Source organism: Microvirga terrestris (genome assembly GCF_015694425.1).
GTDB lineage: Bacteria > Pseudomonadota > Alphaproteobacteria > Rhizobiales > Beijerinckiaceae > Microvirga > Microvirga terrestris.
Window position 1 is genome coordinate 1 of the sequence record NZ_JADQDN010000007.1, and the last position, 115,343, is coordinate 115,343.

Consider the following 115,343-nt stretch of genomic DNA (forward strand, 5'->3'; position numbering starts at 1 on the left):
CCACATGCTCGAGCACCGTCGTCATCACGGCCTCGCGCTCCTCGTCGCGCAGCAGGAACTGCTCGGAGAAATTCGCCAGGATGCAGAGGCCGTCGGAGCCTGCGTCGATCATGAAATCGATAGCGCGCTTTTGACCTTCGAGATCGAGGCGGCCGCTATCATCGAAGATGGTGGGCGCTACCGGAAAAACACCACGATAGGGGCGGGTGGAACTGCTGCCGGCTGCGGGCATGGTCTCTTCCTTCATGATGGCTGTATCGTCTTCTAGTGGTTGTCGCGCGGAACAGGCGAGCCGGTGCGGCCCACCAGGAAGTCCAAGTCAACGCCTTTGTCGGCTTGCAGGACATGGTCGACATAGAGCTTGGCCCAGCCGCGCGTCGCGTGCGGCTCTGGTGGAACCCAGGTAGCCTGCCTACGCTCCATCTCCTGCGCTTCCACGTGAAGATGCAAGCTGCGGGCCTGCACATCAAGGGTGATCAGGTCTCCATTCTGCACCAGGGCCAGGGGCCCGCCGGCGGCTGCTTCCGGCGCCACGTGCAGAACCACGGTTCCGTAGGCGGTGCCGGACATGCGCGCATCCGAGATGCGGATCATGTCGCGGACACCCTTCTTGAGCAGCTTCTGCGGCAGGGGCATGTTGCCGACCTCCGCCATGCCCGGATACCCCTTGGGACCGCAATTCTTGAGCACCATGATGCAGGTTTCGTCGATGTCGAGATCCTCGTCGTCGATGCGGTGGTGCAGATCCTCGATCGTTTCGAACACCACCGCTCGGCCCGTATGCTGCATCAGTTCAGGCGAAGCGGCGGACGGCTTGATGACGGCGCCGTTCGGCGCCAGATTGCCTTTGAGGATGGCAATGCCGGCTTCCGGCTTGAACGGCTCCTCGAAGGAGGTGATCACCTCCCGGTTCCAGCACGGTGCATCCTTGACGTTGTCCCAGATCGTCTTGCCGTTGGTGGTCAGCGCATCCTTGTGCAGCAGGCCGCGCTCACCTAGCGTGCGCAGAACCACCGGCAGGCCGCCGGCATAGTAGAAATCCTCCATCAGGAAACGGCCGGAGGGCATGAGATCGACGAGGCAGTGGATGTCGCGCCCGAGCCGGTCGAAATCGTCCAGCGTGAGGTCGATGCCGACACGGCCGGCGATGGCCAGTAGATGCACCACCGCGTTGGTCGAGCCGCCAATGGCCGCCAGCGTGCGGATGGCGTTCTCGAAAGCCTCGCGGGTCATGATCTTCGACAGAATGAGATCCTCATGCACCATCTCTACGATGCGGCGGCCTGCCATGCGGGCGAGCTGATTGCGACGGGCATCGCTTGCCGGGATGGCGGCATTCTCGGGTAGGCCGACGCCGAGCGCTTCGACCATGGATGCCATGGTCGAGCCGGTGCCCATGGTCATGCAGTGGCCGGCCGAGCGGTTCATGCCGCTCTCCGCCTCATGGAACTCCTCCAGCGTGACCTCGCCGGCGCGCAGCTGCTCGCTCATGGAGATGATGTTGGTGCCGGACCCGATATACTTGCCGCGATACACGCCGCGCAGTTGCGGCCCGCCCGAGACGCCGATGGTGGGTAGGTCCGCAGAGGCTGCCCCCATGAGCAGGGCGGGGGTGGTCTTGTCGCAGCCCATGAGGAGGACGACGCCATCGAGAGGATGGGCACGAATCGCCTCTTCTACGTCCATGGCGGCAAGATTGCGGAACAGCATGGCGGTCGGGCGCATGGTCACCTCGCCCAGCGAGGAGACAGGGAACTCGAGCGGGAAGCCGCCGGCATCCAGCACACCGTACTTCACATGCTCGGCGATGGTGCGGAAATGGGCGTTGCAGGGGGTGAGTTCGGACCAAGTGTTGCAGATTCCGATAACGGGGCGTCCGTCGAATTGGTCCTGGGGGAAGCCGCTGTTCTTGAGGAAGGAGCGATAATAGAACCCCATCTTGTCCTGGCGGCCAAACCAAGCCTGGCTGCGGAGAGGGCGCTTCTTGTCTTCGCTCATCGTGCTCGCCTTTGATCCACTATCGCGCCATCCGAATGAGGCTATGACCCCACGACTTTGGTTGAATAGGCGCTCCCTTTAATTCATATAATACTACTAATAGGCAGCTGTTAAGGCTGCTAAAGTCGAAGAGCAACGACAAATTGAGGGAGAGAACGCATGAAGGCCCGTCATCTTTTGACGACAATCGGCATGGCTGCACTGATGCTGTCCTCAGGCGCCGCCTACGCCCAATCCAAAATGACCATCGGCTTCTCACAGGTCGGATCGGAATCCGGCTGGCGCGCTGCCGAGACCAAGGTCTCGAAGATCGAGGCTGACAAGCGCGGCGTCGATCTGAAGATCTCCGATGCGCAGCAGAAGCAGGAGAACCAGATTCGCGCCGTGCGCTCCTTCATCGCGCAGGGCGTCGACGGAATCTTCATCGCGCCGGTCGTGTCGACCGGCTGGGATGCCGTTCTCAAAGAGGCCAAGGATGCCAAGATCCCTGTGGTGCTGCTCGACCGCTCCATCGAGACGAAGGACGATTCGCTTTATCTTACGGCCGTGACCTCCGATACGGTCTATGAAGGCAAGGTTGCGGGCGAGTGGCTGGCCAAGGAGACCGGCGGCAAGTGCAATGTGGTGGAACTGCAGGGCACGGTCGGCTCGAGCCCGGCGATCAACCGCAAGAAGGGGTTCGATCAGGTCGTGGCCGCCAATCCCGGCATGAAGATCGTCCGCACCCAGTCCGGCGACTTCACCCGCACCAAGGGCAAGGAAGTCATGGAGAGCTTCATCAAGGCCGAAGGCGGCGGCAAGAACATCTGCGCCGTCTATGCGCATAACGATGATATGGCGATCGGCGCCATTCAGGCCATCAAGGAAGCGGGATTGAAGCCCGGCAAGGACATCAAGATCGTGTCCATCGATGCCGTTCCGGACATCTTCAAGGCTATGGCCGACGGTGAGGCCAATGTGACCGTCGAGCTGACCCCGAACATGGCGGGCCCGGCCCTCGACGCCTTGGTGGCGTTCAAGAAAGACGGCAAGCAGCCGCCGAAGTGGATTCAGACGGAGTCCAAGGTCTATACGCCGGAGACGGCGAAGGCCGAGTACGACAAGCGCAAAGATCTCTACTAAGATCATAAGGCATAAATGGCAGCAGGCAGGTTCTGCCTGCTGCCATTCGGACCCGCCAAGTTTCGGCGGTTTTGCGCGTGGCAGGCGAGGGCGTGATGCAGCCGGTGACAGAACAGCCTCAACTCCTAGAGATCCGAGGTCTCACGAAGGGCTTTCCAGGGGTACAGGCCCTCGATCACGTAGATTTCACCCTCCATGCCGGAGAGATCCACGGCCTGCTCGGCGAGAACGGCGCCGGCAAGTCGACCTTGATCAAGGTCTTGACGGGCGTGTTGCGGCGCGATGCCGGCATCATACGCCTTGAAGGGCAGGAGGTCACGGCTCGGGACACCGCTGATGCGCTCTCCTTGGGAATCGGAACCGTCTATCAGGAGGTCAACCTCCTGCCGAATCTCTCCGTGGCGGAGAACCTCTTCATCGGTCGCCAGCCGCATCGCTTCGGTCTCGTGCGCACCCGCGAGATGCGCCGCCGCGCCTCCGAGTTGCTCGCGGGCTACGGCCTCGATATCGACGTCGCCAATCCGCTGAGCAGTTACTCCGTGGCCATTCAGCAGATCATTGCGATTGCCCGCGCGGTCGACCTCTCGGCCAAGGTGCTGATCCTGGACGAGCCGACGGCAAGCCTTGACGCCCAAGAGGTCGAGACGCTCTTCGGAATCCTGAGGCGTCTGAAGAGCCGTGGCATCGGCATCGTGTTCGTCACGCATTTCCTCGATCAGGTCTACGCCGTCTGCGACCGCATCACCGTGCTGCGCAACGGGCGCCTTGTGGGCTCCCGCCCCATAGCCGAGTTGCCGCGGATCGAACTCGTGTCCATGATGCTGGGGCGTGAGCTCGCCGCAGAGGCTCTCCATCGCAACCAGCGCCCTGCCGTGACGGGAGAGCCGCTCGTCGCCTTCAGGAATTACGGCAAGAGCCGCCTGCTAGAGCCGTTCGATCTGGCTTTGCGCCCTGGTGAGGTCGTGGGGCTCGCCGGTCTCCTTGGATCCGGGCGGACTGAGACCGCCAAGCTGGTCTTCGGCATCGAACGGGCGGACAGCGGACAGGCCTTCGTCGACGGTAGACCTGTCCGCCTCGCGACCCCGCGCGATGCTGCACGTTTGCGCTTCGGCTTCACTCCTGAGGATCGCAAGACGGAAGGTATCGTTGCAGAGCTGTCCGTCCGCGAGAACATCATTCTGGCCCTGCAGGCGCAGCGTGGCTGGCTCCACAAGATCCCGACAACCAAGCAGGATGAAATCGCAAGCCGTTTCATCAAGCTTCTCGACATCCGCACGCCAGATGCGGAAAAGCCGATCGGTCTTCTATCCGGCGGCAACCAGCAGAAGGCGCTGCTGGCGCGCTGGCTTGCCACCGAGCCGCGCTTCCTCATTCTCGACGAGCCGACGCGAGGCATCGATGTGGGCGCCCATGCCGAGATCATCCGTCTGATCGAGCGGCTGTGCGAGGATGGGCTTGCGCTCCTTGTGATCTCCTCCGAACTCGAAGAAATCGCATCCTATAGCGACCGGGTCGTTGTACTGCGGGATCGCAGGCATGTGCGCGAGCTTTCCGGAGACGAAGTGAGTGCCGATACCATCATGACAACCATTGCGAGCCATTCATGAGCGGCATGATTCAGGCCATTGCTCCACGTAGCTTACCTAAGGGGCTGCCTCAGGTTGCGGCGCTCCTGATCGTCCTGATCGTCAACTGGCTCGTCTTCCGCGACTTCTTCGCCCTGCGCCTGCAGGACGGGCGCCTGTTCGGCAGCCTCATCGACGTGCTGAACAGGGGAGCACCTGTCGCGATTCTCGCCTTAGGGATGACGCTCGTCATCGCCACTCGAGGCATCGATCTTTCCGTCGGCGCCGTCATGGCGATTGCCGGCGCGGTGGCTGCAACCTTAACAGCGCAGGGTTACCCGCTTCCTGCCGCACTTTTAGCGGCGGCCGGTGTCGGGCTCCTTTGCGGTCTATGGAACGGCATTCTCGTCGCTGTCCTTGAGATCCAGCCCTTCGTGGCGACTCTGATCCTGATGGTGGCTGGACGCGGCTTTGCGCAACTCGTCACGGAGGGGCAGATCATCACCTTCGTGAGCGAAGGCTTCGCCTTGATCGGCGGCGGGTCGTTCCTGATGCTGCCGATGCCGGTGGTCATCGCCCTCGTGATGCTCCTCATCACTCATCTCGTGGTCCGTTACACGGCGCTCGGGCTCTTCATCGAAGCCATCGGGGCTAACATCCGCTCCAGCGCTTATGCGGGGATCGGCACCAAGGCCGTCACCATTGCGGTCTACATGTGGTGCAGCCTCTGTGCGGCCATTGCCGGCCTGATCGTCACCGCCGATATTCGCGGGGCTGATGCCAACAACGCAGGCTTGTGGCTCGAACTCGATGCCATTCTCGCCGTGGTGATCGGCGGCACGTCCCTGTTCGGCGGACGCTTCAGCCTTGGCCTCTCGGTGGTCGGGGCCCTCATCATCCAGGCCATGAACACCGGCATTCTGCTGAGCGGCTACCCGCCGGAATACAACCTCATCGTGAAGGCGATCGTCGTGCTTGCCGTGCTCCTGGCCCAGTCTCCCGTCCTGTCCGCTGTTCGCGCCATCTGGAGGGGCAAGGCATGATCCGGCGGCACCTTCCGGTTCTCATCACGCTGGCCGTCTTCATCGTCGGCTATCTGATCTGCCTCGCTCAGTTTCCCAACTTCGCCTCGACGCGCGTGATCGGCAATCTTCTCACCGACAATGCCTTTCTTGGCATCGTAGCGGTTGGCATGACCTTCGTGATCCTCTCCGGTGGCATCGATCTCTCGGTCGGCTCGGTGATCGCCTTCACAGGTGTGTTCCTGGCAGTCGCGATCGAGCGATACAACCTCAACCCATACTTGGCTTTCATTCTCATTCTCGGCTTGGCTGCGCTGTTCGGAGCCGGCATGGGCTTCCTGATCCACGCCTTTCAGATCCCGGCCTTCATCGTCACCCTCGCGGGCATGTTCCTGGCGCGGGGGCTCTGCTTCGTGCTCACCACGGACTCGATCCCGATCAACGCACCGGCCTATGGCCAGATCACTGACATTGCTTTCGCCCTGCCGGGCGGGGGTCGACTGACCATCATCGCCATCGTCATGCTGGTGACCTTCGCGGCCGGCGTTGTCCTGGCTCATTTTACACGGTTCGGTGCCAATGTTTATGCGCTGGGCGGTAACCGGACGTCCGCTGAACTGATGGGCATTCCTGTAGGTAAGACGACGGTTCGGATCTACATGCTGTCGAGCCTCCTTGCCGCCTTGGCGGGAATTGTCTTTTCCTTCTACACCTCCGCAGGCTATTCGCTGGCTGCTACCGGGGTTGAGCTCGACACCATCGCGGCCGTGGTCATCGGCGGCACGCTGCTGACGGGCGGCTATGGAACGATCATCGGCACCCTTGTCGGCGTTCTGATCCAAGGGTTGATTCAGACCTACATTACCTTCGAAGGAACCTTGAGTTCCTGGTGGACGAAAATTGCCATTGGTGCTCTGCTGTTTGCATTCATCGTCTTGCAGCGGGGATTGTCGGCGGCATCTGTTCGATCCCGGTCCAACTGAGAGAACAGGATCATGGTGTTGGTGAACGATTTCCGGAGGCCCTCAAGATCGCGATCGGCTCATGATCTCGTTGCCCATGGGATTGGTCAGAACATCATGCAGGGCCGCTTCCCTGTGGGCAGCATCCTGCCCGGCGACGGGGAGTTGATGGAGCTCTTCGGCGTTTCACGCACGGCCCTCCGGGAAGCCTTGAAGACGTTGGCCGCCAAGGGATTGATCGAGTCCAAGACGAAGGTCGGCACCAAGGTTCTGGATCGAAACAACTGGAACATGTTCGACGCAGACATCCTCGAATGGCATCTCGAGATGGGCGTCGACGCCCGCTTTCTGGGATGGCTGTTCGAGATCCGGCAGATGCTTGAGCCGCTCGCTTGCGCGACGGCAGCTTTACGTCGGACGCCGGAACAGCTCAGGGCCATGCACAAGGCGCTTCAGGGCATGTATGGATGCGAGAGCAACCGGCAGGGATTCACGAAAGCCGATCTGGCCTTCCACCAGGCCATTCTGGAGGCTTCGGGCAATCCCTTTCTGCAATCGATTGGTTCCGTCATCGGAGCCGCGCTGGCGACATCCTTCACCATCAGCTCCCCGGTTTCCAGTGACGACCGTTTCAAAGAGGTGATGCGCCAGCACCAGGCCGTGTTCGACGCCATCGAGCAGCGCCGGCCATCCGCAGCAAGCGACGCGATGGCTGCGCTCATCCTGCAGGCGGCCGAGAGGGTTCAGATCAAGCATGCTGAGAGTTCACTGGCCAACATCCAGATTCATGCGTTCTCTGGGGCGGGTTGACTGACTCGGATGAATGCTTGCTGCCCTGAATAGTATTATAGTATGATTTATTGTCGACGTATCGAACTAACACTCCATCGGAAAAGAAGAGCAGGGCTGCTCCAGGAAAGCGGCCTGCCCTAATACAAGATCAGTCAGCTGCTTTCGGTCGAGGCTGAGGCGCCGAACTGACGGAAAGTTCTTGGGCAAGGGTGCCGATTTGCGCCAGGCGTGAGACAAAAGCCTGGGCATGAACAAGAGGGAGAACGACCTTGAAGACATTTACGACCACAATGGCTGCTGTGGCTCTCGGAGCCTTCGGCCTGTTTGGTGCCGCACAGGCGCAGGATAAGGGTACTGTCGGCGTCGCCATGCCGACAAAGTCGTCCGCACGTTGGATCGACGACGGCAACAATATGGTCAAGGTGCTGAAGGAGAAGGGCTACAACGTCGATCTGCAATACGCGGAAGACGATATCCCGAACCAGCTCTCCCAGATCGAGAACATGATCACCAAGGGTTCCAAGGTGCTCGTGATCGCGGCGATCGATGGAACGACCCTGTCCGACGCACTGCAGCAGGCGGCCGACAAGGGCATCAAGGTCATTGCCTATGATCGCCTGATCCGTAACTCCAAAAATGTCGACTATTACGCAACCTTCGACAACTTCCAGGTCGGCGTGCTCCAGGGCGGCTACATCGAGAAGGCCCTTGGGTTGAAGGAAGGCAAAGGCCCGTTCAATATCGAGCTGTTCGGCGGCTCGCCGGACGACAACAACGCGTTCTTCTTCTACAACGGCGCCATGTCCGTTCTCGACCCATACATCAAAAGCGGCAAGTTGAAGGTTCAAAGCGGCCAGACCGGGATGGACAAGGTCTCGACCCTGCGTTGGGACGGCGCCGTTGCCCAAGCCCGTATGGATAATCTGCTCTCCGCCTACTACACCGACAAGCGTGTCGATGCGGTTCTCTCACCCTATGATGGCTTGAGCATCGGCATCATCTCCTCGCTCAAGGGCGTGGGCTACGGCACGCCGAAACAGCCGATGCCGGTGATCACCGGTCAGGATGCCGAGGTGCCATCGATCAAGTCGATCCTTGCCAAGGAGCAGACTTCGACGGTGTTCAAGGACACCCGTGAACTGGCCAAGGTCACGGTCAACATGGTCGATGCCGTGCTCTCCGGCAAGCAGCCGGAAGTCAATGACACCAAGACCTACGAGAACGGCGTCAAGACCGTGCCGGCCTACCTGCTGAAGCCGGTCAGCGTCGATGCGTCGAACTGGAAGGAAGTTCTGGTCGGCAGCGGCTACTACAAGGAAACCGAGTTCAAGTAATGGGCTCAATGCAACAGGGCCCCGCGCATGCGCGGGGTCCTTCCTCATTTGCAGGGCGCCTGCCACCTTTGTGGCTTGAGGACATACGATGAATGCGATCCTTGAAATGCGGGGGATCACGAAGACTTTCCCAGGAGTGAAGGCGCTCGACGACGTCAACATCACCGTTCAGGCCGGCGAGATCCATGCGCTGGTCGGGGAGAATGGTGCTGGCAAGTCCACGCTCATGAAGGTTCTGAGCGGCGTCTATCCGCACGGTTCCTATTCCGGCTCCATCGTCTACGAAGGTGAGGAGCGCCGCTTCAAGGGCATAGCCGACAGCGAAGCGCTCGGCATAATCATCATCCACCAGGAATTGGCACTCGTGCCGCTTCTGTCGATTGCTGAAAACATTTTTCTCGGCAACGAGCAGGCTAAGTACGGCGTCATTGACTGGTCGCTGGCGTTCTCCCGCACCAAGGAACTGCTCAAGGTCGTCGGCCTCAATGAGTCGCCAGAAACGCTCGTGACCAATCTCGGCGTCGGCAAGCAGCAGCTTGTAGAGATTGCCAAGGCACTGTCGAAGAAGGTGAAGCTTCTCATTCTCGATGAGCCGACCGCCAGCCTGAATGAAAAGGATAGCGACGCACTCCTGAACCTCTTGCTCCAGTTCAAGGCTCAGGGGATTTCCTCGATCCTGATATCGCACAAGCTCAACGAGATCTCGAAGGTCGCGGATGCCATCACGGTCCTCCGGGATGGCGGAACGGTCGAGACGCTGGATTGTCGTGCGGAAGCCGTCAGTGAGGACCGTATCATCCGCGGCATGGTTGGCCGTACCATGGAGGACCGCTACCCCAAGCGCGAGCCGAAGATCGGCGAGATCATCTTCGAGGTCGAGAACTGGTCCGCCTATCACCCGATTCACACCCATGTGCAGGTGGTCAAGAACGTCAACCTGAATATCCGGCGCGGCGAGATCGTCGGCGTCGCTGGGCTGATGGGCGCGGGCCGGACCGAGTTCGCCATGAGCTTGTTCGGACGCAGCTTTGGCCAGAATATATCCGGCCGCGTGATGCTCCACGGTCGGCAGATCGACGTGAGCACGGTGGAAAAGGCGGTCTCGAATAGGATCGCCTACGCTACCGAGGATCGCAAGACCTATGGCTTGGTTCTGGCCGAAGATGTTCGTAAGAACGTGACCCTCGCCAATCTCGAAGGTGTCTCCAAGAGGTTCGTCATCGACGACATCCAGGAGCTGGCGGTCGCCAACGATTATCGCGCCAAGATGCGCATTCGCAGCCCCAGCGTCTTCCAGGAGACCGTGAATCTGTCAGGCGGCAACCAACAGAAGGTCGTTCTGAGCAAGTGGCTCTTCTCCGATCCTGAGATTCTTATCCTCGACGAGCCGACCCGGGGAATCGACGTCGGTGCGAAATATGAGATCTATACGATCATCAACAGGCTGGCCGATGCCGGGAAAGGTGTTCTCATGATATCCTCTGAGATGCCGGAACTGCTCGGCATGTGCGACAGGATTTATGTCATGAACGAAGGCTCCCTGATTGCCGAGTTCAGTATCGCCGAAGCGTCCCAGGAGAAGATCATGCACGCTATCGTCAAGTCCGGGAGACGCTGAGATGGACACCAGAACCGCTGACGAGCTTAACGTTTCCCAGCCCAAGACCTCGTGGATGGAGTTCATCAAGGCTCATTTCCGCGATTACGGCATGCTGCTGTCGCTTCTGGTCATCATGCTGTTCTTTCAGGTGGTCACCAACGGCACCCTGCTGCGGCCTCTCAACCTCACCAACCTCGTGCTGCAGAACAGCTACATCGTCATCATGGCGCTTGGCATGCTGCTCGTGATTGTGGCCGGGCATATCGACCTCTCGGTAGGCTCCATCGTCGGCTTCGTCGGCGGTCTGGCCGCTATCATGATGGTCCGGTGGGGCTTCGATCCGGTGACGACCACTATCGCATGCCTGATTGTCGGCGGCCTGATCGGTGCGGCTCAGGGCTATTGGGTCGCGTATTTCAAGGTACCATCTTTTATCGTAACACTCGCCGGCATGCTCGTCTTCAAGGGGCTGACTCTGGCGCTCCTCGGCGGTATGTCGGTCGGTCCTTTCCCGGTGGTGTTCCAGCGCCTGAGCTCAGGTTTTATTCCTGACGTCTTCGGCGGAGAGGGGTTCAACTACACGGCCCTGTTCCTAGGAACGGCGAGCGTTGCAGCGATCATCTATTTCAGCTTCCGCAGCCGCGCCAACCAGCTCAAGCATGCTGTCGAGACCGCACCTTTCGGCCTGTTCCTCTTCAAGAACGGCCTGCTCGCCGTTCTGGTGATTGCGTTCTGCTATCTCATGGCGACCTATCGCGGGTTGCCGAACGTCCTTGTGATCATGGCCGTGCTGATCGCGCTTTATGCCTTCGTAACCAACCGAACCACCATTGGCCGGCGGGTCTATGCCCTGGGCGGCAACGAGAAGGCTGCGAAGCTCTCGGGTATCAAGACCGAGCGTCTGACCTTTCTCACCTTCGTCAACATGGGCGTGCTGGCAGGCCTCGCCGGCCTGATCTTCGCAGCACGTCTCAATACGGCCACGCCGAAGGCCGGCCTTGGCTTCGAGCTCGACGTGATCGCAGCCGTGTTTATCGGCGGCGCCTCGGCCACAGGTGGCGTCGGCAAGGTGACGGGTGCCGTTATCGGCGCCTTCGTCATGGGTGTGATGAACAACGGCATGTCGATCTTAGGAATCGGCATCGACTATCAGCAGGTCATCAAGGGGCTTGTGCTGCTCGCTGCCGTGTCCTTGGACGTTTACAACAGGAAGAAATGAGTGATCGGGGAGAGAGTGAAGGAGGCGCTGGGTAAATTGCCATGTGGCGCTGCCTTCGTACTTTTTGAGCCTGTAATGCCTGCGCAAAGACTGTGCTCTGTCACGCCCGTGCAAGCACGAGGCAGTCGAGCACGGCACCATAGTGGCAGGCGGCCGCGGCCAGGACGAAAGCGTGCCAGATCGCATTCTGAAAGCGCAGGCTTTCCCAGATGTGGAACACCACGCCGGCTGTATAGAGAATGCCCCCGATGGCGAGAAGCCAGAGGGTGGACCCTGGAAGCGCCCCGAAAACGGACTCATAGGCCATGACGCCGCTCCAACTCAGAAACAGATAGAGCAGGATGGAGAGGCGGTCGAACCGGCCAGGAAAACTGAGTTTGAGGGCAATTCCTATTGCAGAAGTGAGCCACACACCAACCAGCAACACCAGGGATTCCGCATTCGCCTTCATCTGGGTAATGAACGGCGTGTAGGTGCCCGCGATCAGGAGGTAGATGGCTGAATGGTCAAACCGCCTGAGCGTCCATTTGACTGGCGAGACCGGCCAGAGGTTGTAGAGCGCCGAGACGGTGAGCACCGTCAGAAGGCCAGCGCCATAGACCAGAATGGAGGTGAACTCCCACGCTCCGACGGTTGGGGCAGCCAGCACGATCAAGGCGATGATTGAGACGGTTCCGACGATCACCCCGACCGCATGCACGATGCCATCGGCAATGATCTCACGCCTATCGTAATTCCATCTCAAGTTCGCTTCCTTTGCATGAGGCTCGTTCCATAATGGATAACGCGTGAACGCAGGCTATGGAGTATACGTGCGACAATATTCGGCGGATATCTGGATTCGATGCCATGTCGTTCAAGGTGAGCTCTGCCTTTGAAAGGGGAAAGTCCACTACGAAATAGTTGTGATTGGAATTTTATGATGAGGAAAAGCCTATCATGTCACGACCTGTTCATGCGGCTCTTCGATTTGGAGCAAAAGGAGATATGTTGATCTCTTCTGTATATGGCCGTGCGCAATCTCAAATCAGTCTCAATCCTGTCGCGCCTTCGCCTCGATTGAACTCTGACCTTATGGGTGTATTTGGGATATGCGGGGATTTACGATGCATGAGAATGAGTTATTCCCACTAGAAGCCGTTCCGTCCCGGGTGAAATCTGCCATTCTTCACGAGTTCAAGGGGCGCAGGCCTACCGTCCGGGAGGTCAGCCGGATTTGCGATAGAAGCTGGCTGGCTGTTCCGGGAATTGGCCAGACTGCGCTCGCGACTATCCGCCAAGCCATCGGTGATCAGCAGCCTTTGAGCGTCAGTCGACCGGCAGCCCGAATGTCGGATGCCGAGTTGCTAACGCGCCTTGATCTCATACAGGAGGAACTCCAGAGCCTGAACGAAGTTCTCAATGCAACTCTATCGCCGGCACAGAAGAAGGTATTCCGCTCTGGACGGATACGTAGAACGCTATCGGACGCTCCTGGATATGAAGGCGCAGGTATTGCTTTCTGATCCGCCAGTCGCTAGCGCGCGATCCTTCCTCAGCAGTCGACTGCGCTTACAGGACAGTGCAAAGCTTATCCTGATCTCAAATGGAACAGTGAGATATATTCCTACTCTCTGACTTTCCGTGTGATAACTATCACTATGAGGCATCGTTAGGCTGTCGCATGTTGTTCCAAAAAGCTGAATTCCTGTTCCTTCGAGAATCCCACAATGAGTGAGTGGCGGCCGTTGAAATCTGCGCCTCGAGACGGCTCCAAACTCGATGTATGGACGGAAAACGGAGTCCGTTACATCGATGTATTCTGGCATCAAGGTCCTGAGTTTCCTCAGGGTGCGTTCGTTTTCTACGATAGTCATATGCGAGACTATATTGATGTGGATGATGCAACTCATTGGATGCTTCCTCCAGCGCCGCCAGATGTCAAAGGATCTCCATAAAGAGAGCCCTGCGAACGGTTAATCTGGCTCCCTTTATAGGCACTGGATACCCTCAAAGGTATCATCGTTCCAAATAGCCAATGAGAGTACATGACGAAGCCACAATGTAGCCTAGTAATAGATCGTAATCGGGCGAGGTAGCCGAAACAAGAGACCCTTCGTGCCGGTATGACAATGCGGCTTTCGTGTGAGCTATCGCTCCGATGAAGGTCCAGAAACAGAGGACCGCTTATGATCCGGCAAGTGTTCTGGCGATCTAGAGCAGTCCACGAAGAAAGGCTTGCCCCATCAACCTTAGGCAGAAGGTGGTGGGGGGCGATAGGCGCTCTCGGTGCAGTGGGTGTCACGGCATATCTGTTGCCAAGCTTCGCAGGCGGAGGGCATGTAAGAGAAAGTCACTTGCCGAAAGTGGCCGAGATCCAGCTTGCTCCAAATAACATGCAAGCAGGCGGCGGAGCTTTGCCCGACTCATATTCTCCGCCAGCGGAGAGGTGGCAGAATTTACCTCTGTTCGCATTGCAGAGTTCCACTGACGTCGCGGCCGAAGGAGAGGTTCGGCTTCTTGCCCTTCAAGTGGCATTTGAGAGAGAGCGGAACAACGCCGCTGCTGCGCGATTGCAGGTCGCCGCCCTCCAGGAGCAAATGGCTAGCCTGCAGGAAAAGCAGGAGGAGGTGCTGGTTCTCCGGGAGCAACTCGCTGACACAGAGGCGCATACAAGGCAAGCAACCGGGTCTACGATTGCCGAGTCTGAGCAGAGGAGACTTGCGGAACAGGCATTGTTGAAAGTGACCGCATTACAGGAGGAACTGGCAAGCCTCAGTACTCAGATCCTAATGGCGAAAACAACAGCAGAAAGCGAGAAGGCGAAAGCTGCTTCTGCTCTTATGCAGCTGGAAGCTGTGCAGCATCAGCTGGCCATCATCACTGCTCTGCAAAGTGACAGGATGGAGGCTGACAAGCATCTTCAGCCAAATGATGATCATATTGCTCTCGATAACCTGAGAGATGCCCATCCAGGACAGCGGTCCTCCAAGCTCCCTCTGCTCCCGGTAACGACTACGGCCTCATCTGTGGAGCAAAGACAAACTCCGCACCGAAGCGGCCGGCCAGACAAAAGTGAGAGAGCGAAGGACAGCACGCCTCGCCAAGCCCCCTTAAGTATCGGGACCAAACCACCGGCCAGACCAGTCGACAAGAGTGCGGCGGCTCCAGTTCGCGCACCTGAGCCTGAGGCATCAAGGCAGACAACGCTATCCCATGAGCAAAGGAACCAAAGTGTGCGTTTCGTTGGAAAGCTCTCACAACGCGCAAATCAGCAGCCTCGATTGCTTACTCAGGACGCCCAAAACCGTCGCGGCCCTGGTGCTCTCAGCCTGCCGAACGATCTGCTGCCCGACAGCCGACTTTGGTGAACCCCGTCAGCGTTCAGTCTCAGTGGCCACGAGAACCCTAACCATCAGGAGGAAGCATGCTCCGGATTCCTCTCACTTCAATCTTCGTGGCTGTATTGCTGGCTGCTCATCCTGTTGCCGCCAAGAATGAGGGAAATGGTGGCGGCAACTCGGGTGGTCACGGCAATAGTGGAGGGGGAAAAGACGGCGGCAGCCAAGGCAATGGAAATGGTGGCGGTCAGGGCCATGGGAACAGCGGCGGCAAAGGAAACGATGGTGGCAATTCCAACAGCGACAGCAGTGGCGGAGAGAGGGGCGGACGAAGTGGCCAGGATGGTGAGAGCGGCCGTGGTGGGCAGGGGGGAAGCAGCGGCAAGGGGGGAGGAGGTGCCGAGGGGCGTGGCAGTCAGGGAAACAGTACCAGCGGAGAAGTTGCTGGAGGAGTCAGCAACCCAGATTCCAGACCGGCTGATCGTGGAGGAGGAAGCACCACCGTCGGAGCTCGCGATGATCGGGAGACCCGTAGTGTAGGCCGTCAGGCGGCGTCAAGTACGAGGGCTTCGGGAGATATAGCGGCGGCAACGGGAGCACTCACGACGCGGGAGAGCATGACTGATTTGAGCCTGCCATCCTCTCTTATCCCCCGCCTTGAATCCTCCCGTGCCGAGAGAGAAGACTTGGTTGAAGCGCGCACGATGCGAGCTGGTGTCTCTGGTCAGATCGTCGAGCTATGCCGCACTTCCATCGCAGCGGCGGCGGTTCGTTACGGGGCAATCCAGGTGGACGCAGCAGGTGCTGGGCGGGCAAGCCGCTTGGCGCGCGGCGGCCTCATAGCCCCACTCCAGGTCCGCGTCGTGTATGCCCGCGCAAACGCCCGCCAGGTTCGCCAGTCTCGCGTAGCATGCCAGCTCAATTCTGCTGGCTCTGTCGTAGCTCTGCGCTGAAGCCGGCTGATCAGCGTGGGAATTGTTAAGTCGCCGCTCCCGAAACTCCCGGCGAGTGTTCTGCTGCAGCCTCATTCAACGCGAAGAGAAGAACGCCGATGTCTTCGTTCAGCAGTCTGATTGCATTCCAAGCATACTCCCGGGAGCGCTCTCTGCTCCTCGCAGACCCGTTGTCCCATGAGCGTGCATGTTGCTCAGCCTCGTAAATTGCTCGCGCCACGAGCTCCACTGTATGATCGACCCTGACTTTGCTCATGATGAGGCCTCCAGCTCCGAAGGGTTAGAAATGTTTCGCAGCTGCTTTGTCAAATGCTAGCAAGCAAGAGACTCGCGCCGATAAAGGAACTGACTGAGGTCACGAAGAGCAAAGAAGCTCGCCCGAGCGAGGGGCCGGTGTAGGAACCACTGATCTGTTCCGAATTGACATTTTGCGAATTTTTGTCCGGAGTCATGAGCCTATCCTGCGCTTTGAGTGCAATTGCATGGCTGGCAAACGCAGGCAGCCGTCGGTCTATTCCTTCACAAACTGTATATGAGTGTTTCCAGAGCTCAGCTTTACCCAGAAGTCAGAGACCAATTCCAAACGTAAGCCTCGTAATTCTGGAGTGGATGATGAGACATACAGCTACGGGTTGTGTAGCGCTTGTTTGATTGCCCATGTCACGCTACCCAAAGTCCTCAGATGGAACCTAGTTTAATAGCTTAGGTCATATGATGGCGGTGGAGGCAGTCATCTGTGAATTTATCTCCGGACCGAGTTCCCTATTTTACGTAGGAATAATGGAAAATGTCTCTGGAATTGGTCAACTGAGGTCCGCCTAATACATCAATTCCAGTATATTATCAGTATTTCAAGTATACTGCTTGAATGCGAGCTAAAGAGGATATTTCTGTTGGAATGGGGAACTAATTTGAGCGAAGGAGGACATCTGCCTCTTAATGAGAGGGTTCTGGATTAAAATCCCAGCGCCCAGCACGTCTCAGTAAGACTTAGTTTTCGTGCAGCCTCCGGCCGGCTGCAGGTCTCAACCCTGATGATTACATAGTAAGGTAAGCACCAGACGCGCTTTATGGCTGCCGTCGGCTTTGGGTTAGCATCGAAACTTCCCAGCTGATGCTGTCCCATACAGCTAGCGGTGTTGTCGCCCTCAGGTTAGCATTGATGCCATGCAAGGATACAGCCAGGTCGGTAAGGCATGAACCAGCACCACCACGATCATGACGACCACAGTCATCTCTCCGAGATCGAGTTGCGGGTGCGCGCACTCGAGTCCATCCTTGTCGAAAAAGGCTATGTCGATCCAGCGGCCATTGACGCGCTGGTCGAAACCTATGAGGTCAAGGTCGGACCACGCAACGGCGCTAAGGTGGTCGCCAAGGCTTGGACCGATCCGACATACCGTGAATGGCTCCGAGCCGACGCGACAGCCGCCATCGCGTCACTGGGCTTCGTCGGCCGTCAGGGCGAGCACATGGTGGTTGTCGAGAACACGTCTGATGAGCACAACATGGTCGTGTGCACCTTGTGCTCCTGCTACCCGTGGCCGGTGCTTGGCCTTCCTCCCATCTGGTATAAGTCTGCCCCCTACCGCTCCCGGGCTGTGCTCGATCCACGCAGGGTTCTCGCCGAGTTTGGGGTATACCTGCCGGAAACCACCCGAATTCGGGTCTGGGACTCGACCGCAGAGGTCAGGTACCTCGTAATCCCGATGCGACCCGAGGGGACAGAAGGCATGAGTGAGGAGGCCTTGGCTGAACTCGTCACCCGCGACTCCATGATCGGCACCAGTCTCGCCCAGCAGCCGGAGGCGATGCGATGAACGGCGGGCAGGATCTCGGCGGCATGATGGGCTTTGGCCCAATCGCCATCGAGCAGGACGAGCCCTGGTTCCATGCCGAGTGGGAGCGACGAGCCTTCGGTCTGACGCTTGCGATGGGAGCGACCAGCAGTTGGAACATCGACATGAGCCGGCACGCGCGCGAATCTTTGCCGCCTGCTGAGTATCTTACCTCGAGCTACTACGCGATTTGGACCAAGGGAGTCGAAAAGCTCATTGTCGCGGCAGGTCTCGTCTCCAAGGAGGAACTGACGCGCGGCCAATCCCTTTCGGAGCCGGCTCCGATCAAGCGCGTACTGAAGGCGGAGGATGTTCCCGCCGTGCTGGTCCGCGGCGGCCCAGCAGAGCGACCGGCTGAGCGGCCGGCGCGCTTCGCGGTAGGCAATCGTGTCCTGACCCGCAACCTGAACCCGCAAGGCCACACCCGCCTGCCGCGCTACGCTCGCGGCAAGATGGGCGTTGTTGAGCTGGTGCATGGTGCCCATGTTTTCCCGGATGCGAACGCTCATGGACAAGGCGAGCAGCCGCAATGGCTCTACACGATTTGCTTCTCAGGCCGAGAGCTCTGGGGAGAGCAGGCGGATCCAACACTCAGTGTTTCAGTCGATGCCTGGGAGAGCTACCTTGAGCCGGTATGAGGACCTTGCCCGCGTGGCCGCAGACGTCTCACCGATTCTTCGCGGTGATGACGGAGAACCTGTCTTTCGAGAGCCTTGGGAGGCTCAAGCCTTCGCAATGACGCTGGTTCTATACGAGCAGGGCCTGTTTACCTGGACGGAGTGGGCTACAGCGCTCTCAGCTGCGATCAAACAGGCCCAAGGCGTTGGGGACTGCGACGACGGCTTGACCTACTATCAGCACTGGCTTGCTGCAATCGAGCAGTTGGTCGGGGACAAGGGTATTGCAACTGAGCAAGCGCTAGCAGCAAGACGGGATGCTTGGGATCGCGCGGCGCATGCGACGCCGCATGGGCAGCCGATCCTGCTCGAGAATGATCCACTTGGCTGATCCGTAAACCTTGAGGGCAGTGCGCGGTGACCGGTAGATAGACCTCATCCCGTCGACAGCAAAGGTCAAGCAGCGCCTTCATGCACGCCGAGCGGCTGCGTCGCGGACGGTCAATCACATTTGAGCCATCAACCCACTATCGAAAGTGTCTCTGGCCGGATTGGCCTCCTAGGGCATCGCGATGGTCCGAATGACAGCTTTGTGCATATCAGGGTCTCGACAATAAGAATGGTTCCCTTGCTCGCCCCAGCTGTATCGTTCAATGTTCCAGGATCGGCCTGATTTTCTGGAGGTTCCCGATGGTGTGCTCCAGGTGGAGGCGCAGAGCCTGCGAGGCCTCGTCGTTCCGCTCCTGTTCGAGCAGGTCGAGGATCTGGAGGTGCTCCTCGCATTGCTTATGATAGCGCTTGCGGTTGACCATCGAGCGATAAGAGAGCAGGCGACGGATGGGTTGATGCACCGAACCGCCTCTAGGAAGAAGGGATTACCGGATGCGCCGATGATCGCCTCGTGGAAGCGCGCGCCCCTTTCGTGTAGGGCAGCGGCACTGTCTGTTTCTGTGGCGCCGCCGAGGAGCCGAAGCTCTACCTCGCGGCAGCGAGCTGCCGTTTCGGGATCAAGACGATATGTCGGCTCCAGCAAAGCGGCGGGTTCGAGGGCGAGCCGCACCCGGTAGGTCTGTTCCAAGCTCTCCGGTGTCGTCAGCATCGGCGAGAACGACCAGCCGTAACCCTGGCGGCGCTTGGCCCACCCCTTCTGGGCTTATCTGGCCTAGCACGGCGTTTAACTGGGCCTTGGAGATCCCGTAAGTCACCTTGAGGTATGCCTCGGAGGCCGAGTCCGGCACGCGGCCTTGGAGGTGATCTTCCGCAATCCTAAAGTAGACTTCGGATTCATCGGCTTTGGTGGATAGGCCAAGAATTTCGGGCGACACGTTCGTGGCGTTCGACACGAAGTAACCCCGGTTGCGCTCGTGAACGAGGACACCTTTGGCAGCGAGCAGCTGCAGCGCTTGGCCGACCGGAAAGCGGGAGACGCTGCACCCGCTCGACCAGTTCTTGCGCGGTCAGGTGCGTTCCTGTGACCAACCCGCCGCCTCGGATATGCTCTAGGATCTGCGCGGCGAGCCCCTCGGTCAACTCGCGTTTTCCGTTGACCATGCGCTCCCTGGATGAACTCATGAACATAACCCCGCACTCGCCTCTCAAGACGGCTCGCTCTTCCTTTACTCGATTTGCAGCATTCACGGTATCTTCGGTCATGAGAGCCAGTGGAACTCAACCCGTGTCGGTCCTCAATAGTCCGGAAAAGGCTCAAAAGGGAGCCCGCACGGGCTCCTCGGTTATTGGTTGTCAGGGTACGAGCGGCAGGAATTCAATCAGTCGTGAGGGCTGCTAGGATGCTGCCTAGGCTAAGAGTTGCAGCGGCATTCTGGCGATGGTCTAGGCAAAGTTCCCAATAACTTCGGCGCTGAGTTCTATAGCGCTGACATTGGTACCATCCAGAACTTTGCCGTGTGGATGACATCGATCGCCTCAACTTTTTCCTCAATGTGCTGAGATTGGGTGCGTTCTAAGCCTACACCTTCGCGCGCGGTTATGTGGCTAAGAACATTCCGCAGTGGCGGTGGACCTCTTCCGGGGTTTGGCCGAGAATTCGGTTGATATCGATTACGGTGAACCGCTTGTTGAGATTGAGCGCTGAAACGCCGTGGTATCTCGTATCAACTCTGAATGGAGCCGCCCGGAATCGCGCGATTCACACGGATTTGACCTCTGCTCGGCTTTCCGCTGGGAGCGGCAGAGCCGTGCGGCATCGCTCCAGCAGTTCCGGAAGATGGGGGGAGCCAAGCCGTCCGCCGAACTCCTCACACTTCATCGCCGCCGCGACGTTGGCCATCTGAACCGTCCGTGCCAAGCCCCATCCGCTGACGAGGCCGTAGGCATATGTGCCGTGCCAGACATCGCCAGCATTCAAGGTGTCCACGGCCCGAACAGGGAGCGACGGGAACTCGTCGATGGAATCTGCCGATGCGCCTCGCTGCCATATCAATGCACCTGCAGCGCCAAGCGTCACTCCGACGACATCGGCTTTGAGGTCCTCTGCAACCTCCTTCAGGGCCTCCCGCGGTGAATTGCTGGCCGCGAGAGAGAATAGGGCAGGTTCGGAGAACAGCACGTGATCTGCCAGAGCGATTATCTCGCGGAGGGCTTCCGGAGGTGCCACATCGGCGTCGACGATGGTCGGCACACCGTGACGACGGGCTTCGGCAAGCAATACCCTTGCTCCTTCCAGCCACCTCATGTCGACGAGAACGGCAGCGGCATTGGCGACTTCATGAAGCGGAAGCCAACTTGGATCGGGATCGAGCGACGGATCGGTGTATGGCACCACCAGTCTTTCCCCCAGGCTGTCGACGAGAATGGTCGAGAACGCCGTCCGAGCACCCTGGATCCGGCGGATACGATCAATGCGGACAGTTTCCCGTGACAGATCGTGCAAGAAACTGTCGCCCGTTGGGTCATCCCCGACGCGCGCCCAGAGTTCGACGTTGGCGCCAAGGCGGGCGATGGTGACTGCGGCGGCCGTCGCCATGCCGGAGGCCGCCTGGACGGCCTTTTGGGGCAGCACCTTGGTCCCATGGCTCGGGATCCGGTCGATCTTGAAGATGGTGTCCCAGAAGGCGCATCCAAGGCAGATCACAGGCTTGTGGGTCATTGTTTATTCGAGTCTGAGCGCCCGCGCCCGAGCGCTCATGATATGGGCAACGGATGCCTCAACTGCGGCCGAACTGTCACGGCGCTTCATCGCCGCGATGATGGCGAGATGCTCCCGCATCACCGGAATGACAAGATCTTCGTCGAGGCTCGTCTCGCTCTGACGAATGAGGCGTACCTTGATCCAGTTCACGCGATACGCCTTCGAGATGATGTCGTTGTTGAGGTCGTCGATAATCGTTTCGTGAAATTCCCGATCGACCCGCTGAGCATCGGCCACGAGTTTACCCGTCAGGCCCGCTTGAGCCGATGAGATGATTGATTGATGCGCAGCCTCGATCCGCCCGATTGCGTCATCGCTGGCGGTCTGCGTGAAGGAGGAGATCGCTTCCCGCTCGAGGATCAGCCGAAACTGAAACGCATTGCGAATCAAGGTGATATCGAGAGGCAGGATCTGCAAGCCGCGTTGCGGAACGGTGACAATCAGGCCCTCCGCTTCCAGTCGAGGGATCAGTTCGCGAATGGCGCCGAGAGGTTGTCCCGTGAGGGCCACCAGTTCCCGCTGGGTCAAGAATTGGCCGGGCTTGATCTCGCTTCGCAGCAATTGTTCGGTGAAAACGTCATAGGCCCGCTCGCGCAGCTTGATTTCAGAGCGGGGCGCCGGGCGGACCACGCTCATGCTACAGCCTTGGCCGCTCTACCGAATGGCTCAAGCAACGCAATGGCGCGTGCCGTGCTCTGCCTGTCCAAGGTCGGCAGCGGGGGTCTTGCAACAGCCCAAGTCGGGTCTTGACGCACATGAGCCACGAGTGCCTTCACCATGGGAACGACAGGATGGCTAACGATTTCCTGAACCAGTTCGACTATGCGGGGGTCGTCTCGGCCGTTCTCCGCCAAGGCAATTATGGCTTCGGGAAGAACGTTGGCCACTCCGCAGATGGACCCCGCGGCGCCCGCAGCACAGGCGCGACCGAGATATCTTTCGTCGCCGACAAGAATGTCGATGTTGGGAAAGGCGTTGATCAGCGCAAAGGTCGACTCGGGATTCCCTTCGCTGTCTTTGACTCCTCTTATAGCGTTTGGGTAACGCTCCATCAGGCGTGATACGACCGTGTGGGACAGCGACACCCCGGTCATGCCAGGAATGTGATAGAGGATGATGTCTCGCAGGTTGTTGCCGACGGCCTCGAATACGGCCGAGTACCAATCGAATATGGCGTCGTCGAGAGCAGGACGGAAATAGAAGGGCGGTGCCAACAGGACCGCATGGGCACCACGGCGCAGGGCTTGGCTCGTGCTGGAGGCTGCCTCCTCCAGTGAGCAGGCAATGACACCCTCCACCATTTTCTCCGCCGGGATGCCGTGAGCCACCATTTCGTTTGCCACACGCTCGCGCTCGGTGACGCCGACCGAAGGCCCTTCGCCGGTCGTCCCGAAAAGGGTCACTGTACGGCAACCGCGGTCGAGACAGTCTTTCGCATGGGCCGCCAAGCGATGAGTATCGACCTCCCCGTCCAGAAAAGGCGTGATGAGAGCAGGACTGATACCGAAGCTGAGCGACACGGGAGCCTCCAAGAACAGTTCCGACACAATGTCGAACGACTGCTGTGTTGACACTAACATGTTACATGGTGCTTAATCGCTTGCAAGCACGGAAAAGAGTCCAAAAGGATCGTTAGGCTGTAACAAGGAGGAAATGCCATGGCTGCTACAGGCGGATCGATTACGCGTCGCACACTTCTTGCAGGCACTGCGGCGGCGGCTGCATACGGTCTCGGCGGCGTGACGCCTGCCTTTGCAGACGTGAACTGGAAGAAGTACGCCGGTACGAAGATCGGCGTGAACCTCATCAAGAGCCCACGTGGTGAAGTTCTGCAGAAGTACGAGAAGGAATTCACCGACCTGACGGGCATTCAGGTTTCATCCGAACAGACGCCTGAGCAGCAGCAGCGGCAGAAAGCCGTGATCGAATTGAATTCGGGAAGCCCGAGCTTCGATGTAGTGCATATCAGCTATCACGTGCAGAAGCGCCAGTTCGAGAAGGCCAACTGGCTCGCGGACCTGAATGCGTTCATGAAGAATCCCGAGTTGACGGAAGCCAGCCTGACCGAGAGCGATTTCTCTCAGGCCGGTCTGCTTTACGCGAAGAACCCGCAGGGCCAGATGCTGTCGCTGCCATTCTCGGTCGATTACTGGCTGGTCTACTGGAACAAGGAACTCTTTGCGAAGAAGGGACTGGCCTATCCTCAGACCTTCGACGAGATGGTGAAGGTAGCGGAGGCGCTGACGGATCCGAAGGAGGGGACCTACGGTTTCGTTGCACGCGGCTTGAAGAACGCCAATGTTCCCGTCTGGACGAGCTTCCTCCTCGGCCAGGGCATCGATCCCGTTGATGCCAATGGTAATCTGATGACCGACTCACCAGAGGCGATCGAGGCTGCGCGCCTCTATCAGCGCCTCCTCACCAAGTCTGCTCCGCAGGGTGTTGCCGGGTTCAACTGGTCCGAATGCCAATCGGCTTTCCTGCAGGGTAAGATCGGCATGTGGCTCGATGGTGTCGGCTTTGCGCCCCCGCTGGAGGATCCGGAGAAGTCGCGGGTTGTCGGCAAGGTTGGCTATGGCGTCATGCCGCGCGGACCGAAGGCTCAGGCCTCGGCAACGTTCGGCGACGGCATCGGGGTTACCGCTGCCAGCAAGAACAAAGAGGCGGCTTATCTCTACTGCCAATGGGCGGTCTCGAAGCTGATGGGCGCCCGCCTGCTGCAGGCGGGTGGCGGCGTGCCGTTCCGGCAGTCGATTCTTAACGATCCCGAGGCCCGCAAGGGTGTGAAGATGCCGCCGGCCTGGATCGACGCGGTGGTGGAATCGGGCAAGATCAGCAAGCTCGGTCTTCCCGTCATTCAACCAGTGACGGAGTTCCGCGACATTATCGGCATCGGCCTGACAAACCTTCTGGGAGGAGGGGACCCGGCTGTCGAAATGAAAAAGGCGACCGAGCAATTCAAGCCCGTCCTTGAGCGCAGCGAGAAGGCTTGATGCAATCCGGCCATGAGAAGGTTAGCATGGTGGAGAACGTTCATGGCCACCATGGCTGAGCGCCAGACCGCTCCGTTGACGGTAACAGTCTCCGTTACGGACGCGCGTCCGAAAAGTGCCTACTGGCCTTTCGTGGTTCCTGCCGTGGCCGTGGTGGGATCAGTGATCGTGTTCCCGTGGGTCTTCACGGTCTGGATGAGCATGCATGAATGGACGGTCGGTGGAGCTCGGCGCTTCACCGGCTTGTCCAATTACATGCGTCTTGGATCGGACGAGCGCTTTCTGACCTCAGTGGGTCATACCCTCGTCTACACGCTTCTCGCCGTGGTGCTGCCGTTGATCTTCGGCACTCTGGCAGCCCTCATCTTCAACTCCCGTCTGCCGTTCCGGGGCATTCTGCGTGGCGTGTTCGTCATGCCGATGATGGCTACGCCCGTTGCGGTCGCCCTGGTGTGGACGATGATGTTCCATCCGCAATTGGGCGTGTTAAACTACCTCTTGTCCTTGGTCGGCATCGGCCCGCAGGCTTGGGTCTTTAGTCCCTCGACGGTGATCCCGTCGCTGGTCCTGGTTGAGACCTGGCAGTGGACACCTCTTGTCATGTTGATCGTCCTGGGCGGGCTAGCCGCTATTCCAACGGAGCCTTACGAAAGCGCGGCCATCGACGGAGCAACTGTTTTTCAACGCTTCCGCTACATCACGTTGCCGATGATCGCGCCGTTTCTGATGGTTGCCGTGATCATCAGGACTATCGATGCCCTGAAAAGCTTTGACATCATTTATGCCATCACCCAGGGCGGGCCTGGCACGGCATCGGAGACGATCAATCTCTATCTCTACAGCGTCGCTTTCGCTTATTACGATGTCGGGTACGGATCGGCCATAGCGGTCGTGTTCTTCGCCATCGTCATCGCCCTGTCCCTCCTCATGCTCCATCTTCGTCAGCGTACGAAGTGGATCGACGTTCAGGGGTGAGCATGAACCTCCGGAAAGCCACCAATTCGCTCGGCCTGCTGTTCGTCGGCCTCGTGCTGGTTTCTCCAGCCATCCTTTTCTTTCTCTGGATGGCTTCGCTCTCGCTGAAATTCGAGGTCGATAACGCCGCTTACCCGCCTATCCTGATCCCGGAGAGGTTCGCCTGGAAGAATTATACGGGTGTGTTCGAGTCAAACCGTTTCGGCCTCTTCTTTCTCAACAGCCTGATCGTCACGGGTGCCGCAACAGGCCTCGCCCTCCTGATCGGTGTGCCTGCGGGCTATGGCATCGCCCGTATGAAGGCGACCAAAGCTGCCGTGGTCGTGCTCATTGCCCGCATGACTCCGGGGCTGTCATACCTGATCCCGCTTTTCCTGCTCTTCCAATGGCTGGGACTTATGGGCACCTTGGTGCCGCAGATCATCGCGCATCTCGTGATCACGGTCCCGATCGTCATCTGGATCATGATCGGTTACTTCGAGACAACCCCACTCGAACTGGAGGAGGCTGCCGTCATTGACGGTGCCAATCGATGGCATGTCTTTCGCCATATCGCCCTGCCCATTGCCAAGCCTGGTGTCACCGTTGCTTTCATCCTCGCGGTGATCTTTTCCTGGAACAACTTTGTCTTCGGTATCGTGCTGGCAGGACGGGAAACCCGAACCTTGCCCGTCGCTGTCTATAACATGCTGTCCTTCGAGCAGCTGAGTTGGGGTCCCTTGGCGGCGTCAGCACTGATCGTGACCCTGCCTGTCCTCGTGCTGACGATTGTTGCGCAGAGACAGATCGTAGCCGGGCTAACGGCCGGAGCGGTCAAGGGAGGTTAGAATGAATTCAGCGGAAGGATGAAGATCGGAAGCGGCCAACTACTGGCACGTTCCGCGAGCAGACTGATTTTCTGGGATGTTCTGGCAAACGGACTTTTCGATTGTGCTCTCCGAGTTTGCAACCCCTTAAGAAGGATCGTCGGTTCACATGTCGAGGCGTTCCAGAGCTGGCTTGTTGCGAAGCACAATGCAGCGTCGATGTGCAGGCAATTCGATAGTGCCTTGGCGCTCGAGCTGCGTCAGCGAGCGTGAAACCGTCTCGATCGTCAGACCGAGGTGATCGGCGATGTCGGTTCTGGACATCGGAAGGTCGATCTGATCGGTGTTCGCGGTGCGCCCGGACAGATCCAGAAGAAAGCTGGCTATTTTTTCGACAGCATTCTTGCGGCCGAGCAGAAGCATATGATTCTGGGCCCGCACGAGGGACAGCAGTACCGCGGGTATCATCTCGTTGGGGATGTCGCCAGCGTCTTTGGTCTCAGCGTTGAGATTGGACCGGCGGTAGGAAATGACGGTTGCGTCCCCAACAGCCTCGGCGCTGAAGCGATGCTCCTCGCCCGGCTCAATGCCAAAGATGTCACCCGGAAGATGGAACGCGTCGATCTGCCGGCGCCCGTCACTCAATAGCTTGAACGTCCGGACTGCGCCGGATTGCACCTTATAGAAAAAGGCTGCCCGATCGCCTTCGACGAAAACTTCCTCATCCTTGGCCAGGCGTCGGAAAGAGCCGAGTGCAGAAGCCTCGGGAGCACTGCGCGCCAGCGGAGTGCCGCGCAGGAGCGCAGCGCTTGGGGCTGCGTGGGAATTCAGAGCGGCATTTGCGGTTTGCATAGAACTCTCGCCGTGTTCGGTGTCTAACGTGAGTTCATGGTTACTCTGGCAAGCGGGACCGTTAAATTCAGATGCTCTCCCTAAGGGATATCCCGGAGGTCATCACGCGGGGATGGTGAGGGCTTCAAGAATGCTGTCGATCAAGGCCTCGTCCTCAAAGGGCTTTTCCAGCACTTCGCGGAAGCCGGATCGGGACGCCCGCCTGTGCAGATCCTTGGTGGCTCTCGCGGTAATCAGGATGGAGGGCATCCTAACGGCGCGCCGCCGCAGTCGGTCGATCAGTTCGACGCCGTCCATGGCCGGCATGTGATAGTCGATTACGAGGCACCCGCTGACGGGCAGGTCCTTGTCCGCAAGGAGTGCGTCGCCGCTCTCATAGAGGCGCACGTTCAGGCCCTCCATCTCAAGGGCGAACTTCAGTGATTGTCGGACAGCGTCGTCATCGTCCACCACGATGACAAGCCCTGGTGTCATGGACATGATAAGGCCCTGCTAGGTCCCTGGCTCTCGGATCGGCTAAGACCTAATCCATCGATGGGACTAAGCGTTTGATATGCCTCAATTCGAGCGGACAGACCTATTCAGGAATTCTCCTTAAGGGCCGGAAACAGCCCCACCCGTGTGATCACTTGCGAGAAGTGCCATGCGCACGAGGTCCGAGAGGCTCGCCGCCTGCATCTTGCTCATGACGTTGGCTCGGTAGATCTCGACGGTTCGCGGGCTGATGCCTAGGTCGTAAGCGATGACTTTGTTAGCCTTTCCGGCAACAAGGCCCTCAAGAACTTGGCTTTCACGCTCGGAGAGGGATTGGATTCGCGCCCTCACCTCTGTGATTTGGGCGTCTTCTTGGACATGTTTTTCCTGCCGCTTGAGCGCAGCCCGGACCGCCGCAAGGAAAAGATCGTCGTCGAAGGGCTTCTCGATGAAGTCGATTGCGCCTTCCTTCATGGCTTCAACGGCCAGCGGAACGTCCGCATGGCCCGTCATGACGATGACCGGAGGCGTGAAGCCACGCGCCTTCAGTCGGCGGATGAACTCAATGCCGTCGATGCCCGGCATGCGCACATCGGTGATGACACATCCGACGGATGAGTCCTGCACGTTATCGAGAAATCCCGAGGCTGATTCATGAAGACGAACCGGCAGGCCGTCTGATGCGAGCAGGAAGGAGAGAGACTGGCGCACGGCCAGATCGTCGTCCACTACATGCACAACAGCTTCATTCGGCATTCACCAACTCCTCATGACTAACGGACCGCAGAGTGAAGCGGAAGACGGTTCCCCGATTTGGCTCCGACTCAACCCATATTTTGCCGCCATGCGACTCGACGATCGTTCTGCAGATCGACAAGCCCACACCCATTCCGTGCTTCTTCGTCGTGATGAAAGGCTGGAACAATTGTTCCGCAATCTCTGATGCGATGCCGGTTCCGGTATCAGACACGCTCACCTCGACAAGACTCTCGTTGGGCAAAGCCTGGGTCGCCACGACGAGTTCCCGGCGCGGAGCGTCCTGCATCGCCTCAATGGCATTGCGGATGAGATTGAGAAGCACCTGCTGCACCTGGATGCGGTCCGCCAGAACCAGGAGTGCATCGGGATCTAGACTGAAGCTTACGCGGACGCCCTTCTCCTTGGCGCCGACGAGGGCGAGAGCACTTGCCTCCTGGACGAGCTTGGGCAGGCTTTCGATATGACGTTCGCTTTCACCGCGAGCCACGAATTCTCTCAGGTGGCGAATGACCTGCCCGGCCCGCAGAGCCTGATCAGCGGCTTGGCTGACGGCCTCCTGAAGCATGGGCACCTCAGGCCCGTCCATGCGCTGCAGGATACGGCGGGAGCCCTTGAGATAGTTTGCGATGGCGGTCAACGGCTGGTTGATCTCGTGCGCCAGGGTCGAGGCCATTTCGCCCAAAGCCGTAAAGCGCGACATGTGCACGAGCTCGGATTGAAGCTCCTGAAGGCGCGCTTCCGTTCTCTGCCTCTCGGTCAGGTCGCGGATGAAGCCTGTAAAATATCGCTGGCCGCTCGACCGCATCTCCCCGACGGCAAGCTCCATCGGAAAGGTCGAGCCATCTTTGCGTTGCCCCACCACCACGCGGCCGATGCCGATGATCCGCCGCTCACCCGTCGAAAGATAGCGGTTCATGTAATTGTCGTGCTGGTCCCGATAGGGGTTAGGCATGAGCATCTTGATGTTTTTGCCCGTGACTTCCTCGGCCTCATAGTCGAACAGGCGCTCGGCGGCGGCGCTGAAGAACTGGATGTGTGCCTGCTCGTCGATGACGATCATGGCGTCCGGCACCGTTTCCAGGATGGAGCGCAGATGCGCCTCACGGGTTTTCAGCGCTTCCTCGGCGGCTACTCGCTCGGTGATGTCCCGCGTGACCTTGGCGTAGCCCCGCAGTTGGCCTGCCTCGCTCCACAACGGCGTCGTGCTCACATGGGCGATGAAGCTCGTGCCATCCTTGCGCATGCGCGTGACTTGCGCCTCGAACCGACCCGTCTCGCGGGCAATCTCCAATTCGCTGTCGGCCTTGCCGCCGCTGCCATCCTGAGGTGGGTGAAAAACTGAGAAATGGCGTCCCAGAATCTCGCCCTTCTTCCAGCCCGATATATGCTCGGCGCCTGTATTCCAGCTGATGATGCGCCCATCGCTGTCGAGCATGCAGATCGCATAATCCGTCACCGCATCCACTAGAAGGTGGAAATCCACATCCTGGTGAGGCGAAGGGGCAGGGTCGGAAGCCGGGCCGGTCAAAAGGTTCTCCTATGCGGAACAAGCTCTCCATAGACAGGACAAGGATCCTTTCGGTAGAAGGCATTGTTTCAATCTTAGTTCCTACCATACTGCCAGACGGCTTCCTACGGTCAGGCATGTCGTGGAAAATCAGTGGATTATGGAACGAAGCCGGCCGCCACGGCTCCGAGCAGGGCTGCGCCCAGCAGACCTGCGTCATGAAGGCCCAGGAGAAGCCGCGACAGCTCCCCCTCCTCATGTAGCCACAAGGTTGTGCCAAGGGTCACGAGGGACCAGCCCATGCCTAGAGCTGCTGCCGATGCCGAAAAGGAGCCGCTGATGCCGGGCAGCAGGAAGAGGACGGCCGCAGCACCCACTAGCGCGCTGCCGGCCATAGTCAGCTGCCTCGGGCGGATCGACCTGAACCCTGCCAGAGCCAGCGAGGGCGCATACATGGCGATCACATGCCACGCGATGGCTCCTGGCACTGCGTCCGCAAGGCCGCAGCCGATCATAGCGATGGGGGTGGCACCCATCAAAGCCGTCATGGCGAACCATCCGGCTGCGCCGATCAGGCTCGGCCACAAGATCCGCCGCCATCCTGCCGCCGTGCGTGACGGGTGTTGGGTGCTACGCCGCCGGTAGGGCAGGGTCGCGGTGATCAGGAGCGAACCCACATGGGCCAGGGCGGATGCTAGCGCCAGTCCGACAGCGGCATTCGGAGTTGTCAAGCTTCCCGCTGTGTCGGCGACCGTTGGGGCGAGGAGACCTGCGAGCGTGGCTGCTCCGAAGACCAGCAGTGTGTCGCTGGTGCTCCGGCCGCCAAGAGGCGCGGCCGCATGCCGGTAGAAGAGGCTGAAGCCGCTTGCAATGCCGAGCCAGAACGCCCCCAAGGCCAAAGCTCCGAAATGCCAGTGCACCAGAGCCCAGGCCAGGATCAGGCCGCCCGCGATGCCAAGGCTCGCTCCTAGGGAAAATGCGGCCCGGCGGCCCATGGCATCGAGCAGAAGGGAGGCCGGGAGACTGGCAAGAGCCGCACCCGCATAGAAGGCTGCATAGGGCAGCATCATCCATGGGCCGCTTGGGGCAAGGGCCATGCCTGCAACCGGCAGAACAGTGAGAGTGAGAACCTGCGACAGTACGGACAGCGCAAAGGCGGCCGCCAGAAGCACCGTGCCGCGATGATCGGGGATGCTGCTGTCGGAGACTGCCGGCGCGCAAAGGCATTCGAGATGGCCCGCGCGCGGCATTGCATTCGAGAGTGTCATGGCCAGATGTCGTCATCCGTGAGCACGCGCAGGGCCGCGCCTTCCACGTCGTCGTATTGGCTGTTCTTCAAGGACCAGAGGAAGGCCGCGAGGCCCGAAAGGCCGAGGAGGAGAGCCATAGGAATGAGATAGAGCAGAACATCCATGTGATCAGGCTCCTTGCAGGGCCGAATCGGCCGAAACGGATTGCGGCGGCTGCGTTGCTTTGGGCTGGCTTTTGCGGCCTCGCGCCCGCAGGGCATTCAGCGTGACCAAGCTCGAAGAACCGGACATGGCAAGCGCTGCCACCAAAGGAGTCACGTAGCCTAGGAAGGCCAGAGGAACCGCAACGAGGTTATAGATCAGGGCCAGAATCAGGTTCTGCCGCATCAGATGATGCGCCCGCCGGGCGATGATGACGGCGTCTGCGATGGGCGCAAGCTTCTCGCCAAGGAAAACGGCATCCGCTTGAGCCTGGGTCAGATCCGAGGCGGTGATCGGAGAGATCGATACATCCGCGGCCGCAAGGGCAGGCGCATCGTTGAGACCATCGCCTACCATCAGTAATTTTCGGCCCTGGGCCTTGAGGCCTTCGAGCACGTCGATCTTGTCAGCAGGCTTGGCACCTGCTTTCCATTCCTCGATGCCGAGTATGGCAGCAATCGGCGCGACCGCCTCGGGCCGATCACCGGAAAGAATACGACAGTCGACGCCGAGATCCCTCAGCGCCTTCACTGTGGCGGCCGCATCCGGGCGCAGAGTCTGACGCACGAATAGGATCGTTCGCTCATCTCCGCGGGCGAAGGCGATTACGGAAACATCGGCCTCCCGACCGACTGCGTCCGCCAGGAGATCGGATGCGCCGCAATAGGCCGGGCTGCCGAGAAGCAACTTCACGCCGTCCGCAGTAGCGCGTACGCCCTGTCCTGCCTCTTCGACAGCTCCCTCATAGGGGGTGCGGAGCCTGGCTTCCTGAGCGACGGCATGCGCGAGCGGGTGATGGCTCGATAGGGCAAGGCGTGCTGCCGATTCAAGCAGGTCCGGGCGAACCTTGTCCGCATTGGCGACCTGCATGTCCGGTAGGGTCAGGGTACCGGTCTTATCGAACACGACCGTGTCGGCGACTGCAAGGCGCTCCAGTGCATCGCCCGCGTTCAAGAACACGTTGGAGCGAAACAGGGCTCCGGAGGCGACGATCTGTACCACCGGCACCGCTAGCGCCAGAGCGCAGGGGCATGTGATGATGAGCACGGCCACCGCCGTAATGAGAGCATCATGCAAGGATGCCCCGTTGGCGACCCAGATCATCGCGGTCAGCAGCGCTGCTAGATGCACCACCGGCGTATAGGCCCGCGCCACCCTGTCGGCGAACTGCACATAGCGCGACTTTGCCGCAGAGGCGGTTTCGAGCAGGCGCTCGACCTTGTCGAGAAGAGTGCCGGTGCCTGCTGCCGTCACCTGAACCGTCAGAGTACCGCTGTAGTTCAGGCTGCCCGCATAGACCGCATCGCCCGGACTGCCGGGACGGCGAACGGTTTCTCCTGTGACAAGGCTCTCGTCGAGATCGGAGGAGCCGGACAGGATCACCCCATCGACACCGATCCGCTCCCCTGGCCGAATGAGGACGCGATCGCCCGGATTGAGGGCCGCCGTGGGCACGAGAACCGGTTCGCCGCTCCGATCGATCCGGTGCGCCACCTCCGCCTGGAGCGCTGCGAGATTTCCGGCAACGGCCCGGGTTTTGCGGCGCATTGCCTGGTCCAAGTAGCGGCCGCAGAGCAGGAAGAACAGGAGCATAACCGCCGAGTCGAAATAGGTGTGCTCGGCATGGTTGATCGTCTCGATCACGGACATGACGAGGGCCAGCAGAATGCCGATGGTAATCGGAACATCCATGTTGGTCCGCCCGACCTTCAGTGCGCCAATCGCACTGCGGAAGAACGGCTGGCCAGCATAGGCAACAGCCGGAAGCGCGATGAAGGCTGCGAGCCAGTGGAAGAAATCGCGCGTCTCGGGGGTGATGTCAGTGACATTGCCAGACCAGACGGACACAGCCAGCAGCATGATGTTCATGGAGGCAAAGCCTGCCACAGCAAGACATTTGAGGAGCCATTGGCTGCGCCGCGTTTCCTCTTCCTCGACCAGACGGGCTTGGAACGGGTGTGCGCGGTATCCGAGATCTTGCAATGCATCGATGATGGCGGAGGGCGCAAGTTCGCCCTTCCATTTCACGGCAAGCCGATGGGTGGTGTAGTTGAGGCGTGCATCTAGGACGCCTGGCAGATGCTGCAGACCACCCTCAATGTCGCCGATGCAGGCTGCGCAATCGATACCCTCCACGGCGAGGTCGAGATGGACTGTGCCGTTGTCCTGACGCTTGATGAAGACGGAGAGGTCGAGAGCCTCGGTCATGGTAAACCCTTTTAGAGCGAGATGCGGTTCTTGGAGCGGAACACGGGTGCATCGGCCCGTTTGAGCGTGATGACGAGATCCCAATGTCCGTGCGGCATCGGCGTGAGGCTCATGAACTGACCGCTAGTGGTTTCAACAAACTCCAGCACGATATCGTGGCGCTTGTCGGTCGGATGCGCCAACTGCGCCTCAAGAGCGAGGCCCGAGAGCGCACGCGCGTCGGCATCCCTGGCGCTGATCAGCACACGCGCTGCATCGGCTTTTCGTTGCAGATTGGCCTCCACCCACCAGTGGAGCACGTCCTGAGCATGGGCTGCGGCCACGTCGTTCTTGAAGGCGAGCCCCGCCTTGTAGGAGCTTTCCGTCTCCACGCCGCTGAAGCTTGAGACCGCAACGCGGATCATCGCCACGTTCATGGCGATGATGCTGCCGAAGAAGGCCAGGATACAATACAAAACCATCCGTCCGGTCAGAACGCGGGGAGGACGGCCTGTTATCGTTGTGGAGGACATGAGCCGTTCCTTAAGGAGCTTTGAAGTGATCGGCTGCTCGCGCGGCTTCGCCGCTTGCAAGATCCGTCAGGGTGAAATGAAGATCGGCGGATGTGGACAGGTCCACCTGGCTGGCCGTCACCAGAACGCGAGCTTCCAGAGTCTGGTCGGGGCCGACGGATAGAACAGGCCGTCCCTGCTGGTCGAGCTTGCCGCCCACAACGTCGAGCTTCAGGTCGGGTACTCCCTCTACATCGACCACATAATGGCGCTCGTCGAGATGCTTGTTGGCGACCCGGATCGTGAATCCGTTGCGGACCGAGCCGTCAGATAGACGCACGAAAAGCGGGTTCCGGTCGTGCATCACGCTCAGATAAATGTTCTGCCGTATGGCGAGCGATGTAATTATGATCGTGCCGACCAGGGCAATGATCCCGGCATAGAAGAGGGTGCGAGGACGGACAACGCGGTGTACCTCCGGCCGACCCTCCATGCGCGCCTGAACGTTCATGTCGGTGTCGTAGGCAATGAGATTCAGAGGACGGTTGATCTTTTCCATCACCGTGTTGCAAGCATCGATGCAAAGGCCGCATTGAATGCAGTCGAGCTGAAGTCCCTTTCGGATGTCGACGCCCGTGGGGCAGACCGCTACGCATTGATCGCAGTCGATACAATCGCCAGCCGGAAGACCCTGAAGCTTCAGGGTCTCGTTCTTCTTCATCGAACCGCGCGGCTCGCCGCGGTCGTAGCGATAGGTGACGTTGAGGGCGTATTCGTCGGTGAGCGCCGCCTGGATGCGTGGCCATGGGCACATGTAGGTACACACCTGCTCGCGCATCCATCCGGCAAGCGTATAGGTGGTGCAGGTGAGAATGCCGATCCACATATAGGCCAGGGCAGGAGCCTGGAAGGTGGCCAGATCCCGCACCAGGGACGGCGCGTCGGCAAAGTAGAGCACCCAGGCACCCCCGGTCCACCAAGCTATCATGAGCCAGATGAAGTGCTTAAGACCTTTGCGGACGGCAAGTGCAAGAGTCAGCTTCTGCTTCGCGTTACGTATGCGCTCGCGGCGATCGCCCTCAATAAGCCGTTCTACGGCATAGAACAGGTCGGTCCAGACCGTCTGCGGGCAGAGATAGCCGCACCAGACGCGACCGGCGACGGCGTTCATCAGGAAAAGGGTGAGAGATGCCAGAATCAGAAGGCCGGTGATGTAATAGACTTCCTGCGGCCAGATCTCGATGAAAAAGAAATAGAAGCGGCTGTTGGCCAGATCGACCAGAATGGCTTGGTCCGGCGCGTGCGGGCCGCGATCCCAGCGGATGAAGGGCAGAAAGTAGTAGATGCCGAGGGTGATGGCGAGCACCATCCATTTGATCGTGCGAAAGCGGCCCTTCACTGCCTGGGGATAGATCTGCTTTCGCGGAAGATAGAGAGGCGCTTCGTCGGACGATGAAGCAGCCTTGGCAAGGTCAGGTGAGAGGAGAGGGATGTCAGCCATCGGATCCGCTGCGAGTCATCTCGGTAAAGGATAATCCTGGATATGACCCTGATAGGGCTTCCGCCTTGATTTGCGTCAAGAAACGGCCGGGATTGCCCCGGCCGTCGAAAGGCTCGAGATGTGCCGCCTCCTAAGGGTGCTGGTTGCCGCTCAGGGAATGCACGTAGAGGGTCAAAGCCTTGATGGTGGTGTCGTCGAGACGCCCATGCCAAGCAGGCATCACGCCGCCGCGGCCGTTGGTCAGCCCCTCCATGATGACGCTTTTGCTCGAGCCAAAGAGCCAGATCTTGTCCGAGAGGTTCGGCGCGCCTAGCTCCTTGTTACCCTGCCCCTTGTCGCCATGGCAGCCGGCGCAATTATCGGCAAAAACCTTGCCTCCCTCTGCGAGATGGGCGCTCGTCTCGGTTGGCAGGCCGGAAAGCGAGCGGACGAAATCCGCGACATGGGAGATTTCCTCTCGGTGGAGCATCCCGTCGCGGCCGAAGGCCGGCATGGAGCCCTGGTGGCCGTTGTCGCTTGTGGAGCGGGCGCCGAAGCGGACCGTCTGCTCGACCTCGTCAAGAGAGCCACCCCAGAGCCAGTCATCATCGTTTAGGTTCGGATAGCCCTTGGCTCCGCCGCCGCCTGCCCCGTGGCAGGGCGCGCAATTGTCGCCGAAGGATGCCTTGCCCTGAGCGCGCGCGAAGGCAAACAGGTCCGGGTTCTGGCGAATATGTTCAAGGGAGTTCTGAGCCAGTTGCGCGGTCATGCCAGCACGCTGAGCCTTCAAGGTATCGAGATCCTGCACGATTGCTTCCCGGGACTGCCAGCCGAACATGCCTTTCGTGTAGGATGAGACCAGCGGCCAAGCCGGATAGAACACGCAGTAAACGACAGCCCAAACAATTGTGGCATAGAAGCTCCACAGCCACCAGCGTGGCAGGGGATTGTTGAGTTCCTGGATGTCGTCCCAGCTATGCCCCGTGGTGGCGATGCCGGTGAGGGCGTCAACCTGTTCATGGTTTTCATGGGCCATGGGATCAATCCTCCTGGAGAGGCATGCGAGAGGCCGCATCGAAACGGTCTTTTCGCGAGGGAGCGAGGGCATAGATCAGCACCGCCAAGAAGACGGCCACGAAGTACAGGAGCCCCCAGGTTTGGGCGAATTCAGCGAAGAACTTGTATGCAGCGGGCATAATGATCCGTCCTCAGCGCACGTTGGCCTTGTTGTCGTACAGCTTGAAGTCCACCTGCGTGCCGAGCATCTGCAGATAGGCAATCAAGGCATCCGCTTCGGTCACCTTCCTCGGATTGTTGTCGAAGTTGCGCGCCTGAGCGTTCGGATAGCGCTTGGTAAGGTCTGCGACATTTGGGTCGTCGGCATTCGACTGGATGCGGACGTCGGTCTCGGCCCTGGCGATCATTTCGGGGCTGTAGGGCGCACCCAGGATCGCCTGCACCTTCATGTCATCGGCTACGCCCCGAGCGTCGAGTTCTTTGGCCTCAAGCCAGGGATAGCTCGGCATGATTGAGCCGGGGACCACCGCACGGGGATCGTTCAGGTGATCACGATGCCAGTCGTCGGAGTACTTGTTGCCAACGCGAGCGAGGTCAGGGCCTGTGCGCTTGGAACCCCACTGGAACGGCCGATCGTACATGCTCTCGGCGGCCAGGGAATAGTGGCCGTAGCGCTCAACCTCGTCGCGCAGCGGGCGTACCATCTGGCTATGGCAGTTGTAGCAGCCTTCGCGCACGTAGATGTTGCGCCCTGCAAGCTCGAGAGGCGTGTAGGGCCGAACGCCATCAACCTTCTCGATGGTGCTCTTGAGATAGAAGAGAGGCACGATCTCCACGAGGCCGCCGATCGCGATCACGAAAAGCACGCCGATGATGAGGATGATCGAGTTGGTCTCGAAGATCTTGTGGCGGGACCAGAGTGACATGATCTGTTCCTTTACTCGGCGGCCATGAGAACTGACTTCAGCCGGACGGATGGTTCTTCCTCGACAGCTTCAGCCGAGACGATCGTCTTCCAGACGTTCCATGCCATGATCAGGCTGCCGGCGACGAAGAGGGCGCCACCAAGGGCCCGGATGATGTAGAAGGGGTGCATCGCTTCTACGGTTTCGATGAACGAGTACTCGAGAAAGCCGAGGCTGGTATAGGCGCGCCACATCAGGCCCTGGAGAATGCCCGCGACCCACATGGATGTGATGTACAGGACGATACCAAGAGTCGAGATCCAGAAGTGCCAGGAGACTGCCTTCAAGGAATAGAGTTCCTTCTTGTTCCACAGCCATGGAACGAGACAGTAGATCGCCCCGAAGGACACATAGCCCACCCAGCCGAGAGCGCCGGAGTGAACATGGCCGATGGTCCAATCGGTGTAATGCGAGAGCGAGTTCACAGCTTTGACCGACATGAGTGGGCCTTCGAATGTGGCCATGCCGTAGAAGGCCACCGACACGACCATTAGACGCAGCACCGGATCCGTGCGCAGCTTGTCCCAGGCGCCGGAGAGGGTCATCAGGCCGTTGATCATGCCGCCCCAAGAGGGCATCCACAGCATTACCGAGAACACCATGCCAAGCGTCTGCGCCCAATCAGGCAGGGCAGTGTAGTGCAGGTGGTGCGGGCCCGCCCAGATGTACATGAAGATAAGGGCCCAGAAGTGGATGATGGAGAGGCGGTAGGAATAGACCGGCCGCTCGGCCCGCTTCGGGATGAAGTAGTACATGATGGCCAGGAAGCCGGCGGTCAGGAAGAACCCCACCGCGTTATGGCCGTACCACCACTGCACCATGGCGTCCTGCACCCCGGCCCACACGATATAGCTTTTGGGCGAGAAGATCGACACGGGAATGGAAGCGTTGTTGCCCAGGTGCAAAACCGCGATGGTCAGGATGAAGGCGAGATAGAACCAATTCGCCACATATATATGTGGCTCCTTGCGGCGTATGACGGTTCCGAGGAAAACCAGGAAGTATGCCACCCACACGACCGTTAGCCACAGGTCGGCGTACCATTCCGGCTCCGCGTATTCTTTGCCCTGCGTGATGCCGAGCAGATAGCCCGTGCCTGCGATGACGATGAAGAAGTTATAGCCGAGAACAACGAACCACGGTGCAATGTCGCCAACCATCCGGGCGCGGCAGGTGCGTTGTACGACGTAGAAAGAGCTGGCGATCAGCACGTTGCCACCGAAGGCGAAGATCACCGCCGAGGTATGCAGCGGCCGCATGCGCCCGAACGACAGCCATGCGGTGTCCAGGTTGAGCGCCGGAAAGGCAAGCTGCAGGGCAATGAGAAGGCCGATGGTGAATCCTGCGATGCCCCAGACGACAGAGGCGATCGTGGCGATTTTCACTGGGCCCATATTGTAGTTGGGCTTGCCGTTGATCGTGAGCGGCGGCAGGGCTGCTGGCCGATCATAATAGCGGTTGATGATGGTGAATGTTGCAGCGGCGCTCGCAGCGGCAAAGAGATAAGCGTGAAACGCATATTCGGGCGTATGAGCCTTTGCGGCGATGATCACGCTCAGGAAGGCCAGGGCGGCGAAGGCGAGGGTTGATCCCAATTCGCCGAAGGTCATTCCTTTGGAAGGTGCTATCGTGTGAGCCATAGGTCTCGACCATTCTGAAAAGACGCGAGGCCTTAGGCTTCGCCGTCAGTATCACTCTCTAGGAGCAGGGTGGGGTAGGGGCATTGATGCAGATCAAACGCGGAATGCGTCCGCACCCGTTAGCCTCGATGCTCCCTTAGGCGAGCCTCAGACGGCTCGGGAATGACGCACAGTGCTGCTGCCGAGATAGCGGTCGAACACCGCGCAGACATTGCGGACCAGGAGGCGGTTGTCCTCCGGGATCCTGATCGAATGACCCCGGTGCGTCACCAGCCCGTCCTCGGCCAGATCGTCTATGGCGGCCAACTCGGGCGCGAAATCTGTCACTCTCGAATGGCCCGCTGCGATCTCGTCTAGATCGACGGAGAAGTCGCACATGAGGCGCTCGATGATGGCGCGGCGCAAGCGGTCGTCGTCCGTCAGGGCCACACCCCTCACCACCGGAAGCTGGCCCTTTGAGATTGCGTCACGATAGGCGACGGTGGTCGGCGCGTTCTGGATATAGCCCTGCGGCAGGGAGCCGATGGCCGATGTTCCGAACCCGATCAGGGCTGTAGCCTCGTCTGTCGTATAACCCTGGAAGTTCCGGTGAAGACGGCCTTCGCGCTGGCGCGCCGCCAATGGGTCGCCAGGCTTCGCGAAGTGGTCGATACCGACTTGCACATATCCTGCCTGCAGCAGGGCGGAGGCTGCTGCGGTGCACTGCTCCACACGCTCCACCGCATTAGGCAGGGCCTCCTCAGGCAGCAAGGCCTGATGGCGCTTCATCCATGGCACATGGGCGTAGCCGAAAAGTGCAATGCGGTCAGGATCGAGTTCGAGAGCGAGCTTGACGGAGCGTATGACGCTGTCAGGCGTCTGATAGGGCAGACCGTACATGAGATCGAGGTTGAGCCCCGTCACGCCCGTCTCGCGCAGCCACCGGGCTACCTTTGCGGTCTGGTCGAAGGATTGGACGCGCTTGATGGTCTTCTGGACCAGGGGATCAAAGTCCTGTACGCCGAGGCTCGCCCGGTTGAGACCCGCCGCTCCCAGAGCCTCCACATGCCCGGCGGTGATGGTCCTCGGGTCGATCTCGACGGCAATCTCCGCTCCCGAGCCGATAGCGAACGTTCTGCGCAGGAGAAGCATGATCCGCTTCAGATCATCCGGGGACAGGATCGTAGGCGTGCCGCCGCCCCAATGGATATGAGCGATGTCCATACGGCCGGGCAGGTGCTCTGCCACCAACTCGATCTCCCGCTCCAGAAGATCCACATAGGCCGCAACTGGTCCATGGCTGCGGGCAACGGTTGTGTTGCAGCCGCAATAAAGGCAGAGCTCGGCACAGAAGGGTACATGGAGATACAGGGACAATTCGGTGCGGGGCGACAATTCCGAGAGCCACCGGATGTAGGTTGCCGTCTGCACGTCGGGGCTGAAATGCGGCGCGGTTGGGTAGCTCGTATAGCGCGGGACGCGCTGATCGTAGCGGGCGATGAGTTCTGGCGTCATGAAAGGGGTTCTGCTGTGCCGTGGCTCTGTTCGCCTTGATCTAGGTCAAACCTCAGCAGATGCGCAAAGCCAGGATTCGGGGCGTACCCCGTCCGGAGCCGCCCACAGGCTTGGCCGTGGCTCCGACCTCCGGGATATCCCCTAGGAGATGACCTGAATTCTCTTGCTGTCCCTAGGAATGTACCACCTCGTCACGAAAGACATTGGCTACGAGTCACGAGGATATCATGCCTACCATCTCTGCCAGGAACGGCCTGACAACTAGAATTCCGCACTTCCTGAAACATGCCGCAACAGGCCTTCTGGCTCTCGGTTCTCTGGCAACCTGGACGCTGCCGGCCGAGGCTCACGTGAAGTGGTTTGCCCCCTACATCGTGGATGCCGCCCCGCAGCCGGTCGGTGCCACGCTCAGTAACGTCTGGTTCTGGACCGGCATCGGCCTAGTGCTTGCCTTCTTCCTGGCGACGCTGACCGTTGAGCGCACGGTGATCGGGCGCTGCATCCTGTCCGGGCTCGACCGGATCAGCGCCCCACTCTGGAGCCGCTCGGACGACTTCATGCGCACGTCCATCGGGGCGTTCTTCGTGGCGATCTTCGCCGTCGGCGGTATCTATCTCACTCCTGACCTGAAGACGGATTCCGAGATCATCTCATGGGCGCAGCTGCTGATCGCGGCCTGTGTGTTCTCCCGCCGCACCATGCCGATTGCGGCGGGCGGCATCATCACCCTGTGGGTTGTGGCCCTGCGCGAGTACGACCTGTTCCACCTGCTCGACTACTTGGCGCTCGGCGTCGGCGTGGCCGGCTATCTGGTTCTGGCTTCCTCCAGCGATGCCAAGTGGCGCGAGCGCCGATTCCTTGCCCTCCGCTGGGGCATTGCGATCGCCCTCATGTGGTCGAGCCTGGAGAAGTTCGCCTATCCGAATTGGTTCTATCCGCTCGTTGAGGAAAAGCCCTTCCTGACCTTCGGCATGCCCCGTGACGTGTTCATTCCGATGGCTGGTGTCTCCGAGTTCACCCTAGGTTTCGGTCTGCTCTGGACGCCTCTCGTGCGCCGGCTGTCCGCGGTGTCCCTGCTGCTGATCTTCTTCACCGCAGTCTATCCGTTCGGCCGCATCGACCTCGTTGGTCACGCTCTGATCATGGCAGCCCTCTTTCTGGTTGCCGCCGATCCTTGCCGCGACGCCAATGCGATTGCCGTGAAGATGCCGAACACTCTGCCGCGCTTTGGCAGCCTGGCTTCAGTGCCCGCAGGTCTCGCCGTCGCCTTAGTGGTGCTCGTTACCGGATACTGGGGCCTGCACGGGGTGTTCTATGAAACCGAAGAGAGCGTTGCTCAGCCCACAGAGCTGACCACGCACTCCCACAGCAAGGAATACCCGCACGGACCACAACCTGTGCAGACCGCTCCGCACGGCCACCATTAACCGATATGAAAAATGGGAGGAGCCGCTCGGAGGATGGAACTATCACTAAGGCGCAAATCAGATAGGAAGTACAGAGCATCATTCGATAACTGTATCGGCGCTGCTGATCAGTGCCGGTGGGATGTTGATGCTGAGGGCCTTTGCCGTTTTCAGATTGATGACCAACTCGACTTTCGTGACGAGTTGCACTGGCAGATCGGAAGGCTTTTCGCCGTTCAGAACTCGTCCGGCGTAACTACCGGCGCGGCGATGCGATTGCATGAAGTCGCCGCCATAACTCATCAGGCCGCCCGCCGTGGGAAAGTCGCGGGATTGCGTAACCGCCGGCATGGAGTAGCGGAGGCACAAATCGGCAAGCTGCGTGCTGCGGAAGGCAAAGTACGGATCCGAGGTGAAGACGATGCCCCCTGCCTGTTCTCGGGTGGCAGACAAGAACATCGCTTCAAACTCTCCTTCGGTGCTGGCATTCATGATATGGAGCCGAACTCCGAGAGCCTCGGCGGCCATTTGGAGGTTCCGCACCTGCGAGCCCGAGGTCGGACTGGTCGGGTTCACGGCAACTGCGAAGGACGCTGCATTCGGGCGCAACTCGTGCATGAACTCCAGCCTTTTGCGAGAGACCTCCACGCTCAAACTCGAGATGCCCGTGAGATTGCCTCCGGGGCGCGACAGGCTATCGACCACGCCGAGCGCGACGGGGTCGCCCCCCATTTCGAACACGATGGTGATCGTCTTCGTCGCCGTCTTTGCCGCAAGTGCGGCAGGTGCGCCGCCAGACGCGACAAGGACGGCAACTTTTCGGCCGGCGAGATCGGCGGCAAGGGCTGGTAAGCGAGTGTAGTTGCCCTCAGCCCACCGGTACTCAATTGCCACATTGCGGCCCTCGACATAGCCGGCTTCGGCAAGCCCATCTCGGAAGGCCTTGAGGCGGCTGGCGAAGGGCCTAGGCGACTCGGGCGCGAGATACCCTATGACAGGCATGACCGGTGTTTGCGCGCGCGCTGGGAGCGTCCACGCCGCTGCACCGCCGATCCACCTGAGCACATCGCGCCGTCTCATTCCAGCGGCATTCGGATGAAAACGAATGGGAGATGTGAGGGATGGGACAATATTCCAACTGCCATCATCCAGTCACCTTACAGTTTTCCAGGGCAGCCGACAGCTTGACGGCATCATAGCGGCAAGGCCTGATTCATGAAACCCATTTGAACGATCCTGAAGGGGTAGGATCAGGTGGCGCTGGGCTTCTCGGGGAGAGATACCCGGTATACGAGGAGCTTTTCATCGTAACCCTTGATCAAGCGCAGGCCCATCGGGTTCAAGGCGCGCTTTCCATTAACCTCATTTGCCACTGTCGCGTCCGTGAGAATTTCCCGGTCGGTAGCGGACGCACACAGGCGGGCCGCGAGATTCACGACGCTCCCAATTGCCGTGTAGTCGAACCGGCTCTCGTAGCCGATCCGTCCGACCGTGGCGGACCCTTTGGCAAGCCCCACCCCGAACCCGATCCGGTAGCCTTGCCGCTGCCAACCGGCGACCAGGTCCTGCACGCTCAACTGCATCTCCACCGCCAGATCCACAGCCTTCAGGGCCGGGTCCGCAACCGGGACAGGGGCGTTGACAAGCACCATCAGCCCATCGCCCGAAAAGCTCGTGAGAGTCGCCTCATATTTGGTGATGATCCGTCCCAACGCATCGTAGTACTCCGACAATAAGCTCATCACTTCCTCGGGGGCGACCTTGGCTGAAAAGGCCGTGAAGCCGCGCAAGTCACAAAATACAGCGACAACCTCGGTACGGCGGCCCTCCAGCACGTCGTCGTCGCCTGCGCGGTCGACCAACTCCGCAACCTGGGGAGCGAGGAACCGCTTAAGCTTGGCGATCCGCTCTTGGCGCTCCTGTGACACGGCAAGTTCGGCTGCCATCGCGTTGAAGCTGTCGGCCAGCCGTTGGAGTTCGTCGCCGGTTTTGATCTCAATCCGGTAATTGAACTGTCCGGCCCCGATGCGTTGGGTGCCTTCCTCCAGCAAATGGATCGGCTTGGTCATCCTGCGTGCGAGGATGAATGCCAGGAGACACGCAAAGACGCCGCCGGCGAGGAGGAGGCCCAAAGTTCTCCACAGGGCTGCATAGATCGGTCGAAACGCTTCAGAAAGGGGCTGCTCGACCACGATGGTCCAATCAGGGCCCACAACAGGTGCGGCTGCGGCGGCAACGGCTATGCCATCAGCGTCCCACCCCGTTGCGACATCCGCACCGGCGCGCCTTACTGCTTCCCGGATCTCCCGAAGGGGAGCGAGCGTGGACTCATCGGCACCCCGTAGCACAAGACTGATGTCCGGATGGGCCACGAGCCGCCCTGGACCGTCAAGTACGAACGCTTGGCCCGTCTGTCCGATCTTGATCGCCGCGATCACATCCCAGATCAGCTTCAGGTTCACCTCTGCGACAACCACGCCGACGGACGGCCGGTTACCAGAAATCGCAAGTGTCATGTACGGTTCAGAGTCTCGATAGTAGCTAACCTTGCCATACCAGAGTCGGGCCGAGCGGACACCGGCCACCGCTTCGTCGGCAGAACGATCGGTTCGGCTCTCGCTGCGGTTCAAGCCGATGCGCGAGACATACAGGCGTTCGCGGCTGGTGCCGTCAAGCAGGGTAAGGCTTGCAATAGCCGGTACCTGCCGTAGTAGGCGTAAGGCATCGATCCGCCGCCTCTCATCCGGTTCCTCGGTCCAGGGGAGCTGCACCAACCAGCCGAGCTGATCAGTGATGCCATCGAGGAAGCCCTGGATCTTCGCCCCCGCAGACCTCGCCTCGACGCCCAGAAGCTGCTCGAGCCTGGTCCGTTGATCACGATAGCCGAGCCAAGCCTCACTGATGCCATTGGTTGCGAGTGGAATGACCACGGCCAGAAACAGCACGAGAAAGTATTTCAGAAAGAGGCCGCCGAACCCGAGACGCTGCCTGGTCATGACTATATACGCTTCAGCCGGTTTCACAGACGACCGGCTGCAACTGCCAGGCGGGAATAACATGGCGTGTCAAGACAGAAAGAAAATCGATCATCGAGATCCTAGACCCGCAGCTCTCACCTTCCATCGAATATGAAGCTAGGTGCGGCTCCGTGCCAGTGATTTTTCTCGGCAGAATACAACTACTACTTGTCTCACGATCACCTCAAGCGCAGAGAGTCCATCTCAGCTTCCGGTCGCAAGATCAGGAGGCAGCCCAGGCCACTATTCTGTCATACTGGCTATTCTCTTCGTGCCCTGCTCCTTGTCTGACCGAACGACTGATGGCCTATGAATGTCAATCTGACCCAAGTAGGTTTGTAGCGCTGTAGATGATTATCTCTAGGCTTCGTTAGCATGGCGCATGTGGCACCGCCCATGGACGCATGAATGAGTCCTCCGCCCTGAATCGAGCAATTTCAAATGCCTGATTAAGTGTGAGATCTATATCGTCCCACCCGTTTAGCAGCTTCGTGCGCCAAATGGGGTCAATGGAGAACGGCATTAGAGTTCCGCCAGCAGTGCTCTTCTGCTCCTCAAGATCAATGCTCAGGTCCTGGCTCTCCTCCTGAAGAAATCGAATTAAGCTCTCGGCACCTCTCTCATCAACCTTGGCAGATAGAAGGCCAATATTGACGGAATTGGAAGCGAAGATATTTTGACTAAAGTCATTGCAGCTAGTGCCAGGGAGAGGGACGTTTTTTTCAGCGATATGCGCGCGAGGAGATTACAGGAGAAATGCTTCTCGACGACATACCGGTCTCTGAGATTGCTGCAGAAGTTGGCTCCTCAGATCGGGCGCCTACAACCCGTGGATTCTGGCGTATCGTCGGCGGGATACCTACTGCCTGACAGGGAATAATTCGGGCTGCATGCGGTGAGGAGCGCCTCGCGAAAAGCATTGGCATCGGCTTTTCAATCAAACTGGCGGTAGGCGCAATGAGAATTGGCTGATGACATGAGTGTGGATGCAGACCATTCTATACACAGTATGTGCTGCACTCCTCCCATCTCTGGGGCGTCTTCAAACAGCTCTCCTGGACCTAAGTCTTTGGGCAGCTTGTGCGGGCCGAGGCTGATGTTCGCCGCTCGGTGATTGGTTATGGTCCTTCAATACATAACGGTGTTGAGTATGATATAGACGGGTGAACCCGACTTGACCTGTGCGTTGCCCCGCGCGACCAACCAGCCATCTGCACGCTCCAGGCGCGCAACGATCTGCTGCGTTGGCGAAACAATTGAAATTGAGGGTACAGACAAGGAAAAGGCTAATTTTTTTGATTTGCCATCGCTCTTGATACGTGATCTCGCGGCGCGACGTTGCGTATTATCCTGAGCGGCCCGGTCCTCAAGATAGATCTCAAGATGACCTTCCGGGATAACCGCACCGCTCTCGAACGTGACTTCGCCACGAATGGCTGCCGACTGCGCAGCGACTGGTCCAGTAGTCGCAGCGATAGCCGCGGCTCCAGCGACCATCAATACCGTGCGGCGGTCGTTTCGGTGCCTCATTACCTATTCTCCATGATCGCCTCGCATAATGCCGTCGGTGACGGCATGCTGCTCAACCTTTGACTCATAAAGACAAACCAGCTGAAGCGAGAATGCCAAGTGGGGCGCCTGAAAGCGCCCCACCTGCGGTTGATCTAGATGATAGTGAAGTCGGCCGCAGAGATATTCAGATTTTTGCTCAGCCGCGCAAACTGAATGCCTGCAACTTCTCCATTACCATCGGCGTCATAGGATAAGGCACCACTATCGGTATCATAGATGATGCGGTCGTCGGTGTCATGAGCGGCACCCGCGGCACTTCTGTGAAATGCCCCTAAGTCGAAAGCACCATCGCCACCCACGTTGGTAAAGATGAGGTTATCCAGCAGGATCGTGTCGTCGACGACCTTGAAGTCTTTAATCCAGTCGACGTTGCCATTCCCAAGCGCTGTCGAGAAGCGGAATACATCCTCTCCCGCACCGCCGGTGAGTGTGTCGGCTCCCAGACCGCCATCCAGAAGATCACTGCCGTCGCCGCCGTTGAGCCTGTCGGCCCCCGCAACGCCTGGCTGAGCCGGTGCAGGGGGAAATTCCACTGATACGTTCAACTTATATGTCGAGCCTTCCGGCACGGCTTCCGCCCAGCCATCGCCCGGCGCTGTCTCTGACCAGCTGCCTTCCAGTATGTAATAGGTTCCTGTCTCCTCGACGACGAACACGGTGCTTGAGTCCCGGCTGCTTGTAGAGCCAGGGTCGCCACCGCCATCGTCGTTGTTAGCAACGATGTTGCCATTGCTGTCGAGCAGCCTGAGCCAACTGTCATGGACATTCGGATCTGCAATTCCGTCAATGTCGATTGTAATGACCGTACCGGCGGCCAGATCGATCCTGTAATACCCGCCCAGGCCGTTTCCGGTGGCATTGACGGTCGTATGAAGGATCGTGGTCGAATCGAAGATATCGGGGTCGCTGGTCAAGGAAAAGTTGTTGGAAATATCGAACGCAGCTGCGATCGAGTTGTTCGTCGCATCCGGCCCCAGTGTGGCATAGCCGGTTCCCATGCCCGGGCGTGGCGGCGCGTCACCCTGATAGTCGAAATCCCCGAGCATGATATCATCGCCGCGGCCGCCGTCGATGATGTCGTTCCCGCCTTGGCCGATTAATACATTGGCTGCGCCATTTCCCGTTAGCCGGTCATTGAATCCCGATCCTGCAAGATTTTCGATGGAGACATATTTGTCTCCGCCAGATTTCCCTCCAGTGAGAGTAAGCCTAACGCCGCTCTTTGCATCAGAGTAGTCTGCCGTGTCGCGGCCGACGCCTCCGTTCAATCTGTCAGCACCTCCACCGCCGGTCAGCGTATCGTCGCCGGCGCCTCCGGAGAGTTCATTGGCCCGGTTCGTGCCAATAAGGCGGTCGTTAGAGGATGAACCGACGACATTTTCAAAGCCGACGAGTATGTCATGCCGAATAGTTGTGCCTCGCCCGACGATCTGTACCGGACCATCACCGTTGCCGCCGACGGCTATGCCGTTCGCAAGATCGATCGTTACACCGCCAGAGCTGCCCGCGTACACGACTGTGTCGGTACCCGACCCACCATCCAGATAATCTTGACCAGCACCGCCGATGATCGTGTCGTTGCCGGCTTCGCCATACAGGATGTCGCCATCGTTGCCGCCATCCAGGATGTCATTGCCGCCGCCGCCATTGAAATAATCTCCACCGCCTCGCCCCCAGAAATGGTTTGCGGCGGATGTTCCGATAAAGCGGTCTATGCGGTCATCAGAACCAATCAGGTTCTCGATGCTGTTGAAAGTGTCACCTGAGGCGGTGCCTCCGCTGGCGACATTCGTGGCGAGATTAACCAGAAGTTGGAACGGGCTCTCCCTGCTGTAATCGACTGTGTCGACGCCTGCGCCGCCCCTGAATACATCGACCCCGTCCTGGCCGCTCAGCGTATCGTTACCGTCGCCGCCATCGAGTATATCATTGCCCTGGCCGCCAAGAATGACGTCGTTGCCGCCGCCGCCATAGAGTGCGTCGTTGCCATCGTCGCTTTCGGTTTGGTCTTCAAGATCCTCGACATCAATCGTGTTGTTGATGTCGCGACTGGCGAGCGAGTCGCGGCCGCCGATGATCAGGTCATCACCTCCCTGGCCGAAGACCGTGTCGTCGCCGGCGCCGCCATCGAGCGTATTGTTTCCGTTGTCACCGAAGATGAGGCTGGTCCTCGTGTTGTCACCGGCGCTGGGCGGAGTCTCGCCGCTGCCGCCAGGCTGGATCGGCGACACGTCAGCATAGATGATGTTTTCGACGTTGGCGATCTTCCTGATTTTCAGGTTCCTGGCCAGGAGGATGACCGTGTCATTGCCACCGTTGAGCTCCTCCCGGACGATGTCGTCCATTGAGTCGACGAAGTAGATATCGTCGCCGCCATTGCCCGCCATGCGGTCGGCGCCGCCGCGGCCATCCAGAGTGTTGGCGCCGTCATTGCCGATCAGGATGTCGTCATACCTGCTGCCAATACCGTTCTCGATGTAGTAGTCGGTTCCATCCGCATTGTGTCCGGGAAAGATTGACACATTGTTGCTGTGGCCGTTGACACTGGAGAACTGTCCAGCGCGCAAATCAAGGATCGTACCCGCAGTCGAGCCGGAGAAGTCGATCGTGTCGGTCCCGCCGGTGTCATGAATGACGAAGCCGATGTCGTGCTGCATGCCCGAGGAGGTCAGCTGATAGCCGTACTGCGTGCTGCCAAAGCCGTAGACATTGTCGCCTGTGTTGAGATCGATGTGCTGATAGGTGCGCACTCCATTTGCGTCGACGGTTGAGAAGAAGCGGCGAATGATCGCCTCAATGTCGGCCATAAGAGGCGTCGCCGCGGACCAGCGGCTGGTTTCGCCGACATCGATCCCATCGAAATAAGACATGACGCTGTACTGCTGGCGATCATAAGTCCAGGTTGCGTTGTTCAGATAGTTGATCTGCACGCCGCCGGGGCCACTGTAATTGTACAGCCCAGGATGGTTGAGGCCGAATTCATGGCCAAATTCATGAATGAAGGAATCGAAGACGTACCCACCGATATCTGTCTTATTGGGTTCCGTGTCGTGGAAACGCTGACCGATGCTGACATAGCGATTGCTCGAATAGGCGCTGCCATCGTCCTCCTCGCCAAGTTCGGGGCTGACAACCTCTATCCAATCCGTTGCGCTATTGAATGGCACGTCGTCGACGATCTCGAATTTCAGAGGCGTGACAGATGACCACATCTGTAAGGCGCCGATAGCGGCGGCCTTGTAATCGGGGTGGTCATTGAGCTCGTAGACGTTGATCCTCAGCGTTCCCGCGGCGATCTCTGGCGTCAGGCTACGGCCCAATGCGCCAAGATAGCCGAGGAAGGATTCATAATCCTCGCTCTTGCCAAAAGGGTTATCCGGCGTCTGATCGTTGACCCACCATTGATCGCTAGTTTGGCTGGGATTAGGCATCGTAGGGTTCCTCTCTCACGACTGTGCGCAGATCTCGGCTATGCCGTTCTGCTGCTACCAATTTTCCCTCAGGCAGGGTGTGCGCCTGCCTATCAGCGCCTTCACGCTTCGCGAATAATGTGTCCGGGAAATGTGAATTGTCTACCCCCGAAGGAGTACGTTTTGTTTAGTCGGAGAAATCAGGCAGACGCAGACCATGTATACACATTGAAACGGGAAGTGTGCGTTTTCTCAGCGTTGCGCGCGTGCGAGTTTATGTGAGGCAAAGAGGAGTTTGGCGCATTTCTATTTGACTGCACTTCACCTCTGAGGCGGACTTCACTCCAGAAATTGAACTGGAGCTGATAATCAGATGTGCTGCATGATTTAGCTATAATTTGCTACCAAACGCCGCATTTGGCCACAAACTTGACACAAACCTCCCTGTACTCTGAGTTAGCTTATCCCTGCATCGATTCAGACTACGGTGATGATGGCAACGGTGGCGGTGGCATTGCTCACATAGGCTTGAGCTGACAGATAGCGAAGAATTCGCCGCGAGAGCAGCGTAACGCTTGATGGTGATATCACTTAGGAGTAACGGAGAAGGGAGCACTGACGGCCTGCGGCCCTTATCGGGGAACGATGAGCGCTGCTGCGGCATTGCTTCATACCTCCATAAACGTGCACAGAAATCAAAAAAATCATGTTTGAGACTTTGCCGGCTGCGTTGCTCACACTCTTTCTTGCCGGGTGTGTCCTCTGGCTGGTCTGGCAGACATCTCGCCGTCTTTTAGCGCCTCGGAAGAGAGGGCTTGAGCCTTCTCTTACTGACGGAACCGGCAGTAGCCGTGTCGAACCGATTGCCGCTCGGACGGCCGCTCCGGTGTCGACGATTCCGGACGCAGCCGATGTTCTTGCTCTCAAAGCTGCCATCGATAACTTGGCGCGGCAGGTTGCTGCTCTGGAGCAACGTCTCGCAACCGGTCAAAAAAGCCTCCCGCCCCAACCTCTACCGAGAGACAAGAGCATCGACCAAAGCCCTGTGATCCCTTCCGTCTCACCCGACCATCGGATCTGACGCGGAATTAGCTACACCCAATGACTGGACCTGTGAGGCGCGCCCTACCGGCACGCTACGCGTACCGGCGCCTACACTTCGCCGGTCGATGGATGCAGTACGCACAAATCAATCTTGCGCCCGTCGAAGAAGCCGAGCACTGTCACGCCTCTACAAATGACCTAGTTTGTTCAAAGGAGAGGTTCCATCTGCCGAGCTCACCACGGATCTCGCCGAAAGCGATCTTGAAATAATGAATACGACCACTGCCGCTGTGGGCCAGTCCGCTGTGAATCCTGGCCTTATTGCGCTGCTTATCGCCGTCTCCGCTGTGAGCCCGCTGGGCATCAATATGTATCTTCCGTCGATGCCTGGGATGGCGCGGGCGCTCGGTGTCGATTTCACCACTATCCAGCTGACCCTGTCGCTCTATCTCGGCGCTATGGCCCTGGGACAGCTAATCATCGGACCACTGTCCGACAGCTTCGGGCGCCGGCCCGTACTATTGACCGGACTTTTGGTATTCGTGGTGGGCTCTGCCATATGTCTGCTGGCTCAGAGCATCGACATCCTGATTTTCGGTCGTATCATTCAGGCCACCGGGGGCTGTGCCGGGATCACCCTAAGCCGCGCCATCGTACGTGATCTCTATGGGCGCAATCAGGTGGCCAGCATGATTGCCTATGTTACTATGGGCATGGCGGTTGCTCCCATGATTGCACCAACCATCGGCGGCTTGCTCGAAACCTTTTTCGGGTGGCGCGCCTCGTTCGCCTTTCTGATCGGATTCGGTGGGATCGCTCTCGTGTTCGCGTATTGGCGGCTCAAAGAAACAAACCATAATCGCGCCTCAGGGGAGACTACGCGAAATCTCCTGCAGGGCTACGGGAGCCTTTTTTGCTCTCGCCAATTCTGGGGCTACACCCTGGTGACCAGCTTCGTGTCTGCCATGTTCTTCGCCTTTCTGGCGGGTGCTCCATATGTGATGGTCGAACTGCTGGGACGCACCCCCGCGGAGTACGGGCTCTACTTTGCCATGGTGCCGTGCGGCTATATTCTGGGCAACTTCGCCACGGGCCGCATAGCAGGCACGATGGGGCCAATTCCAATGATCCTAGCAGGAACCCTCCTGTCCTTGGCCAGCATGGCAGCCATGGCCGTTTTGATCGCTTCAGGCTTCATGGTTCCGGTCGCTCTGTTCGGGCCGATGCTATTCATCGGTGTGGCGAACGGGTTGGTCCTGCCAAGTGGCATTGCAGGTGCCGTAAGCGTGAAGCCTGACCTCGCAGGAGCCGCGGCTGGCTTGTCGGGTAGCTTCCAGATTGGGTTTGGCGCGCTTGTCGCTCCCATCGTTGGTGCCGCACTCAGTTCAACAGTTTGGCCGCTGATAGTGATCATGACGATCTGCTCATTGCTGGCCATCGTCTCGCTCGCACTGGTTGCTGGTCAACGTATGCCTGCAACAGGAAGCTAATCGGGATTATTGGTCCTAAGTGCATTTCCGAATAAAGCCAGAGGTTCGTTCTTTTGAGCGTGGCGACTGCATTCATTGACCCAACAGACCTGCGGCTGTGAAACCTCCGTCGACACAAATTGTCTGTCCCGTCACGAATCCTGCTTTTACGTCATCGAGAAGAAATATTGCCATGCTGGCAATCTCGGAAGGTTGCCCATATCGTCGCTGAGGAACTCTTTCGATCCACTCAGATCGGATTTTGTCAGTATGAATCTCGCGCACAAGGGGCGTATCGACAGGGCCTGGCGCAATGGCGTTGACGCGCACTCCCGAAGCAGCAAGCTCCACAGCCATGACCTGCGTCATCGTGATCACGCCGCCTTTGGAAGCGCCATAGGCAACCCGGCCGATGTTGCCACGGATCCCGGACACGGAAGCGATATTGACGATTGCACCCTTGCCGCGCTCGCGCATCCGTTTGGCGACTTCGCGTGAGGTCACAAAACTCCCAACGACGTTGATGTCGAGGATTTTACGGAACAGGTCGGCGCTGGTGTCGAGTGCGGGTACATCCTTCGCAATGCCGGCGGCGTTGACCAGCCCGGTAATTGGGCCGACCTGCGCTTCGCATTGTTCTACCGCCTGCTCAACAGCGGCTTCATCCGCAATATCCAGCTGAAGGAAATGAACGTCATCACCCGACTGTGCGATGGCTTTCCGGCTCTGGTCGAGGTTCCGCTCGTCGCGATCCACGATGATGGCTCTCCAGCCTTGATCGAGCACCGCCTCGGCGATGGCAAAGCCTATTCCTGAGGCCCCGCCCGTGACGAAAATTGTATGCTGTATAGACATCGCTCTCCTCTGCATCGTGGATTCTCCCGCATGGTTGCTCACCAACTCACGCCTGGAAAGCAGCGCTGAGACGTTTATTGTCGCTTATTCGAAACCTCGGCGTGCTCGATCGACTGAAGGTAGCCTTTTGTCTCGAGTTCTTCACGAATGGTCTTCTTGGTAATCTTGCCATAGGCCGATTTCGGCAAGGCATCCCAGAAGAATACGCGCTTCGGGAGCTTATAGCGTGCGATCCTGCCGTCGAGCCAAGCGAGGAGCTCGCCCTCGTCCAGCGTCTGCTCCGGCCGCAGGGCGCAGACCGCCACGCCGGCTTCGCCCCATGTCCTGTCAGGCACGCCCAACACTGCGACCTCGGCGATAGCCGTGTGGGTGAGGATTTTCTCCTCAATTTCGCGCGGATAGATATTGGAGCCACCCGAGATGTACATGTCCGAGGCGCGGCCGGTGATGAAGAGGAAGCCCTCTTGGTCCATATGGCCGAGATCGCCGGTTCTGAACCAGCCGTCTCGAAAGGCTTTCCCGTTGGCTTCCGGGTTGTTGTAGTATCCGGCGAAGACAGCCGGACCACAGACGCAGATCTCGCCCGTCACACCCGCCGGCATCTCGTTTCCCTGATCGTCCTGGATTGAGACCTGCATGCCCGTCCGCTCGTAGCCGCAGGTTCCCACCTTCGCACCCGGGCCGTCTTCCGGGTCGTGCAGCCAAGGGGGCAGCACGGTGATGTTGCCGGTCACTTCCCCGAGCCCGAAGTACTGTACCAGCACCTTTCCGAGCTTTTTCAGGGCGTGCTTCTGGTCCTCCCGATACATGGTAGCACCCGCATAGATCACATAGCGCAGAGACGAGTGATCGTGCGCATCAACCGAGGGGTGTTCCGTCAGAAGTTTTACGATGGTGGGTACCGTAAACATGCTTGTGATGCGCCATCTCTCCACTAGGCTCCAGGCTTCGTCGACATCGAAGCGCTCGCTCGACAGGAGCACCGTTTTAGCGGCGCGCCCGACCTGTACGAGTTGATGGACACCCGCCCCGTGGGACAGCGGAGCGACGACCAGGGACGCGTCGGCGTTCGTGGTGCCGGGCAATAGATCGCAGAGATGATTGGTGATCACGAAGGCCATCTGACCATGGGTCAGAACGGCAGCCTTGGGCCGCCCCGTCGTTCCAGAGGTAAAGAAGAACCAACACGGATCGTCGTAATCCACAACCGCTTCCGGCACCGATTGCCCCCTATGAAGTTCGACGAGGTCGTCGTAGTTTTCGCCTATGCTGGAGCTGCCGATGGATATCAGGAAGCGAACTGCAGGTCCCGTCCCGCGGACGGTCTCGGCATGTTCGGGAAAGTCGGCGTGACAGATCATGGCCGAAGCGCCGCTCGCCTGCGCCAAGTAGGCGACCTCATCCGGCGTCTGCCGGAAGTTTGTTGGGACCCAGACCGCGCCAAGCCGGAAGCAGGCGAACATCGATTCGAACATCTGGTTGCAGTTCTTGGACTGCACAAGCACGCGGTCGCCCTTCCGGATGCCTTTTGTTCCAAGTGCCGCTGCCATCCCATCAACGCGCCGGTCGAGTTCTGCCCAGCTCCATGTGCGCTGGCCCCAAACGAAGCCGATTTCCGTGCCGTGCCGGCGTGCGGCCTGACGCAGCATGTGGGACAAGTTCATGACCCGCTTCGTCGCAGGTGTGATCAGGGGAGGGGTGCTGTTCATGGGGCTCGTTCCGAATGGGCGGGGCGGTGGATCGGCACGGTCAGGCTTTCACAGGGAAAAACATCTTGCGGAGCTTGCTCTCGACGCGCTCGGCCGCAGTTCTGAGTTGACGGACGAGCTCAGGCTGCCGTCCGACATTCATGCGGCTGTCGATGGCTGCGAGGCTCAGCGCACCGGCAATCCGCCCATCCGGGAACCTAATCGCAACGCCGAGCCCCCAGGAGCCAGCAACGATGCGGCCGGGATTGAGCGCGTAGCCCTGACGGCGCGCGGCGGCGACATCGTCACGAATCTGCTCCACGGGATAATAGGAGTACTGAGTCTCGAGGACCTTTCGGTTCGCGGTGAGCACGTTCTCTACGTCATCAGCGTCGAGGGAGGACAGCATGGCGAGCGATCCGGCGCCGATGCCGAGAGGGTGGTGGTTTCCAACCTGCAGAGCATGGGTGCGTACGGGATAAGTGCCTTCCTCCCGGTGCAGACACACAGCATAATTGTCACGCCTCACAGACAGAAAGCTCGTATCCATCGTGATATCGGAGAGGCTGCGCAGGCTCTTAAGCGAAAGCTCAAGCAGACCATGGCGGCGCGACGCGAGGGTGCCAAGCACATAGGCTTCCTCACCCAGGTGATACCGGCGCGTTTGCGCCTCCTGCTCCACCAGGCCAGCGCGCATAAGAGCAAGAAGCAGACGCCGAGCCGTCGGTTTGTTGAGGCCGCTCTCCTCGACCAGGTCAACCAGTTGCGCGCCGTGTTTGGCTTCACGACCGACGAGTGCCAGCAAGCGTAGGGCTCGGTCCACACTCTGGGACCCTGACAGATCTCTAGTCGACAAGGAGGCACCATCCATAAGGCAGATCCCTAGCTGGTCCACATGATGGACCGAGAAACCTCGATCCTCAGCCATGTCTCTAGGCTAAATCGCTTCAGCGCGTGTTGCAATGACAAGTAAGATGTGTATCTTTTTTCCGTCCGCCGTGAAACAAAGATCCACAAGGTGGACCTGCCAAATTCATTTGTTGCGGCGTGGATGGGAGGGGTACGGAAATGTTTAATGAGATACTCCGCACCGATCCCTCTCGGATCTGCCTGCATGCTGCGCCAGTTCTTCCATTGGATGGAGCGTGAGATGTCGCGCCACCTAGCAGCGTGATTTAGCATGGAAAGCAACATGACTGCCGCTGGCGATACCATCGATCCGCTGTCTAATGTCGAGGAGCGCGACGAACCTCACATCTGGGCTCTGCTGATCCGCCCGATCGAGATGATCTCGGCCTTGCTTCTCTGCATCATCATCGTGCTCCTTCTGTCCGGCGTTGCTTCCCGCTATGTGTTCTCCTATCCGGTTGTCTGGATCGACGAAGTTGCATCGATCTCATTCCTGTGGCTCGCCATGCTGGGCTCGGCCATCGCCATCGACCGGAACGAGCATCTCAGGCTGACGCTCTTTACAGGAATGTTTCCCAGAAGATTGCAAGGCTTCACCCGCACTCTTGGTCTCGTCCTCACCGCGACGTTCCTGCTGGTCATGCTGCAACCGGCCGTCGAATATGTGATGGAGGAATGGTACGTCACATCGGCGGCCCTCAACATTCCCAACAGTTTTCGCGTCTCGGCGATCGCCTTCGGCATCTTTGCCATGCTGGGCTTCATCGTATTGCATGCGGTGAAGAACTCGACACTGCGAGACCTTGCCGTGTCGGTAGTCGTCGTGGCAGCCATCGTCGGAATGCTCTGGTTCATTTCGCCTGCACTGATGAGACTCGGCAACGTCAACATCCTCATCTTTCTCGTCGGGGCCGTGGCCCTTTGCCTCGTGATGGGTGTGCCGATCGCCTTCTGTTTCGGCATTGGTACCTTGGCGTTTCTGGCCTTCACCACGCGTGTGCCGATCTTCGTCATGATTGGACGCATGGACGAGGGGATGTCGAGCATCATCCTGCTGTCGGTGCCGATCTTCGTGTTCCTTGGCTGCATTCTCGATGCGACCGGGATGGGCAAGGCCATCGTCGACTTCCTCGCATCTCTCCTGGGCCATGTGCGGGCCGGCATGTCTTACGTGCTGCTCGGCTCGCTGTTCCTGGTCTCGGGCATTTCCGGCTCGAAGGTGTCGGACATGGCTACAGTTGCGCCGGCCCTGTTCCCGGAGATGAAGCGGCGTGGGCACAAGCCGCGGGAGATGATCGCGCTCCTCGCAACAGGCGCGGCCATGGCCGATACGGTCCCGCCCTCGATCGTGCTGATCGTGCTCGGCTCGGTTGCCGGCGTCTCCATCGCAGGACTGTTCACGAGCGGCTTTGCCATCGCCATGGTGTTGCTTGCCGTGCTCGCTATCCTCGCACGCTGGAAGGCTTCCGGCGAGCGTCTTGGAGACGTGCGGCGTGCACCCTTCGGGACCATGTGGCGCACGATGCTCATCGCGGCCCCGGCGCTGGTGCTGCCATTCATCATTCGGAGTGCAGTCGGCGGAGGCATCGCGACAGCAACCGAGGTCTCTACGATCGCGGTTCTCTACGCCCTCATCATCGGAATATTCCTCTATGGCGGCATCGGACTACGCAAATTCTATGACATGCTTGTGGAGACAGCTGCGCTCTCCGGCGCTATCCTACTTATCCTCGGCACCGCGCTTGCTATGGCTTGGGCACTGACTCAGACTGGCTTTGCCCAGCAGCTTGCAACTGTGATGGCGGGCCTGCCCGGTGGCTGGATCATCTTCATGGCCATGACGATCGTGGTGTTCCTGCTCCTCGGATGCGTGCTGGAGGGCCTGCCTGCCATTGTACTCATGGCCCCGCTCATGTTCCCGATTGCCAAGAACCTGGGCATCAACGATATCCACTACTCCATGGTGGTGGTGACGGCGATGAATATCGGTCTGATGGCTCCGCCCATCGGCATCGGCTTCTACATTGCCTGCAAGATCGGCAACGTCTCCCCGGATGAAGCCATGGGCGCGATCTGGCCTTACATTCTGGCGTTGCTTGCCGGTCTCGTGCTGATTGCCGCAATTCCAGGCATTTCTACCGCGTTCCTGTAACCCAAGAGCACGCTGCAAGGCGCCTTTCACAATAAGCAAGAGAGAGAAACATGATCATTTCACGCCGTACCCTGCTGCAAGGCACCACCTCCGCTGCGCTAGTCGGCAGCTTCGGGGTTCGTGCCCAATCGGCCGAGTTTATTTACAAATACGCCAACAACCTACCAGTCACGCATCCGATGAACCTGCGTGCCAAGGAAGCGGCCGACAGAATCAAGCAGGAAACGGGCGGAAGGGTTGAGATCCAGATCTTCCCCAACAACCAGCTCGGCTCCGACACCGACATGCTGAGCCAGGTCCGGTCGGGCGGCGTCGAGTTCTTCACTCTGTCGCCGCTGATCCTGTCCACTCTCGTGCCCAACGCTTCGATCAGCGGCATCGGCTTCGCCTTCCCGAACTACGACAGCGTCTGGAAGGCGATGGATGGCGATCTCGGCGCCTATGTGCGCGGCCAGATCGCCAAGGCGAACCTCGTCGTAATGGATAAGATCTGGGATAATGGCTTCCGCCAGACCACGAGTTCCAACAAGCCGATCCAGACGCCTGACGATCTAAAGGGCTTCAAAATCCGTGTGCCGGTGAGCCCGCTCTGGACATCCATGTTCACGGCCTTCGGTTCGGCCCCGGCCAGTATCAACTTCGCAGAGGTCTATACGGCGCTGCAGACCAAAGTTGTTGATGGGCAGGAGAACCCGCTCGCGATCATATCGACTGCAAAGCTCTTCGAGGTGCAAAAATTTGTCTCCATGACAAACCACATGTGGGACGGATTCTGGTTCCTGGCCAATCGCCGTGCCTGGGAGCGGCTTCCGGAGGACCTGCGGCCCATCGTGGCCAAGCACCTCAACGCTGCCGCCGTCGAGGAGCGTGCCGATGTGGCGAAGCTGAACGCCAGCCTCAAGGACGAACTCGTCTCCAAGGGCATGCAATTCAACGATCCGGATCCGGCTCTCTTCCGCGAGGCGTTGCGCAAGGCTGGCTTCTATGCCGAATGGAAGAAGAAGTACGGCGACGAGGCCTGGGCCATCCTTGAGAAGGCAGTAGGCAGCAATCTGACCTGACCCCCATCCTCGCGACCAGCGTACATCGCCGGTCGCACACTCTTTCCTGCTGAAAGTTCTGGGACGCGCTGGAGAGCTTCATGGTCGAACGTCTGAAGGGAAAAACGGCCATTGTTTTCGGGGCTGGATCCTCAGGAGACGGTTGGGGCAACGGCAAGGCTGCGGCCGTTGCCTATGCCCGGGAGGGAGCCCGTATTGCCTGCATCGATCTAGTCAGGGAGGCAGCGGACGAAACGGCATCGATCATCGTGAAGGAAGGTGGCGAGGCGGTCGCATTTGCGGCCGATGTCACGGATACGAGTGCGGTCGCGGCAGCGGTTACCCAGGTTGTCACGGCCTTCGGGCGCATCGATATCCTGCATAACAACGTGGGTGTGACCCATATGGGAGGGCCCGTCGAACTGACCGAGGAGCAATTCGAGGCCGCTCTGAAGCTCAATCTCGGACCTGTCTACCGCACGGCCAAGGCCGTGATCCCGCACATGTTGCGCCAGGGAGGAGGCGCCATCGTTAACATATCGTCCCTCGCGGCTATCCGCTGGACCGGCTATCCCTATTTCGCCTACTACGCCACTAAGGCGGCGGTGAACCAGGCGACGGTGGCGCTCGCGATGCAATATGCCCGTCAGGGAATCCGTGCCAACTGCATCATGCCAGGCCTCATCGACACGCCGCTGATCTATCGCCAGATTTCGAGTCAATATGCCTCGGTCGAAGACATGGTGGCGGCGCGCAATGCGGCCGTTCCGGTTGGCCGAATGGGAACGGCTTGGGATGTGGCCAATGCGGCGGTCTTTCTCGCGTCCGACGAGGCGCAGTTCATCACGGGCGTTTGCCTCCCGGTTGACGGTGGGCAGAGCTGCTCCGTCTCAGATTCTCGGTGAGGATCAAGCTCAATGGCATTCGCGACCACGAGCGACGGCATTCGGCTCTTCTACGAATCCACCGGAGCGGGCACCCCCATCGTCTTCGTGCACGAGTTCGGCGGCAACCATTGGAGTTGGGAGCCGCAGGTCAGCTACTTCTCCCGCAGGCACCAATGCATCACTTTTTCGGCTCGGGGTTATCCGCCATCGGATATACCCGAGGACGTGGAGAAGTACTCCCAGGCCCGCGCGACCGATGACATCATCGATGTCATGAATGCGGCGGGGGTCAAAAAGGCCCATCTCGTCGGCCTCTCGATGGGAGCGTTCGCGTGCCTGCATGCGGCTCTCCGCTATCCCGATCGCATCCGGTCTGCTGTTGTCGCCGGAGCGGGGTACGGTTCCGAGAAGGAGCATCAGGAGTTTTTCCGCCGCAACTCCGAGCATGTGGCACTGGGCTTCGAAAAACGAGGAGCCCGGGCGTTTGCCACGGTTTACGGGGAGAGCGCCTCGCGGGTGCAGTTTCAGGAGAAGGATCCCCGGGGCTGGCAGCTGTTCGTGGAGCGGCTGGCACAGCACTCCGACAAGGGGGCCGCCAATACCATGCGCGGCGTTCAGATGCGGCGGCCGTCGCTCTACGATCTGAAGGCCGAGTTAGTGGTTCTTGAGGTTCCTATGCTCATAGTTGTTGGCGATGAGGATGATCATTCGATCCAACCAAGCATCTTCCTGAAGCGGGCGGCACCGCGCTCTGGCCTCGCCATGCTTCCGAAATCCGGTCACACCCTGAACCTGGAGGAACCGGCGCTGTTCAACCAACTTCTGACGGAGTTCCTAACGCGGGTGGAGGCAGGGCGCTGGGTAGCGCGGGATGCGCGCGCTGACCCGAGGCAGATCATGCGGGCGGATTAGGGATACGAGAGGAGGGCCTGTCATGAGACGCATCGATCATCCGGGTCCGGCTGCTGTGGAGCGTCATGCCGCCGTGCCCGGCACGGCGGTGCCGATCCGCTTCGTGCTGGAGCCCGGTCTGACGGTCGATGAGGCTGTAGCCGCGGGCATGCGGGAGGCTGGCTGTATCGGCGGCTTCGTGGAATTCCGAGGCGGACGCTGCGAACCCTTCCGGTATGTGATGCCTGCTGCATCCTCAGATCCGCGCTATGTAGCCTGGTACAGCGAGACCTTCGAACCGACCGGATCAGTGAATGTGACACGCGCCTGCGCCATCGTCGGCATTCGGGATGGTAAAACCTTTCTTCATTGCCACGGTATCTGGGATACTGGTAATGGGCGGCGGATGGGCCACATGCTCGCTCCATTGTCCAGGGTCGCGGAGCGAATCGAAGTGAGGGGTATCGGCTTCAGGGATGCGACCTTCGAGTCCATGCCTGATCCAGAGACGAACTTCACACTTTTCGAACCGGTTCGACGTGCCGGAGCCGGCTCCTCAACGACGGGAGATCGCACGCTGCTTGCGAAGGTCCGTCCAAATCAGGACGTCAGCCTTGCCATCGAGGAAATCTGCTTACGGCACGGGATAGCAAGCGCCAATGTCTATGGGATCGGCAGCCTTAACGGCGTGCGCTTCGTTCATAGAGCGCGGGTGGATTCTCACGCCACGGAAGTCCTGATCCGTGCGGGACGCATTGAGAGGGAGGACGGGCAGATAAGAGCGAGGCTTACCCTTAACGTCGTCGATTTGGATGGGGTGATCTCATCCGGGGAAATCGCCCGCGGCGACAATCCTGTATGCATCACCTTCGAACTCGTCATCGAGGCGATTGGGGATAAAACTGACGCTGGGCTGGATGCTTGAATATCTCATCTGACTTTAGATAAAGTTGGGCTAGAGAATAGGTACGCCGAACCTGTCTAAAGGATGCCGCTCCAGTCAGACAGCTCGGTTCTACCGGGTAACGGCATATAAATTTCGGCCGATCTGCGCCAGCTTCGCATCACTTTGCGTTGGACAGGAATATCCACAACTGCACGACGAGCTAACCGGCATACGGTGACGCTTGAAGGTCGGTTTTGACCCAGAGGCGACATTTCACTTCACTGTAGTCTCGCATCAGCCTGACTTCAGAGATAACTAGGAGAGCGGTCTGGGATCGCGAGACCCGCTCGGACGTCCCCGCCGTGAAAAGAAGGGGAGCCTTGGTCGGCCTAAGAGAGCACGTTAGTTGAGCCGGCGAAATGTATCGTGTCATCAAGAACAGTGAGGGAAGTACAGCTTCCTCGATCGTTTTGAGCAATCACATCATCTTGTGCCGTAACAGGCCACTGCTGGCAGAGAACCTTCAACTTTGTTAGGATTCGCTTCCGATAGTATTAAGCTGTCAAAAGGACTATGATCACAGCAACCCAAGGGGTTTGCTGTGTACCGATCCGGGGACGGCACAACTGTTTTTGACATTCACGTCGACGTTGCCGACGCGTCGAGTCGTGCGGGTGACTCAGATTCCGCAATTCTGTTTCCTGATAAGGATCTTCTTTTTAAAGCCGAGTACAAAAGAGCAGGACCCGATCTCCTACTCACAGGACCCGAGACAACCGCTGTCATCCTAGGGTTCTTCAAAGACGAACGACGTCTCAGCATTAGTACGCCGGAAGGGGCAAGCCTTACGGGCGCAACCGTCGAGGCGCTGGCAGGTCCGGATACACGAGGGCAATATGCGCAAATGGGTGCTGCGGCGGCCTTCGCTCCCATCGGGCATGTCGAGAAAGCGTCAGGAACCGTCACTGTACTGCGGAATGGCGCCTTGATCGCGCTTCGGCTTGGCGACGCGGTCGCAAAGGGCGACGTCGTGCAAACCGGCCCGAATTCTGCGCTGACGGTCAAGTTCAACGATGGAACAGTCTTCAGCCTTTCTTCCAGCGCACGGATGGTGCTGAATGATATGGTGTATGCGGCGGATTCCAATGCAAATTCGGCGTTGCTCACGCTCGTTCAGGGCGTGATCGGGTTCGTAGCAGGGCGCATTGCCAAGACCGGTGATCTCAAAATCGATACGCCAGTTGCCACGATGGCGATTAGGGGAACGGCTGTTCAGACGGAGATCACGGCTGCCAGCGGAACGACGCGCTTCTCCCTGCTCGTAGAGCCGGATGGGAACGTCGGTTCGATTGTTCTCCTGGACAAGAATAACCCATCCCACGTGATCGTATCCATGTCGGATGCCCGTGTCGCGACCCTCTTGACGCCAATGTCCGGAGCCGAACCGCGGATCACGCAAATAGCCAAGACGAACGATGACATCAGGAGTGAAAGCGACTTCGTGAGGGATCTGTATCAGTTCGTTTCCCCCGAGCCGCGACAGAGGAGGGGTAGCAGCGATCCTGATGATGCTCCCATTGTCCCTGTGAACATGCCTCAGACTGTTGATCCACTCGATTTTTCGGATTTTGCCGCAGCGCCCCCTACCCCAAAGCAAACCATATCCCGCGACGTGAACCTTCCTTCCCCGATAGCGGCACCTACGCCGATTGAGGGCGCTGCGGTTGAGGATGGGCGTGTTGAGCAGCTAGGCGCGCTGCCAGCTTCCAACGTATCGGGGTCAGAAACGCTCCCGCGCGTAGTCACGCCGGAGAAACTGCCTCCCGGTGTGACATATCGTTCTGGCTCGCGCAGCTTTCGCCTGGACCCGACGCACCCGGCTTACCAACACCTGGGTGTAGGAGAGACAGACTCGGTTACGGTTGAGTATCATCTAATCTTCAATGGTGACACCACTGTGCCAGCCTCGGTGACCTGGATAGTCGATGGTCGAAACGATGCCCCCATTGCACGAAGCGATCGCGTCGGCGCTGTTCAAGAACATGGACACACGATCCTCGCCGTGCTTCCAAACGACCGCGACATCGATGGCGACGCCCTCCGTGTGGTTCGCTGGACAGCACCTATCGAAGGTTCCGTTAGCCTGGATGCAAGGGGTAACCTCGTCTTCGATCCAGGCGACGCCTTTCAGGCTCTTAGTGACGGCGAAACCGCAACGCTGGCACTGGATTATACAATATCTGACGGCAATGGAGGAATCGATACTGCGAACCTGACCCTGCAGGTCCGGGGAGAAGGGACGTTCTCGTCGCCCCGTCAGGTCGTTCGCGACACTGACATTCTCGCGTTCAATAGTCAGTCCGTCTCGCTTTCGGTCGATGCGCCGACAGCCACCACGGCTGCAACGACTGATCTGAAACTGGTCATCGGCCTTGGCCCAGTCCTGCAGCCTCAGATGAACATTCTCTATCTAATCGATATCTCAGGCAGCACCTCGGAGAATTTCGCCGGAACGCCGGTGGGCGATCTCAACGGTGATGGTCTTGCGAACACTATTCTGGATGCGGAGATCGCGAGCCTGATTGCACTGACGGAACAGGTGAGGAGCCTCGGTTTCTCCACTGCAGACGTCACAGTGACGATCATTCCTTTCAACGGGAGCGCCGATCCCACCCTCCCCGGAGGACAGAACCAGAGCGGGGTGAATGCGGCGACCTTCAGTCTGGGGCAGGCTGGAGATGCAGCCATCGCTACCTATCTCAGAAGCCTTGATGCAGACGGCGAGACGAACTTCGCCAGCGCTCTCAAGGCGGCCATTGGCCGCCTGCAGAACCTCGATCAGGGAGGCGAGGAAAACTTCCTGTATTTTCTCTCCGACGGCAGGGGACGGGGCCCCATTGACGCCGAGATCGCGATCCTGAGCGACCTCTATGGAGCGAGGATAACTGCTCTCGGCGTTGGTGAGAATGCAAATCTCTCCCAGTTGAATGAGATTGACAACACGGATGGAGCCTCCCTGCTGACGTCGCCAGGGCAGATTGATGTTTCCGTTCTGGGATCGCCCCTGGCTGGCGGGATGATCATTGATGTCGACGTGTTCGTGAACGGCAGGGACATTGTCGAGATCGGTCCAGAGGATCTCGTTCTGACGCCGCAAGGATGGATCCTGAACGCGCCCGTCGACGGTTTGCGACGGCTTGCAGGCGATCAGAACGCCGTGTCGGCTACGGTTACGTTCGCCAGCGGCGAAGTGCTTGCGACCGAATTGACCATCGCAGGCGCTCTGCCCCGTTCCACAGATATCATCCTGTGAGTAAACATGCTCCAACCGCTGTCTCTCCTGGGGCGCTCCATGACGGGTTCGTCCGACGGAAACACGGTCAAAATTCGATTGGCTTCGCTACAGTCCTGCACAAGTCCCAGACCCTATTCTTGCTGAGTGGCAGTCATGGCGTCCGTTCTGAATAAGGCGCGACGCTTCGGGACCGGACGGATCGTTGGTCTCCTGCTTCTCGTGAATCTGCTAGCGCTCCGGATCCTGGATCCCGGACCCGTCGAGGTTGTTCGTCTGAAGTCGCTCGATATTTATCAACTCATCTATCCGCGTGCCGAGCGTCAAGGCCTTGTGGCGATCGTGGATATCGATGAGCAGAGTTTGCGGGCTCTGGGGCAATGGCCGTGGCCACGCACGATCATGGCTGAGATTGTTGCAAAGATCATCGAAGGGGGCGGAACGGTCATCGGGTTCGATGTGCTCTTTCCGGAGCCCGATCGCAGCTCGCCGGAGATCGCGGCCGAAACCTTTCAAGGTTTGGATGAAGCTACACGCGAGAAACTCCGGCATTTACCCAGCAACGACACCATCTTTGCCGATGCCATTCGAGCGTCCACGGTGGTTCTCGGACATTCGGGATATCGTGTCTCAGGAGCTGTGCCCACCGCCCAGGCAGGGATCCAGACGGGAATCGCGACACTCGGGCCGGATCCGCGCCTCTTCTTGGTTGGGTTTCCGCACCTGTTGCGGAATCTTGCTGTTCTCGATGAAGCTGCTCAGGGGCATGGCATGTTCTCGGTTGCCCCCGACCGGGATGGTGTCGTTCGCCGCGTTCCCGTAATTGCAGTAGCGGACGGAACTATCGTTCCTTCTCTCTCGCTTGAAATGCTGAGGGTCGCCACCGGATCGAATGCCGTGCTCGTCAAGACAGATCAAAGCGGTGTGCGAAGTATCGGAGTCGGGGCTTTTGAGATCCCCACGGACGGAAAAGGTCGGGTTTGGCTTCACTACTCACCCCCCAGTATGGCCCGATACATCCCCGCGGTCGACCTTGTGCGCGACAGAATGCCCGCCGATGCCCTAGCGGGAAAAATGGTGCTCATTGGGAGCTCGGCCGCCGGTCTTCTCGATCTCAAGGTCACCCCGGTGCACCCAGCACTACCAGGAGTGGAATTGCATGCTCAGCTCCTGGAGAGCACTCTCGCGGGAGCGACCTTGAGCCGGCCGAGCTACACGGCTTTCATCGAACTTGCGCTTACGACATTGATGAGCGTTCTGCTGATCGTCCAGGCTCCCAAGGTGAATGCCGGAACGCTCTTCGCTCTCGGCGGCGCCACTGCCGCGATAACGTTGGGGGTGTCGTGGTACTGCTTCACGGGCCTCGATCTTCTTATAGACTGCACCTTCCCTTTGCTCTCAAGTTTCCTGATTTACGCCGTTCTCGTTTGCACCAATTACGTGACTATTTCCGCAGATCGTTACCGGATCAGATCTGCCTTCAGCCAATATCTCTCTCCCGATCTGGTCGAGCAGCTGGCACAATCGCCGGAGAAGCTAACTCTCGGTGGAGAACAGCGTGAGCTGACCGTACTCTTCTCGGACGTGCGCGGCTTCACGGCTATTTCGGAACTCTACAAGGATGACCCGCAGGGGTTGACGGCGCTCATCAATCGGCTCTTCACCCCGCTGACGCAAGACATCATGAAGCGACGTGGGACAATCGATAAATACATGGGCGACGCGATCATGGCGTTCTGGAACGCTCCGCTCACAGACCCCAATCATGAGGTGAACGCATGCGAGGCAGCATTTGCAATGCTGGACAGCCTAAGAGCGCTCAATGAACAGCACCGGAGGGACGTCGGCGGCGATCAGGCGATTCCGCCGCTTAGAATCGGCATAGGCTTGAACACCGGCCGCTGCGTCGTCGGCAATTTCGGCTCGGATCTCCACTTTAACTATTCGGTCTTAGGCGACACGGTCAATCTGGCATCCCGTCTCGAGGGGCTGACCAAGCAGTATGGCGTTCCCATTCTCGTTGGCGAAAAAACCGCCCAGGCTGTGCGCGCTCACTTCGCAGTGCTCGAAGTCGATCATCTCCAGGTGAGAGGAAAGCTTGATCTGGAGCGGATCTTTACGATCTTGGGTCATGCCCATGTGATTAAGGACCCTGACTTCGTAGAGCTGGTCGAGCGCAACGACGCCATGCTTGCGGCCTATCGCGCCAGCAATTGGACGCAAGCTCTTGAGAGGATTCTCCTTTGCCGGGCGTTGGGCATGAGATTCGGCCTTGATGATTACTATGAACTGTACATCCAGCGGATCCAGCATCGATCCAGTATCTCCATGACGTCAAGATGAGGCGGTCGCAATTTCGTCATCATTGCGGAAGCATGATTGGTGTAGAGGCGCTCATGCAAGGCCTATAGCGCTCGAATGTCTAGTTTGACGCGTCACGGAGGTGCGTCGAATTTCAAAAACAGCGAGGCTGGCGGACTTCTATATAGTGGCGCTTAAGAGATCAGGTTGACCCAAAGGAGACACTCCAAGACCAAGCGAAGTATGGATCACACAGAGCTTGGTCCTTGGTTCAGCGCCCGATACTTGGCATTAAGGCATAGGCCGTTGTGGATTTCACCCGCTGCATGGCGAAGCGGGAAGTCACATTTTTGAGCGGAATCGCATCGATCAGGCGCTTGTAGAAGGCGTCGTAGGCTCCCATGTCGGGCACAACGACGCGCAGCAGATAATCCACATCGCCCGCCATTCGGTAGAATTCCATCACTTCCGGCATGGCTAAGACCACGTCGGCAAATTGCTGCAAGCCTTGCCCTGAGTGATCGACTATCTCGATCGATACGAAGACCGTAAGCCCCAGACCCACCTTCTCAGGATCGACCAAGGCAACCCGCTTCTGAATCACACCCGTTGTTTCCAAGCGCTGCACACGCTTCCAGCATGGCGTCTGAGACAGGTTCACCCTCTGTGCGAGTTCGGCAATAGAAATGCTGGCATCTTCCTGAAGCAGCATCAGGATCTTGGTATCTGTCGCATCCATGTCTGATCCTAGTGTGCGTGGAACAAGGATTCCATGGGGCTCGCTGGTGATGCCCCACTAAGCAGTTTCACATAGTTCTTTATATAGAACATAGTTCTTGCTTCAACCCTTGCAGTGGGTCCAGCACTCCGACTGGAGCCCAGTTTTTAGTGGTAAAGAACAAAAATTCCCTCTGGAATGAGAATGAAGAGAAGAATTTCTCTGTTCTAGCTGTTCTAAAAAAAGAACGTTCCCGTTGCATTTGGCGTGGTCTGGCCCTGATAATTCGCAGGGTATTCGTCCAACCACGCGAGGGGAAAAACGTGTTCAATATTCGACGCTTCAGGAAGACGGCCGGTCTTGCGGTCTTGCTCGGAGGCACGCTCCTGGCGGGGGCAAGCGGATGGGGAGCAGCGCAAGCGGCAGGCTCGGATGAAAAGCCTGCCAGGGGCGGAACGCTGGTCTATCTCGAGCAGCAGAGCCATACAAATCTATATCCCCCTGCAGGCGGCTTCTACCCCAATGGTGGGATCCTCAATCAGATCACCGATAAGCTGACCTATCAGAATCCCAAGACCCTCGAGATCGAGCCCTGGATCGCCGAATCGTGGACCGTGAACGCCGATGCGACTGAATACACTTTCAAGATCCGAAAAGGTGTCACGTTCTCCGATGGCACGCCCCTTGATGCTGCCGCTGTGGCCAAAAACTACGACACGTTCGGGCGTGGCAACAAGGACCTGAAGTTGCCGGTCTCGGAGGTCATCAACAATTACGACTGCAGCGAGGTCATCGACCACCAGACGGTAAAGTTTTATTTCAAGAAGCCGTCGCCCGGTTTCCTGCAGGGCACGTCCGTGATTGGATCCGGTCTTGTGTCTCCGAAGACTCTCGCGCTGCCGTATGAAGCGCTCGGCGATGCCACGAAGATCATCGGCTCGGGTCCGTTCATGGTTGCCAACGAAACGCTCGGCCGCGAACTCACATTAAAGGTGCGCGCCGACTATAGCTGGGGTCCGGCCAAACTCGAGCACCAGGGCCGCGCCTATCTCGACGAAATCAAATATATCATCACGCCGGAAGATAGCGTACGTATCGGCGCTCTGCTGGCAGGGCAGGCGGACATCATTCGCCAGATCCAAGCTTATGACGAGAAGCAGGTCGAGGACGAGGGATACCTGATATACGCTCCTTCAACCCGGGGCGTGAACAACAGCATCGTGTTCCGTCCAGACAATCCGCTCGTCGCAGACATCCGGGTTCGTCGCGCGCTGCTGCATGCCACCAACGCGGATGAGATTGTCTCGACCCTGTTCTCAACCAATTACCCGAAGGCGACCTCGATCATCGCCAAGACGGCGTCAGGCTACGTCGATCTCTCCTCGAAGCTTTCCTATGATATCGAGAAGGCCAAGCAGCTGCTTGACAAAGCCGGTTGGAAGCTTGGCTCGAACGGACGGCGCCAGAAGGATGGTCAGATTCTGGAACTCTCGGCCTACGAGTCCCTGCCGCAGCCGCAAAACAAGGAAACGCTGCAGCTTGTTGCCCAGCAATGGGAGAAGGTCGGCGTGAAGCTCAACGTGCTGACCGCCGACTCGGGCAGCGCCGTCGTGAACAACCTTGATCCCGCCAAGGCGCCCGTCTCGCCCGCCATGGTCGGACGGGCCGATCCCGATGTGATCAAGAGCCAGTACTACCCGACCAACCGTAATGTCCTGCTGCAGAAGGGCGGCAACGGCGACAAGGTGCAGTCCTTCGTCGACGAGAGGCTGAATGCGCTTCTAGACCAGCTTGCCTCCGAACCGGATCGCTCCAAGCGCTTGGCAGTGGCAAGCGAGGTTCAGAACTATGTGGTCGATCAGGCCTACGCCATTCCGATTTTCGAGGAGCCGCAGGCTTTTGCTGCCGCGCCTTACGTGAAGGGTGTGTCATTTGAAGCGGTGGGCCGTCCCAGCTTCTACAACACCTGGCTGGCGCCGCGCCGCTGAGAAAACGTCAAGCCGGTCGGGCGTCACGAACGATGTCCGACCGACCTGCAATCGATTGTCTTGATTCCAGATAGGAATATCCATGTCGCGATATGTGATCGGAAGAATCGGGCAGGCGGTTCTCGTTCTGTGGGCAGCGTTCACCGTATCTTTCGGCTTGCTGCAGGCATTGCCCGGCGACGCCATCCTCATCAAGTTCCTCAATCCCGAACTCGGTCTGGGTCCGGAGCAGATTGCCGACATCCGAACGTCCTATGGGGCCGACAGTCCGCTGGTCGTGCAATACGTTCACACTGCCATAAACTTCCTCACGGGGAATTTCGGCTATTCCATTCACGCGGGTGTTCCCGTCGGCGATCTGATCGTCGCCAATCTGCCGCCGACCCTGTGGCTTTCGACTCTCGGGTTTCTGCTGTCGCTGGTCTTCGCGATCACGCTCGCCGCACTCTCAGCACTGTCTCCCTTCGCATGGTTGCGCGCCTTCATCCAATCCATTCCCGCGCTCTTCATCTCCACACCCGTATTCTGGCTCGGTATCCTGCTGATCCAAATCTTCTCATTTCAGCTCAGGCTTGTCCCGATCATCAACCCGGGGCCGTGGCAGGCGCTGATTCTGCCCGTGCTGACATTGGCAGTGCCCATCTCTGCACCGCTCGCCCAGATCCTGATGCGCAACATCGACCACGTGCTGACCGAACCCTTCGTGGCGGTCGCCCGCGCCAAGGGTGCCTCCCATCGCTGGGTTCTGTGGAAGCATGTGGCGAAGAACGCCGTCCTGCCGACGCTCACTATCGGGGGCATCCTCTTCGGGGAGCTTCTCGCTGGCGCGGTCGTCACGGAAGCGGTGTTTGGCCTCAACGGACTCGGCGGGCTGACGCAACGCTCCGTCAATGATCAGGATATCGCGGTTCTCCAGGCGATCGTCGTGTTCTCGGCAGCGGCGTTCGTCGTCATCAATCTCACGGTAGACCTGCTCTACCCCATTTTTGATCCGCGCCTCAAAGTGAGACAAGGAGTTGTCGCATGACCGGCTTGAACACGATCGGGCGCAGCCTGCTGCGAGACGATGCGAATATCCCTGTAAAGTATTCTCAGGTGTCGAGGCAAGCTACATCGGCCGGACACGTGCTGAGGATTCTCAGAAGTATCAAGCCCGGACTTGTTCTGTCCTGGCTCGTCATGGGCGTCGTCGTGTTCTGGGCGCTGTTCCCGCAATGGTTCACCAGCTACAGCGCAACAGTCGGTGTCGCACGCCAGCAGCTTCGCGCACCGAGCGCAGACCACTGGCTCGGTACCGATGCCTTGGGGCGTGATCTTCTCGCCCGCATCATCTATGGCGCGGGCAATTCGCTCTCGGGGGCCCTTGTGGCGGTCGGCGTTGGCCTGATGGTGGGAACCACGCTCGGCATCGTTGCGGGATCGGCCCGCGGGAGGATCGACGGGGCGATCATGCGCGGCGTCGACGTGCTGCTGTCGATCCCGCAGCTCCTCCTGTCGCTCAGCATCGTCATCCTGCTCGGCTTCGGCATCGTGAATGCCGCCATCGCGGTCGGTATCACATCGATCGCCAGCTTCGCGCGGCTTGCCCGCTCAGAGGTGGTGCGGGTTCGCGCCAGTGATTATGTCGAGGCGGCTTTCGGCAGCGGCGGAACATTCAGCCGCGTGCTGCTGCGCCACATCCTGCCGAACTCCCTGACCTCCGTGATCGCCTTTGCAGCCCTGCAGCTCGGCTGGGCTATCCTGACGATCTCCACCCTGGGCTTTCTCGGCTACGGCGCGCCTCCACCCACGCCAGAATGGGGCCTGCTGATCGCCGAGGGGCGTAATTACCTCGCGCGGGCCTGGTGGCTGACGACCATACCGGGAATTGTCGTGATCCTGGTCGTCCTGTCGGCGAACCGCATTAGCCAGTCCTTTGGAAAGGCCAAGGCATGACCACGGCGATCAATATAAAGACTGTTTCTGCAGACGCGGCGAACCTGCCAATCCTTGAGATCAGAAATCTCGCGGTGGGCTATCGTGGCAATCAGGGATTTCAACGGGTCGTCCACGATGTTTCGCTTCTCGTACGTCCGGGCGAAGTCGTAGCTCTCGTCGGCGAGTCGGGATCGGGAAAGACTACCATGGCACAGGCCGTGATCGGGCTCTTAGCCGAGAACGGCCGGCTTGAGGGTGGGGCGATCCGGCTCAACGGCACCGATATCTCCGGATGGTCGCAGAAGCAGCTCGACACCATCCGTGGCAGGCAGATCAGCCTGATCCCGCAGGATCCGACAACTTCGCTTAATCCGGTCAAGACCATCGGCGCGCAGGTCGCCGAAGTGCTCCAGATCCACCGCCAGGGCAGCCGGGCGGAGATCGATGCACGGGTCATTGAGCTCCTGACCCGCGTCGGCCTCTCCCAGCCGGAGTTGCGCGCCAAGCAATATCCGCACGAATTGTCGGGCGGCATGCGTCAGCGCGTACTTATTGCCATTGCGGTCGCCCTGCGCCCGGCCCTGATCATCGCCGACGAGCCCACCAGCGCCCTCGACGTGACGGTGCAGAAGCGCATCCTGGACCTGATCGATGAACTGCGTCGCGAATACGGCACGGCGGTTCTCCTGGTGACACACGACCTAGGCGTCGCGGCCGACCGGGCGAACCATATCGTGGTGCTCAAAGGTGGGCGCATTCAGGAGCAGGGGCCGATAGCGGAAGTGCTCGCCTCTCCACGGTGCGAATATACCCGCAAGCTTCTGGCCGATGCGCCCTCGCTCGGGAAGACCCGCTCCGCCTTCCGCGTGAGATCCCGGCCCATCGTCGGACCCGATGATGCCATCGTGGTCGAGAACCTCGTGCAGGATTTTGCACTCGGCGGAAAACGCGACGTCTTTCGAGCGGTGGACGGGGTGTCCTTCACTGTCCAACGGGGAACGACCCATGCCATCGTGGGCGAATCCGGCTCGGGCAAGACGACGGCGGCGCGCAGCATCGTCGGCTTTCAGAAGCCTACCTCGGGACGCGTCTTTGTCGACGGGACCGAAGTGACGACTTTGCGAGGCGAGAACCTGCGCCGGCTCCGGAAGACGATCCAACTCGTCTACCAGAATCCGTTCGCCTCCCTCGATCCGCGGCAGACCATCTTTCAGATCGTCGAGGAGCCGCTGCTGAACTTCGATCCCCTGCCGCGGGAGGATCGTGCGAGGAAGGTCCATGCCATTCTCGATCGGGTCGACCTTCCTCAATCGGTTCTGACCCGCAGGCCTCATGCTCTTTCTGGCGGGCAGCGGCAACGCGTCGCCATCGCCCGTGCGCTCGTGCTCGACCCGCAGGTGCTGGTGCTGGACGAGGCTGTCTCGGCCCTCGATGTCACGGTACAGGCGCAGATCCTTGAGCTTCTCGATGAGCTTCAGCAGGCGTTGGGGCTGACGTACCTCTTCATCTCCCATGATCTCGCAGTAGTCCGCCAGATCTCGGATACGGTTTCGGTCCTTCACAACGGTCGTCAGGTCGACGGCGGTCCCGTCGAGGATGTGTTTCAACGCCCGGGCAGCGCCTACACGCGCGAACTCATCAGCGCGATCCCTGGACAGCGCAATGCCAACCAGCACTCATTCCAATAGGCAAAGGGAAGCAGTCCGATGACACAATCTTCGCAGCGTAAACGGCTCGGCTTTTTTACTCGCCTGTTGGATGAGGCCAGTGCAGGCGAGCGTTACCGCCTTGCAGCAGACCAGATCATCCAAGCGGAGCAGCACGGGTTCGACTCGGCTTGGGTCGCGCAGCACCATTTCCACGAGGCGGAAGGCGGTCTCCCTTCACCTCTGGTCTTCCTGTCCCATGTGGCGGCGCGAACCTCGAGAATCCGTCTCGGCACCGGCATCATCACCTTGCCGCTCGAGAATCCGGTGCGCGTGGCGGAAGACGCAGTCGTGCTCGACCTGCTGTCCGGTGGTCGCCTCGAGGTCGGCGTCGGAACAGGCGGCACTCCCTCGTCCTTCACGGCATTCGGCCTGGACAGCGCTAGCCGATCCGAGATCTACGATCGAAGTCTCGCTACCGTCAGGGATGCCTGGAACGGTCGACCTCTGAACGGCGGTGATTCCCTGTATCCCGCTGCACCGGGCCTGAACGACCGCGTCTGGCAGGCGACCTTCTCCGTCGGGGGAGGCATTCGCGCCGGAAAGGCCGGCGACGGTCTCATGCTCTCGCGCACGCAGCCCCGGCCGAAGGATGCGCCACAGGCAACTCTCCCCGACATTCAGCATCCCATCATCGACGCCTATCTCGAGGCGCTTCCTGAAAGCCGGGAGCCGCGCATCGTCGCGTCCCGTTCGCTGTTCGTTGCAGACAGCAGGAGGGAGGCATTGCGCCTCGCGGAAAAGGGGTTGCGTCGTGTTGCGGCCGATTTCGCAGCCAAGGGGCACGTGATCCCGGGTGACACTCTGGTGGACCTCCTTACCGCCCTCGACACACATGTCGGCACGCCTCAGGACGTGATCGAGAGCCTGAGCCGCGACACCACCCTGCCGCGGGTGACGGACCTCGTGTTCCAGGTCCACTCGGTCGATCCGCCGCACGAATACATCCTGCGATCGATCGAACTCATCTCCAGCGAGGTCGCCCCGGCCCTCGGCTGGCAGAACCCTGTAGAGAAGTCCCCGAAGCGCGTCGCCCTCGTGCGTTGAGCCTGCCACGTCAACCATTGGAATGTGAGAAGACCATGAGCACCATCATACCGGATGTCATCGATCATCTTGCCGGGATTCGGCCGGGATCCAGCCTCGACAGGTTGAGGGATCAGCGGCCGCAAGCCCGGGAAAACGCACAGAAGAGCTATCTGGCCCTCTTCCAACCTGAGTTCCCCGGCGACGTCACCCCGCTCGACCGCTACGCCGTTGCAACCTTCGTGGCCGGTCTCCATCGTCAGCCGCATGTTGCCGAATTTTATGCTGCAGATCTAAAGACGCTCGGCTCTCCAGAGATCGCTGCGACTCTCGCGTCTGAGATCGCCCGGGGCGCGACGGAAGGTCCCTATGGCCGCTATCCGCGGGGTCCGCTCACCATCGAGGATGTGGAGGGACCGGACTATCGGATTTCCGAAGATCACAAAGATCGTCTCGGAGTTCGGCTCGCTGCAGCGTTCGAGCATGCGCACCTGCTCGTCCTTCATCCGCGAGACGCAAGCCCGGCTGCCTTGCAGAAGCTCCTCGATGCCGGCTGGTCAACGACGGACATCGTCACCCTGTCACAGCTGGTATCCTTCCTGTCCTTTCAGATCCGTGTCGTTGCAGGTCTGCGAGCTCTCGCAGGAGCGTCCGCAGTTGAAACCGCCGATGCGAAGTTTCCGCAGATCTTCACGGGTGTCCTCGCATCCGGCGCGGTTTGAGAAGGAACATATCCATGACCGAGACTACGCTGTCGCATCCTGATAACCGCGAACCTACCGCTTTCACGCAGGACGAACTGGGCTGGCTGCCCTGGCTCGAACCGTTTCCCGTCGAGGAATTGACAGAGAGGCACTGGTCCGGTCTCGTCGACGTATCGCGGGCCAAGTCACCTTACTTTCTTCTTCTCGCCCGTGATCCCGATGTGCTGCAGGCCCGAACGAAAACCGACAAGGATATCTTCTACAACACGAGCAATGGCCTTCCCCGGGCCGAGCGGGAACTGGCCGCAACAGCCACCTCACGCGCCAACGGCTGCATCTTCTGCGCGTCCGTCCATTCCCGATTCGCCACGCAATATTCCAAGCGGCGTGCGGACGTTCAGCGTATCCTGGACGAGGGCGTAGAGACGGACATCGACAGGCGCTGGAACGCCATCATTGAGGCCTCGGTGGCGTTGACCAATACGCCGATCGCGTTCGACCACAGGCAGGTCGCGGCTTTGCGTGCGGCAGGGCTCGACGATCTGGAGATTGTGGACGTCGTCAATGGCGCAGCCTTCTTCAACTGGGCGAACAGGCTGATGCTCTCCCTGGGCGAGCCAACGCCTCCCGCTAAGGCCCAGCTCGTCTGACAAGGGAGGCAACGATGATTCGACCGCGTGTCGTCATTTTTTGCGGCAACTTTCGCCGACCCTCACGCAGTCGCATTCTGGCGGAGGCACTCGGCGCTGAAGTCGGACGCCGGATACCGGTCGACCTGAAGGTTTACGACATCCTTGATGCCGGTCCGGGCTTCGGTTCGGCACTGGCACGAGCCGATCTGCCGCTGCCGGCTGCGCGCATCATCGACGAGATCGAGAGCGCAGATGCGTTGATTGTCGGCACGCCTGTCTACAAGGGCGCCTATACCGGTCTGTTCAAGCATCTGATCGACTTCGTCGATCCAGGGCGACTGGCAGGCAAGCCGGTGGCGCTTACCGCAACAGGGGGAGGACTGCGCCACGCGCTCATGGTTGAGCACGCTCTCCGCCCATTGTTCGGCTTCTTTGCCGCCCTGACCGTCCCCACGGCAGTCTATGCGTCGGAGACGGATTTCACGGAAATCAGTGATGAGGCCGGGCACATCGTGACCGATGCCGGCATCCGTGCACGACTTGCTGGCGCAGCGGACGAACTCTCCCGGCTCATTCCGAAGCGTGCGGGTGTTGCGGAAGCCATCGTTCAACCTGCCCGCGTCGCACGATGATAGACTTCTCTTGAAATGTTATCCCTCAACTTTCGAAAGACCTGCACGATAGATTGCCAGCGTATCTGCTCGACGATAGCCTTCGGCCAGAACGCGGGCTGTGATGACCAGGATTGGTCGCTGGTCGCCCGCACTCTGTACTCAGCAATATGAAGCGCGGACTAGCCTTTCGGATGCAAGCCTCTTTTGCGCGGGGTTCTGCCTACCGGAAGTGAGAGTAATCCCGCTCTGATTATCCCAGTTGGTATTCCTCTCCAATTCCCGACAGTATTGTGCGTGGCACTACTCGGACCAAAGGGCTTGGTCTGCTTTGGCTGGTCAGGCGACATTCGTCGAGCGGTTGGGAAGTGAAGTTTCAATCAGAGCTGGCACCTCTCCAAAGATCGAAGTATTGTTTCAAGAGCCCGGTATTTGAGCTTGCGCCGCTTTTCTGGGCAGAAATCGTTGTAGCGCTCGAACTCCTGGGCATTCACCTCTTAGGCCACTATCTCCTCGTCGGTCCTGGCACGGTTCTTGCATATTGCCCCATGCTGCACCTGAAGCAGGGCAGGCAAGGGAGAAGGACCTATGTCGATATTCAACATGTCGCGGAGAAGCTTGATGGCGTTGGCAGCAGCCGCTCTGGTTTCTGGCGCCACGGCTGAAGCCGCAAAAGCAGAGGAAACGATCAAGGTAGGGGTTCTCCACTCATTGTCGGGCACGATGGCCATCAGCGAGACGACCCTAAAGGATGTCATGCTGATGCTTGTGGAAGAGCAGAACAGGAAGGGCGGGTTGCTCGGCAAGAAGCTTGAGGCGGTTGTCGTCGATCCGGCTTCAAACTGGCCGCTCTTCGCCGAGAAGGCTCGCGAACTCGTCAGCCAGCACAAGGTTTCCGCTGTCTTCGGCGCTTGGACCTCCGTATCGCGCAAATCGGTGCTGCCGGTCTTCAAGGAACTCAACAGCATCCTGTTTTACCCTGTTCAATACGAGGGCGAGGAGAGCGAGCGGAATGTGTTCTACACAGGCGCTGCACCCAACCAGCAGGCGATCCCAGCGGTCGACTACCTTGCCAAGGAAGAGAAGGTCGAACGCTGGGTTCTGGCGGGAACGGACTACGTCTATCCCCGCACCACTAACAAGATCCTAGAGGCCTATCTGAAGTCTAAGGGCGTGAAGGCCGAGGACATTATGATCAGCTACACGCCATTCGGTCATTCCGACTGGCAGACCATTGTCGCCAGCATCAAGAAGTTCGGCGCGTCGGGCAAGAAGACGGCCGTCGTCTCCACGATCAACGGCGACGCCAATGTGCCGTTCTACAAGGAACTCGCCAACCAGGGTGTGAAGGCTACTGACATTCCGATTGTGGCCTTCTCGGTCGGCGAAGAGGAACTTGCCGGCATCGACACGAGGCCCCTTGTCGGACATCTCGCAGCCTGGAATTATTTCCAGTCGGTCGATACGCCCGAGAACAAGGCTTTCATCGAGAAGTGGAAGGCTTACACCAAAAATCCGAAGCGGGTCTCTAACGATCCGATGGAAGCCCATGTGATCGGTTTCAAGATGTGGGTGAAGGCCGTCGAGAAAGCCGGCACGACAGAGCCGGATAAGGTGATCGATGCCATCGTGGGCATCAAGGTGCCGAACCTCACCGGCGGCGTCTCGGAGATGCTCCCGAATCACCACATCACTAAGCCGGTGCTGATCGGCGAGATCAAAGAGGATGGCCAGTTCGACACCGTCTGGCAAACCGATGATCTGGTGGCGGGCGATGCATGGTCGAAGCATCTCGACGGCTCGAAGGACCTTATCGCCGACTGGCAGACTCTCAAGTGCGGCAACTACAACACCGTAACAAAGAAGTGCGGTTCCTAGCAGATCAAAGATGAGGGCGGCTGCTGCCGCCCTCCCGCTCCCCCGTTATAAGTTCATTTCATGATTGTTTTGCGAAATATCACGCGGGCTCTCGTTCTGCTGATTGGCATGGCCTCTGCTGTCTTGGCGGGACCTTACGAGGATGCGCTGCCCAACTTCGCCAATGACAGCTATGCTGAAACGGAAGCCGCAATCGGTGCCGTTGCTGTCAGCGGCAACCCTCTGTCTATCGACGTCGTCGAGGCCCTGCGCGACGGGCGGCTTCTCGTTGGGGCCGGACAGGTCTTCGTTCGTAGAACCTCCGGAGAACTCGTCAATGCAGCCACGGGTCAGGTATGGGGCGACCAGACTGGCGAGCTGAAACCGGTTCGCGTCAACAATCGCGTGCGCCGCGCCGTCGAGGCTGCGCTCGGGAGCCTCACATTGCTCAGCTCCGATGCAACGAAGCGCCTGGAGGCGGCGCGCGCCGTGTTCCGCTCCCGGGATGAGACAGCCCTGCCGACGCTGGAGAAAGCCATTGCGCAGGAGGGCCAGTCGAGGGTCCGGAATGTCCTCGAGAGCGCCCGTGCCGCTATCCTCCTGAGCAAGCAAGATGCCCTGCCGATGCAGAGGCTCTCTGCCGTAGAAACCCTCCGGAATCGGGGTGATCAGGAAGCCCTCGCTCTCCTGTCCAACCTGCCGTCCAACGCGACATCCGAAGTCGTAGCAGCTGCGGGAAAGGCGGCCGACGGCATCCGGGCGCGCCTCGCGTTCTGGGAAGCAGTCCAGAACGTCTGGTACGGCATCTCTCTCGGATCTGTTCTGCTGCTGGCAGCTATCGGACTTGCCATCACGTTCGGTACCATGGGGGTCATCAACATGGCCCATGGCGAGATGGTGATGCTGGGGGCCTACACTACATTCATGGTGCAGGAGTTCATCCGCTCCCAGGCACCCAGTCTGTTCGGAGGCTCGCTTCTCATAGCATTGCCGCTTGCTTTCCTGGTCGCGGGTTCGGTCGGCGTTCTCCTCGAGAGAACAGTCATCAGGTTCCTTTATGGCCGCTCCCTGGAAACCCTGCTCGCCACGTGGGGAATCTCCCTCATTCTGCAGCAAAGTGTGCGCACGATCTTCGGACCTACCAACCGGGAGGTTAGCACACCGGCTTGGATGAACGGAGCGCTGGATGTCGGGGCGACGAGCCTGACTTACAATCGCATTGCCATCGTGGTCTTCGCCTTTGCGGTCTTCGCGATTCTGCTCCTTGTGCTGCGATACACCTCGCTAGGGCTCTACGTGCGGGCTGTTACGCAGAACCGGCGTATGGCAGGCTCTATGGGCATCAGGACCAGTCGCATCGACGCGTTGGCGTTTGGGCTAGGATCGGGTGTGGCGGGCATCGCTGGCGTTGCGCTCTCCCAGATCGACAATGTCAGCCCCAATCTTGGGCAGGGCTACATCATCGATAGCTTCATGGTGGTTGTGTTCGGCGGCGTCGGGAATCTGTGGGGCACGCTGGTAGGCGCGATGACGCTTGGTATAGCGAACAAGTTGCTTGAACCCTATGCAGGCGCGGTCCTCGGAAAAATCGTCCTGCTCATCGCCATCATCGTCTTTATTCAAAGGCGTCCGCGCGGCCTCTTCGCGCTCAAAGGCAGGGCGGTCGAAGCATGAGAACTCAATCGTTGTTTGACCGGCAGACCATTATCGTTCTGTCGCTCCTGGCCGCTTCTGCCATCCTGGTTCCGGCCATGAACGGCCTTACCTCGCCGGAATCAGCGCTGCACCTCTCGGATCACCTAGTGCCTTTGCTCGGCAAGTATGTCTGCTTTGCCCTGCTGGCGCTCTCAGTCGATCTGATCTGGGGCTTCTGCGGTATCCTCTCTCTCGGGCACGGAGCGTTCTTCGCCCTGGGCGGCTATGCCATGGGCATGTACCTCATGCGTCAGATCGGGCCGCGTGGTGCCTATGCGGATCCGGTTCTTCCCGATTTCATGGTGTTTCTGAACTGGAAGGAACTGCCCTGGTTCTGGCACGGCTTTGATTGGTTTCCCTTCGCAGCGCTGATGGTGTTGCTGGTGCCGGGAGTCCTTGCCTTCATTTTCGGCTGGTTCGCGTTCCGCTCCCGGGTCACAGGCGTCTACTTCTCCATCATCACCCAGGCCATGACCTTCGCGCTGATGTTGGCATTCTTCCGCAATGACATGGGACTGGGCGGCAACAACGGATTGACCGATTTCAAGGAGATCCTCGGATTTTCGGTCCAGGCCAAATCCACGCGAATAGCCTTGTTCGTGCTGTCGGTCCTGGCGCTTGCAGGCGGCTATTTACTGTGCCGATGGGTCGTGGGATCCAAGTTTGGCAAGGTACTCGTGGCTGTGCGCGATGCGGAGAGCCGCACACGCTTTCTCGGTTACTGTGTCGAGCACTACAAGCTCGCCGTGTTCGCTCTGTCCGCCATGCTGGCAGGCGTCGCTGGTGCTCTCTACGTGCCGCAGGTCGGCATCATCAACCCGAGCGAGTTCGCTCCCGCCAACTCCATTGAGGTCGTGATCTGGGTGGCGGTCGGTGGACGTGGAACCCTTGCCGGAGCCATTCTCGGGGCGCTGCTGGTCAATGCGGGAAAGACCTGGTTCACGGCCGTGCTGCCGGAGTTCTGGTTGTTCGCTTTAGGGAGCCTCTTCGTCTTCGTCACGCTCTTCATGTCCCGTGGGGTACTCGGCGCCGTCCGGGACCTGTGGGAGCATTCCAACCAGAAGGTTCGAGCGCGTCGCTCGCCACAACCTATCAGTCATGCGGCGGAGTGAGTCATGAGCGCACCGATTACGCCAACCCTGCTATATCTCGACAATGTCTCCGTATCGTTCGATGGCTTCCGGGCGCTGAACGCTCTGTCGCTCGCCGTCGACCATGCGGAGATGCGCGCTATCATCGGCCCTAACGGAGCCGGCAAGACAACCATGATGGACGTGATCACCGGGAAGACGAAGCCCAACGAGGGTACGGCTTTGTACGAAGGCACCCACGACCTGACCTCTCTCGATGAGGCGGCCATTGCCGAACTCGGCATCGGCCGCAAGTTCCAGACCCCGACCGTTTTCGAGATGCACACGGTCGAGGACAACCTGCTTCTCGCGCTGAAGAACAAGCGCGGGCCCCTCGCGACCCTGTTCTCTGGCATCGCGGCCCAGGGGCGGGAGAGAATTGACGTTCTGTTGGAGCGGGTGCGCCTCACGGCGCAGCGGCATCGCCGGGCGGGCGAGCTGTCCCACGGGCAAAAGCAGTGGCTCGAGATCGGCATGCTGCTCGCACAGGAGCCGAAGCTCCTGCTGATCGACGAGCCTGCCGCCGGCATGACGGATTATGAAACAGCCGACACCGCCGATCTTCTCCGCGACATCGCCAGGAGCAAGGCCGTGATCGTGGTCGAGCATGACATGACCTTCGTGCGTGAGCTCGGCGTGAAGGTCACGTGCCTGCATGAAGGGTCCGTGCTGGCCGAGGGATCGCTCGATGCGGTGAGCGCGAACGAGCGCGTGGTGGAGGTCTATTTAGGCCGATGACAATGCTTGCAGTCGAGAACCTGTCTCTCCATTACGGTGCCGCTCAGGCCCTGCGTGGTGTTTCCGTCTCTGCCGCCGTCGGGGAGATTACATGCGTGCTCGGACGCAACGGCGTGGGCAAGACGTCGCTACTCCGCGCCATTACCGGTCACCGGCCAATTTCTGGCGGCAGCATCCATTTCGAGGGTCAGGACATCGTGCGCCTGAAATCCTTCGAGCGCGCGGCGCGCGGCATTGCCTATGTGTCCCAGGGACGGGAGATCTTTCCCCTCCTGACGGTGAAGGAAAATCTTGAAACGGGCTTCGCTTCCTTGAAACGCGGCTCGCGGCAGATCCCCGATGAGGTGTTCGAGCTCTTCCCGGTGCTCAAATCCATGCTGGGGCGGCGGGGTGGCGATCTGTCGGGAGGGCAGCAGCAGCAGCTCGCCATCGGCCGGGCATTGGTGATGCGCCCGCGTCTCTTGGTGCTCGACGAACCCACCGAAGGTATCCAGCCCTCGATCATCAAGGATATCGGTCGGGCCATCACTTACCTGCGCGAACGCAAGGACATGGCGATCGTGCTCGTCGAGCAATATTTCGACTTTGCGCGCGATCTGGCTGATCGCTTCGTGGTCATGGAGCGCGGCGAGATCGTTCAGCATGGCGACCGTGCAGCGCTGGAGGGGGACGATGTTCGTCAGCGCCTTGCCATTTGACGGCGTTCCCGCGCGGCGCCAGCGGGCCTTCGGTCGTGTGTCGTTCGCTGCAGCCGCTCTGAACGGGCGGACAAGGCCAATGCGTATCGAGGAAAGCGGCTCCATGCGCATCCGACTCCCGAAGGGGGAGGGGGCTGGGCTCGACGCTGTTCTCGTCAACACCGCGGGCGGAATTGCCTGCGGGGATCGCTTCGCCGTGGAAGTCGAGGCTCAGGCCGATGCTTCGGTGACGCTGGCGACTCCTGCCTCGGAGAAGATCTACCGCTCGGACGGCCCGGTCTCCGAGCTGTCACTGAAACTCTCCGCAGGAGCAGGGGCCCGGCTCGACTGGCTCCCGCAGGAGACAATCCTGTTCAACAACGCAAGACTCGACCGGCGGCTTGAGGCAAATGTTGCCGAAGATGCGCGCCTCACCCTGCTTGAGGCGGTCGTTTTCGGGCGCGAGGCGAGGGCGGAGCGCGTTGAGGAGGGTCTCTTCATCGATCGTTGGCGCATCCGCCGCGGATCGCGGCTCATCTACGCCGATACGCTGCGGCTTGACGGTCCGATCGCCGACCTGCTGCAGAAGCCGGGCGTCGGGAACGGCGCCCGCGCACTTGCGACATTGATTCATGTGGCGCCGGATGCGGAGGCCCGCCTGGAGGCGGTGCGTGAACAGCTATCGTCAGTGCAGGACTGCGATGCAGCGGCGAGCGCTTGGAACAGCCTTCTCGCCGTGCGCTTCTGCGCTGTCACCATCGGGGCGCTACGGGCCGCCATATGCCCATTCCTCCTCACCTTTCGTGGCCAGCCCCTGCCTCGCGTCTGGCTCAGCTAGGATCCTGGAATGCAACTCACACCTCGCGAAAAAGACAAACTCCTGATCTCCATGGCTGCCATGGTGGCCCGTCGCCGCCTGGAACGCGGCGTGAAGCTCAATCATCCGGAGGCGATCGCCCTCATCACGGATACCGTTGTGGAGGGGGCGCGGGATGGGCGCTCCGTCGCCGAGCTGATGGAGGCTGGCGCGCATGTCGTCACCGCTGATCAGGTGATGGAGGGCGTGGCTGAAATGATCCACGACGTTCAGGTCGAGGCCACCTTCCCCGACGGCACCAAGCTCGTGACCGTTCATCACCCGATCCGGGGCGCAGCATCTACGGATGTGCCCGGTGAGGTCATGACCCAGGATGGCGAGATTGTCTTCAATGAGGGCGCGGAGCGAACCGTGCTGACGGTGGCCAACACTGGCGACCGCCCTATCCAGGTCGGAAGTCACTACCATTTCTTCGAGACCAATCCGGCCCTGTCCTTCGAGCGTGGGAAGGCACGCGGCATGCGTCTCGACATTGCACCCGGCACGGCTGTGCGGTTCGAGCCCGGCTCCACGCGCGAGGTGGTTCTGATCCCGCTGTCAGGCAGGCGCGAGGTCTATGGTTTCCGCCAAAGTGTGATGGGGGCGCTCTGATGACAAATGGAAGAAAGCCCGCTTCGCTCCCGCGTGCGGCCTATGCCGATATGTTCGGCCCCACCAAGGGGGACAGGGTCAGGCTCGCCGATACCTCGCTCGTGATCGAGGTCGAGAAGGACTTCACGACCTATGGCGAGGAAGTGAAGTTCGGGGGCGGCAAGGTTATCCGCGACGGAATGGGGCAGGGGCAGGCGACCCGGGCTCAGGGCGCGGTCGACACCGTCATCACCAACGCGGTCGTTCTTGATCACTGGGGCATTGTGAAGGGTGACATCGGGATCAGGGGTGGACGTATTACCGGAATCGGAAAGGCCGGTAATCCGGACGTGCAGCCCGATGTCGACATTATCATCGGCCCAGGCACGGAGATTATCGCCGGTGAGGGCAAGATCATCACGGCTGGAGGCTTCGACTCACATATCCACTTCATCTGCCCGCAACAGATTGAAGAAGCGCTGATGTCAGGCATCACGACGATGCTCGGCGGCGGCACAGGACCGGCCACCGGTACTTTCGCCACCACCTGCACGCCGGGACCATGGCATATCGCTCGCATGATCGAGGCGGCGGACGCCTTTCCCATGAACCTCGCCTTCACCGGTAAGGGCAATGCCTCACAGCCTGGCGCGCTGGAGGAGATGATCCAGGCAGGCGCCTGCGCCCTCAAGCTGCACGAAGACTGGGGCACTACTCCCGCAGCTATTGATTGCTGCCTGTCGGTGGCGGATGCCTATGACGTGCAGGTGATGATCCACACCGACACCCTCAACGAGTCCGGCTTCGTCGAGGATACGATTGCAGCTTTCAAGGGCCGGACCATCCATGCCTTCCACACGGAAGGGGCGGGCGGCGGCCACGCGCCCGACATCATCAAGGTGGCAGGGCTCCCCAACGTGCTGCCGTCCTCCACGAACCCGACCCGGCCCTACACGGTCAACACCATCGATGAGCATCTCGACATGCTCATGGTCTGCCACCATCTCGATCCATCAATCCCGGAGGATCTGGCATTCGCGGAGAGCCGAATCCGTAAGGAGACCATCGCGGCTGAAGACATTCTTCACGACATCGGCGCGCTCTCGATGATGTCCTCCGACAGCCAAGCCATGGGCCGCGTCGGCGAGGTCATCATCCGCACTTGGCAGACGGCGCACAAGATGAAGGTGCAGCGCGGGCCGCTGCCCGGCGAGACCGGCGACAACGACAACCTGCGTGTTCGTCGCTATGTAGCAAAGTACACGATCAACCCCGCCATTGCTCATGGCGTATCCCGGCACATCGGCTCCGTCGAGGCTGGAAAGCTCGCTGACCTGGTGCTCTGGACGCCGGCATTCTTTGGAGTGAAGCCCGATCTCGTCATCAAGGGCGGGGCGATTGCGGCGGCGCTCATGGGGGACCCGAATGCCTCGATCCCGACGCCGCAACCTGTGCATTACCGCCCGATGTTCGGAGCCTATGGCCAGGCGCTGGCAACGACCTCCCTCACCTTCGTGTCCAAGGCGGCTGTTGAAAGCGGACTTGCAGAGAGGCTCGGTGTCCAGAAGCAGCTCGTCGCCGTCGAGAACGTTCGCGGCGGTATTGGCAAGAAGGACATGGTGCTGAACGGCGCTACGCCCATCATCGAGGCCGACCCGGAGACCTATGACGTTCGCGCCGATGGCGAACTCCTGGTCTGCGAACCAGCCGAAATCCTCCCCATGGCTCAACGCTACTTCCTGTTCTGATCATGATCCGCGCCACATTCATCATCCGCCGCAACGCAGTCGACGCCGACCGGGTCGTCGACGTTATCACCCTGGACCACGGCGACCGCCACCGTCGCCGGATCATGCTGAACGCCGATGGCGGCACGGCTTTCCTGCTCGATCTCGACAAGGCCGATGTGCTGGAGGACGGGGATGCCATCCGCCTCGACAGCGGCTGGCTCGTGGAGGTGAAGGCCGCGCCTGAGAAGCTTATCCAGATCTCGACCGAGGATCCCCTCGATCTTCTCACCTTGGCTTGGCACATTGGCAACCGTCACGTGCCTGCGGAGATCACGAACGGGGCGATCTATATCGCCTACGATCACGTGTTGCTCGACATGCTCCAAGGCTTGGGAGCCAGGACAGAGATCGTAGATCGGCCCTTCCGCCCAGTACGGGGAGCGTACCACCCCCACGAGTACGGCGGGCATTCAGGCCATCATCATGGGCACGATCATGGATAATGCTTATCTGCCGGAGGAACCAGAGAAGGGGCAAAGCATCATCCCACTCTTTGCCTGGCTCTCTCCATCGTACCCTGTAGGTTGCTACGCTTACTCCCATACTCTTGAATGGGCCGTTGAGGCAGGAGACGTCACTGATGAGAAAGCACTCATCGCGTGGCTGGCCGATCAACTGACACTCGGTTTTGGCCGCAACGATGCAATCGTGTTGAGCCATGCCTACCAGGCAGTGGAGGCAGGGAATAAAGCTGCACTCATGACTGTCAACGAACTGGCCCTCGCCCTCTCCCCGTCGTCCGAGTTGTACCTCGAGACGAGCCAGCAGGGGCGCAGCTTTCTTGATGCGACGCTGGCCGCTTGGCCCGCGCCGGGTCTGCCTTCACTGCAAGGTGAGGTGGCATTCCCCATCGCCATCGGCATGGCAGCCGCGGCGCACAGCGTTCCTCTGCCGCTCACTTTAAGCGCCTATCTTTTCGGACTCGTGCAGACGCTCGTCTCCGCAGCCATCCGGCTTGCGCCCATCGGGCAGACAGCCGGCATCCGTGTCTGCGCTGGCTTGGCTAAGACTGCGCAGGAAGTCGCGCAGGATGCGATTGGCTCGTCGCTGGACGATATCGGTGGCGCAATGTTCCGGGCTGATCTCGGCTCCTTCCATCATGAAAACCAATATACAAGGCTTTTTCGCTCATGATTTCCCATAAAGGACCTCTTCGTGTTGGCATCGGCGGGCCGGTCGGGTCAGGCAAGACCGCCCTGATGGAAGCACTCTGCAAGATCTTCCGCGAGCATTATGACATCTGTGCCATCACCAACGATATCTACACCAAGGAGGATGCTCGCCTCCTGACAGTCGCCGACGCTCTTCCAGTCGAACGCATCATGGGCGTGGAAACAGGCGGCTGCCCACACACGGCAATCCGGGAGGATGCTTCCATCAACCTCGCTGCCATTGCGACGATGCGCAAACGCTTCCCGGCGCTCAATGTTGTGCTAGTAGAGTCCGGCGGCGATAATCTGGCCGCCACGTTCTCGCCCGAGTTGGTCGATCTGACGATCTACGTCATTGATGTTGCAGGCGGCGAGAAGATCCCGCGCAAGGGCGGACCTGGTATCACCCGCTCGGACCTACTGGTGGTGAACAAGATCGACCTCGCGCCCTACGTGGGCGCCGACCTTGCCATCATGGAGGAGGACACGAAGCGCATGCGCGCTCAGCGCCCCTATGTCTTCAGCAATATCCGTGACGGTGTCGGCGTCGCCGCCATCGCGCAGTTCATCGAACGAGCCGGCGGCCTCATCGCGGTCGTTTGACAGGAGCATACCATGAAATTGAGTCATTCCCTTCTTGCCATTACGATGATGGTGGCAGCTATGCCTGCCCTTGCTCATACGGGCAGCCATGCTGCGTCAGGTTTCATCCACGGTTTTGCGCATCCTTTCGGCGGTCTCGACCACACGCTGGCGATGGTAGCCGTCGGTCTCTTTGCGGTCGTTCTCGGCGGGCGGGCCCTATGGGCTGTTCCGACGAGCTTCGTCTCCATGATGCTCCCTGGTGGGGTCATCGGCTTCATGGGCATTAGAATTCCTGCCATCGAGATGAGCATTGCCCTCTCGGTAGTTGTCTTCGGCGCAGTTCTAGCTGCCAAGATCCGCTGCCGCATCTCCATAGCCATGATGCTGACCGGAGTTTTTGCCATCTTCCACGGCTACGCTCATGGAGTGGAAATGCCAACGGAAGCCGCAGTAGGCCATTATTGCCTTGGCTTTGTCTCGGCGACTACTCTTCTGCACGGAACAGGCCTCGCTCTTGGCATAGTCCTCGGTAACCACCAGATGATCCATCGGGTGGCAGGTGCAGGCATCGGCATTGCAGGCGTTGTTCTATCGCTGAGTTGAGGTTAGCGATCGGGAGCCACAGATACTTCATATCCGTTCGTACTGATCCGTACAATGTACGTGAAAACGTCAGACGCAAAGGTCAATCACTGCGTCGGAAGGTCCGAAACTGGCACTTCTCGGAAGTGATCCAAAGGTCGGCTTAGCCGGTAAAAGGAGACATTCCTGGAATGGTGGCAATTTACGTGGTTTGACCCGAGATGGACGATCACAGCGCCGGTTGGATGAAGGCATCTGCCTGGCCGGTTTGGCATAGTTGAACCACACAGACCCGAATGAGGTTGTCTAAGATGTAGGCAAGGCGCCGGCCGGGTGTCCAACCCGTGAGCGAGGCATAGCATGACAGATGTTCGCGAGGCACTGCTGACGACGATATGGCGCGGTCAGGACCCTTTTCTGAACTATCCCGGCCGGCTGTATCGGCAAGATCATCAGGGGTGGGCATCGAGCCACCCTTACCTGACCGGCGCCATCGAAGCGCTCCGGCCATCAGTGGTGGTTGAAGTGGGCGTCTGGAAGGGTGCGTCGGTCCTCTCGCTCGCGTCAAAGATGAAAGCCATGAACCTAGATGGGGTCGTGATCGCCGTCGATACCTGGCTCGGGGCATGGGATCACTGGACCAATGATGAGTGGTTCGCCCATCTGAATTTCAGCAACGGCTATCCTGCGCTCTACCATACTTTTGCAGCCAACATCGTTGGAGAAGGACTCCAGGACTACGTCCTACCCCTTCCGCTTGACTCTGTGAATGCAGCCAACGTTCTGCGGCACCACACAGTCGAAATTGATGTTGTTCACATCGACGGCGGCCATGATTATCATGCCGTCACATCGGATCTGCGCGAATGGTGGCCGATGATTCGACCGCAGGGTATGCTCATAGGGGACGACTACCCCCATTGGCCTGGGGTGAAGAGGGCCTTTGACGACTTCTTTACTGATCAAGGCAAGTTCCCGTTCGATGTCGACCCGCCGAAATGCCGGATCTGCAAATAAGGGCTTCTCTGTCTCATGGGTAGTGGACAGAGCAAGAATGGGATCCGCTGCCGAATGGCACTTCCCGGAAGTACAGCGAATGTCCGCTCAAACATGGTATACTGGACATTCCCGGGGAACACGGAATTTCGCTGACTGACCCAACGCGAAAGTTTATCGTGCTTTGACGATGATCTCGAGGCGTTCTAGGGCCTCCAGAAGACGCTCGGCTTTTGGTCCGAGTTCGTCTAGCAGTCTTCTTTCGAAGGCGAGGGCCTTGGGCACGATCTCCTGGTAGGCTTTCTGGCCAAGCGTTGTCAGCGTGAGGATCTCCTCGCGCCGGTCCTCCTCGCTCGAGCGGCGCCTGAGCCAGCGCCGCTCCTCCAGCGCCCGCACCGCCCGGCTGACCTTGGTCTTGTGCATGGCCGAGTGCAGGCCGATCGCCTTGGCGCTCATGGCCTCGAACTGCCCCAGCGTGGCCAGCACCCGCCATTCCGGGATCGTCAGGTCATGGTGCGGACCATAGACCGACCGGAACTCCTGCGAGACTGCGCCGGCGATCCGGTTGAGCCGGTAGGGCAGGAACTGCTCGAGCTGGAGTTTGGCCATCGGCTTGTTGGTTACAAAATGGACAGTTACATTCGTGACCAACTGTGGAGGTCATGCTCATGAATGTCCAGAACTCGTCCCTGCCTCAGGCTTCCGAGAAGATCGAGAGTGCCATCCGGCCCGGCTACATGTCCGGCTTCGGCAATGGCTTCGAGGCCGAGGCGCTGCCTGGCGCCCTGCCCATCGGCCGCAACTCGCCCCAGAAATGCGCCTACGGGCTTTATGCCGAGCAGCTCTCCGGCTCGCCCTTCACGGCGCCGCGCACCACTAACGAGCGCACCTGGCTCTACCGTATTCGGCCAACAGTATCCCATTGGGGACAGTTCCGGAAGGCGGATATCGGCCTGTGGCGCACCGCGCCAGCCGCCGAGGTGGAGATGCCTATCGCACCCATGCGCTGGGACCCGATCCCGCTTCCGGATGATTCTGTATCGTTCATGGAGGGCATCCGCACCATCACCACGGCCGGCGATGCCGGCTCCCAGGCGGGGATGGGCGCGCATGTCTATCTCATCACCCGCTCGATGGCGGATGAGTACTTCTACAATGCCGATGGCGAGTTGCTGTTCGTGCCGCAGCAGGGCTCGTTACGGCTGTGGACGGAGTTCGGCATCATCGACATTGAGCCGGGCGAGATCGCGATCATCCCTCGCGGGGTGAAGATCCGGGTTGAGCTCACGGATGGCCCGGCCCGCGGCTACCTGTGCGAGAACTACGGCGGCGCCTTCACCTTGCCGGAGCGCGGGCCGATCGGCGCCAACTGCCTGGCCAACCCGCGCGACTTCCTCACGCCTGTAGCGGCCTATGAGGACAAGGATGCGCCCTCGAAGATGTTCGTGAAGTGGGGCGGCACCCTGTGGGTAGCCGACATGGATCATTCGCCGCTCGACGTGGTGGCCTGGCACGGCAACTACGCTCCCTACAAGTACGACCTGCGCCGCTACTCGCCGGTAGGGCCGGTCCTCTACGATCATGCGGATCCATCAATCTTCACGGTGCTGACCTCGCCCTCCGAGACGCCCGGCACCGCCAATATCGACTTTGTGATCTTCCCCGAGCGCTGGCTGGTGGCGGAGAATACCTTCCGGCCGCCCTGGTACCACATGAACGTGATGAGCGAGTTCATGGGCCTGATCTATGGAGTCTACGACGCCAAGACGGGCGGCGGTTTCGTGCCAGGCGGCATGTCGCTGCACAACACTATGCTGCCGCACGGGCCTGACATGGATGCATTCGAGAAAGCCAGCAATGTGGAGCTCAAGCCGCACAAGCTTGAAGGAACGTTGGCTTTCATGTTCGAGACGCGCTTCCCGCAGAAGGTCACGGCCTTCGCGGCTGAAACGGAGTCTCTGCAGAAGGACTATGCAGCTTACGGCCACAAGTTGAAGAAGCACTTCAACCCGAACCAGCGGTGATTGGAGTGATGGCTCAACTTGATCACACGCGTGATCAGAGTCTGAAAAGCTGGATAACCTCAGCCGATGGTCATCCTGACTTACCAATCCAGAACCTGCCGCTGGAGATCTTCAGCACCAGTAGTGATGCCCCAAGGGGTGGAGTCGCGATCGGCGACCGGATTCAGGACCTGTCGGCTGCACTTTCAGCGGGCCTCTTCACAGGGGAGGCCGCACGGACGGCGGAGGGCTGCGTCCGGTCCCGTGCTCAATCCCTTCCTGACGTTCGGAGCGGGGTCCCGGCAGGTCATGCGTCTGCGGTTGTCCGAACTGCTTTGGACGGGTAGCCCTGATCAGAGCAGGATGGAGCCGTGCCTGCACCCGACTTGCGAGTGTGCGCTACACCTGCCGGCGCGCACCGGGGACTATACAGACTTCTATGTCGGCATTCAACACGCCGCCAATGTCGGCAAGCAGTTCCGCCCCGACAATCCGCTGCTGCGGAACTACAAGTATGTTCCCATCGGCTATCACGGCCGCGCGTCGTCAGCCCGGCCCTCGGGCGTGCCCGTTCGGCGGCCGCGCGGGCAGACGAAGCTGCCAGATGCATCGAGCCGGGCTTCGAGCCCGGTCGAAGACTCGATTGCGAGCTGGAGCTGGGCGTCTGGATCGGCCCCGGCAACGAGCTCGGCGAGCCGATCGGTATCATCGAGGTCCCCGAGCATGTGGGTGGCTCCTGCCTGCTGAACGACTGGTCAGCGGGCGACATCCAGGCTTGGGAATACCAGCCGCTCGGGCCTTTTCTGTCGAAGAATTTTGCCAGCACAGTTTCGACCTGGATCGTGACGCCGGAGGCCTTGGCACCGTTTCGCATCGCGCAACCTAGCCGGCCTGAGGCCGATCCCTTGCCGCTCTCATACCTGACGAATGAGGCGGGCCAGCGCGAGAGCGCGCTGGATCTTGAGCTTGAGATTCTGGTCCTCACGCATAGTTTGCGGGAGAAGGGAATGTCGCCGCATCGGCTCGTCTTGTCCAATGCAAGGCACATGTACTGGACGGTGGCCCAGATGATCACACACCACACAAGCAACGGCTGCAATCTGCAGACCGGCGATCTGCCGGGCACGGTAACGACCTCGTGGCCCGATCAAACAAGCTGGGGCAGGATTCTGGAGGCGACTTTGGGCGGGAAGAGCCCGGTTAACCTTGCTTCGGAGGAGGAGCGCCACTTCCTGGAGGATGGGGACGAGGTGATCCTGCGGGCCCGTGGCCGCCGGGATAGCTTTGCGCCGGTCAGCTTCGGCGAATGCCTGGCCATGATCCTGCCAGCTGTGTAAGGGAACACGCATGAATCGCTATACGTACTGGCGCACTACCTCCTCCTATTAGGTGCGCATTGTCCTCGCCTTGATGAAGCTTGAGGCGGGGCAGGCCTTCGTTCATCTGGTCTGCTATGGGGCGAGCAGAATGCTCCCAGCTATTGGGCAATCAACCCGCAGGGCAGCGTGCTGGCGCTTGAATTCGATGACGGCAGCATTCTCATCCAATCTCCTGCAATTCTCGAGTATCTTGAAGAGATCTATCCGACACCTGCGCTTCTGCCGTCCGATCCGGTGCTAAAGGCCAAAGTCAGGCAGTGGCGTCGATCATCGGCTACGATGCTCACCCGCTGCACAATGTCGGACCACTCAACCACCCCAGGAAAGCTTCCGGCCGTTCAAGGCTGGAGGTAGCCGCCTGGATCGCCACTTGGGAGGGGCAGGGGCTTTGGGTCGTCGAGGGCCTCATTGGTGATGAAGGCTTTTGCCTCGGTCCGGAGCGCACACTGGCCGATGTCTTTCTCCTGCCGCAACGCTACGCAACACAGCGGGTTGCGGTACCGCTGGAGGTCTTCCCGGGCATTCTCCTCGTCGAGAAGGTTCTCGGTGAGCACCCAGCTTTCTTGAGAGCGCATCCTGCCAAGCGGCAGGACGCAGAATGGGATGAATCAGCAGGGTTTGTGAACCAGGCTTCATCTTTCGAAGCTTCGCAGCGGCCGCTTCCGCTCTAGAGGTTGGGCCGGGACGTCCTCTCTTGAATGCACGTTGCCATCACTACCAAAATCAATGCATTCGTCTATTGCAAACGCATTCGCTGTTCGGTACCTATGTTGGTAAGCTCTGGCAAAAGAGCAGACGATCTAAAAGATAGAAGGGAAGGAGCCGCCCGAAAGCCGACCTCGGCATTGCTGGAAACGGTGCGGATAGCGTGAGCAGGAGAAAGTCTGCACTCCTCTTTCTTCCCATGGACTTTTGAGAACTGGCAGGCCCTGCCTGCCCAAAGCTCGGACGGGTTGTGCGCAATGGGCGTGGTAGCCGCGGCCGAAATCGTACCCTTGAGGGAAGGAAAACCATGACGCCAAAACATACAGCCGTGAAAGCAGCTCTCCTTGGTAGCGCGCTCGCTATGTCGTCTGCGGCCTATGCCCAAGAGATCAAGATTGGTTTTAACGGCGATCTTTCCGCTTCGCCGTCCGCACAGAGCGGTCAGGCTGGCGTGCTCGGCATCCAAGCCGCAATCGAGGACATTAATGCAGCTGGCGGCGTACTTGGCCGCAAGCTGACCCTTGTCGTGCGCGATGACCTGTCGCAGCCGCCGAAATCAATCCAGAATATGAGCGATCTCATAGACAACGAGAAGGTTGTGGCGGTTCTCGGTCCAACCAATTCCGGTAATGCCCTCGCCTGGAAGCATATACCCAATCAGAAAAAGAATCCGTCAATTGGCTGCATCGGCTCTGCCACCGACATCACTAAGCCTGCAAGTGCCAACGCCGAGAACTACATGTACCGTGTCTCGATGGTAGATCGGGCGCAGGTCGCCGGCCTTATTGCCTATACGAAGAACAATCCAATCACCAAGAATGTAGGCTTTCTTGTCGAGACCACAGGGTACGGCCAAGGTGGTTTGAAGGATCTTCAGGAACTCGCCGAAGCCAAGAGCCTCAAGCCTGTGGCGACTGAGAAGTTCGGTGTCAACGACACTGACATGACCTCTCAGCTCAACAAGCTGAAGAGTGCCGGCGTCGATACCGTTCTCGTTTGGGCGCAAGGCACCCCAATCGGGCAGCTCGTGCGCAGCATGGAGAAAATCAACTACTTTCCCGTGACGCTCACCTCCTGGTCATCAGATAACGCGAGCTTCTTCGATACAGCAGGTAAGACGCTAGCTGAAAAGCCGATCTTTATGCGCACCATTACCGAAGATCGTACCCCCAAGCAGCAGCAGCTTTACGATCGTCTGGCTCCGAAGATGGCTTCCAAGAGCGCCTTCAGCTTCGCGGCGCATTGCTACGACGCACTCATGATCACGGCTGCTGCGATCAAGCAGGCGGGCAGCACCGAAGGGCCAAAAATGCGCGAGGCGTTCGACAATCTTCAAGCGCCGGTCGAAGGCATCATGAAGACCTATTACAAGCCATTCTCAGCGACCGAGCATGAGGCGCTGACCGCCGCCGACTATCGCTGGACCCGCTGGAAAGACGGAAAGCTGGTCACCTACACGGACGATGTCGTGAAGGCTCTCAAGCCTGCCGACTTCACACAGTAGGACTGTGTCTGCTCAGCCTGCCGGTCCTCCGGGGACCGGCAGGCGTCGATACTTTGCACTGTTGGAGCTCCCATGGACGTCTATCTCCAGACACTCCTCAGCGGCCTTGCCATCGGTGGCGTCTACGCCTTGATCGCACTCGGTTTCAGCATCACCTTCACAACCACAAAGACGCTGAATTTCGCCCAGGGTGAGTTCATCGCGTTTGGTGCCTTCATCGGCGTGACGATGCTCCTGCTCTTGTCGGGCCTTGCGAGCACAACGACGGCTGTTCCAAGCGAGGCGGCTTCTGCTTGGCGGTATCCTGCCGCCGTCATTGGCGCCGGAGCGGTGGCGGGCTTGATGGGGATCCTCATCTTTCTGCTAGCGGTCAGGCCCTTCGCCGGAAAAGGGGGCATGAACTGGGTAATGAGCACTCTGGGGTTCGGCGTAATGCTCCAGAGCATTGGGCTTGCCGTTTGGGGTCCTGCGCCCGTCATGGTGCCGTCTCCGCTGGGGGATGACGTGCTGCGGATCGCTGGAGCCGGCGTGCGACCGCAAGAGCTTCTGGTTCTGGCCTGCGCGATCCTGATCATGGCGGCGCTCGATCTGGTGATGCGCCGCTCGCGCATCGGCAAGGCCATGATGGCCGTGGCGCACTCGCCTCAGACCGCGAGCCTGATGGGCATCAATGTCAGCCTTGTCATGATAGGTGCTTTCGCTCTGTCAAGCGGTCTCGCAGGCGTCGCGGGCGTTCTGATTGCTCCGATCGCGTCTGCCTCCCTGTTCATGGGCATGGGTTTCGCCCTCAAGGCCTTTTCAGCGGCGATCATTGGCGGCCTCAACAACCCACGCGGCTGCATTTATGGCGGCTTCATCCTGGGCGTGCTGGAATCTGCCGTAGGCCTTTGGCAGGCACAATGGCGTGAGATCGTGGTGTTCGTTCTGATTATCCTGGTTCTGGCGTTTCGCCCGGCAGGCCTCTTCGGCCAGGCTGCTGTCGACAAGGTTTAGTTCCCATGCGCCACTTGATCGGATCCGTAGCTTTCACCGCCGCAATCGCCGCCGCTGCGTCGTTCATCGACAACGAGTTTTATCTGCGCACCCTGTTCATGATCTGCGTTTACTTCCTGTGCGCAGCAGGCATGAACGTGCTCCTGGGCTTTGCTGGACAGAAATCACTCGGGCAGGCTGGCCTGTTCGCTGCGGGTGCTTATGCTGTGGCCCTGCTGACAACCCGCTATGAAGTTGGCCCCTGGCTATCCCTTCTCTTGGCGTGCGGCGTTTCGGCTGTGTTCGGCATTCTGATCGCAATGCCGTCGCTGCGCGTGAAAGGGCCGAGCCTTGCGATGGTGACCCTGGCCTTTGGAATCGTGATCGAAAAGGTCGTCACGGAGGGTTCCGAGGTGTTCGGCGGGGCGATGGGCATCTATGCGATTCAGCCACTCCATATCGGCGGCGTGCCATTCACGATGCTGCAATGGGTCTGGTTCGGGCTAGGGCTCTGCCTCGTCGCTCATCTTCTCCTGCGGAACCTTTTGCAGGGCCGGTTCGGTCGCGCCTTCCTTTCTCTGCAGGCTGACGAGGTCGCTGCCGGCGCAGTAGGTGTTGCGGTGTACCGCTACAAGGTCCTCGCCTTCGTCATCGCTGCTGTGACCTGTGGGCTGGCAGGGGCTCTCGTGGCGCAGCAGAACCAGTACATCAATTCCGACTTCATCAATTTCCACCTGTCGATCTTCATCCTCCTTCTCGTGCTGTTCGGCGGCAGCGGCTCACTCTATGGCCCGCTCCTCGGATCCGTGACCCTCGTCATCATCGGGGCGCTGGTGGCGCGCTGGACCTGGATTGAGCATTTCGTGAATGGCGCGCTGCTGCTCTTCGCCCTCTACGCCATGCCAAAGGGACTAGCCGGCGTCTTCGGCTCGTTCTTTAGGAGGTTTGGGCTTGGATACAGCGCGGGCAAAGTGGCTGCGCCGAGCCTATCGGCGTCGAAGCTGCCGACTCGATCCATCCCCCAGACAGTGGAGGGAAGCCTGCTGACAGCCGACAGTCTCAACAAGGCCTTTGGCGGTGTCGTTCCCGCCAAGGATGTATCAGTCAACCTAACAGAAGGTCATATCCATGCTCTGATCGGGCCCAATGGCGCAGGCAAGAGCACCTTCATCAACATGCTGACCGGTATCATTCGGCCTGATCGCGGCAAAGTGACTTTCTTGGGTCAAGACATCACTCAGCAGACGGTTCACGGCATCTGTGGCCATGGTGTGGCGCGCACCTTCCAGAATCTCAGACTGTTCAAGGATTTGTCCGTCCGCGAAAATGTGCTTCTTGGGCAGCATTCCCGAATGCAGAACAGTTTCGTTTCATCGTTCCTTGGGCTGCCCAAGGCGAGGCGGGAGGAGAATAAGGCCTTGCAGAAGGTCAACAATATCCTCCATTTCACTGGGCTATTGCAGTATGCCGAGGCACCAGCAGGAAGCCTCGCCTACGGTCTTCAGCGCCGCGTCGAGCTGGCGCGGGCCTTAGCCTCAGAACCTCTGCTCCTCCTCCTGGACGAGCCCGCTGCCGGATTGAATCCGCAGGAAACGGCGGAGCTCGGCCAGTTGCTGGTGCGCATCCGTAACGAGGGGATGACCATCCTTCTGATCGAGCACCACATGGACCTCGTCATGACGATCTCGGACCACGTGATCGTTCTCGATTACGGCCAGAAAATCGCCGAGGGTACGCCGAGCAAGATCCAAGCGGATCCGAGAGTGATGGAAGCCTATCTCGGCACCTCCGTTGAGGCAGCCTAGGGCAGGGGGCATGTATGCTTAAGCTGAAGGACGTCGATTTGGCCTATGGACCGATTGCTGCGGTTCGCAAGGTCTCCATCGAGGTGAAGGCCGGGGAGGTCGTCGCCATCGTGGGTGGGAACGGGGCCGGCAAGAGCACTTTGCTTAAAGGCATCGCCGGGCTGATGCCTGTTGGATCGGGGCAGATCATCTTCGATGGTGAAGAAATCTCGCGGTTCGCGCCCCACAAGCGGGTGGCGCGGGGGATCGCTCTCTCGCCGGAGGGACGTCAGGTTTTTCCGGACCAGACGGTCTACGACAATCTGACCTTGGGAGCCTATTTCCGGCGGCTGTCTAACGATACTCTCGATGCCGAAGTGGAGGAGCAGTTCAAGCTGTTCCCGCGCTTGCAGGAGCGGCGTGATCAGCTTGCCGTCACCCTGTCAGGGGGCGAGCAGCAGATGCTGGCCATCGCGCGGGCCCTGATGGGAAAGCCCCGACTGCTTCTGCTCGACGAGCCGTCCCTTGGCCTTGCGCCGAAGATTATCCAGGAGATTTTCGACATCATTGTATCCCTGCGTAAATCCGGCATCACCATCCTGCTTGTGGAACAGATGGCCAATATGGCTCTTGCTATTGCGGATCGGGCCTATGTGCTCGAAACGGGGAGTGTTACACTGTCGGGCACTGGGAAGCAGCTCCTCCACGACCCCAAGGTCCGTGCAGCGTATCTCGGGATTTCTCACAACGCCGCATGATACGGGCGTATCACAAACACTGAGCAGGTCATGACCATAGAAGGACGAGGCGTACAATCGGTCGAGGTCGGGGGACGTATCCTGTCAGCTCTGGTCAAAGCCGGAAAGCCTCTGATGCTCCGCGAGCTCGCAACCTTGGCCGATGTCGCCCCCGCCCAAGCCCATGCCTACCTCGTGAGCTTCCGTAAGCTCGAACTCGTTGAGCAGGACATCGCAAGCGGCCGTTATCAGCTTGGTCCCTTCGCCCTCCAGCTCGGCATCGCACGGCTGCGCAGCTTCGATCCCTTGCGGCTCGCAGGTCACGCCATCGTCGAGTTTGCGGAACAGATCGACCACATGGTGACCATTGCCGTGTGGGGAACCCACGGTCCCACAATCGTGCAGGTTCAAGAGGGCAGCGATCAGGTCCACGTGAATGTGCGCACCGGCACTGTTTTTTCCGTCACCGGCACCGCGACGGGAAAAGTCTTCGCTGCCTTCATGTCGCCAAAGGTCATCGAGGCTCAGCTGGCCGAGGAGCTGCGCAAGGGAGCGCGCATTCAGGGCGTGGGCACGGCTACGTCTCGCAAGGAGCTCGAAGCCGAGATAGCAACTGCGAGAAAGCTTGGCTATGCCTCCACGGAAAGCAAGCCCGTCACCGGGATCAACGGTATTGCGGCTCCCGTCTTCGATTACAGCGGACAGATGCAACTCGCCATCACTGTCATCGGACCGACCGGAGTTCTCGACATTCACCCCGAGAGTGCCGACGCCCAAAACCTCTTGGCGTGCACGCGCAGGTTGTCGGCCCAACTCGGTTACATGCCACACGCCATCGCTGGGACTGTGCAGGCGGAATTCGCGGAGATTGGGATTGCCGAAGCTCCCGTAAAGCGTCCTCGACGGGCGTAGCTCATCTCTCTCCTTACCGCTTTCCATACGGTGCTCTTGTCTGTCACGCTCGGTTGGCACCGGCGTGCTTTTGCCTGCGCACCGTGGCGAGTGCAGCCGGCCTGCGCGTTTATGAACGTTCGCTATTTGCGGATGCGTTCGTCATATGATTGTATGAGGCCTGTGCTGTCGAAACCAAAGGGACGGCGTTCTCAACCAAGTCAAGGAGCCGGAACGAATGCTGCTCAAAGAGCGTATTGCGCTGGTCACAGGCGCCGGTCAGGGCAATGGTGCTGCCATTGCGCGAGGTCTAGCGAAGGAAGGAGCGCGGCTCATCGCCACCGATCTGAATGGCGAGGCGGCGGCCGGCACGGCCAAGGGGATTGTGGACGAGGGCGGCGAGGCCTGGTCCTATGCTCTTGATGTTGCCGATGCACAAGCCTGCGGTGCTCTGGCGCGCGTTGTGGAAGCCTCGATCGGGCAAGTGTCCATCCTCGTCAACAATGCTGGCATATGCCCTCGCAACACCATCGACAGCCCGGATGTGATGCGCACTTGGGATGCTGCGATGCAGGTGAATCTGAACGGCACACTGAACGTCACGCTTGCTTTCGTTCCGGCTTTGCGCGCGACCAAAGGCACGGTCATCAACATGGCCTCCATTGCCTCATTCGTGTCGACCGCGACATCGATCAGCTATTCGACGTCCAAGGCTGCCGTGCGCATGCTGACCCAAAATCTCGCTCAGGAGCTCGCAAAGGATGGTGTTCGCGTGAATGCCATCGCTCCCGGAACTCTCAACACGCCCATGACCGAGGCGACGCGCACCAATCCCGAGCGGGCAGAGCGCTTCCTGTCTCGAATTCCTCTCGGCCGCTTCGGTGAGCCAGAGGAACTCGTGGGCCCGACTGTCTTCCTCGCGTCCAACATGTCGAGCTACGTGACCGGAACAACTCTTGTTGTTGACGGTGGCTATCTGGCGGTCTGAGGATGCCAGCAGGATCGTTCGCATGGGGCTTCTCACGCGCAGACCTGACGTGAGCCAGGATGAGTTCAGACGCCACTGGCGCGAGGTGCATGGTCCTCTTGTCGCGCGCCTGCCTAGCCTGCAAAGCTATCACCAAAACCACGTTGTCGACGACCGCCAACTTGCCATAGACCATGCCCGGGGTTCCTGGTCCATTGACGGCATTTCCGAGCTATGGTTCGACAGCGACGACGACATGAAGACGGCCTTGTCCTCCGATGAGTACAAGGAGGTTGCACGCGACCACCAGCTCCTTGTCGGCCCAACGGCGCTGATCACTGCCGTACAGAACGTGGTCGTGCCAGTCGATCTATCTGCCGAGCCGCTCGTGAAGCTAATATCGATCCTGACGCGGAAGCCAGGTCTGACTCCCGAGCAGTTCAAGGAAGAGTGGTGGGGCTTCCACGCTGAAGCCGTCAGCAAGTTTCCGAACCTCATGGGGTATGCCCAAAATCTTGTGACCGGGCGAAGCGCAGGCATTGGCCAGCCCGCCTCTTACGAAGCTATTCCCATTGATGGCGTGGTGGAACTGTGGTTCCGCTCCGTTACAGATATAGAGGCCGCGTTTCACTCCCGGGCAGCGAATGTCTCGCAGATGCATGCTCTCAGCTTCATCTCCGAAATCACGACCTTTCTTGTCGAAACCCATCAAGTCGTCTCAGCGGGGATGAGCCGGAAGTCGAACGCGTGAGGTTCGCGAAATATCTTGAATGAGCGAATGCGTTCGTCTAAAACAAATTAACGAACGCATTCACGCATGCTGAATCAAAGATCTCCCGGCGAGTTTGGTCGGCCGGTACGAGATGCGAGGAACGCCATGACGCCAACGAAGATGGTCACCTGCGATGTCCTTGTTGTCGGATCGGGAGCAGGCGGTCTGGCGACCGCGCTGACGGCCCAGCACCATGGACTCGATGTCATCGTTGCGGAGAAGGAGCCGGTCTTTGGCGGAACGACCGCACGCTCCGGCGGCTGGATGTGGATTCCCTGCAATCCGCTCGCGCAGAAAGAGGGCTTCAAGGATTCCAAGGAAGCGGCGCGCACCTACCTCCAGCACGAAGCCGGCAATCACTTCGATGCGGGCCGTGTCGATGCCTTTCTTGAGAACGGCCCGAGGATGGTTGAGTTCTTCGAGAAGAACACAGAGATGGAGTTCACCCTCGGGCCTGCCTTCTCGGACTACCATCCCGATGCGCCGGGCGGCACGCCCGGCGGCCGGTCGATCGTGGCGACACCCTACGATGGCCGCAAGCTCGGCAAGGAGATCGCGCGCCTTCGGCCCCCGCTCAAGGAAATCACCTTCCTCGGCATGATGATCGGATCCGGTAAGGAACTGCTGCACTTCTTCAACGTCACCCGCTCTTTCAAATCGGCAGCATATGTTGGCGTACTTCTGGCGAAATACGGTCGAGATCTCGCCTCGCACGGACGTGCGATGCGGTTGACCAACGGCAACGCGCTGATCGGGCGTCTCGCAAAATCCGCCTTTGACCAGAACGTTCCTATCTGGACTTCCTCGCCGGTGAAGGACCTGATCGTGGAGGATGGTGCGATCAAGGGCGCACTGGTGCAGACCGAAGAAGGTGTGACCGAGGTCCGCACCCGCCGCGGCGTCGTGCTAGCCGCAGGCGGCTTCCCGCAGGATGTGCTGCGCCGCAAAGAGCTGTTCCTTCATGCTCCCACTGGACAGGAGCATTGGTCGCCGGCACCTCCCGGCAACACGGGTGACGGCATCAGGCTCGGTGAGAAGGTTGGAGGGCGCGCGATCGAGGGTCTGCCAAATGCAGCGGCTTGGGTGCCAGTTTCGCTGGTCCCGCGCCGTGACGGAACATCGGGTCCGTTCCCGCATTTCATCGATCGCGGTAAGCCGGGCGTCATCGCCGTCACCAAAAGCGGCAAGCGCTTCACTAACGAATCCAATTCCTACCACGACTTTGTGCAGGCCATGATCGGCGCCTGTGGGGACGACCCGGAAAAGGCTGCATGGCTCATCGTGGATCATCCGACGATCCGCCGATACGGCCTTGGTTTCGTGAAGCCCTTCCCGGTGCCCCTGACCCCTTATCTGCAGAACGGGTATTTGCTCAAAGGACGAACCCTGCGCGAACTTGCGCTGAAAGCCGGCATTGACCCTGCTGCCTTCGAGCAAACCCTGGAGATATTCAACCGCGATGCCCGTAAGGGCGAGGACCCACAGTTCAGACGTGGCAGCACCGCCTATAACCGCTATCTCGGAGATCCCGACCAGAAGCCAAACCCTTGTGTCGGACCCATCGAGCGCGGTCCCTTCTATGCAGTGAAGGTTGTGCCGGGCGATCTCGGAACCTTCGCGGGTCTTCGCACCGATCAGAATGCACGCGTCATCGACGAGCGCGGACAGGTCATTCCGGGCCTCTACGCCGCAGGCAATGATATGGCGAGCATCATGGGCGGAAGCTATCCGGGCGGCGGCATTACACTTGGCCCGGCCATGACGTTCGGCTACATCGCCGGCCGTCATCTGGCAGGCGTGACGGAGGAGAATGCTTCCGTCGCGAGCAGGCCAGCGGCGTAAGCCGCCCCGTGCTGCAGCCGAAGAAGGTAGAGGCGTCATGACGTCACCGCAACGGCCGTGTCTGTTCAAGCCCCTGCGCATCCGCGGCATTGAACTCAAGAACCGGGTGGTCATTTCGCCGATGTGTCAGCATTCGGCGGAGGAGCGGGGCTGCGCAGGCGCTTGGCATCTTGTTCACCTGGGCAAGTTCGCCCTTGGCGGCGCCGGGCTGATCTTCGTCGAAAGCACTGCTGTGGAGCCCGGAGGGCGGATCGGCGTTCGGGACGTGGGGCTCTGGTCGGATGAGCAGGTCGCACCGTTCAAGACGATCGTCGACTTCGTGCATCAGAATGGCGCGGCCATCGGCATCCAGCTCGCTCATGCTGGGCGCAAAGCCGGATCGCAGGCTCTGTGGGAGGGCGGGTGCGCCTTGAGCATGGAGCAATTAAGAGAAACGGGTGAGCCGTGGCGGCGCGTCGGTCCGAGTGCTCTTGCCGCAGGCCCTGAGTGGTCCGTGCCGGATGCCCTAAGTCGCGAAGGCATCGCCGAGATCAGGCAAATGTTCGTTGCCGCGACCAAGCGGGCCGACCGGGCTGGCTTCGACGTTCTCGAGCTGCATTGCGGTCACGGCTATCTCGTAGCATCGTTTCTGTCTCCGCATTCCAATCGCCGAGAGGACGATTATGGCGTCTCCCGCGACAACCGTATGCGACTCGCGCTCGAGGTTGCACGCGATGTCCGGGCAACGTGGCCTCAAGAGAAGCCGCTCTTCGTGCGCATCTCCGCGGTCGACGGCACCGAGTACGGCTGGAGTCTGGATGACTCCGTTGTTCTCTCTCGTGCGCTCAAGGCTATCGGCGTTGACGTAATCGATTGCTCATCAGGCGGCCTGTCTGACGAAACGCGCAATATGAACGTTCCAAGAGGACTGGGCTTCCAGGTTCCGTACTCGGAGTGCATCCGCCGCGAGGCCAATATCCTGACGCAGGCTGTGGGCGTCATCCTTGATGGGCCGCAGGCGGAAGCCATCCTGCAAGAGGGCAGGGCGGATCTGATCGCGGTCGGTCGCGAGGCCCTCTACGACCCTTACTGGCCTCATCACGCGGCTCACGATCTTGGTCATGGCCTGCGGTTTGATGACTGGCCCATTCAGCACGGGCCATGGCTCGACAAGCGAGCGCCTCTGGTTGAAAAACTCCGTTCCGCGGAGAAGATCGCCAGAAGCCTCACAGGCTAAGGCCGATAATCGGGAGAAGCAGGTTAATGTCCAGTAAAACTTTCGCTTCGACAGGAGATCTGTCGGACAAGACGGTGTCGTTCACCGAGATCGGACCCGATCTCTACGCCTATACCGCCGAGGGCGATCCCAATACTGGTGTGATCATCGGCGACGATGGCTGCATGGTGATCGACGCACAGGCCACCCCGATGATGGCCGAGGACGTGATCGCCCGTGTGCGATCCGTGACAGACAAGCCGATCAAGTACGTGGTTCTTTCGCACTACCACGCCGTGCGCGTGCTTGGCGCATCGGCCTACAACGCACAGGGCATCATTGCGTCGAACGCCACCTACGATCTCATCGTTGAGCGCGGCGAACAGGACAAGGCCTCGGAAATCGGCCGCTTCCCGCGCCTGTTCAAGGGCGAGAGCAGCATCCCGCCCGGTCTCACCTGGCCCACCCTCACCTTCGAGAGCGGCATGTCGGTGTTCCTGGGGAAGCGTGAGGTGAAACTATTTCATCTCGGAGCCGGCCACACTGCAGGCGACATCGTGGCCTGGGTGCCGGACGCGGAGGTCATGTTCACCGGCGACCTCGTGGAGTATCACTCGGCCTGCTATTGCGGCGATGCCTATCTGCGCGAGTGGCCGCTGACGCTCGACGCCATCCTGGAATTCCAGCCGCAGGCCATTGCACCTGGTCGCGGCGCTGCCTTGCAGGGCAGCCAGCAGGTTCGCGAGGCAGCGGCCATGACCCGCGACTTCGTCACCACGCTCTACGGCGCAGCCGAGTTGTCGGTCGTGCGGGGTCGCTCGCTGAAGGAGACCTTTGCCGCAACCCGCGAGGTCATGGATCCGAAGTTCGGAGACTTCGCCATATATGAGCACTGCCTTCCCTTCAACGTCTCGCGTGCCTTCGATGAAGCGTCGGGCATCGACCATCCGGTGATCTGGACGGCCGAACGGGATCGCGAGATGTGGGCAGCCTTGCAAGGCTAGAAGCAGCCGCCTCAGCAACGTCACTTAGGGAAGGGACAGTCTGGACCTTCCCTTCCTGAGCGCTGACCCGATAGGGCGCCCCGCAAGCTGGGATGTCTCCAACCTCCTGCCCCGAAGAGTAAGAGCCGACGTTCTTTTGTGAACTTAAGCAGGAGTGAAGCGTGATCATCCAGAGCGGGCTGACCCGCAAACGCGACGATGTGGACTGCACCCAGTTTTCCAAGCACTAGCGTCATATGAACGGGCGGCTTGCGCTGAGCGTTGAGAGGTTGGTTGGACCGAAGCATGGCTTCCTTGCTATCGACGTTGGAGGTGACGGTGTCATCCATCGGCGCAAGGAGATCGTCCTTACGGATTGGGCCCCGAATCGTCATCCGACATTGAGGCTCTTGGGCTTGCCTTTGACAGCAATAAGGACGGCATATTCGATGCAAAGGATACGCGTTGGGGTGTGTTCAGGATCTGGCAGGATCGGAACCACACCGGCGTTACCAAAACAGGCGAGCTTCGCACGCTCGTAAAATGGGTATCAAAGCATCAACTTGACCATCACTGTTGCGGATCAAGCTGTCTCGGACGGTTCCATGGTGACGGGCAAGGGTGTGTTCACATGGGCGGACGGCCGGAAAGACTCGGCTGGTGACGTGGTGCTGACTCACAACGATGGCGAAATCACCATGTCCAGTACCTTCGGCTCGACACAGGAGACTCGCATAGTCGCGAGAACGCCAGGCGAGAGCTTGATGGTGGGAAGTGCAGGGAACGATGCATTCGTGTTCGGAGAAAAATTCGGACACAAGATGGTTGCGGACTTCCAGATCGTTGTGAAGTCTGGCGATGTGACTAATTTCAAGCAGTCTGTATTTAAGGATGAGAAATATCTCTTCAAAGACATGAAGCAGGTCGGCTCTTATGTTGTTATCACGGTGGACCACGACAACTCGATCACGCTCAAGAACGTCATGTTGGCGAGCATGCAGGCGGGCGACTTTCGAATTCTGGCCAAGGATTCAACTATCAAATTCACTCCAGAGAACACGTCATCAATGCGACCAACAACCAAATTATATTACTTACCTCTCGTAGTCGACTATCATCTACACGTGAATTCTTGAAATTTACATGATAACTACATACGGGCTTTTGCGGGCTCCGTTACTAAAGAACTGGTTGATTCAGGTGGACTGCTTGCTGGCGCAAGAAGGGTTAAGGTGGCACCTCCGCTCATACGCTCACTCGCATACAGCTAAGCCGCCGTCATCTGGCTTTTCAAATTATGATATAATATTACACTATGTTGCTCTATTGCTACAACATCCGGAATCTCTCGCCAATAGCTCCCTTGCGGCAATTCGTCAGAGACAAAGTTCTCAGAATAGATATAACGTTAAGCGGGTTTGGACCCATAAGTTGCAAAATTTTTGACGAGGGGTGAGGCAATGGCGACAACGCCAAGTGCATTTTTTAAAGACAGCGGTGCGCCTGAGGCTGTCTCTTATGCTCTGAAGAACGGGGCAAAGAGCTTCACAAAGCTATACCAGGACACGGCTCGTGCCGATCAGTTCGTGGGAACGAAGGGCAATGACATCTTCGTGCTCGGGGCTGGCGACAAGATCAAGTCGTCCGGCGGCGGATACGATGCGGTTGTGACCGATCATAGCTTCAGCATCGGCGGCACCGGTATCGACGCCGTCAAGCTGACGGGTTCGACCAACGTCAATGTGACAGGCGACAATGCCGACAACAACCTGTTCGGCAACGCGGGCGCCAACACCATCAAGGGCCAGGCTGGCGAAGACGTGGTTGCTGGCGGGACCGGCAATGACAAGCTCTACGGCGGCGCTGGCGCCGATACCGTTCTTGGCGGCTCCGGCGACGACAAGGCCTACGGCGACTCCGGCAAGGATCTCGTACGTGGCGGCGAAGGCAACGATAGCGTCTATGGTGGCTCCGACGACGACAAGGTCTATGGTGATGCTGGCAATGACAAGGTCTATGGTGATGCTGGCAATGACAAGGTCTACGGCGATGCCGGCAACGACAGCGTCTATGGCGGCTCCGGCAACGACAGCGTCTATGGCGGTGCCGACGATGACAAGCTTTACGGCGACTCCGGCAACGACAAGCTGTTCGGCGGTGCGGGCGACGACATCCTGACGGGTGGCGCCGGCAACGACACCATCGTTGGCGACAAGGGTTCGAACACCTTCATTGGTGGCTCGGGCCGTGACGTCTTCGAGATTGCCAAGCAGACGGGCGAGATCGACACGATTCGCGATTTCCGTGCCGGTCAGGACGTGATCGATCTGTCCGATACAAGCGCCAACAGCATGCGCGATCTGAAGTTCACCGCTGAAAAGGACGGTACGCTCGTGGAGGTCAAGGGCGGCGTGCAGATTAAGCTCATCGGCTTCGATCCCGATGAGATCAAGAGCTCGTTCTTCGACTTCTAATGGATAACCGCGTGGGCCAGAATGAAGCTGCGCATCTTCATGATGCTTCGGTGGTATCTGGCCCACTCTGGTGCGTGCCGGTTGCCGCAGGTATCATTGCGGTTTGGCACAATCTCACGCCCGAATTTGAAATCGTCGGCTTGGAAGGCGGGGCAGGTCTCCTGACGCAGATCGAGAGACATCGCATCTTCTCACCACAGTTTTCCAAGAACTTCTATACGATCTCCGGTCACGGCCTTCAGGATGGACGGCGTCTCCGCGTCTTTCTACGAGGAGACGATGGGGCCGATGTCGAGCAGACGCTCGATCTCAGGCTGGCCCACTGGCAGACCGAAGGTGCGTCGCAGATCGTTTCCTCTATCGTATCGCGCATTCTTTCGAAACATTCCGCCTCGGGCGATCACGGGACCCTTGAACGCTTCCTGTCGCTCGTCAGCTCGTGGAGATCCTCGGGCCGCCTTAAGGCGCAGATTGGCAGCCATTGCCTTTATGAGCTCGATATAGCCTCACACCATTTCGCTCAGCGGCAAGCATGCTTCGTACTGCGGCAGGGGAGGCTCACGCGCGAGGTCCTCGACAGCGTCAGCGACAACGGGAGCAGCATCTTCAGGATCTCAAAGGGGTATCCGGATCGGGTCTATGTCGATCTCGATGGTGATCTGGTCGAGCTTGGCCTGTCCGGCAATCCCGTTGCTGAACAGCACACCGTAGGATGGCTTCAGTGTTTGTCCCCGCCGGCCAAGAACAGCTTGCTGGACTGTCTTTCCAAGGTATCGGAGGCAGAGCCTGCAGACCTTCCGACTTATGTCACGGCCTCTCTGAAATCAGTGGCCTTTCCATTAGGTGAGCCTCATTCGGAAGTTGCCATCGAAGGCTGCTTTCAAGCTTCAGGCGCATTGTTCGCATTCCTGAAGGTGACAGGAACAACGGCTCTGGAGGATGTGCAACTTGAGCTTTTTGGAGAGGTGGTCAACGAGCGCCGTGAGCCCAACCTGCTGACCTGTTCCACCTCCTCGGCAAATGGCCTGCCGAAGTCTCTCATCGTTGCAAAAGCTTCTCTTGATGGGGGGCGAGTCTCTGCCTGCAAGGTTACTCTTCAGGTCGAGGGCCGCAGCATCCAGCACTGGATTCAGGTTCAACAGGGCTGCACAGGCTCAAGCCTCGCCTTCGCTCGCAGCTTTTGGCCGCTCTCGAACGAGGATGTGAATTACCTTGCGGAAGTTGGTGCGCCTTTCGCGTCGGCCTGGATGCAGCGCACAGTGAAAGAGGCAGCACGGACCCTTAGGCTGACAGCCCGGCAAAACACCGGCACTGCTGTCGATCTGCACGTCATCGCCGAAGCCCGGCCCGAGCTGCTTCATGGCACGCTGATTGGCTTCAGAGCCTCTGTTCCTCGTGGCCAAACCATAAGGGTAACGCTCCGCTCTAGCCCTGGTATCGAGGCGACGTGCTCAAGCGTTATCGAATGGGCAAGGCGCTATGACTTGGACGGAGAACTCCAGGTTCTTCCTGCCGATGCGCCTGCTTCAGCAGCGGCCAGCATTGGGCGGCGTTCACCGGCGGAGGTTTCCATTGCGGTTAGAGCCGGATTCATTCCACCCAGGGCCGGGTGGCTGGATGAAATCGTGGAACAGGTTGCGCAGGCGCCCGACACGTTTCTCTTAGGTGTCGCGCCAGGCCGAGTGTCTACAAGGATAGCCCTTGATCAGCTCGACCCTGAGACGCTTCTCGATCTCCTTGCTCACGATGCCGTTGTGGCTATGGCGGCGCCGGTCAATCTGATCGGGCGCATCCCGGTTGAACGGCCTGTCTGCCACACTGTTGCCGGATCTTGGATAGAGAGGATGATCAAAGGTTTCGAGTACGGCGCGAATACCGTTCCGCATGCCGCTCTCGGTTTCCTTGAGATCAACGGATCCTGGGATCAGGACAGATTTGGTATCGGGATCGATGAGATCGCCCTGTCGCGCAAAATCGGCGCGACAGAACACCGCGAGATGCCCATCAACCCTACGAACGTGCGAAGCGCGTAACCTGGATAAATCGCCTCGACATTGGTCCGGGGCGGGAAGCATTGGATCGAGTATGAGCAAAAAGCCTGGCGAGACCATCGTAGCACAAGCTCTCCGTCAATGCCGGACTCACTTCGCTTATGCGCTTGGCTTCAACGTTTTCATCAACATCCTGCTGCTGGCCTATCCGATCTTCATGATTCAGGTCTACGAGCGGGTGCTCAGTTCGCGCAGCATCGAGACGCTGATCGTCCTCAGCACCGGCCTGGTCATCGCTCTCGCCTTCAAGGCCGTGTTCCAATGGGCCAGGGGAGCGCTGTTCGTCCGTGCCGCGGTGCGGCTGGACCGGCTGCTTGCGGACCGGGTTCTAACAGCCCTGATCGAGCGCAATTCCGGTGGAACGTCATCGGAGGGCAGCCAAGCCCTTCGGGATCTCGATGCCTTCCGGCAGTTTGCAACCGGCAAGGGGGTGCTGGCTGCAATCGACGCCCCCTGGGCCATCCTCTTCACGGGCGTGCTGCTGATCCTTGATGTTCAAGTCGGCCTGGTCGCTCTTGCCTGCATCCTTCTCATGGCCGTGGCGACGATCGCCAATACGGCTCTCACGAAGCGAGCCATTGCCGAGACTTCGCAATACACCAACAGGTCTTATGGATTTGTCGAGGCGAACCTGCGCGGCTCCGAAGCCATCGTCGCCATGGGCATGGTCGGATCGGTTGTCGGTAAGTGGCGCGATCTGAGGAACCCCGGCCTCGACACTCAGGTGAGGACCAGCCAGGTCGGCGTGCTTTTCAACGCAGTTCTGGGCTCGGCACGCATTCTTGTCCAAGCGATCATCATGATGGCCGGTGTGATCGAGATCCTCTACAGCGACGCGCCGACAGGGATGCTGTTTGCAGCTCTAATCGTGGCCGGCTTTGCCATGAAGCCCATCGATCAGCTGGTCGCCGCCTGGGATGACTACATTCCCGCCCGCCAGGCGCTGAAACGTATCGAGGCGTTGCTCTCGGAGACACCGCGGTCGCGTGCCGGCACGGCCCTGCCAAAACCGCAGGGGAATCTGACCTGCTACAATCTCTATTACATCCCCCCCGGCGGCGAGCAGCCGATCCTGTCGAACGTCAACCTCGCAATCACCCCGGGAGAGTCGCTCGGTCTCATCGGCCTCAACGGGTCCGGCAAGACGACGCTGGCGCGCCTGCTCGTCGGCAACCTTAAGCCGACGCGCGGTCAACTGCGCCTTGATGGGGTCGAGCTCTGGTCGGCCAGCCGCGAGGATATCGGCCGCCACATCGGTTATCTGCCGCAGAACATCTCTATCCTGAGCGGCACGGTGGCGGAAAACATTGGCCGTTTCGGCAAGCTGAGCGACCAGGAGATTGTCGAGGCGGCCAAGGCCGCGGGTGTGCACGACCTGATCCTGCGCCTGCCGAAGGGCTATGATACGGAGATCGGCGAGAACGGGCATCCGCTGTCCGGCGGCCAGCGGCAGCTGATTGCCCTGGCGCGCGCCATCGCCGGATCGCCCGCTCTGGTGATCCTGGATGAGCCGAACTCCAATCTCGACGGTCAGGCGGAGGAAGCGCTGGTCGCGTGTATCGCGGGCCTCAAGCAGCGTGGCATCTCCTGCGTTCTGATCACCCACCGCCCGACGCTCGTGCGCGATCTCGACCATGCGGTCGTCCTGAAGGACGGCCATGTGGTCAGCGCGGGCGCGACGGACAATGTCTTCAAGCGCCTCGGCCGCCCAGTGGTCGTCAGGAACGCCTCCGGCAACGGAGAGGAAATGGCACAATGAGCATGGCATCCACCTTGTCGAGCGGCAGCACGATCGGCACGAGCTTCGATTCGCCACGCGCGCCGCTTCTCGTCGGCGGCATCGCGGCCGTGCTGATGATCCTGGTCTTCGGCGTCTGGGCTTCGATGATGTCGGTGGCCGGCGGTGCGGTCGCCAACGGCAAGGTCGCTCTTGAGGGCAACCGCAAGGCGCTGCAGCACCGCGAAGGCGGTACGGTCAAGGCGATCCTCGTGCGCGAGGGACAGCGCGTTGAAAAGGGTCAGGCCCTGATCGAGCTCAACCCCACGGACCTGCAGGCCGAGGTGGCGATCCTGGACAGCACGCGCTTGGCCACCATGGTGCGTCTGGCCCGCTTGCGGACCGAGGTCCGCAACGACAGCCAAATCCTCTGGCCTGCCGACGTGAGCGCTTTGCGCAGTCAGGTTCAGGCCCGCTCCATTGTCGATCAGGAAACCGCGGTCTTCGAGGCGCGGCTCACCGCCTATCGCGGTAACATCAACCTGCTCCAGCAACAGATCGATGGCCGCGAGCGCCAGATTGCCGGCCTTGAGACGCGTTTGATCGCGACGCAGAGCCAGCTCACCTCGGTCGACCAAGAGCATACCTCGCTTCTGCCCCTGGTGGAGAAGGGCCTTATCGCCCGGCCGCGCGTGCTCGCACTCGAGCGCACCTCTGCGTCGCTGGCTGCCGACCTTCAGACCATCAGGTCGCAGATCGATGCGGAACGCAGCAGCATCCAGCAGGCAGAGACGCAGATCGCACAACTCGAGAAGGACCGGCGCGAGGCCGCGGCCAAGGAGATCGCCGAGATGGAGGCGCGTCTTGCCGAAGTGGCGCCGCGCCTGACATGGGCGAACGAGCGGCTGCAGAACACCACGCTCTTCGCGCCGGAGTCTGGCTATGTCTATGGCCTTGCCGTATTCAATTCCGGCGCGGTGGTCACGCCCGGACAGATCGTAATGGAGATCGTGCCCTCCACCGACGCTCTGGTGCTGAGCGTCGAGATCAGCCCCAAGGATGTGGAGCGGGTGCGCAAGGGTCAGCACGTGACCGTGCATCTCCTGGCCTATTCGCAGCGCTACCAGTCCGTGATCAAGGGTCACCTCGACAAGGTCTCACCCGACCGGTTCGACAATCCGCAGACCGGAGCCGCCTTCTACCGCGGCACCGTCAGTATCGAGCCGGGCGAGCTGCGGCGCGCGCAGGTGGAACTGGTGCCCGGCATGCCGGTCAACGTGGTGATCGAGACGGGCGAGCGCACCATCCTGGAATACCTGCTCGATCCGATCTTCCGGGTGACGGATTACGCCCTTCGCGAGCGGTGATCCCCCAAGACGAGCGACACGAAAAGGCGAGTCCCGGCTCGCCTTTTTATTGCGTCAGGAGATCGAGATAACGCGGGAGGCTGCGCGTCTTGAAGTCGTAATGCTCCAGCACGGTTTCCCGCGCTCCTTGCGACAGGCGCCGGCGCTGCGCCGGATCGTCGAGCAGCTCACTCAAAATGTCCACCAGCGCCTTGCGGTCGAAGAAGCCGGCGGTGCGGCCGTTCTCGCCGTCCCTCAACACCTCGAGAACAGGGCCCGTGGCCGAGCCCAGCATGGTGCAGCCGCAGGCCATCGCCTCCAGGAAGGACCAGGACAGAACGAAAGGGTAGGTGAGGTAGACGTGCACGGACGAGACCCGCAGCAGGTCGAGATAATCGTCGTAAGCCAGTTGGCCCACGAAGTGCACGCGACCCCGGTCCAGACCGGCGCCGACCTCTTCGAGCATTGCGCTTTTCCAACTCCCGCCGCCAGGATGGTTCTGGCCGTAGCTGACCTCCTCCCGGCCCACCAGCACGACCTGCGAGTTCGGACGCCGCTCAAGGATCTCCGGCAGGGCGCGCATGAACACGTGGAAGCCGCGATAGGGTTCGAGGGAGCGCGACACATAGGTCACCACCTCATCGTCACAGCTCAGTACCCGGCCGTTCGGCAAGGTGAAAGTGGCGGCGGGGTTCGGCGCCACCTGCGCGGTATCGATCCCTTCGTGGATCACCTCGATCTGCGATCCGATCTGCGGCGGAAACAGGCCGGCCTGCCACCGGGTCGGCGTGACGCAGCGGGAGGCCGCCGCGAAGGCCATCAGGTTAGTGGTGTTGCGCAGAGGCACCGTGCGTAGATCGCCGCCTCTCACCCTCAGCTCGGGATCGAAATCGAGATCGCTGTTCTGCACGCGATAGAAGTATTCGAGATAGGCGATGAACCGGGCTTCGGGGAAGATCTCCGGCACGAACAGGGCGTCGCCCCAGCCTGGATGCGCCAGGATCACGTCGGGCCTGAAACCCTTATCTTTCAAGGATTGCGCGAGATCCGCCACCGTGCGCCCACGCCGTGCATGCTCGGCGAAATCGAGACCTAACGGAAACACCGCCTCGGCCGGCCCGGTCGGATGCCTGTAGCCCCGGTAGGTGATCTGCTCCGCCCCTCCGGACCCGCGCTCCCCTTCACCGATCCCGACAATCCGCCACCCCTCCCGCCCCATCAGCTCCTTGGCGAGCCGCTTGAACTGGCCGGGGAAGTTGGGGTGGAGAAGGAGGAGGTTCATGGGGCAGGGTGTAGCAGATAGGGGGGTTGAGTGACAACAAAGGGACGTGTAGCAGGCTTATTCTTCAGCTGTTCAGCGTATTCGGATAAATACGTGTGGCTGAGAATTGGTTTTTACAGTAGCTCAGGCTCTGATCGGGCGGAACGTTTCAGATGGCAATTTCGGGTGTGGTTGACTCACTGATTAGCGATGTGGTGTCCGGTTGGGTGGCATGCGACGGACATACTGACATTCAGGTCGTTGCCACCTTTGATGAGGAGGAGATCACTGTTCCTGCCAACATCCCTAGACGCGATCTTGGCGAGAAGTCGGGGAAGTTTGGGTTCAGAATTCATCTCCCGCGTTCTGCCGTGCCAAGCGAACTTTTCAACGGTCGGCTCTCTCTACGCGCCGTTCAAAAGGATCAGTCCGTTCCTCTCAAGATCTGGGAGCCCTTGAGGCAAGCCGCGAGCTTGGAGAGCATGGATTTCCAAGGCCTCGCTCACGCGGTACGCTTCCTTAGTCCCGAAAATCGTACCGAGTTCAATAAAATCTTCAGCGAGCCAAAAAGCTGGCAACAACTGAGCGACAAAAAGCAATTGTGCGTAGTCGCCTATGCGCATGATGCTTCTGCATGGTTTCCGTACTTCTACAGCTACTATACGTCTATCGTAGAACCAAGCTCCATTTTTATCGTGACCCCGAGCCCTCGGAGCTTCGACGATTACACACTCGGCGGCATAACCTCGATTGATGGATTCCCTTACGATAATCCCGCCCGTTCTCAGATTATGTCCCGCATCTGTCAGGGGTTGCAGGCCTACTACGAATGGACCTTGCTGTGTGACGTCGACGAGATCGTTGTTCCTCATCCTGATTCAGAAAAGTCATTTCCCGAGGCTTTGGCTGAGTTGAAGGATGGCGTGTCGATCTCGCGAGGGTTCGACGTCATTCAGATGGACGGCGAAGCGGACTTCGATTTCTCTCGTCCTGTCCTCGATCAGCGACGGTTCGGTCTCGCCGCGTCGGGGATGTGTAAGCCTCATCTTGCTCGCGTTCCGGTGCGCTGGAGCATCGGGTATCATTTCACGAACCACAAACCTCAGTTCGAGACTTCCGGCAAAGGCTTCGTGACGCTCCACCTGAAATGGGCTTGTAACAAGGTCAGAGCAGATGTGGCACGCATTGTTCAGAGAACGAAATACACCGCTTCGAATACTGCGAGCTATGCGCTTGAGAGCGTCGTGATTGAGAAGCACCCGGCATTAGCTGGCGCTACTCCCAAGATCCTGTCAATCGGTAGTGAGGAGATGAAGGCGTTCGAACGGCAATTCATTGCGAGTGCACGCTACAGCTCAGAAGAGGATCTTTGGGCTGCTGAGCATT

Annotated in this window: 98 protein-coding genes and 1 pseudogene (1 of these 99 running past the window's edge); 66 read left to right on the plus strand and 33 right to left on the minus strand. The window is 59.5% G+C overall.

Annotated features, from left to right (window positions below; translation table 11 throughout):
• Positions 1-232: dihydrodipicolinate synthase family protein (locus I2H36_RS14485; protein WP_196264743.1), on the minus strand; the 232-nt coding region annotated here is incomplete at its 3' end.
• Positions 233-264: 32 nt separating this feature from the next.
• On the minus strand, positions 265-1,998 hold the full coding sequence (locus I2H36_RS14490) for an IlvD/Edd family dehydratase (protein WP_196264620.1): 1,734 nt from the start codon (positions 1,996-1,998) through the stop codon (positions 265-267).
• A 159-nt stretch (positions 1,999-2,157) separates the two neighbouring features.
• Here I2H36_RS14490 and ytfQ point away from each other — a divergent pair, with 159 nt between their 5' ends.
• The 8 genes from ytfQ (at position 2,158) to mmsB (ending at position 11,614) form a co-directional block, all read left to right on the plus strand.
• A complete protein-coding gene (gene ytfQ, locus I2H36_RS14495) occupies positions 2,158-3,120 on the plus strand; it encodes a galactofuranose ABC transporter, galactofuranose-binding protein YtfQ (RefSeq protein ID WP_196264621.1) in 963 nt (320 codons plus the stop codon).
• A 95-nt stretch (positions 3,121-3,215) separates the two neighbouring features.
• Positions 3,216-4,727, plus strand: a complete 1,512-nt coding sequence (ytfR, locus tag I2H36_RS14500) for a galactofuranose ABC transporter, ATP-binding protein YtfR (protein ID WP_196264622.1) — start codon at positions 3,216-3,218, stop codon at positions 4,725-4,727.
• Positions 4,724-5,728, plus strand: coding sequence for a galactofuranose ABC transporter, ATP-binding protein YtfT (ytfT, locus tag I2H36_RS14505; RefSeq protein ID WP_196264623.1), 1,005 nt, complete (start codon positions 4,724-4,726; stop codon positions 5,726-5,728). The genes ytfR and ytfT overlap by 4 nt, the downstream gene beginning before the upstream one ends.
• Complete coding sequence (gene yjfF / locus I2H36_RS14510; protein ID WP_196264624.1) at positions 5,725-6,690, plus strand: galactofuranose ABC transporter, permease protein YjfF; 966 nt, start codon at positions 5,725-5,727, stop codon at positions 6,688-6,690. Before ytfT ends, yjfF begins: the two co-directional genes overlap by 4 nt.
• Positions 6,691-6,702: 12 nt before the next feature.
• On the plus strand, positions 6,703-7,479 hold the full coding sequence (locus I2H36_RS14515) for a FadR/GntR family transcriptional regulator (RefSeq protein ID WP_196264625.1): 777 nt from the start codon (positions 6,703-6,705) through the stop codon (positions 7,477-7,479).
• 272 nt (positions 7,480-7,751) lie between these two features.
• Positions 7,752-8,795 (plus strand): multiple monosaccharide ABC transporter substrate-binding protein, encoded by a 1,044-nt coding sequence (gene chvE / locus I2H36_RS14520; protein WP_425523312.1) that lies wholly within the window; start codon positions 7,752-7,754, stop codon positions 8,793-8,795.
• A gap of 88 nt (positions 8,796-8,883) precedes the next feature.
• Positions 8,884-10,413, plus strand: coding sequence for a multiple monosaccharide ABC transporter ATP-binding protein (gene mmsA, locus I2H36_RS14525; protein ID WP_196264627.1), 1,530 nt, complete (start codon positions 8,884-8,886; stop codon positions 10,411-10,413).
• 55 nt (positions 10,414-10,468) lie between these two features.
• Entirely contained in the window at positions 10,469-11,614 is a 1,146-nt protein-coding gene (gene mmsB / locus I2H36_RS14530) for a multiple monosaccharide ABC transporter permease (protein WP_425523313.1), read from the plus strand.
• Positions 11,615-11,714: 100 nt separating this feature from the next.
• Here mmsB and trhA read toward each other — a convergent pair whose 3' ends face one another.
• On the minus strand, positions 11,715-12,359 hold the full coding sequence (gene trhA, locus I2H36_RS14535; RefSeq protein ID WP_196264629.1) for a PAQR family membrane homeostasis protein TrhA: 645 nt from the start codon (positions 12,357-12,359) through the stop codon (positions 11,715-11,717).
• 1,591 nt (positions 12,360-13,950) lie between these two features.
• On the opposite strand from trhA, the gene I2H36_RS14540 reads away from it, so the two are divergent.
• The 5 genes from I2H36_RS14540 to I2H36_RS14560 all read left to right on the plus strand — a co-directional run bounded on the left by I2H36_RS14540 (position 13,951) and on the right by I2H36_RS14560 (position 18,733).
• Complete coding sequence (locus I2H36_RS14540; RefSeq protein WP_196264630.1) at positions 13,951-14,964, plus strand: hypothetical protein; 1,014 nt, start codon at positions 13,951-13,953, stop codon at positions 14,962-14,964.
• A 135-nt stretch (positions 14,965-15,099) separates the two neighbouring features.
• Positions 15,100-15,474 (plus strand): hypothetical protein, encoded by a 375-nt coding sequence (locus I2H36_RS14545; RefSeq protein ID WP_196264631.1) that lies wholly within the window; start codon positions 15,100-15,102, stop codon positions 15,472-15,474.
• 1,609 nt (positions 15,475-17,083) lie between these two features.
• Complete coding sequence (nthA, locus tag I2H36_RS14550) at positions 17,084-17,707, plus strand: nitrile hydratase subunit alpha (RefSeq protein ID WP_196264632.1); 624 nt, start codon at positions 17,084-17,086, stop codon at positions 17,705-17,707.
• Entirely contained in the window at positions 17,704-18,363 is a 660-nt protein-coding gene (gene nthB / locus I2H36_RS14555; protein ID WP_196264633.1) for a nitrile hydratase subunit beta, read from the plus strand. Before nthA ends, nthB begins: the two co-directional genes overlap by 4 nt.
• On the plus strand, positions 18,350-18,733 hold the full coding sequence (locus tag I2H36_RS14560) for a nitrile hydratase accessory protein (RefSeq protein ID WP_425523310.1): 384 nt from the start codon (positions 18,350-18,352) through the stop codon (positions 18,731-18,733). The genes nthB and I2H36_RS14560 overlap by 14 nt, the downstream gene beginning before the upstream one ends.
• 259 nt (positions 18,734-18,992) lie before the next feature.
• On the opposite strand, the pseudogene I2H36_RS20520 reads toward I2H36_RS14560, so the two are convergent.
• From I2H36_RS20520 to I2H36_RS14580, 4 genes and pseudogenes are all read right to left on the minus strand, one after another.
• Positions 18,993-19,441 (minus strand): annotated as a pseudogene (locus I2H36_RS20520) (GntR family transcriptional regulator).
• A gap of 1,050 nt (positions 19,442-20,491) precedes the next feature.
• Positions 20,492-21,451 (minus strand): PfkB family carbohydrate kinase, encoded by a 960-nt coding sequence (locus tag I2H36_RS14570; protein WP_196264634.1) that lies wholly within the window; start codon positions 21,449-21,451, stop codon positions 20,492-20,494.
• A 3-nt stretch (positions 21,452-21,454) separates the two neighbouring features.
• Positions 21,455-22,129: a GntR family transcriptional regulator gene (locus tag I2H36_RS14575; protein WP_196264635.1), complete on the minus strand. Its 675-nt coding sequence runs from the start codon at positions 22,127-22,129 to the stop codon at positions 21,455-21,457.
• Positions 22,126-23,073 carry a dihydrodipicolinate synthase family protein gene (locus tag I2H36_RS14580; RefSeq protein ID WP_210331083.1) on the minus strand — a complete coding sequence of 316 codons (948 nt, stop codon included), beginning with the start codon at positions 23,071-23,073 and terminating at the stop codon, positions 22,126-22,128. The genes I2H36_RS14575 and I2H36_RS14580 overlap by 4 nt, the downstream gene beginning before the upstream one ends.
• 78 nt (positions 23,074-23,151) lie before the next feature.
• On the opposite strand from I2H36_RS14580, the gene I2H36_RS14585 reads away from it, so the two are divergent.
• Genes I2H36_RS14585 through I2H36_RS14595 form a run of 3 tightly spaced genes read left to right on the plus strand, consistent with a single transcriptional unit; the run spans position 23,152 to position 26,288 of the window.
• Positions 23,152-24,486 (plus strand): ABC transporter substrate-binding protein, encoded by a 1,335-nt coding sequence (locus I2H36_RS14585; RefSeq protein ID WP_196264637.1) that lies wholly within the window; start codon positions 23,152-23,154, stop codon positions 24,484-24,486.
• A gap of 51 nt (positions 24,487-24,537) precedes the next feature.
• Entirely contained in the window at positions 24,538-25,461 is a 924-nt protein-coding gene (locus tag I2H36_RS14590) for a carbohydrate ABC transporter permease (RefSeq protein ID WP_246718839.1), read from the plus strand.
• 2 nt (positions 25,462-25,463) lie between these two features.
• Positions 25,464-26,288 carry a carbohydrate ABC transporter permease gene (locus I2H36_RS14595; protein WP_196264639.1) on the plus strand — a complete coding sequence of 275 codons (825 nt, stop codon included), beginning with the start codon at positions 25,464-25,466 and terminating at the stop codon, positions 26,286-26,288.
• A 144-nt stretch (positions 26,289-26,432) separates the two neighbouring features.
• On the opposite strand, the gene I2H36_RS14600 is transcribed toward I2H36_RS14595, so the two are convergent.
• The 14 genes from I2H36_RS14600 to hemN all read right to left on the minus strand — a co-directional run bounded on the left by I2H36_RS14600 (position 26,433) and on the right by hemN (position 40,605).
• Positions 26,433-27,119 carry a helix-turn-helix domain-containing protein gene (locus I2H36_RS14600; RefSeq protein WP_196264640.1) on the minus strand — a complete coding sequence of 229 codons (687 nt, stop codon included), beginning with the start codon at positions 27,117-27,119 and terminating at the stop codon, positions 26,433-26,435.
• A 102-nt stretch (positions 27,120-27,221) separates the two neighbouring features.
• Positions 27,222-27,599 (minus strand): response regulator transcription factor, encoded by a 378-nt coding sequence (locus I2H36_RS14605; RefSeq protein ID WP_196264641.1) that lies wholly within the window; start codon positions 27,597-27,599, stop codon positions 27,222-27,224.
• A gap of 114 nt (positions 27,600-27,713) precedes the next feature.
• Entirely contained in the window at positions 27,714-28,349 is a 636-nt protein-coding gene (gene fixJ, locus I2H36_RS14610; protein ID WP_196264642.1) for a response regulator FixJ, read from the minus strand.
• Positions 28,339-29,880 (minus strand): PAS domain-containing sensor histidine kinase, encoded by a 1,542-nt coding sequence (locus tag I2H36_RS14615; protein ID WP_281433001.1) that lies wholly within the window; start codon positions 29,878-29,880, stop codon positions 28,339-28,341. The genes fixJ and I2H36_RS14615 overlap by 11 nt, the downstream gene beginning before the upstream one ends.
• Positions 29,881-30,017: 137 nt before the next feature.
• Positions 30,018-31,127 (minus strand): MFS transporter, encoded by a 1,110-nt coding sequence (locus I2H36_RS14620; RefSeq protein WP_196264643.1) that lies wholly within the window; start codon positions 31,125-31,127, stop codon positions 30,018-30,020.
• Positions 31,124-31,273: a cbb3-type cytochrome oxidase assembly protein CcoS gene (gene ccoS, locus I2H36_RS14625; RefSeq protein ID WP_196264644.1), complete on the minus strand. Its 150-nt coding sequence runs from the start codon at positions 31,271-31,273 to the stop codon at positions 31,124-31,126. The genes I2H36_RS14620 and ccoS overlap by 4 nt, the downstream gene beginning before the upstream one ends.
• 4 nt (positions 31,274-31,277) lie before the next feature.
• Positions 31,278-33,518 (minus strand): heavy metal translocating P-type ATPase, encoded by a 2,241-nt coding sequence (locus I2H36_RS14630; RefSeq protein ID WP_196264645.1) that lies wholly within the window; start codon positions 33,516-33,518, stop codon positions 31,278-31,280.
• 11 nt (positions 33,519-33,529) lie between these two features.
• On the minus strand, positions 33,530-34,030 hold the full coding sequence (locus tag I2H36_RS14635; RefSeq protein WP_196264646.1) for a FixH family protein: 501 nt from the start codon (positions 34,028-34,030) through the stop codon (positions 33,530-33,532).
• Positions 34,031-34,040: 10 nt separating this feature from the next.
• Entirely contained in the window at positions 34,041-35,510 is a 1,470-nt protein-coding gene (ccoG, locus tag I2H36_RS14640; protein WP_196264647.1) for a cytochrome c oxidase accessory protein CcoG, read from the minus strand.
• Between the two features lie 130 nt (positions 35,511-35,640).
• Entirely contained in the window at positions 35,641-36,525 is an 885-nt protein-coding gene (gene ccoP / locus I2H36_RS14645; protein ID WP_196264648.1) for a cytochrome-c oxidase, cbb3-type subunit III, read from the minus strand.
• Positions 36,526-36,529: 4 nt separating this feature from the next.
• Entirely contained in the window at positions 36,530-36,685 is a 156-nt protein-coding gene (locus I2H36_RS14650; RefSeq protein WP_173948319.1) for a cbb3-type cytochrome c oxidase subunit 3, read from the minus strand.
• A gap of 12 nt (positions 36,686-36,697) precedes the next feature.
• The gene (gene ccoO / locus I2H36_RS14655) at positions 36,698-37,432 is read right to left on the minus strand and encodes a cytochrome-c oxidase, cbb3-type subunit II (RefSeq protein WP_196264649.1); all 735 of its coding nucleotides are present in this window, start codon (positions 37,430-37,432) and stop codon (positions 36,698-36,700) included.
• Between the two features lie 11 nt (positions 37,433-37,443).
• Positions 37,444-39,111, minus strand: a complete 1,668-nt coding sequence (gene ccoN / locus I2H36_RS14660; protein WP_196264650.1) for a cytochrome-c oxidase, cbb3-type subunit I — start codon at positions 39,109-39,111, stop codon at positions 37,444-37,446.
• Positions 39,112-39,258: 147 nt separating this feature from the next.
• On the minus strand, positions 39,259-40,605 hold the full coding sequence (gene hemN / locus I2H36_RS14665; RefSeq protein WP_196264651.1) for an oxygen-independent coproporphyrinogen III oxidase: 1,347 nt from the start codon (positions 40,603-40,605) through the stop codon (positions 39,259-39,261).
• 227 nt (positions 40,606-40,832) lie between these two features.
• Between hemN and I2H36_RS14670 the strand changes: the two genes are divergently transcribed.
• Positions 40,833-42,032: a hypothetical protein gene (locus I2H36_RS14670; RefSeq protein ID WP_246718826.1), complete on the plus strand. Its 1,200-nt coding sequence runs from the start codon at positions 40,833-40,835 to the stop codon at positions 42,030-42,032.
• Between the two features lie 78 nt (positions 42,033-42,110).
• Here the strand turns inward: I2H36_RS14670 and I2H36_RS14675 are convergent, their stop codons facing one another.
• The 4 genes from I2H36_RS14675 to I2H36_RS14690 form a co-directional block, all read right to left on the minus strand.
• A complete protein-coding gene (locus I2H36_RS14675; RefSeq protein ID WP_196264652.1) occupies positions 42,111-43,091 on the minus strand; it encodes an ABC transporter substrate-binding protein in 981 nt (326 codons plus the stop codon).
• A 170-nt stretch (positions 43,092-43,261) separates the two neighbouring features.
• Positions 43,262-45,007 carry a HAMP domain-containing protein gene (locus I2H36_RS14680; RefSeq protein WP_196264653.1) on the minus strand — a complete coding sequence of 582 codons (1,746 nt, stop codon included), beginning with the start codon at positions 45,005-45,007 and terminating at the stop codon, positions 43,262-43,264.
• A 1,149-nt stretch (positions 45,008-46,156) separates the two neighbouring features.
• Positions 46,157-46,558 carry a hypothetical protein gene (locus I2H36_RS14685; protein ID WP_196264654.1) on the minus strand — a complete coding sequence of 134 codons (402 nt, stop codon included), beginning with the start codon at positions 46,556-46,558 and terminating at the stop codon, positions 46,157-46,159.
• Positions 46,559-46,692: 134 nt separating this feature from the next.
• Positions 46,693-50,031 (minus strand): M10 family metallopeptidase C-terminal domain-containing protein, encoded by a 3,339-nt coding sequence (locus I2H36_RS14690; protein WP_196264655.1) that lies wholly within the window; start codon positions 50,029-50,031, stop codon positions 46,693-46,695.
• 1,226 nt (positions 50,032-51,257) lie between these two features.
• Between I2H36_RS14690 and I2H36_RS14695 the strand changes: the two genes are divergently transcribed.
• Positions 51,258-52,544: a multidrug effflux MFS transporter gene (locus I2H36_RS14695; RefSeq protein ID WP_210331084.1), complete on the plus strand. Its 1,287-nt coding sequence runs from the start codon at positions 51,258-51,260 to the stop codon at positions 52,542-52,544.
• A gap of 72 nt (positions 52,545-52,616) precedes the next feature.
• Here I2H36_RS14695 and I2H36_RS14700 read toward each other — a convergent pair whose 3' ends face one another.
• The 3 genes from I2H36_RS14700 to I2H36_RS14710 form a co-directional block, all read right to left on the minus strand.
• On the minus strand, positions 52,617-53,378 hold the full coding sequence (locus I2H36_RS14700; protein WP_196264656.1) for an SDR family NAD(P)-dependent oxidoreductase: 762 nt from the start codon (positions 53,376-53,378) through the stop codon (positions 52,617-52,619).
• A gap of 74 nt (positions 53,379-53,452) precedes the next feature.
• Positions 53,453-55,087 carry an acyl-CoA synthetase gene (locus tag I2H36_RS14705; protein WP_196264657.1) on the minus strand — a complete coding sequence of 545 codons (1,635 nt, stop codon included), beginning with the start codon at positions 55,085-55,087 and terminating at the stop codon, positions 53,453-53,455.
• A 40-nt stretch (positions 55,088-55,127) separates the two neighbouring features.
• The gene (locus I2H36_RS14710) at positions 55,128-55,937 is read right to left on the minus strand and encodes an IclR family transcriptional regulator (RefSeq protein WP_196264658.1); all 810 of its coding nucleotides are present in this window, start codon (positions 55,935-55,937) and stop codon (positions 55,128-55,130) included.
• Positions 55,938-56,258: 321 nt separating this feature from the next.
• Between I2H36_RS14710 and I2H36_RS14715 the strand changes: the two genes are divergently transcribed.
• The 7 genes from I2H36_RS14715 (at position 56,259) to I2H36_RS14745 (ending at position 67,466) form a co-directional block, all read left to right on the plus strand.
• Positions 56,259-58,127, plus strand: a complete 1,869-nt coding sequence (locus I2H36_RS14715; RefSeq protein ID WP_196264659.1) for a TRAP transporter large permease — start codon at positions 56,259-56,261, stop codon at positions 58,125-58,127.
• A 50-nt stretch (positions 58,128-58,177) separates the two neighbouring features.
• A complete protein-coding gene (locus I2H36_RS14720) occupies positions 58,178-59,188 on the plus strand; it encodes a TRAP transporter substrate-binding protein (protein WP_196264660.1) in 1,011 nt (336 codons plus the stop codon).
• Between the two features lie 80 nt (positions 59,189-59,268).
• Positions 59,269-60,072: an SDR family NAD(P)-dependent oxidoreductase gene (locus I2H36_RS14725; RefSeq protein WP_196264661.1), complete on the plus strand. Its 804-nt coding sequence runs from the start codon at positions 59,269-59,271 to the stop codon at positions 60,070-60,072.
• Between the two features lie 12 nt (positions 60,073-60,084).
• The gene (locus tag I2H36_RS14730) at positions 60,085-60,966 is read left to right on the plus strand and encodes an alpha/beta fold hydrolase (protein ID WP_196264662.1); all 882 of its coding nucleotides are present in this window, start codon (positions 60,085-60,087) and stop codon (positions 60,964-60,966) included.
• 22 nt (positions 60,967-60,988) lie between these two features.
• Complete coding sequence (locus I2H36_RS14735) at positions 60,989-61,870, plus strand: PCC domain-containing protein (protein WP_196264663.1); 882 nt, start codon at positions 60,989-60,991, stop codon at positions 61,868-61,870.
• 562 nt (positions 61,871-62,432) lie between these two features.
• Entirely contained in the window at positions 62,433-65,144 is a 2,712-nt protein-coding gene (locus I2H36_RS14740; RefSeq protein ID WP_196264664.1) for an Ig-like domain-containing protein, read from the plus strand.
• Between the two features lie 135 nt (positions 65,145-65,279).
• The gene (locus I2H36_RS14745; RefSeq protein WP_196264665.1) at positions 65,280-67,466 is read left to right on the plus strand and encodes a CHASE2 domain-containing protein; all 2,187 of its coding nucleotides are present in this window, start codon (positions 65,280-65,282) and stop codon (positions 67,464-67,466) included.
• A 229-nt stretch (positions 67,467-67,695) separates the two neighbouring features.
• On the opposite strand, the gene I2H36_RS14750 is transcribed toward I2H36_RS14745, so the two are convergent.
• Positions 67,696-68,163 carry an Lrp/AsnC family transcriptional regulator gene (locus I2H36_RS14750; RefSeq protein WP_196264666.1) on the minus strand — a complete coding sequence of 156 codons (468 nt, stop codon included), beginning with the start codon at positions 68,161-68,163 and terminating at the stop codon, positions 67,696-67,698.
• A 365-nt stretch (positions 68,164-68,528) separates the two neighbouring features.
• Here I2H36_RS14750 and I2H36_RS14755 point away from each other — a divergent pair, with 365 nt between their 5' ends.
• The 21 genes from I2H36_RS14755 to I2H36_RS14855 all read left to right on the plus strand — a co-directional run bounded on the left by I2H36_RS14755 (position 68,529) and on the right by I2H36_RS14855 (position 89,395).
• Positions 68,529-70,130, plus strand: a complete 1,602-nt coding sequence (locus I2H36_RS14755) for a TIGR04028 family ABC transporter substrate-binding protein (RefSeq protein ID WP_246718841.1) — start codon at positions 68,529-68,531, stop codon at positions 70,128-70,130.
• Positions 70,131-70,212: 82 nt separating this feature from the next.
• Positions 70,213-71,157 carry an ABC transporter permease gene (locus I2H36_RS14760; protein ID WP_196264668.1) on the plus strand — a complete coding sequence of 315 codons (945 nt, stop codon included), beginning with the start codon at positions 70,213-70,215 and terminating at the stop codon, positions 71,155-71,157.
• The gene (locus tag I2H36_RS14765; protein ID WP_196264669.1) at positions 71,154-72,065 is read left to right on the plus strand and encodes an ABC transporter permease; all 912 of its coding nucleotides are present in this window, start codon (positions 71,154-71,156) and stop codon (positions 72,063-72,065) included. The genes I2H36_RS14760 and I2H36_RS14765 overlap by 4 nt, the downstream gene beginning before the upstream one ends.
• A complete protein-coding gene (locus I2H36_RS14770) occupies positions 72,062-73,735 on the plus strand; it encodes a dipeptide ABC transporter ATP-binding protein (protein WP_196264670.1) in 1,674 nt (557 codons plus the stop codon). The genes I2H36_RS14765 and I2H36_RS14770 overlap by 4 nt, the downstream gene beginning before the upstream one ends.
• Positions 73,736-73,753: 18 nt before the next feature.
• Positions 73,754-74,800 (plus strand): putative FMN-dependent luciferase-like monooxygenase, encoded by a 1,047-nt coding sequence (locus I2H36_RS14775; protein ID WP_196264671.1) that lies wholly within the window; start codon positions 73,754-73,756, stop codon positions 74,798-74,800.
• Between the two features lie 35 nt (positions 74,801-74,835).
• Positions 74,836-75,501 carry a CMD domain protein gene (locus I2H36_RS14780; RefSeq protein ID WP_196264672.1) on the plus strand — a complete coding sequence of 222 codons (666 nt, stop codon included), beginning with the start codon at positions 74,836-74,838 and terminating at the stop codon, positions 75,499-75,501.
• Positions 75,502-75,515: 14 nt separating this feature from the next.
• Positions 75,516-76,133, plus strand: a complete 618-nt coding sequence (locus tag I2H36_RS14785; RefSeq protein WP_196264673.1) for an alkylhydroperoxidase domain protein — start codon at positions 75,516-75,518, stop codon at positions 76,131-76,133.
• A 14-nt stretch (positions 76,134-76,147) separates the two neighbouring features.
• Positions 76,148-76,747, plus strand: a complete 600-nt coding sequence (locus tag I2H36_RS14790; RefSeq protein WP_196264674.1) for an NAD(P)H-dependent oxidoreductase — start codon at positions 76,148-76,150, stop codon at positions 76,745-76,747.
• A 600-nt stretch (positions 76,748-77,347) separates the two neighbouring features.
• Entirely contained in the window at positions 77,348-78,604 is a 1,257-nt protein-coding gene (urtA, locus tag I2H36_RS14795; RefSeq protein ID WP_246718828.1) for an urea ABC transporter substrate-binding protein, read from the plus strand.
• A 60-nt stretch (positions 78,605-78,664) separates the two neighbouring features.
• Entirely contained in the window at positions 78,665-80,257 is a 1,593-nt protein-coding gene (urtB, locus tag I2H36_RS14800) for an urea ABC transporter permease subunit UrtB (RefSeq protein ID WP_196264675.1), read from the plus strand.
• Entirely contained in the window at positions 80,254-81,390 is a 1,137-nt protein-coding gene (urtC, locus tag I2H36_RS14805) for an urea ABC transporter permease subunit UrtC (RefSeq protein WP_196264676.1), read from the plus strand. The genes urtB and urtC overlap by 4 nt, the downstream gene beginning before the upstream one ends.
• 3 nt (positions 81,391-81,393) lie before the next feature.
• Positions 81,394-82,146 carry an urea ABC transporter ATP-binding protein UrtD gene (urtD, locus tag I2H36_RS14810; protein ID WP_196264677.1) on the plus strand — a complete coding sequence of 251 codons (753 nt, stop codon included), beginning with the start codon at positions 81,394-81,396 and terminating at the stop codon, positions 82,144-82,146.
• Between the two features lie 2 nt (positions 82,147-82,148).
• Positions 82,149-82,844 carry an urea ABC transporter ATP-binding subunit UrtE gene (gene urtE, locus I2H36_RS14815; RefSeq protein ID WP_196264749.1) on the plus strand — a complete coding sequence of 232 codons (696 nt, stop codon included), beginning with the start codon at positions 82,149-82,151 and terminating at the stop codon, positions 82,842-82,844.
• Positions 82,819-83,661, plus strand: coding sequence for an urease accessory protein UreD (locus I2H36_RS14820; protein ID WP_196264678.1), 843 nt, complete (start codon positions 82,819-82,821; stop codon positions 83,659-83,661). Before urtE ends, I2H36_RS14820 begins: the two co-directional genes overlap by 26 nt.
• Before the next feature lie 9 nt (positions 83,662-83,670).
• Positions 83,671-84,291 carry an urease subunit gamma gene (locus I2H36_RS14825; RefSeq protein ID WP_196264679.1) on the plus strand — a complete coding sequence of 207 codons (621 nt, stop codon included), beginning with the start codon at positions 83,671-83,673 and terminating at the stop codon, positions 84,289-84,291.
• Positions 84,291-86,018 (plus strand): urease subunit alpha, encoded by a 1,728-nt coding sequence (ureC, locus tag I2H36_RS14830; RefSeq protein WP_196264680.1) that lies wholly within the window; start codon positions 84,291-84,293, stop codon positions 86,016-86,018. Before I2H36_RS14825 ends, ureC begins: the two co-directional genes overlap by 1 nt.
• A gap of 2 nt (positions 86,019-86,020) precedes the next feature.
• Positions 86,021-86,503 carry an urease accessory protein UreE gene (locus tag I2H36_RS14835; RefSeq protein WP_196264681.1) on the plus strand — a complete coding sequence of 161 codons (483 nt, stop codon included), beginning with the start codon at positions 86,021-86,023 and terminating at the stop codon, positions 86,501-86,503.
• Positions 86,484-87,194: an urease accessory protein UreF gene (locus I2H36_RS14840; RefSeq protein ID WP_246718829.1), complete on the plus strand. Its 711-nt coding sequence runs from the start codon at positions 86,484-86,486 to the stop codon at positions 87,192-87,194. The genes I2H36_RS14835 and I2H36_RS14840 overlap by 20 nt, the downstream gene beginning before the upstream one ends.
• Positions 87,191-87,814, plus strand: coding sequence for an urease accessory protein UreG (ureG, locus tag I2H36_RS14845; protein ID WP_196264682.1), 624 nt, complete (start codon positions 87,191-87,193; stop codon positions 87,812-87,814). The genes I2H36_RS14840 and ureG overlap by 4 nt, the downstream gene beginning before the upstream one ends.
• Before the next feature lie 12 nt (positions 87,815-87,826).
• The gene (locus I2H36_RS14850) at positions 87,827-88,399 is read left to right on the plus strand and encodes a HupE/UreJ family protein (protein ID WP_196264683.1); all 573 of its coding nucleotides are present in this window, start codon (positions 87,827-87,829) and stop codon (positions 88,397-88,399) included.
• Between the two features lie 339 nt (positions 88,400-88,738).
• Entirely contained in the window at positions 88,739-89,395 is a 657-nt protein-coding gene (locus I2H36_RS14855; RefSeq protein WP_196264684.1) for a class I SAM-dependent methyltransferase, read from the plus strand.
• Positions 89,396-89,548: 153 nt separating this feature from the next.
• On the opposite strand, the gene I2H36_RS14860 is transcribed toward I2H36_RS14855, so the two are convergent.
• On the minus strand, positions 89,549-89,983 hold the full coding sequence (locus I2H36_RS14860) for a MarR family winged helix-turn-helix transcriptional regulator (protein WP_196264685.1): 435 nt from the start codon (positions 89,981-89,983) through the stop codon (positions 89,549-89,551).
• 59 nt (positions 89,984-90,042) lie between these two features.
• On the opposite strand from I2H36_RS14860, the gene hmgA reads away from it, so the two are divergent.
• Both hmgA and I2H36_RS20095 read left to right on the plus strand, forming a co-directional pair.
• Positions 90,043-91,398: a homogentisate 1,2-dioxygenase gene (hmgA, locus tag I2H36_RS14865; RefSeq protein WP_196264686.1), complete on the plus strand. Its 1,356-nt coding sequence runs from the start codon at positions 90,043-90,045 to the stop codon at positions 91,396-91,398.
• Positions 91,399-91,406: 8 nt separating this feature from the next.
• On the plus strand, positions 91,407-91,724 hold the full coding sequence (locus I2H36_RS20095) for a fumarylacetoacetase (RefSeq protein WP_246718830.1): 318 nt from the start codon (positions 91,407-91,409) through the stop codon (positions 91,722-91,724).
• Between the two features lie 183 nt (positions 91,725-91,907).
• Here the strand turns inward: I2H36_RS20095 and I2H36_RS20100 are convergent, their stop codons facing one another.
• Complete coding sequence (locus I2H36_RS20100) at positions 91,908-92,102, minus strand: hypothetical protein (protein WP_246718850.1); 195 nt, start codon at positions 92,100-92,102, stop codon at positions 91,908-91,910.
• Between I2H36_RS20100 and I2H36_RS20105 the strand changes: the two genes are divergently transcribed.
• Positions 92,046-92,714, plus strand: coding sequence for a fumarylacetoacetate hydrolase family protein (locus I2H36_RS20105; RefSeq protein WP_343234458.1), 669 nt, complete (start codon positions 92,046-92,048; stop codon positions 92,712-92,714). The two genes, I2H36_RS20100 and I2H36_RS20105, sit on opposite strands and share 57 nt — an antisense overlap.
• A 168-nt stretch (positions 92,715-92,882) precedes the next feature.
• Entirely contained in the window at positions 92,883-93,110 is a 228-nt protein-coding gene (locus I2H36_RS20110) for a hypothetical protein (RefSeq protein ID WP_343234455.1), read from the plus strand.
• Here I2H36_RS20110 and I2H36_RS20115 read toward each other — a convergent pair.
• Positions 93,095-93,310: a hypothetical protein gene (locus I2H36_RS20115; RefSeq protein ID WP_246718831.1), complete on the minus strand. Its 216-nt coding sequence runs from the start codon at positions 93,308-93,310 to the stop codon at positions 93,095-93,097. The two genes, I2H36_RS20110 and I2H36_RS20115, sit on opposite strands and share 16 nt — an antisense overlap.
• Positions 93,311-93,768: 458 nt before the next feature.
• On the opposite strand from I2H36_RS20115, the gene I2H36_RS14880 reads away from it, so the two are divergent.
• From I2H36_RS14880 to I2H36_RS14950, 15 genes are all read left to right on the plus strand, one after another.
• Entirely contained in the window at positions 93,769-94,965 is a 1,197-nt protein-coding gene (locus I2H36_RS14880) for an ABC transporter substrate-binding protein (RefSeq protein ID WP_196264687.1), read from the plus strand.
• A 72-nt stretch (positions 94,966-95,037) separates the two neighbouring features.
• On the plus strand, positions 95,038-95,958 hold the full coding sequence (locus I2H36_RS14885) for a branched-chain amino acid ABC transporter permease (RefSeq protein ID WP_196264688.1): 921 nt from the start codon (positions 95,038-95,040) through the stop codon (positions 95,956-95,958).
• Between the two features lie 5 nt (positions 95,959-95,963).
• The gene (locus I2H36_RS14890; RefSeq protein ID WP_196264689.1) at positions 95,964-97,742 is read left to right on the plus strand and encodes a branched-chain amino acid ABC transporter ATP-binding protein/permease; all 1,779 of its coding nucleotides are present in this window, start codon (positions 95,964-95,966) and stop codon (positions 97,740-97,742) included.
• Between the two features lie 14 nt (positions 97,743-97,756).
• Entirely contained in the window at positions 97,757-98,479 is a 723-nt protein-coding gene (locus tag I2H36_RS14895; protein WP_196264690.1) for an ABC transporter ATP-binding protein, read from the plus strand.
• Between the two features lie 30 nt (positions 98,480-98,509).
• Positions 98,510-99,370, plus strand: a complete 861-nt coding sequence (locus I2H36_RS14900; RefSeq protein ID WP_196264691.1) for an IclR family transcriptional regulator — start codon at positions 98,510-98,512, stop codon at positions 99,368-99,370.
• Positions 99,371-99,587: 217 nt separating this feature from the next.
• The gene (locus tag I2H36_RS14905; RefSeq protein ID WP_196264692.1) at positions 99,588-100,337 is read left to right on the plus strand and encodes an SDR family NAD(P)-dependent oxidoreductase; all 750 of its coding nucleotides are present in this window, start codon (positions 99,588-99,590) and stop codon (positions 100,335-100,337) included.
• A gap of 22 nt (positions 100,338-100,359) precedes the next feature.
• Complete coding sequence (locus I2H36_RS14910) at positions 100,360-101,067, plus strand: EthD domain-containing protein (protein ID WP_196264693.1); 708 nt, start codon at positions 100,360-100,362, stop codon at positions 101,065-101,067.
• A 126-nt stretch (positions 101,068-101,193) separates the two neighbouring features.
• On the plus strand, positions 101,194-102,930 hold the full coding sequence (locus tag I2H36_RS14915) for an FAD-dependent oxidoreductase (protein ID WP_196264694.1): 1,737 nt from the start codon (positions 101,194-101,196) through the stop codon (positions 102,928-102,930).
• Positions 102,931-102,967: 37 nt separating this feature from the next.
• Positions 102,968-104,146: an NADH:flavin oxidoreductase/NADH oxidase gene (locus tag I2H36_RS14920; protein ID WP_196264695.1), complete on the plus strand. Its 1,179-nt coding sequence runs from the start codon at positions 102,968-102,970 to the stop codon at positions 104,144-104,146.
• Positions 104,147-104,172: 26 nt separating this feature from the next.
• The gene (locus I2H36_RS14925) at positions 104,173-105,129 is read left to right on the plus strand and encodes an MBL fold metallo-hydrolase (RefSeq protein ID WP_196264696.1); all 957 of its coding nucleotides are present in this window, start codon (positions 104,173-104,175) and stop codon (positions 105,127-105,129) included.
• A gap of 542 nt (positions 105,130-105,671) precedes the next feature.
• Positions 105,672-106,244 carry a hypothetical protein gene (locus tag I2H36_RS14930; protein WP_196264697.1) on the plus strand — a complete coding sequence of 191 codons (573 nt, stop codon included), beginning with the start codon at positions 105,672-105,674 and terminating at the stop codon, positions 106,242-106,244.
• A gap of 324 nt (positions 106,245-106,568) precedes the next feature.
• Positions 106,569-107,582, plus strand: coding sequence for a calcium-binding protein (locus I2H36_RS14935; protein ID WP_196264698.1), 1,014 nt, complete (start codon positions 106,569-106,571; stop codon positions 107,580-107,582).
• 11 nt (positions 107,583-107,593) lie between these two features.
• Positions 107,594-109,615, plus strand: a complete 2,022-nt coding sequence (locus I2H36_RS14940; protein WP_196264699.1) for a hypothetical protein — start codon at positions 107,594-107,596, stop codon at positions 109,613-109,615.
• 52 nt (positions 109,616-109,667) lie between these two features.
• On the plus strand, positions 109,668-111,392 hold the full coding sequence (locus I2H36_RS14945; RefSeq protein WP_196264700.1) for a type I secretion system permease/ATPase: 1,725 nt from the start codon (positions 109,668-109,670) through the stop codon (positions 111,390-111,392).
• Positions 111,389-112,717, plus strand: a complete 1,329-nt coding sequence (locus I2H36_RS14950) for an HlyD family type I secretion periplasmic adaptor subunit (RefSeq protein ID WP_196264701.1) — start codon at positions 111,389-111,391, stop codon at positions 112,715-112,717. Before I2H36_RS14945 ends, I2H36_RS14950 begins: the two co-directional genes overlap by 4 nt.
• 46 nt (positions 112,718-112,763) lie before the next feature.
• On the opposite strand, the gene I2H36_RS14955 is transcribed toward I2H36_RS14950, so the two are convergent.
• Positions 112,764-113,978: a glycosyltransferase gene (locus I2H36_RS14955; RefSeq protein ID WP_196264702.1), complete on the minus strand. Its 1,215-nt coding sequence runs from the start codon at positions 113,976-113,978 to the stop codon at positions 112,764-112,766.
• A gap of 152 nt (positions 113,979-114,130) precedes the next feature.
• Between I2H36_RS14955 and I2H36_RS14960 the strand changes: the two genes are divergently transcribed.
• Positions 114,131-115,343, plus strand: partial view of a hypothetical protein gene (locus I2H36_RS14960; protein ID WP_196264703.1) — the 5' portion only. 35 nt of this gene lie beyond the right edge of the window; only the first 1,213 of its 1,248 coding nucleotides appear in the window; it begins with the start codon at positions 114,131-114,133; the stop codon falls past the right edge of the window.

Excerpts from the sequence above, each read along its gene's own strand:
- I2H36_RS14515 (WP_196264625.1), top strand. The coding sequence starts at position 6,703 with ATGGTGTTGGTGAACGATTTCCGGAGGCCCTCAAGATCGCGATCGGCT.
- I2H36_RS14490 (WP_196264620.1), bottom strand. The coding sequence starts at position 1,998 with ATGAGCGAAGACAAGAAGCGCCCTCTCCGCAGCCAGGCTTGGTTTGGC.
- I2H36_RS14690 (WP_196264655.1), bottom strand. The coding sequence starts at position 50,031 with ATGCCTAATCCCAGCCAAACTAGCGATCAATGGTGGGTCAACGATCAG.
- I2H36_RS14790 (WP_196264674.1), top strand. The coding sequence starts at position 76,148 with ATGATTCGACCGCGTGTCGTCATTTTTTGCGGCAACTTTCGCCGACCC.
- I2H36_RS14905 (WP_196264692.1), top strand. The coding sequence starts at position 99,588 with ATGCTGCTCAAAGAGCGTATTGCGCTGGTCACAGGCGCCGGTCAGGGC.
- I2H36_RS14600 (WP_196264640.1), bottom strand. The coding sequence starts at position 27,119 with ATGCAAACCGCAAATGCCGCTCTGAATTCCCACGCAGCCCCAAGCGCT.
- I2H36_RS14750 (WP_196264666.1), bottom strand. The coding sequence starts at position 68,163 with ATGGATGCGACAGATACCAAGATCCTGATGCTGCTTCAGGAAGATGCC.
- I2H36_RS14880 (WP_196264687.1), top strand. The coding sequence starts at position 93,769 with ATGACGCCAAAACATACAGCCGTGAAAGCAGCTCTCCTTGGTAGCGCG.
- I2H36_RS14760 (WP_196264668.1), top strand. The coding sequence starts at position 70,213 with ATGTCGCGATATGTGATCGGAAGAATCGGGCAGGCGGTTCTCGTTCTG.
- I2H36_RS14670 (WP_246718826.1), top strand. The coding sequence starts at position 40,833 with ATGCCTACCATCTCTGCCAGGAACGGCCTGACAACTAGAATTCCGCAC.
- I2H36_RS14575 (WP_196264635.1), bottom strand. The coding sequence starts at position 22,129 with ATGAGCGTGGTCCGCCCGGCGCCCCGCTCTGAAATCAAGCTGCGCGAG.
- I2H36_RS14835 (WP_196264681.1), top strand. The coding sequence starts at position 86,021 with ATGATCCGCGCCACATTCATCATCCGCCGCAACGCAGTCGACGCCGAC.
- I2H36_RS14925 (WP_196264696.1), top strand. The coding sequence starts at position 104,173 with ATGTCCAGTAAAACTTTCGCTTCGACAGGAGATCTGTCGGACAAGACG.
- I2H36_RS14585 (WP_196264637.1), top strand. The coding sequence starts at position 23,152 with ATGGCTGCTACAGGCGGATCGATTACGCGTCGCACACTTCTTGCAGGC.
- I2H36_RS14935 (WP_196264698.1), top strand. The coding sequence starts at position 106,569 with ATGGCGACAACGCCAAGTGCATTTTTTAAAGACAGCGGTGCGCCTGAG.
- I2H36_RS14545 (WP_196264631.1), top strand. The coding sequence starts at position 15,100 with ATGGTGGCGGCAACTCGGGTGGTCACGGCAATAGTGGAGGGGGAAAAG.
- ytfQ (WP_196264621.1), top strand. The coding sequence starts at position 2,158 with ATGAAGGCCCGTCATCTTTTGACGACAATCGGCATGGCTGCACTGATG.
- chvE (WP_425523312.1), top strand. The coding sequence starts at position 7,752 with ATGGCTGCTGTGGCTCTCGGAGCCTTCGGCCTGTTTGGTGCCGCACAG.
- I2H36_RS14920 (WP_196264695.1), top strand. The coding sequence starts at position 102,968 with ATGACGTCACCGCAACGGCCGTGTCTGTTCAAGCCCCTGCGCATCCGC.
- urtA (WP_246718828.1), top strand. The coding sequence starts at position 77,348 with ATGGCGTTGGCAGCAGCCGCTCTGGTTTCTGGCGCCACGGCTGAAGCC.
- I2H36_RS14590 (WP_246718839.1), top strand. The coding sequence starts at position 24,538 with ATGGCTGAGCGCCAGACCGCTCCGTTGACGGTAACAGTCTCCGTTACG.
- I2H36_RS14745 (WP_196264665.1), top strand. The coding sequence starts at position 65,280 with ATGGCGTCCGTTCTGAATAAGGCGCGACGCTTCGGGACCGGACGGATC.
- yjfF (WP_196264624.1), top strand. The coding sequence starts at position 5,725 with ATGATCCGGCGGCACCTTCCGGTTCTCATCACGCTGGCCGTCTTCATC.
- I2H36_RS14635 (WP_196264646.1), bottom strand. The coding sequence starts at position 34,030 with ATGTCCTCCACAACGATAACAGGCCGTCCTCCCCGCGTTCTGACCGGA.
- mmsA (WP_196264627.1), top strand. The coding sequence starts at position 8,884 with ATGAATGCGATCCTTGAAATGCGGGGGATCACGAAGACTTTCCCAGGA.
- I2H36_RS14700 (WP_196264656.1), bottom strand. The coding sequence starts at position 53,378 with ATGTCTATACAGCATACAATTTTCGTCACGGGCGGGGCCTCAGGAATA.
- ytfR (WP_196264622.1), top strand. The coding sequence starts at position 3,216 with ATGCAGCCGGTGACAGAACAGCCTCAACTCCTAGAGATCCGAGGTCTC.
- ccoN (WP_196264650.1), bottom strand. The coding sequence starts at position 39,111 with ATGGCTCACACGATAGCACCTTCCAAAGGAATGACCTTCGGCGAATTG.
- I2H36_RS14710 (WP_196264658.1), bottom strand. The coding sequence starts at position 55,937 with ATGGATGGTGCCTCCTTGTCGACTAGAGATCTGTCAGGGTCCCAGAGT.
- ytfT (WP_196264623.1), top strand. The coding sequence starts at position 4,724 with ATGAGCGGCATGATTCAGGCCATTGCTCCACGTAGCTTACCTAAGGGG.
- I2H36_RS14680 (WP_196264653.1), bottom strand. The coding sequence starts at position 45,007 with ATGACCAGGCAGCGTCTCGGGTTCGGCGGCCTCTTTCTGAAATACTTT.
- I2H36_RS14910 (WP_196264693.1), top strand. The coding sequence starts at position 100,360 with ATGGGGCTTCTCACGCGCAGACCTGACGTGAGCCAGGATGAGTTCAGA.
- nthB (WP_196264633.1), top strand. The coding sequence starts at position 17,704 with ATGAACGGCGGGCAGGATCTCGGCGGCATGATGGGCTTTGGCCCAATC.
- urtE (WP_196264749.1), top strand. The coding sequence starts at position 82,149 with ATGCTTGCAGTCGAGAACCTGTCTCTCCATTACGGTGCCGCTCAGGCC.
- I2H36_RS14895 (WP_196264690.1), top strand. The coding sequence starts at position 97,757 with ATGCTTAAGCTGAAGGACGTCGATTTGGCCTATGGACCGATTGCTGCG.
- I2H36_RS20095 (WP_246718830.1), top strand. The coding sequence starts at position 91,407 with ATGGCTCAACTTGATCACACGCGTGATCAGAGTCTGAAAAGCTGGATA.
- I2H36_RS14735 (WP_196264663.1), top strand. The coding sequence starts at position 60,989 with ATGAGACGCATCGATCATCCGGGTCCGGCTGCTGTGGAGCGTCATGCC.
- I2H36_RS14840 (WP_246718829.1), top strand. The coding sequence starts at position 86,484 with ATGGGCACGATCATGGATAATGCTTATCTGCCGGAGGAACCAGAGAAG.
- I2H36_RS14825 (WP_196264679.1), top strand. The coding sequence starts at position 83,671 with ATGCAACTCACACCTCGCGAAAAAGACAAACTCCTGATCTCCATGGCT.
- I2H36_RS14675 (WP_196264652.1), bottom strand. The coding sequence starts at position 43,091 with ATGAGACGGCGCGATGTGCTCAGGTGGATCGGCGGTGCAGCGGCGTGG.
- fixJ (WP_196264642.1), bottom strand. The coding sequence starts at position 28,349 with ATGCCGAATGAAGCTGTTGTGCATGTAGTGGACGACGATCTGGCCGTG.
- ccoS (WP_196264644.1), bottom strand. The coding sequence starts at position 31,273 with ATGGATGTTCTGCTCTATCTCATTCCTATGGCTCTCCTCCTCGGCCTT.
- I2H36_RS14720 (WP_196264660.1), top strand. The coding sequence starts at position 58,178 with ATGATCATTTCACGCCGTACCCTGCTGCAAGGCACCACCTCCGCTGCG.
- ccoO (WP_196264649.1), bottom strand. The coding sequence starts at position 37,432 with ATGTCACTCTGGTCCCGCCACAAGATCTTCGAGACCAACTCGATCATC.
- I2H36_RS14595 (WP_196264639.1), top strand. The coding sequence starts at position 25,464 with ATGAACCTCCGGAAAGCCACCAATTCGCTCGGCCTGCTGTTCGTCGGC.
- I2H36_RS14890 (WP_196264689.1), top strand. The coding sequence starts at position 95,964 with ATGCGCCACTTGATCGGATCCGTAGCTTTCACCGCCGCAATCGCCGCC.
- I2H36_RS14685 (WP_196264654.1), bottom strand. The coding sequence starts at position 46,558 with ATGAGGCACCGAAACGACCGCCGCACGGTATTGATGGTCGCTGGAGCC.
- I2H36_RS14785 (WP_196264673.1), top strand. The coding sequence starts at position 75,516 with ATGACCGAGACTACGCTGTCGCATCCTGATAACCGCGAACCTACCGCT.
- ccoP (WP_196264648.1), bottom strand. The coding sequence starts at position 36,525 with ATGGCCCATGAAAACCATGAACAGGTTGACGCCCTCACCGGCATCGCC.
- I2H36_RS14945 (WP_196264700.1), top strand. The coding sequence starts at position 109,668 with ATGAGCAAAAAGCCTGGCGAGACCATCGTAGCACAAGCTCTCCGTCAA.
- hmgA (WP_196264686.1), top strand. The coding sequence starts at position 90,043 with ATGAATGTCCAGAACTCGTCCCTGCCTCAGGCTTCCGAGAAGATCGAG.
- I2H36_RS14900 (WP_196264691.1), top strand. The coding sequence starts at position 98,510 with ATGACCATAGAAGGACGAGGCGTACAATCGGTCGAGGTCGGGGGACGT.
- nthA (WP_196264632.1), top strand. The coding sequence starts at position 17,084 with ATGAACCAGCACCACCACGATCATGACGACCACAGTCATCTCTCCGAG.
- I2H36_RS14770 (WP_196264670.1), top strand. The coding sequence starts at position 72,062 with ATGACCACGGCGATCAATATAAAGACTGTTTCTGCAGACGCGGCGAAC.
- I2H36_RS14605 (WP_196264641.1), bottom strand. The coding sequence starts at position 27,599 with ATGTCCATGACACCAGGGCTTGTCATCGTGGTGGACGATGACGACGCT.
- I2H36_RS14885 (WP_196264688.1), top strand. The coding sequence starts at position 95,038 with ATGGACGTCTATCTCCAGACACTCCTCAGCGGCCTTGCCATCGGTGGC.
- I2H36_RS14620 (WP_196264643.1), bottom strand. The coding sequence starts at position 31,127 with ATGACACTCTCGAATGCAATGCCGCGCGCGGGCCATCTCGAATGCCTT.
- I2H36_RS14915 (WP_196264694.1), top strand. The coding sequence starts at position 101,194 with ATGACGCCAACGAAGATGGTCACCTGCGATGTCCTTGTTGTCGGATCG.
- I2H36_RS14820 (WP_196264678.1), top strand. The coding sequence starts at position 82,819 with ATGTTCGTCAGCGCCTTGCCATTTGACGGCGTTCCCGCGCGGCGCCAG.
- urtC (WP_196264676.1), top strand. The coding sequence starts at position 80,254 with ATGAGAACTCAATCGTTGTTTGACCGGCAGACCATTATCGTTCTGTCG.
- I2H36_RS14705 (WP_196264657.1), bottom strand. The coding sequence starts at position 55,087 with ATGAACAGCACCCCTCCCCTGATCACACCTGCGACGAAGCGGGTCATG.
- I2H36_RS14850 (WP_196264683.1), top strand. The coding sequence starts at position 87,827 with ATGAAATTGAGTCATTCCCTTCTTGCCATTACGATGATGGTGGCAGCT.
- I2H36_RS14780 (WP_196264672.1), top strand. The coding sequence starts at position 74,836 with ATGAGCACCATCATACCGGATGTCATCGATCATCTTGCCGGGATTCGG.
- I2H36_RS14730 (WP_196264662.1), top strand. The coding sequence starts at position 60,085 with ATGGCATTCGCGACCACGAGCGACGGCATTCGGCTCTTCTACGAATCC.
- ccoG (WP_196264647.1), bottom strand. The coding sequence starts at position 35,510 with ATGGCTGACATCCCTCTCCTCTCACCTGACCTTGCCAAGGCTGCTTCA.
- ureC (WP_196264680.1), top strand. The coding sequence starts at position 84,291 with ATGACAAATGGAAGAAAGCCCGCTTCGCTCCCGCGTGCGGCCTATGCC.
- I2H36_RS14775 (WP_196264671.1), top strand. The coding sequence starts at position 73,754 with ATGACACAATCTTCGCAGCGTAAACGGCTCGGCTTTTTTACTCGCCTG.
- I2H36_RS14765 (WP_196264669.1), top strand. The coding sequence starts at position 71,154 with ATGACCGGCTTGAACACGATCGGGCGCAGCCTGCTGCGAGACGATGCG.
- I2H36_RS14860 (WP_196264685.1), bottom strand. The coding sequence starts at position 89,983 with ATGGCCAAACTCCAGCTCGAGCAGTTCCTGCCCTACCGGCTCAACCGG.
- urtB (WP_196264675.1), top strand. The coding sequence starts at position 78,665 with ATGATTGTTTTGCGAAATATCACGCGGGCTCTCGTTCTGCTGATTGGC.
- I2H36_RS14725 (WP_196264661.1), top strand. The coding sequence starts at position 59,269 with ATGGTCGAACGTCTGAAGGGAAAAACGGCCATTGTTTTCGGGGCTGGA.
- hemN (WP_196264651.1), bottom strand. The coding sequence starts at position 40,605 with ATGACGCCAGAACTCATCGCCCGCTACGATCAGCGCGTCCCGCGCTAT.
- I2H36_RS14715 (WP_196264659.1), top strand. The coding sequence starts at position 56,259 with ATGACTGCCGCTGGCGATACCATCGATCCGCTGTCTAATGTCGAGGAG.
- ureG (WP_196264682.1), top strand. The coding sequence starts at position 87,191 with ATGATTTCCCATAAAGGACCTCTTCGTGTTGGCATCGGCGGGCCGGTC.
- I2H36_RS14580 (WP_210331083.1), bottom strand. The coding sequence starts at position 23,073 with ATGTTAGTGTCAACACAGCAGTCGTTCGACATTGTGTCGGAACTGTTC.
- mmsB (WP_425523313.1), top strand. The coding sequence starts at position 10,469 with ATGGAGTTCATCAAGGCTCATTTCCGCGATTACGGCATGCTGCTGTCG.
- I2H36_RS14855 (WP_196264684.1), top strand. The coding sequence starts at position 88,739 with ATGACAGATGTTCGCGAGGCACTGCTGACGACGATATGGCGCGGTCAG.
- I2H36_RS14950 (WP_196264701.1), top strand. The coding sequence starts at position 111,389 with ATGAGCATGGCATCCACCTTGTCGAGCGGCAGCACGATCGGCACGAGC.
- I2H36_RS14630 (WP_196264645.1), bottom strand. The coding sequence starts at position 33,518 with ATGACCGAGGCTCTCGACCTCTCCGTCTTCATCAAGCGTCAGGACAAC.
- I2H36_RS20100 (WP_246718850.1), bottom strand. The coding sequence starts at position 92,102 with ATGCTCGGGGACCTCGATGATACCGATCGGCTCGCCGAGCTCGTTGCC.
- I2H36_RS14570 (WP_196264634.1), bottom strand. The coding sequence starts at position 21,451 with ATGACCCACAAGCCTGTGATCTGCCTTGGATGCGCCTTCTGGGACACC.
- I2H36_RS14955 (WP_196264702.1), bottom strand. The coding sequence starts at position 113,978 with ATGAACCTCCTCCTTCTCCACCCCAACTTCCCCGGCCAGTTCAAGCGG.
- urtD (WP_196264677.1), top strand. The coding sequence starts at position 81,394 with ATGAGCGCACCGATTACGCCAACCCTGCTATATCTCGACAATGTCTCC.
- I2H36_RS14650 (WP_173948319.1), bottom strand. The coding sequence starts at position 36,685 with ATGCCCGCTGCATACAAGTTCTTCGCTGAATTCGCCCAAACCTGGGGG.